Genomic DNA, 113,592 nt, shown 5'->3' with positions numbered 1-113,592 from the left:
ATCGACGAAAAGGTTTCTAGTCGCATCCAACGAGCTTGGCTCGGGCAGTGTAAATGCCCGGCCAGGACTACCGATGTCTAGTAAGCCCGCCGAGACGATGTGCGCCAAAGTATCGCCGAGTTGGATTGTCCGAAAGAGAGAGGGGTCTGATTTTTTTCTCGAAATGGCTTTTCGCATGTTTGAATAGTCCTTCGATAGTAGAGCCCTCTACGCGAAGTTTTCATGAAAAACCCGCCACCATCAACTCGACGCTATAAGAACTTTAATAGCCCCGGCAGCAGTGCGCTCGCCTGAGGCCGCATTGAGCGCTTCCACTGAACGCTTATGCATGCAAGCATCGCTGCCATGAGATGGGCTCTCAATGTCAGCCCTGATGATATAACTCAAAGTTATATGTTGTTTTGTTTCATATCTATCTGAAAGAATTATGTTTTTTACAGAAAGGCCGCCAATCCTTCATGATGTTCGATGGAGCTGCAAGGCCAGCGCGTTGACAATTGTAAGGTGGGACCGAATACAGTTCGGCCAAGCGAACGACATGGAGGCCATGAGCGACACTATCATTGGGCGTCGATCGCAAATCAAATGCGGCGCAAGAATGCCGCGCGCAGGAGGAAGACATGCATCGATTTGACGGCCGGACTGTAATTGTAACCGGCGCAGGAAGCGGCATCGGAGCCGCATGCGTACGACGGCTCTATGCTGAAGGCGCAAATGTCGTTGCTGTCGACGTGACTGAGGCCGCTGTCCATAAGATCGTCTCGGAATTCGACAACAGCGCGCGGGTTGTGCCAGCGGTCGCCGATGTATGCGATCAAGTCGCAGCCCTGACGCTGGCGAGCGAGACCCGCGCCCGGTTTGGCTCGCTGAACGGTCTGATAAACTGCGCGGGTATCACAGGTGTGGCCAACATTGTGGACGTTGAGCCCGAGAAGCTTGAACGCGTTATGGGCGTGAATCTGGGCGGAACAGTCAACATGTGCCAGGCTTTCGTTCGTGCTGTTCGGGACGATCATGGCCCAAGAGCAATAGTCAACATCTCCTCAGGTGCAGGCGTCATGGGCGTCCCCAATCGATTGCCCTATGTGGCATCGAAGTTTGCCGTATCGGGTATCACCAAATCGATGTCGCCAGAACTCGGACCTCTGGGAATCAGGGTTAATGCTGTCGCTCCTGGTATGACCAAGACGCCGCTGGTTGAATATATGCTCCAGGACCCTGAGGCTGTTGCGCGCATCAACGCCGCCCACCCGATCGGCCGCATAGGGGAACCAGAGGAGATTGCCGCCGTCATCATATTCCTGCTTACGGATGACGCGAGCTTCATGACGGGCGCTGTCGTATCGGTAGATGGCGGCCAGACCGCCTGCCTGTAACTAGGAATAATGCGAACTTCTTCTCGGGTCACGTATTCGCTGATCGATGCGAGCACATCCTGATGATGAAGCATGGTTACAAAACGTCCGGTGGAGCGCGCCGGGCGTGGTGAGGCGCAGCTACGTCTGGATGGGTCGCCAAAATGTCTTCTGGAGGAGGAGCAATGGAGAATAACCAACGAGAGCAAACCGATAGGCCGAACTCGACGCCGTTGATTTCAGTGCGCGACCTTTCGATGAGTTTCGGCAGCCACAAAGTTCTCCACGATATAAACCTCGACATCTATCCGGGAGAGATTCTGGTGTTGCTCGGTCCCAATGGCGCCGGGAAATCTACGTTTCTCAATATAATCGGAGGAACGCTCCATCCGACGGCAGGAATGCTGGAAGTGTCTGGGCAGGTGGTTGAGTTCGAACAGCATGCCGGCGGCAAGGTAAGGACGCGAGGTATCCAGCGCGTTTTTCAGGAACTCTCCACTTTCCCCAATCTGACAGTCGCTGAGAACCTTGCGCTCACGTCCAGTGAGGTTCGGAGCGGTTCCCGCAAAACTATCGTACACGGCGCTTCCGAGAGGCTGCGGGTATTCCCAGGAAACGGGATTGACGTTCGCTCAGAGGTGGCCGAATTGTCGATTGCCGAGCGCCAAATGGTGGAAATAGCCCGTGCTATGACGGAGCCGTCAACACGCTTGGTCATTCTCGATGAGCCCACTTCGGCATTGTCGCTTCGTGAAGCGGATCAACTGGCGGACCTGGTGACGCGGAAAGCCGCCGAAGGCATCGCCATCATCTACGTGACCCATAAATTGGAGGAAGCGATACGGCTTGCTCATCGTGTTGTTGTTTTGCGGGACGGCCGTGTCCACTTCGATGGAGATGGGAGGAATGTGACGCATGACCAACTGCTGACAATGCTCGGCGCAACAGTCGATCAGCATGAGCCAGCAAAGCAGGTAGAGCGGTTGAGTGGATCTTACGACCTCTTAAGAGTGGAAGATCTGTCCTCCAGTCACCTTCATAATATTAATATTCGGATTGGCGCTGGAGAAATCATCGGTATTGCTGGCCTGGAAGGCGCCGGTCAGCGCGATCTGCTACAGGCGATATTCGAGGCTCGTGCCTGTACAAGACCCCACATTACCTCTACCAGCGATATTGCCTATGTCAGCGGTGACCGAAAGCGCGAGGGCCTGCTGCCGCTCTGGGACGTCGAAACGAATGTCGCGATATCGGCGGCGGCTCTGCATTCGAAAAGAGGCCTCGTTGATTTCAACAGTCTAAAGCGTACCGCTCAATTTTGGCTGAATGAGCTAGGCCTTGCGCATCGCGCGAATTCACCGATTGCCAGCCTCAGCGGAGGTAATCAGCAGCGAGCTCTTTTGGGTAGGGCGCTTGCCAGCGATGCTCCATTGTTACTCCTCGATGATCCAACGCGCGGGGTTGATGCGAATGCAAAAGCCTCCATCTATGAGCTTCTCGATGGGATGAGGGCCAAAGGTCGTAGCGTTATCCTGTACTCGACCGAGATTGCAGAATTTCAGAAATGCGATCGTGTTTATGTCATGGCGCGCGGGCACGTTGTTGCTGAATTCGAGGGATCGGAAGCCTCCGAAGAGAGAATCGTCCAAGCGTCATTCAAGTGGCCGGCTCAAACTCCTCAGAGTTCGGAATTAGATAGACAAGTCGTTGGTCACGGCAACGAAAGCCGAGGTCTCAGGCGTGCATTATCATGGCGCTCAATGCCCGCCGCTTTCCTGATGATCTTCATGTTCGGGCTGGCGTTCTGGCAGCAACCCAACGCCATGAGCAGCTTTGGGCTCGAACTGCTCCTCCAAGCTTCTGTTCCTTTGGCCTTCGCGGTGATCGCCCAAATGCTGTTTCTCCTGGGCGGCGATATCGATCTTGGTCTCGGCTTCGCCATTGGGCTCGTGAATGTGCTTGCGGCGACCTATCTCGTGGACGCTCCAGCAATCGGCGTGCTCGCGATAGGATTCGTTATCGTTGGCTACATGGCGCTTGCGCTCATGGTGGAGATTCTTGGCGTCTCTTCTGTCGTGGCCACACTCGGCGCTTCTTTCGTCTGGCTTGGCGCCGGACTGATGATACGTCAGACACCGGGGGGCAGCTCCCCTGAGTGGCTTTCGGCAATCATGGGCGTGAAGTTGTGGCCACTACCTTTGGCCTGCTACATCCTCTTGTGCACCGCGCTCGCCGGAATATGGATCTGCCGGGGTTGGGGCTACAGCATAAAACTACGTGCGCTGGGCCACAACCGCCGCATATATCTCTCGCTCGGTTTCTCGGCGTTGGCCGGTCGTGTGATCCTCTACACTCTTGCCGGAACGTTTGCCGTGTTATCGGGTCTCCTGCTGACAGCGACGACAGGGGCTGGAAACGTGCACGTCGCTTCGAGCTTCACCTTGGCGACTGTCGCCGCCGCTGTCGTCGGTGGCGCGAGTTTCGCCGGGGGCATCGTCTCACCAACCGGCGCGATCATGGCGATAGTCGGTATTTCTCTTGTTACGACGAACCTTACCTTTCTTGGGATCAGTTCGGAGTATTCCACCGCCATCGGTGGCCTGATCCTCATCCTCGCTCTCAGTTTCCGCTCGCTTGGGAGATCGATTGAAGCATGATTCAAAATTCAAACTCCCCTGGCGTTGACCTGTCGGCTACTCAAGTTGATGCCCGATCAGGATTCTGGCGGGACTTCCGGGACCGCTCCTGGATAGGCGCCCTCGTTGCGGCAATGGCGCTCTGGCTTCTTGCGGCATACATCACAGGTACGCTCTCACTCTCCTTTATTCTCGCCAATGCGACGATTGCGGGCTTCTTGGCAATCGCCGGGACAGCACAAATGACGGTTATTGCCAGCGGTCCAGGTAATTTCGACCTTTCGTTGCCCTATGTGATCACTTTCGGCGCCTATGTCATGTCGGCCGGTTTCCTGGGGCAGGGAAACATTCTTGGTTCACTCGGCCTGACCTTGTTAATCGGAGTGGTGGCAGGGGCCCTCAATGCGGCACTGATCGTGAAACTAAAAATACCCGCAATAGTTGCGACATTGGCTTCCGGATATATTATCTATAGCCTTATCGTGGCAATCCAGGGCGGCGGCTTCTCGCGGATCGGCGGCATATTCGAGGCTGCGCTGCGGACTCGCGTTTTCGGGGTTTCCGGCGCACTCGCGGTCAGCGTGATCACCCTTGTATTCGTCGCGTTTCTGCTACGCCGAACAATCTTTGGCCTGCACCTGCACGCCATGGGCCAAAATCGTCAGGCCGCGCGTCTTGCCGGCGTGCGCAATGGCTGGACGACCCTTGGCGCGTTCGTTCTCTCCGGGATTTTAGGAGCGTGGTTGGGCGCCTTGCTCGCAACTTATCAGGGAGGAGTTTCTGCGGATCTGGGTCGAAGCTTCCTCCTGGGATCTGTCGCATCGGTCGTTGTGGGCGGAACCCGTATCACGGGTGGTGTCACGTCCGTTGTCGGAACGGCAATTGGCGCATTAGTGCTCACGCTCACCCAATCCGACCTCATTCTTCTGCAGTTCAGCATCGGTGCGCAATACGTTATCCAGGGACTTATCGTTCTTTTGACCGTTTGCCTCGTCGCCCTGCGGACACGCGCCGGCACTTAAAGCCGCAATCAAAATCATCGAGGAGGAGAACTATGATGACGAAACGGGTAGGGAAACAACTCGCGTTGACAGCCATCGCATCGTTGATTGCAACACTGACTGTTGTATCAGCAGAAGCCAAGGACGAGATCATGATCGGTGTGGCTATGCCTTTCCAGGGTAATAGCTGGCAGAAAGGTTTCTTGGCTGCTGCCCAGTGGGCCGCAGGAGAGTTGAGCAAAGATGGCAAGACGGTGAAGCTCAACGTTGTCGATGCTGCTGGCGACGCCCAGACACAAGCTCAGCAACTCAACAACATGACTTTGCAAGGGGTAGACTTCATCATCCTGGAACCCCTGTCGGATACGGCGTTGAACGGAGCTATCGACAATGCGGTAGGTGCTGGAATTCCTGTTCTTACGACGGCTCTGGGTTCAGTCACCAATGCAAAAGCGATCGATCTTCAGTTCGACTATGATGAGCTCGGTGAAAAATACGTAAGCTACATAGCGCAGCGAACTGGCGGCAAGGGCAATGCGCTGAACATTCGCGGTCTCGCAGGCAACGCAGCCGAACAGGCCATTCAAGATGGCTATATCAAAGCATTGGCGAAATATCCGGATATCAAGATCGTTTCCGAAGTGTATGGGGACTGGAACCAATCGGTAGCCCAACAGCGAGTCTCGGCGATCCTGCCCACGCTGCCAAAGATCGACATCATCTTCTCACAAGGTGTCGCTGCCTTTGGCGCCGCCCAGGCTTTTCTCGCTGATGGTCGCGACGTGCCTTTGCAGGTCTATGGCTTCGACGGCACTGATGTGAACCTGTTACTCGATCTGAATTCCAAGTCGGGCTACGAGTCTGCGGCGATCAACGTCGATCCGGGGATCGGCAGCCTGGCGGTGAACGTCGCCGTTGCCAAAGTGGAGGGCGTCAACGTGCCGATGAAGATGACCGCCCCGATCCCGACGATCACGCTGGACGACCTGAAGACAAAATACGCGGGAATGGCTGACAGCGATATCGTATGGGTCAAGTATGCCTATGACTGGACGCTGACGAACGTCATCGGCGCGCAGTAGTCGACTTCAGTCCCATCATAAAAGCCAACCCTTTCTTTTTTCTGCTTGCGGTATTCGATTGACCGAACGCCGCAAGCTTTTTTCCTTTTGCCAGAAGTGAGGTGCTGCGATGTCCCAGTTTTACGAAATTGTTGAAAAAGTCTTCCTGGAGATGGTCGCGCCCATCTTCCCGCCAGAAGAACTCTACAGCGCAGGTCTGTTTACGGAAGGGCCCGCCTATTTTCCTGCGGGACGATACCTGTTGTTCACCGACATACCCAATGACCGGATATTACGCTTCGACGAGACGGATGACTCAATCAGCGTGTTTCGGCAGGATTGTGGTCACCCGAACGGTCAAACGGTCGATCTCGAAGGGCGGTTGATTACCTGCGAACACAGGTATCGCCGTGTGACCCGTACCGAGCATGACGGGAGGATCGTGACCATCGCCGATCATTGGCGCGGCAAAAAATTCAACTCGCCCAATGATGTCGTCGTGACTTCCGATGGCGCGATCTGGTTCACCGATCCGACTTATGGCATTTTGCACGACCTCGATGGCATCAAGGCGGAGCCGGAAATAGAAGGCCGCCATGTCTACCGTATCGACCCGCAAACCGGTGAAGTCGAGGCAAAGATAACCGACATGGTGATGCCCAATGGCTTGGCCTTCTCGAAAGATGAGACTACCCTATTCGTCGTCGACAGCGGTAAAAGTCATTTCGATGAAGCGCCCGCGCATCTTCGCGCCTTTAATGTCGATTCTGCGGCCCGAGTAACCGGTGGTGATGTTCTGGCAGATTGCCCTGTAGGGATTTTCGATGGCCTGCGGATGGATGCAGAAGACAACATCTGATCACCGCGGGAGACGGCGTCTATTGTTATGATCCCCATGGGACGTTGCTCGGTAAAATCTTGCTCGGCAAGATAGCTGGAAATCTTGTATTCGGGGGGGCTCGGCGTAATATCATGTATGTATGCGCCACGAACAGTCTTTACAGGGTTCGGCTAAAGATCAATGGCCGCGCACGCTAGTCTCCTTTGTATGCTGGACAAGTAGCCACATACACAATAGCCGAGGCGCTGCTGCACCTCGGCTATAGTGTATGTGGCAGATCTCCGGCTTTGATGTCGCCGCCAGACCCGAAGGTCCGTTTCCTGCGTTCCCTTAGCGAACAGGCCGAAAGGGGCAGCGCGTGCTGCCCCCTCATTTTTTGATCAATTGCCCAGAGAAATTCCGAGGTCCTTGATCAACGGTTGCCATACGGCCTTGTCGTCCTGCCACCGCTGCTGGAAAGATTGCGGGTCGCTCTTGGGCATGCCGAGACCGAGTTGCTCATATCGGGCTTTCACGGTTGAATCCTCAAGAGCCAATGCAAGCGCGTCGCTGTATTTCTTGACCACATCATCGGGGGTGTCATGGGGGACGACCAGCGCCTGCCAGGCCACGGCGGAAAAACCGGGGAGGGCCTTCTCTCCAAAGGTCGGCACATCTGGGAGTGCTGGAAGACGGGATGCGGAAAAAGTCGCCAGGGGGCGAAGATCACCGGAGCGGATCATTTCTCGTCCGGTGGTATAGTCGATAACAATCGCCGGGACCACCCCGGCAAGGGCGTCGTTAAGCGCCGGGGCCATGCCACGATAGGCGACGTGCTCGAGCTTGATATTCCCTTCCCGAGCCATTCGCTCGACAGCGAGATGCAAGGGTGTTCCAATGCCCGGGCTTGCATAGGCAATAGGCGTCGAAGATTCTTTCGCAGCCGCTAAAAATTCCTCAACGGTCTTGTATGGCTGGTCCTTGCCGACAGCCAACAGGAAGTTGACTTCAGCATATACGCCAACGGGCCGGAAATCCTTGTCTGGGTCATATTGAAGCGTGCGATACGCAACTGGATTGATAACCAGGGTCCCGTTGTCGACGGACATCACGGTTAGTCCGTCGGGCTTGGATTGGGCAAGCGCCGCTGCTGCAATCGCGCTGCCGGCCCCCGGCCTGTTGTCGATGATGATCGTCTGGTTGATCGTTTTTGAAATTGGTGCTGCGAGAAGGCGCGCGATGGCGTCGGTGGAGCCACCCGGCGGGTAGCCGACAAGCCACCTAATTTGGTCGGTGGCCGCACCAGCCGGCGAAGTCATCACGCCGATAGCGCCGAAAGCGATCGCGGCGGCAAGCACGCACCGTCTCTTCAGAAAATTGGTATTCATTTCGTCCTCCCTTTGATTGATGGTTTTAATGCGGATCCTTTGATGGAAAGGGCCAGGAATTTCCTCCGAAATCCCAGTCGATCTAGCGGTCGAAGGATCTGTGTGTCAGGCGATCGCGCGCGATCGTGACGCCCACGCGCAATCGGCTCCCCGTTCAGGCGAATGTGTTGCTGAGCGACCCGATTCCAGAGACCGATATCTCGACCCGATCTCCCGACTTGAGAAATCGTGGCGGCGTAAAGCCGATGCCGACCCCTGCAGGCGTGCCAGTTGCAATCACATCGCCGGGATTGAGGGTCAGGCCCGCAGAAATTGCCGCCAGCAACTGGGGAATCTTGAAGATCAAGCTCCCGGTGTTGGCCTTTTGCCGTAGTTCGCCGTTGACCTTGCATTCGATGTCGAGGTTTTCACCGTCGATTTCGTCGGCCGTGACGATCCACGGACCCATCGGACAAAATGTGTCGAGGCCTTTGCCTGCAAGCCACTGCTTGTGGTTCTTCTGTCGATCTCTGGCGGTGACGTCGTTGATGATCGTGTAGCCCCAGACATGCTTCATGGCGTCGGCCTCGGAAATATTGCGACCGGGACGTCCGACGATCACAGCCAATTCGGCTTCATAGTCTACCGCCTGTGTTGCTTGCGGGTGCATTTCGACCACGGCGTCCGGCCCGACAACGGTGCTCGGAGGCTTGGAGAAGATTGCCGGATAAGAGTCAATCTCCTGGCCTTTTACCGCTCCTGCTTCGAAGCCGCTGCCGGCGAATTCCTTTGCGTGTTCAAAATAGTTCTTGCCCACGCAGAAGATGTTGCGATCTGGGATAATGGGGGCCAGGAGCTGGACGTCTGAAAGCGGTAAGCCAGCTTCTGTTGCAGGCCGGTGGTCAAAACCCGAAATTGACAGCCGAATCAGATCAGCCGTGCCTGTTAGTCCATGATCGAGTGGGTGCACAACGTTATTCGCCGTGTCGACCACGCCCAGCAATACCTTACCTTCGCTGAGAAAGCGCGCGATTTTCATATCAATACCTTTTTTATGGCGAATGCCGGGGTCATTCGGGGCCGGCATTCGCGGCCACTTTATTTCGTTAGAACTGCGGAAGACGAATTTCGAGGAAGAGCGCGCCTTCCGAGGCGGTGATTGCCGCGGGTGCATCGGTCGGCAGAAGTTCAATTGCTGTCTGGGGGCCGTAAGTTTCGCCGTCGACAGTGATGTGCCCTTCGCTCAGAAACAGGACCTCAATGGTGTTTCTCGTTCCGGTCTTGAAGGTCGATCCCGCGTCGATCTTGATGAAACGAAGCCGTGCTTCGCGCTCGGTGAACACGCCAAGTGTTTTCGTTGACACACCGGCCTGCTCGGACTTCACCCACGGGCTTGCTTCAGGATACATCATGATGACATCATCATAACGAGGCTCGGCGAACTCGAGTTTCTTGCCGGTCGCTTCTTCGACGCAGGCCGCAGAACCGTCCTGATTATGCTTGTTGCCCTTTTCGTCATACCAGGTGAAAATGCCGTTTTTGAATTCACCCTTCTTTTTCAGCGCTTCGTTGGCGGCTTCACGTCTCGCCACGCTGAGGAAACCTTTACCGCTCGCACCTCCGAATTGAATAACCATCATTTCAAGGCCTTCCGGCCTGTCCTGCGGGCCGTAGTGAACGCTTTCCGGGAAATAAGCGACGGTGCCTTCCTTCATGACTTTGTGGGGCGAAACGGGGTAACTCCCCTTGAGAACGTAGCGGACCTGATCAAAATCGTGACGATGACGAGGGGTGCCCCAGCCACCGGAACCGGTGCGGCCAACGTTCAGCAGATAGTTGTTGGGAGAATCGTCTTCGCCGGTGAGGAGAAACTTCTGGTCGAGCTTGCCGTCTCGCATGCTGCCGACGCTTCCACCCGCTGATTTGGCTGCTTCTGAAATGCGCATCGTATCCTCCAAGGTTTGCGTAATCAGGTTCCCTTGGTTTTAAAAGACATGACGCCCCGCGGGAATACGGCGATTTCAAAGGGTATAAGTTAAGTTATCACCTCCGCCGCCTGGAGCCGGTTCTTGGTTGATTATCCACCAACGGCGTTTCACTTTGCTCGTGCTGGAACGTCTCGCCGCATCTTCGGCAAATCTGGATCAATGTATCTTTTTGATTGAGATGACCGCGGTTGGCTGCGCGCCAGAATATTCAGTTGGGGATCGCGAAATGTCAGATACAAAGGCCCGCAGGGTTAATCCACTTCTTGCCAAAATGGCCGCGGGAGAACTTGCTGTCGGCATGATCGTGCGGCTTGTCAGAGGCGTCGAAATCGTCGCGGTCGCAAAAACGGCGGGCTTCGATTGCCTCTTCCTGGATCAGGAGCACAATAGCTTTTCTTTAGAAACCATCAGCCAGATCTGTATCGCCAGCAATCTGGCGGGGATCACCCCGCTGGTGCGTGTTGTCGACGCAAACCATGCTTCGATCGCGCGGGCGCTGGAGTGCGGAGCGATGGGGGTGATTGTCCCGCAAGTCGAAACCGCCCACGATGCAGCTGCAGTGGTCAAAGCCGCCAAATTTCCTCCGCTTGGTCACCGTTCGATCGCGCCGTGCCTGCCGTTGCTCGATTTCCGGCCGACCCCTGCGGTGGAGGCGATGCAGACCATCAACGACGCGACAATGGTCGTCGTTATGATGGAATCTCTGGCTGCGCTTGAAGCCGTCGAAGAAATTGCGGCAGTCGAGGGTCTTAACATGATCCTGGTTGGCGCAAACGATCTTTGTAACGCTCTGGGTCTGCCCGGGCAAATCGAGCATCCGACGGTGCGCGCAGCTTTCGAAAAGGTGGCCAAGGCCTGCAGCGCAAACGGGATTTATCTGGGGGTGGGCGGATTGGGTTCCAATCCGGCGCTCGCCAAAGACATGATTTCGCTCGGTGCGCGATATGCGACCGCCGGCGCTGACATAACATTCTTCACCAATGCGGCAATTGCCAATGCAAGGAAATTCCAATGACGGCCAAAATCCCCACTCAACTGGATGCTGACTCAGCCGCTGTCGCTGATACGTTTGTCCATACTCCCCTTGATACGGGCGTGCCACAGTGGGCGCGCGACTTTGGTGTCGCCGGCAAGGTTGTTCTTATCACCGGCGCCGGCCAGGGTATCGGCCGCGAGCTTGCGCGCCAGTTCGCGGCCGCTGGCGCAACGCCTATCCTTGCCGACCTTAATATCGACAATGCGCAACGTGTCCGCGATGAAATTCTCGCTCAAGGGGGAAAGGCGACAGCCCATCCCGTCGATATCGCGGACGTCGCCTCTGTTGACGCTCTGGTAGCCGCAGTACTGGCGGAATACGGTCGTATCGATGTTCTTATCAACAATGCTGCGATGTTTGCTTCTCTTGACAAGCGCCATTTTGAGGCGATCCCCCTCGAAGAGTGGGATAGGGTTCTGCGAGTGAATATCACAGGCCCGTTCTTGTGCGCCCGCGCTGTTGTTCCGGCCATGCGAAAAGCGGGCTGGGGACGGATTATCAACATATCGTCTGACGCCGTTCCGAAAGGTGTACGCAATTACCTGCACTACGTCACCTCGAAATCGGCCATCATCGGCATGACGAATGCGATGGCGCGCGAACTGGGGCCGGACGGCATCAACGTGAACTGTATTCGACCTGGCCCGGTGGCGACGGAAGTCGAACGCGCGGTCAATCCGACACTTGATCTCAGGCGTCTGCAACTCTCGCAACAGTGCATACAGAGAGGGATGGTTCACACTGATCTCGTGGGATTGATGATTTTCCTGGCGACACCCGCATCCGGTTTCATCACAGGTCAAACCATCGCGGTTGACGGCGGTTACACCCACAGCAGTTGAGGAGCGTGTATCATGCGCGAGTACGGAAAGCTTTTTATTGATGGCGAGTGGGTTCAACCGTCGATTTCCCGAACCGTCCAGGTGACGGACCCTTCTACGGATCTGCCCTTTGCCTCGGTCGCTCTGGGCGGAGCGGAGGATGTGGATCGAGCAGTCGCTGCGGCGCGACGGGCATTCGAGAGCTTCTCTCGAAGCTCGGTTCCGGATCGGTTGGCGTTGCTGGATGACATTGCCGCCGCATACGAGGCCCGAATGAGCGAACTGTCGGCTGTCGTCGCCGAGGAGATGGGATTCCCGGTCAGCTCGAACGTCCAGGTTGCCGGCCCGCTGATGCATTTCCAGCAAGCCCGTAAGGTTCTCCAGAACTATCATTTTGAGACACGTATCGATGACACGATTATCCGGCGTGAGCCGATTGGCGTCTGTGGACTGATTTCGCCGTGGAACTGGCCGATCCAGACGTTGACTGTCAAGATCGCCTATGCGTTGGCGGCAGGTTGCACAGTCGTCTACAAGCCAAGCCAGGTCACGCCTATCAGCGCAATCGTCTTGACCGAAATCCTGGAAGCCGCCGGCGCGCCGAAAGGGGTAGTCAATCTTGTCAACGGCGACGGCGCTACTGTCGGCGAGGCGCTGGCTGCGCACCCTGACGTCGACCTGATCTCGTTTACAGGGTCGACCGGAGCAGGTGCGCGTGTTGGGGCGGTGGCGGCCCAGACGATCAAGCGCGTTTCTCTCGAACTCGGCGGAAAATCGGCAAGCATCGCACTTCGCGATGCCGATATCGCCGCGGCCGCACGCTGGACGATCCAGCGCTGCTTCTTCAATACCGGGCAGTCCTGCCATGCTCCGAGCCGTCTGTTGGTTCCCCGGGAGCGGCTTGGTGATGCTGTGGCGGCAATACGCGACGAGGTCACGAAATTCCGGATCGGAGACCCCCGCGACCCGGTGACAACGATGGGTCCCATGGTCAGCCGCTCGCAAAGCAACAGCGTCCAGCGTTACATCGAGACCGGTATAGATGAGGGCGCAACACTTGTGTGTGGCGGTCCAGGTTTACCGGGTGGTGTCAATCGTGGCGCCTTTGTCCGCCCGACGGTGTTTTCGGAGGTGACGCCTGCGATGACTATTGCGCGCGAAGAGATTTTTGGGCCTGTGCTTGCGGTGATCTCCTATGACGATGAGGAGGAAGCTATCTCCATTGCGAATGATACCCCGTTCGGTCTTGCCGGGTATGTTTTTTCAGCCGATTCCGAAAGAGGCTATGCAGTTGGCAATCGCCTTCGCGCAGGACGCGTCTTCTACAATGGAGCCGCGGCCAATCCCGCTTCACCGATGGGCGGTTACAAACAGTCGGGCAACGGCCGGGAAATGGGGATATTCGGTCTTGAGGAATATCTCGAGATCAAGGCAGTATTCGGTCTTAAGGAACGTGCTCAGATACTGCCGTCCCTGACGGCATAGTCGCGTTACGGGTCGGCGCCTCACTTTCGAGAGCCGCCCGTTCCCGTTCGCGGTTTGAAAGCTCCTGCCCAACTGAACTTACGAGCGAGACGAGTTCTCGGCTTGGCTCATCGAGTTGGTGCCCCTCCCGAAAAAACACCGCGATATTTCGTTCCAGCGCTGAATCGGTGACGTCAAGGCGGCATAGGCGACCTTCATCGAGGTCGACACGAACTGCATGGGCGGGCAAGACAGCGAGGTGATCGCCGTTGACAACGAGCGATTTTAAGAGCGTCACAGACCCGCACACGGTCATATGTTCCGGCGGCGGCACGTTTGCGTTTCGAAGGGCAGCATCAAGAATGACGTGGGACCGTCTGGCTGTTGGGCATACCCACGGGTACGTCACCAAGACATCCCATTGTAGATCCGGCTCATTCGCAAGCGGATGCCCTGCACGAGCAATGACGCATAGTTTGTCGCGAAACAGAACGCGTTGGCGAAGCCCGTTTTCCAGATCGTAGCATTCCGTGAAGCCAAACACGAAGTCGAACTCCCGACGAAGCAAGCCCGTCAGGAGGTCGATTTGAGGAACCTCTACGACCTCAAGTTCACGTTCCCGGTAAATATTGCGCCAGCGATTCAACGCGATGGGGATGACCGAGCTTGCAAGGCTTGGAAGGCTGCCTACGCGGATCACCCCAGGATCACCGCCCTGCACACTCATAAGCGCTCGTGCGGCCAGACCGATTTCATCACGTATCAAGCGGGCGTGACAATATAAAACCTCGCCGGTTGTCGTGGGGATGACACCGGTGGGGCCTCGTTCAAGCACCTTCATCCCCAGCTCTTCTTCAAGCCGGTTCATCGACGTCGAAAGCGCGGGCTGTGAGATTTGCAGAGCACGTGCCGCACTTTTCAAGCTGCCATGCTCAATGATCGTTGCGAGGTAGAGAATCTTTTTCGGATCGATCCGCATGGCGCTGTTCAGCATCTCATTTGTCTCCTCTCGACTTGCGATGACAATAGCACCGCGTTCCCTGGCAGGATTGTACCTCGAAATGCGCATATGGTGAATGAGGGGGATAGCAAAATATTATACCTCTTCCCGCGAGACGGCTCACTGCGATGGCGCCCGGCAGGCGTGTCGATTAGAGTTGTTTTGATAAATGCCATTTGGAGGTGGCGTTTGAACTTGGGAGGAAGACAATGATTACCCGAAGAAAATTTATCGCAGCGGCGTCCACCGGTGCCGTCCTGGGGTTAAGCGGCGTCCGCGTCGCAACAGCGCAAGCGGAGTACCCGACAAGGCCCGTGAGTATTATCATCGGCAACCCTCCAGGCGGCGACGACGATACACTCAGCCGATTTCTGGCTGAGCAGGTGCGCGCGGATATCAAGCAGACGGTGATCGTTGACAATCGCGGCGGCGGCGCCACGACGGTGGGCGGCAATCTCGTCGCTTCCTCAGAACCGGACGGGTATCGCATACTTTGTCTCACGACGTCGGGTATCGTCCAGACGGTGCTTCGCGATAACCTTCCCTACAACCTCGACAGTTTCGCGCCTATCGTGGGCATAGGTGGCTATCCCATGGCGTTGGTGGTTTCAGCGCAGTCGGATATCAAGACTTTCGAAGATCTTGTGAAAGTCGCGAAGTCGGGCGATGGCATCACCTACGGAAGCGCCGGTGCCGGCACTCTCGCGCATCTCACCGCTGTTCGCTTCCTGAAAGAAATCGGTGGCAAGGGCGTTCATGTGTCCTTCAAGAACAATCCCGAGGGTCTACAGGCGCTCGGCGGTAACTTCATCCAGATGATGTTCCCGTCGGCGCGTGAGGCAGCGACGCTTTCTGCAAACGGTCTTCTGCGCACCCTGGCCGTCACTTCTCCCAAGCGAACCGCAAATCTGCCTGATGTTCCCACGACTGCGGAACTGGGCTATCCGGCGGTCGATAGCACTCTTTGGTACGGCTACATGGCCCCGAAGGGGACGCCCGATCCTATTGTGAAAAAACTTTCCGACGCGATCAGCCGTGGTGTCCAGAGCGAGGCGTTCAAATCTAAGTTCGATCCCTTGGCTTTCCAGGAGGCATTGTTAAGCGGTCCGCAACTGCGCGAATTCATGACCGCTCAGGCACAAAAATGGCAATCGGTCATCAAGGAAAACAACATCAAGTTCACCGACTGACAACCGCGTCGTCAATCCCCGGGGCAGCATTCTGCTCCGGGGCCTATGCAGAAATAGGCTTGTTCACAGAGCCTAAGAGGACTTTCAATGAAGAACTACCAGATGCTTATTGCCGGCGAGTTTGTCGACCCCGCTGACGGCCAATTTCTCGAAACAACAGACCCGTATCGTGGCGAGGTGTGGGCAAAAATCCCACGGGCAAAATCCACTGACGTCGATCGCGCCGTGAATAGTGCTTACGAGGCCTTGACCTCCGGCCCATGGTCGCGGTTCACCGCGACGCAACGGGGGAAGTATCTCAACGCAATCGCGGATCAGGTCGAAAAGCATCGTGACCGGCTTGCGGAGATCGAAACGCGTGACAATGGGAAGCTTCTTCGCGAAACACGTGGCCAACTTGGCGCAATCGCGGAATGCTGGCGTTATTATGGAGGTCTTGCCGACAAGATAGAAGGGCAATCGATCCCGATCGAGAAGGCCGACGCACTGGCCTTTACGACCCGTGAACCGATCGGAGTCGTCGCGGCGCTCACGGCATGGAATTCACCTTTGTGGTTTGCGGCGATCAAGTGTGCGCCGGCTCTTGCGGCAGGCTGCACGGTCGTCGTCAAACCATCGGAATTCGCATCGGCAAGTACGTTGGAATTCGCCGCCCTAGTCAATGAAGCGGGCCTTCCTCCCGGAGTCTTCAACGTTGTGACAGGGCTCGGTCAGGAGGCTGGCTCAGCATTGGTGGAGCATCGGAACGTCGCCAAAATCACCTTCACCGGTTCGGATGTGACGGGTGCTCGCGTGTACGAGACCGCCGCCCGGCAGATGAAACGAGTCTCGTTGGAGCTTGGCGGCAAGTCTCCGAACATCGTGTTCGAGGATGCCGACATGGCGCTTGCCGCTGCTGGTGCTGTATCGGGTATTTTCGGCGCTTCGGGTCAGATGTGCACGGCCGGCTCGAGGCTTCTGGTCCAGCGCAGCGTTCTTGACGAATTTACCGGCCGACTGATCGATCTGGCGCGCAACATCCGCCTGGGCGATCCGATGGACCCGGAGACGGATGTCGGTCCTATCGCCACACCACCTCAGTTCGAAAAAGTGATGCAGTATCTGGATGTCGCCAGAGCCGATGGCGCACGCTGCATTCTTGGCGGCAAGGTCGCAGCCGGTCCTGGGCTTATTGGCGGTCAATTTGTCGAACCGACTGTGTTCGCGGACGTATCCAATCAAATGCGTATCGCGCAGGAAGAAGTTTTCGGTCCCATCCTGTCCATCATCGCCTTCGACACAGAGGAGGAAGCGGTGAAGATCGCCAATGAGATTGACTATGGCCTCGTTGCCGGTGTCTGGACAACCAATATCGGTCGAGCCGTTCGCATGTCCAAAGCCTTGAATGTGGGCACTGTCTGGGTGAACACGTATCGCGCCTACAGCTATATGGTCCCCTTCGGTGGCATGAAGCGATCGGGGCTGGGCCGCGAAAGTGGAGTCGAGGCCGTCAACGAGTATCTCGAGACGAAGAGCGTGATCATCTCGGTCGCCGAGGATGTGCCGGAAAACCCCTTCATAATGAGATGAACGGAGAAGTTTTTCGATAAGCTTCTTCCGCTTGAGACGGCAGGGAGGCCGTATCATGAGCGTACAAAATAATACGGCGTCAGCTGGGCGCCTTGATGGACGACGCATTGTTGTTACAGGCGCGGCTTCGGGCATAGGAAAAGCGACGGCCGAACTTTTCGCAGCAGAAGGCGCCCAGGTTGCCTGTCTTGACCTGAACCCAGCTGCCGTCTCCGCCGTAGCGCAGGCCATCGGCGGTTTTGCAATCCAAGCCGACATCACCAATGAAGACGACCTAACCAATGCTTTTGGCAGGGCGGCTTCCCATCTCGGTGGCATTGACGGTCTTGTGAATGCGGCCGGCATCATGGCGACGGGCTCTGTGCTCGACATGCCTGTCGCGACGTGGAAAAAGATCGTCGAGGTCAATCTCGTTGGCGCCTATCTGGTAACCAGGGCGTGTTTGCCGTTTTTGCGCAGCGCCGAGGCCGGCACGATCGTCCACGTGGCATCTGCTCAGGGTTTGTTACCCAATGCGCCAGACCACACAGCCTATGCCGCGTCCAAAGGCGGCGTTGTGAACCTGAGCCGCGCTCTTGCCGCCGAGTTGTCGCCGCAGGTGCGGGTGAATGCCGTGTGCCCCGGCATGGTGGATACACCGTTGGCGGTCGGCAACAAAGGCAATGTGGCCAATTACGCGCTGAAACGGATCGCAGAAGCTGGTGAAATTGCCAGCGCCATCCTGTTCCTGACCAGCAAAGATTCTTCCTACGTCACCGGAGCAATCCTCGCGGTCGATGGCGGTCGATCATTCCACTGAAATTCGGAAATAAAGGCGAGAAAAGAAATGAACGCGAACGTTAACGCGAAAAATATCGCCAGCGGAGTCATTCTGCTCACGATTACCGCGATAGGCTTCTATATCAACCTCGATTATCCGGTCGGAACAGCGAGCCGTATGGGTCCCGGATACATGCCGCTCGTCGTGCTTGTTACGCTGGGGGGTCTTTCGCTTGGCGTCCTCTTCACCGGCATTCGCGGCACGCCCGAGGGGCTCGGAAAGTGGGCATGGCGGGAAATGGGCCTGATCCTTGCCGCGCTGGCGATATTTGGCGTGATGCTTGAACATATCGGAATGGCTGCCGCTACCATAGCCCTCGTCGTGATCAGCGGTTTGGCGGATAGGACCCAGACGTTGAAAGGCATCGTGGCTTTGGCCGTCGTTCTGGTCGCCCTCTGCTGGCTGATCTTCACGTGGGGCCTGCAGATCAACGTTCCTTTTCTTCCGCGCTTTCTTGCAAACTATTGAGGTCAAGTCAGATGCTAGACAATCTCGCACTAGGCCTGTCGGTCGCATTTACCTACCAGAACCTGGCTTTTGCCTTCTTTGGCTGTTTGATCGGCACCGCGATCGGCGTTCTTCCCGGAGTGGGTCCCGTCGCAACGATCTCGTTGCTGTTGCCCATGACGTTCGGTCTCGACCCGATCACGGCGATGATCATGCTGGCAGGCATTTATTACGGCGCTCAATATGGAGGATCGACCTCGGCCATCCTGCTGAACCTGCCTGGTGAAGTGACCGCCGTCGTCACCACCCTCGAAGGCCACAAGATGGCGCGTGCCGGACGAGCCGGCGCAGCACTCGCCGTTGCGGCAATCGGTTCGTTCTTTGCGGGAACCGTTGCTACATTGGTGGTGGCGGCCTCCGGTCCGCTACTAACGGCGGTCGCCATGTCGTTTGGACCCGCGGAATATTTTTCGCTGATCCTGCTTGGCTTGATCGCAGCGACGGTTCTGGCGCAAGGGAACATGTTCAAGTCGCTTGCCATGATCGTCCTCGGCGTATTGCTAGGCTTGGCGGGAACTGACCTGCAAAGCGGCCAGATTCGATTCACGCTGGGGTTTCCGCAATTATTCGAAGGGGTTGGTTTTGTCCCGCTCGCCATGGGCCTGTTCGGGATCGCCGAGATTATCCGTAACCTGGAATGTCCGGAAAATCGGTCTGGCACAGTGTCGCGGGTGGGCAGTCTGTGGCTGACGAAGAAGGAATTCGCACGTTCGGTTCCTTCGGTACTTCGTGGCACTGCTCTGGGGTCGTTGCTGGGAATATTACCGGGTGGAGGTCTCGCGCTCTCGACCTTCGCCTCCTACATGCTCGAACGGAAAGTGTCGAAGTATCGGGGTGAGTTTGGCAACGGTGCAATCGAAGGCGTTGCAGGCCCGGAAAGCGCCAACAATGCAGCCTCACAGACGTCGTTCATTCCAATGCTGACCCTTGGAATTCCCGCGAACGCCGTCATGGCGCTGATGATTGGTGCGCTCATGATCCAGGGTATTCAACCCGGGCCGCGTATGATCGACGAACAACCCACACTGTTCTGGGGACTGATCGCCAGCATGTGGATCGGCAACCTGATGTTGCTGGTCATCAACCTCCCTCTAATCGGGATTTGGGTATCTTTGCTCAAGGTTCCGTACAAGTATCTTTACCCTGCGATTTTGGTCTTCTGTGGCATAGGTGCATATTCCGTCAACAATGCCGCCTTTGACGTCTATCAGACGGTGCTGTTCGGACTTGTAGGCTACATTTTGATCAAACTGGAATTCGAGCCGGCGCCTTTGCTTATTGGGTTCGTCCTTGGCCCGTTGCTCGAAGAGAATTTGAAGCGCGCCATGGTCTTGTCTCGCGGCGATGTGAGTGTCTTCATCGAACGACCGGTCAGCGCCGTATTCCTGATCTTGGGGTTTTTGGCTCTCGCAGCGATGATATTGCCCAATATTCGCCGGAAGAAAGATGAGGCTCTAGCCGAGTAAGGCTTCATCCCTATCTCGTTCAAAGTATCCGCCTCCCATGGAGTTGCATGCCATGGGAGGTGTTTTTTCGTCTTAATAATATTGAGAATTTCGACGGTTTCTCGCCCATTCGTCCGTTTCGAATCGACTGAGAAGTTCAAAGCCCAGGCTACTGATCAACTCACCCGGAGGAACGTGTCGTTCGAGATGACGGTCGTGAGTGGTAGAAGCGCGGCGTGATTTCACCATCGGATAATGCGGTAAAACAAAGGGATATAGCACGCTCCGCCATTCCGTTAGGCAGGGCGTGCTCCGAAAGGTTCGCAGAAATCGATTAATCTTGTTGCCGAACGATGAAAAAATGGAGGGTGAGATCGGCAGTGCCGAAACAGGCTGTGGTCGGAGAGACCGATGGAGTAGCCCGCTTTATCGGCTTTGGCGCCTCACAGGGCGTTGGCGTTGCCACATGAGTATGCGAGCGGTGCAATTCCCGCTGTTATCAAGGCTGTCATCACGATCAAATGGCCTCCGCCTCCAATCTGAAGAGGTGGTCATCGAGTTTGATCGAAAATGCGTGACCCGAGTGTCTTGCTTCCGCTCGATGACGTTGTCAGGTGCTTAGCGCTTACGCTGTAACCCGCTTGTGGTCGAAGACAAATTTGCGCCAGCGATTAATGGTATATGCTTTGAAGATGCCATTAAGAAAAAACGGATCGTGCTCGATATAATCTACCGCGTCTTGCCGTTCGTCCGAGTCGAGTATGATGAGTCCTCCGTTCGGGAAATCGTCGTCTTCGGGAAAGAGTCCGCCGCTGGCAATGATCCGGCTGGCATTCTTGTCAACATATTGGAGATGTTCCGCACGAAGCTCGCGCTTCCGCTCAAGGACGCCAGGCTCATCGTGAAATGTTATGACATAAGGCATTTAAGTTTCTCTCCTAAATCGCTTATTACTCGTCGCTATTGAAGCGTTACCCTCATGGACTAGTACGTGTCGCGGGAACGAGCAACCTTGAGCGGCAAGTCGCTATAATGTTATGTTATTGCTTGCCGTTGCAGCGCCTAACATAGATTGCACACGGTATTTCGAGGGAAATTTCCTCTCAGCAGTGCTCCGTTGACGCCTGTGCTCTCCGTATTTCCGGTGTTCGACGGTTTGACCCGGCGCGTCGTCAGCGACACGCGTATTCATGAGCCCCATCGATAGCTGCATGCGATAGATCTCATTTAAACTTCCTTCTCCCATGCTCTATGATTATACTTCGTGCCCTTGCCAAACGTCCTAACTCAATGAATGAAGTGGAACCTCGGCATGCAATCTTCTGTCAATCTTGAAATTTCCCGTCGTGACCTGTTGGCGTCATCTGCGGTGGCAGTCGCTGTTACCGGGGTCGCCCGCCAAGCTGACGCACAATCGGCGGCTCCTTCAGCCGCTCACAAAAGCCATGTCACCTTCATAGTCAATGGTGAGAGCAGCAGCCTGGATATCGACAACCGGACGAGCCTGCTCGACGCCCTGCGTGAACACCTGCATCTAACCGGAACAAAGAAGGGGTGCGATCACGGTCAGTGCGGCGCCTGCACGGTCATGGTGGAAGGCCGCCGTATCAACTCCTGCCTGACGCTGGCCATTATGCATGACGGCGACGCGATCACCACGATTGAGGGACTTGGCAGGCCCGGCGCGCTGCATCCGATGCAGGCGGCCTTCGTCAAGCATGACGGTTTTCAATGTGGATATTGCACGCCTGGACAGATCTGTTCCTCCATCGGCGTGCTTGACGAAATCAAGGCGAACATTCCAAGCCATGTTACCGGCGATCTGACCGCGCCCGTCCAGTTGAGCCAGATGGAAGTTCGCGAGCGCATGAGCGGCAATATCTGTCGATGCGGTGCCTATTCCAATATTGTCGACGCAATTTCGGAAGTCGGAGGAATCAAAGCATGAGAGCCTTCAGTTACGAACGTGCCTCGTCCGTCGAGGCCGCGGCCAAAGCGGTTGCTTCCAATCCTCACGCCAAGTTCATTGCCGGCGGGACGAACCTGCTCGACCTGATGAAGCTCGAGATAGAGACGCCGACGCATCTTGTCGACGTCAACGGGCTTGAATTGGACCAGATTCAGGCGACGCCGGATGGCGGGTTGCGCATTGGCGCGCTGGTTCGTAACACCGATCTTGCCGCACATGCGAAGGTTCGAAGTGACTATGGGCTCCTGTCGCGTGCGCTTCTTGCCGGTGCTTCCGGGCAGCTCCGCAACAAGGCGACGACGGCCGGAAACCTCCTGCAACGAACGCGCTGTCCGTACTTTTACGATCCTAACCAGCCCTGCAACAAGCGACAACCCGGCAGTGGCTGTTCCGCCATTGGCGGCTTTACCCGTCAGCACGGGATCGTTGGCGTATCGGACGCCTGCATCGCCACCCATCCAAGTGATATGGCGATTGCCATGCGAGCGCTGGACGCCGTCGTGGAAACCGTCAAATCGGACGGAGGCCGCCGCTCAATACCGATAGCGGATTTCTACCGGCGGCCAGGAGACACACCTCACATCGAGACGATACTGGAGCACGGTGAGTTCATCACCGCCGTTGCGCTCCCTTCGCCGCTTGGCGGCAAGCACGTCTATCGCAAAGTCCGTGATCGCGCGTCCTATGCGTTCGCGCTCATTTCTGTTGGTGCAGTGATTCAGCCGGATGGTAGAGGACGCTTTGCGGTCGGTGGTGTCGCCCCCAAGCCGTGGAGAATCGAAGCGGCGGAAGCCGAGTTGCCTAAGGGGGCTCGTGCTGCGACTGAAATTCTCCTCGCCGACGCCCATCCAACAGAGCAAAACCGTTTCAAGATCGATCTGGTCAAGCGCACGCTTGGCGCCGTGGTCGAAGAAGCGCGGGGTTGAGCCATGCGATTCGACAAACCAGCCACCACAAATCCGATCGACCAGATGAAGGTCATCGGCCAGCCTATCCACCGTATAGACGCTCAGCTCAAGACGACGGGCCTAGCCATGTATGCCTATGAATGGCACGAGCCTGACATGCCGTATGTCTATGGGTACCCTGTTGGTTCGGCGATCGCCAAGGGGCGCCTTAGATCGATAGACATCTCTGCTGCCAAAGAGGCCGATGGCTTCATCGCAGTTGTCACCGCGCTCGATGTTGGCGATCTCAAGAAAGGCAAATACAACACTGCGAAGCTCTTCGGAGGACATGAGATTCAGCACTATCATCAGGCCATTGCCGTTGTCGTTGCTGAGACTTTCGAGCAGGCAAGGGCCGCTGCCGCACTGGTGAAAGTCGATTATGAAACGGAAACTGGCGCCTTTGACTTGCAGGATGCAATGCGCACAGCAGTCAAACCGGACGACTCGCAGCAGCCGGATACGACGGTTGGCGACTTCGAGGCTGCTTTTCGCACCGCGCCAGTAACGCTCGACGAGACTTATACGACACCCGACCAATCGCATTCGATGATGGAGCCGCACGCCTCCATTGCCGCATGGCACAACGAAGAACTGACGGTTTGGACATCCAGCCAAATGATTGACTGGTGGCGGACGGACCTTGCGACGACGCTCGGCGTTGACAAGGAAAGGGTGCATTTGATGTCGCCGTTCATTGGTGGTGGTTTTGGTGGCAAGCTGTTTCTGCGCGCGGACGCGGTGCTGGCGGCGTTCGGCGCCAAGGCTGCGGGTCGCCCCGTCAAGGTGGCGCTACCCCGTCCGTTCATGGTCAACAATACGACTCACAGACCCGCAACCGTTCAACGCATCCGTATAGGCGCCGAATTGGACGGCAAGATCACGGCGATTGCCCATGAAAGCTGGTCCGGCGATCTAAAGGGGGGCAATCTGGAGACGGCCGTGAATCAGACACGGCTTCTCTATGCAGGAGCCAACCGGATGACGGCGATGCGGCTGGCGACGCTCGACCTTCCGGAAGGCAACGCCATGCGGGCGCCCGGTGAAGCGCCGGGTCTTATGGCGCTGGAAATTGCCATAGACGAAATCGCTGAAAAGCTTGGCCTTGATCCTGTCCAGTTCAGGATAGTCAATGACACTCAAGTTGACCCTGAAAAACCGGAGCGGCCATTCTCTCATCGTGATCTTGTCGGCTGCCTCAAATTGGGAGCAGAACGTTTCGGCTGGAGCAACAGACCAAATACCGGTGCACGGCGCGAAGGCAGCTGGCTGATCGGAATGGGTGTCGCCGCTGCGTTCCGCAACAATCTCGTGCTTCCCTCCGGCGCCCGCGCCAAGCTCGACAGTCAGGGCGTCGTTACCGTTGAAACCGATATGACCGACATCGGTACCGGAAGCTACACGATCATCGCTCAGACTGCCGCCGAGATGATGGGCGTCGGCATCGACAAGGTCGCCGTGCAGCTTGGTGATTCACGTTTTCCCGTATCGGCTGGCTCCGGCGGGCAATTCGGCGCCAACTGTTCGACGTCAGGCGTCTACGCCGCCTGCGTCAAGCTCCGAGAAGCCGTGGCAAGCAAACTGGGCCTGAACGCGCAGGATGTGACCTTCGAGAACGGTGAGGTTCGTTCTGGAGACAGGTCCGTTACCCTGGCTGAAGCGGCCGGGGCTGATGGCCTTTTCGGCGAGGACAGGATGACGTGGGGTGACCTGACCGATACTTATCAGCAATCGACCTTTGGAGCGCATTTCGTTGAAGTCGGTGTCGATATCGCGACCGGTGAAACCCGCATCCGTCGAATGTTGGCAGTCTGTGCCGCCGGGCGCATCCTCAATCCGATCACCGCGCGCAGCCAGGTCATCGGCGCGATGACGATGGGGGTAGGGGGCGCGCTATCGGAAGAGCTTGCCGTCGATATGCGTCGCGGGTTCTTCGTCAACCATGATCTTGCCGGCTACGAAGTGCCTGTGCATGCCGACATCCCACATCAGGAGGTGATCTTCATGAACGAGACAGACCCGATGTCTTCGCCGATGAAGGCGAAGGGCGTTGGCGAGCTTGGGCTTTGCGGAGTCTCAGCGGCGATTGCAAACGCCATTCACAACGCCACCGGAATTCGCGTCCGGCACTATCCGATCACGCTTGATAAGCTGATCGGTGGTCTGCCGGAGGTGGCGTGACTGAACTTCCAGCGACGATCGCCGGCTCAATCGCCATGCCTTCTCAGAGGTTTCCATGGTTCAAATGTGTTCTTCCATTCTGCAAGCGACTCCGGTGCGCACATCGGTAGCGGACGATCCTGCAGATCTCCTTCGCTTTGCGATTAATGCCCATCAAGCTGGGCCTGTGGCATTGGCCACCCTGGTCGAAATCCGGGGTGGGGCCGCTCGGGCTCTCGGTTCGCATGTCGTGGTGGCGGCTGACGGGCGCTTTTGCGGCTATGTCTCCGGTGGATGCGTTGAAGCCGCCGTCGCGGCAGAGGCCCTCCTCGCGATGTCGGTGGGGCGCGATCGGGTCGTCAAGTTCGGTGACGGTTCTCCTTTTTTCGATATCGTTCTTCCGTGTGGCGGTGGCGTTTCCGTAGCGATCCACGTGCTGAGGGAGGTCGGCGCCTTGCGGCAGGCTCTTGACCGCCTCGCGCGACGGCAAGCGGTGGGCCTAAGATACTCACCGCAACAGGAGACGCTCGAAGCGGTTGAGATGCCGGTACGGTCGAGCTGGATCGAAGGCGATTTCATCACAGCTTATCGTCCCATGACCAGGGTTCTTATTTCCGGGCGGACAGCGGAAGCCGAGGCTGTGGCGCGACTGGCCGAGGCCGCTGGTTACGATGTCACGCGCTGGCGGACGGGAGACGGTATTAAAAATGCCGTGCAGGATATCGACCCATATTCCGCGGTTGTGCTGTTGCATCATGATCTCGACGCGGAAACCGTGGTTCTGGCTGCTGCGCTACGCTCTTCCGCATTCTACATCGGCGCACTCGGCAGCACCCGTACTCATCGTCAACGTGTGCAGCGTCTCACGGTGCAGGCTTTCAAAACGGAAGATATCAATCGGATCAAAGCGCCTATCGGCATGTTTGGTCCGACCAGGGATACGACATCGCTGGCGCTCTCCGTGCTGGCCGATATTGCGGCGTCGAGGTTGACCGCGTTTGGATGAGACCGCCAGTGACTATCGATCATCTTTCAACGAACAGTACCGTCGCCGTTATTATTTTGGCGGCCGGGACGTCGAGCAGGATGGGTTCAAACGGATTTCATAAATTGCTCGCCAATTTTGACGGCATACCGCTCGTACGCCGCACTGCGCTAGCGGCGACTGGTTGTCAGAGCCGGTCGGTTGTCGTAGTGACCGGGCATAGGGACGCTGAAATAAGGGATGCGATTGCGCGCCTTGATGTACAGATCGTGTATAACGATGCCTACCTTTCAGGAATGGCGAGTTCGCTTGCAGCCGGCGTAAATGCGGCGGAGCGCAGCCTGCCTGACGGCGTGTTGGTCCTTCTTGCCGACATGCCTTTTTTGACTGTGTCCGACCTGGACATGCTGATTACTGAATTTCAAAATCAAGGGGGGAATGTCATCGTTCGCGCCACGGCGAATGGTGCGCCGGGCAACCCTGTAATCTTTCCCAGGCAATTCTTTGGACGGCTGAAAAAACTTATTGGCGACGAAGGTGCGCGCAGGATGATTGGTCAAGATGGAGTAGAGGTTGTCGATGTGGAAATTGGTGACGCCGCCCGTATTGATGTCGACACTCCCGATCAAATCGTTGCCGCAGGGGGTGTTCTCGTTGACGGAGAAGCAAGGGTGAAGGGTGAGTGAACCTCCATGTTTGACACATTGACAGTTCCGTTGGTCGCCAAGGGCAGTACAACCTCCTTGACTGACCCCTTCGGGCGGGCGGTCACCTATCTACGGGTCTCGGTCACCGACCGCTGCGATTTCCGCTGCACCTATTGCATGGCAGAAAACATGACCTTTCTGCCGAAGAAGGATTTGTTGACACTAGAGGAGCTCGGCCGGCTCTGTTCGGCCTTCGTGACCAAGGGGGTGCGCAAGATTCGTCTAAGCGGCGGAGAACCTCTGGTGCGCAAGAATATCATGGTTCTAGTACGCCAGCTCGGCCGTCAGCTCGGCGCCGGTCTCGACGAGCTGACGATCACAACCAATGGCTCTCAGCTTACTCGCCACGCGCAAGAGCTTTATAATTGCGGCGTGCGCCGTATCAACGTCTCGCTTGATACCCTCGATCCAGAAAAATTCCGCAAGGTGACCCGCTGGGGCGATTTTGGAAAAGTCATGGAAGGTATCGACGCCGCCCAGGAGGCCGGACTGAAGATCAAGATCAATGTCGTGGCGCTAAAAGACTTCAATGACATCGAAATACCCGACATTATATGTTTTGCGCACGGCCGAGGCATGGATGTGACCCTCATCGAAACCATGCCTATGGGCGAGATCGAGGAAGATCGCACCCACCGATACCTGCCGCTGTCTCGGTTGCGCGCAAACCTTGAACGGCGGTTCACGTTCACCGATATCGACTACCGAACAGGCGGTCCTGCCTGCTATGTCCGGGTAGGCGAGACCGGTGGCCGCCTGGGCTTTATCACGCCGCTGACCCATAATTTCTGCGAAAGCTGCAATCGCGTGCGGCTCACCTGCACAGGTACTCTCTACATGTGTCTTGGTCAGGACGCCGCCGCCGATCTGCGCACCGTATTGCGCATGTCCGAGGGCGACGATTGTCTTTCGGCCGCGATCGACGAAGCCATCCTTCGCAAGCCGAAAGGTCACGATTTCATCATCGACCGTCTGCACGGGAGACCCGCCGTCGCCCGGCACATGAGCGTTACCGGCGGTTGACAAGAACCGCTCTCCATTTGGGCGTTGGCCGCTTGTCTTCGTGATGAGGCTGCGGCCCATCGCAGTAAACGATCGTCTTCTCTTTTCCTTGCCGGAGATGTTGGGAATGAACAATCCAGTGCGGCCCGTCAGGAACAGCGACCGGCATGTCGGGCACGCGATAATTGGCTCTAGCCGGCCGGAAATGGGGCGACTATGGCGAAGCTGAATTTTCTGCCACATGCGACGGCGCTGGCCTTGGGCAGAGCGGAAAGAGCCGGGTTCAAGATCGCCGTGGGCGGGAGAACTATTGCCATCCTGCTGATCGCGATCGCATATTTGCTAAGTTATTATTTTCCAATCAATCTGGCTATTTTCGGGATGACAGCGGTAATAGCGCTGGGTGGCCTGACGACGCTGAAAGCGATTGGCACAAAATATGAAAGGCATGCACGGTACGTGTTGTTTGCTTTCGACGCGAGCGTTGTGACCGTGTTGCTCGCCTTCGTTCCGCTGAGCAGCGGCGGCCACGTTCCGCAGAATCTGGTATTTTTGACAAGCTCGATGCAGCATTATTACTTGGTCGTTGCGGCCTCCGTTTTGACCCTGTCGCCGCCGCTCGTTCTCTGGACTGGCGCCTGGGCTGCTGGTGGCCTCCTGTTCGCCACGTGGTGGATCGCCTCTGGCATGGATATGATTTTAAGTTATAGCGACCTGCCAATTTCCCCCAGCCCCGAAATCTACCTGCGAACTGTTCTCAATCCTAATTTCCTGGGTATCGCATCCCGGGTTCAGGAGGCGCTGATCATTTCTCTTGTTACCGGCATAGCTGCTCTGGCGGTCCACCGAGCGCGCAAAGTTGTTAGTGAGCATGCTGAAGCCAAGGCCAGACAAAGGCACGTGCAGAACCTTTTTTCGCGTTATGTGCCTGCGGCAATCGTGAACGAGCTTGTCGATGAAGGTCAACTAGCACCACAGACACGACGGGCGACCCTGCTGTTCGCCGACATAAAAGATTTCACCAAAATGTCGCAGAGGTTGCAGCCGATACAATTGGTGGAGCTTCTCAACGAGTTCTTCTCCGCTATCACCGAGATAGTCGACCAAAACGGTGGAGTCGTCATAAATTATATTGGCGATGCAGTTCTGGTGAGCTTCAACGCCCCCCTTGCCGTTGAACGACCTGCGGACCGGGCGGTCAGGGCCGCTCAGGATATGTTGGCAGCTGTAGAAACGCGGCAATTTCTGGAGATATCGCTCCAACTTCGGATCGGAATTGCGACCGGGATTATTGCTGCGGGAACTGTGGGCGCCGGTGAGCGGCAAACATATACCGTCTATGGGGATGCTGTTAATCTTGCCCAACGGCTTCAGGCGCTCAACAAGGAAATGGGCACCAACTGCCTGGTTTCAGGAGAAACTGTCCATCATATGTCCGATGCGGAAAAGCTTACCTCTCTTGGTTCGGTCCCAATTCGGCATTTCGGACTGCCGGTCGCCGTCTATAAGTTGGATCGGTGACGCCAAGGGTTGGTGGCTTCGAGGCAATCTCACAACTCCAGCAACGTCGTCTGGAACGGCATTTATGAATAAGCCTCATTAGCGCATGCAGTTTTAACCGGCTAGTTGTCGGATTTTATTGCAACTATATTTGCCTTAACCATTCCGACTGAGCAGTCGGATTACTTGCTCCGACACGCGCTTGAGCAAGCGGTTGAAAACCGTTGGGAATGCGCACCACAGTTAGAAAAATCCAGAAATTTGGCGTGATCCGTCGTAAGCGGCGCCTGTGTCACGTTGTGCAAAAGTGAGTTTGAAATGCAGCCGACAATTTCCCTGAACGGGGATGCCACGGAGAGCCCGGTTGCGGCCTGGGGTGGTGTATTCGCCCTCTCGCTTGGCGCCTTCGCCCTTATCGCCTCGGAGTTCATGCCGGTCAGCTTGCTGACGCCTATTGCGGCTGATCTCCACATCAGCGAAGGTCAGGCGGGCCAAGCGATTTCGGTTTCGGGCGCCTTTGCTGTTCTCACCAGTCTTTTTATCTCCGCAATTGCGGGTCGTCTCGATCGCAAAATTCTGTTGTTGATTTTGACGGGGGTCATGATTGTGTCGGGAACGATCGTCGCGATCGCACCGAACTATGAGATTTTCATGCTCGGCCGCGCGTTCATTGGTATCGTGATCGGGGGATTCTGGTCTATGTCCGCCGCGACCGCGATGCGGCTTGTGCCGGCAAACAAGGTGCCGCGTGCGCTTGCCATTCTGAATGGAGGCAACGCGCTGGCGACGGTGATCGCCGCACCGCTTGGCAGTTTTCTCGGTGGCCTGATCGGTTGGCGCGGGGCCTTCTTCTTCGTCGTGCCGATCGCCGCAATTGTATTCGTCTGGCAATTGATCAGCCTGCCTTCGATGAAGACGACTGCCCGCACCAGTCCAGTCGCCGTGTTCGACCTGTTGACGCAGCCAGTTGTTGCTTTCGGTATGGCTGCCGTCAGCATCTTCTTCATGGGCCAATTTGCGTTGTTTACTTATCTTAGACCCTTCCTGGAGGTCGTCGAGCATGTTGATGTCTCGACTTTGTCCGCGCTGTTGCTGGGAATGGGCGTGACAGGCTTTGTCGGGACGACACTCATCGGACGATATGTCAACGACTCCCTATACGGTACCTTGACCACGATTCCCATTTTAATGGCGTTCATAGCGACCGCACTCACCTTCGCTGGCGGCGGTGTGGCGCTGACGGCCATATTGCTGGCGCTCTGGGGGCTGTTTGCGACCTCGGCGCCTGTCGGCTGGTGGACGTGGGTGGCAAGAACGCTTCCTGAAGACGCGGAGGCTGGCGGTGGCTTGATGGTGGCGGTCGTGCAATTGGCGATCACCTTCGGCGCGGTCGTCGGAGGGATACTCTTCGACACGAGCGGATATGTCGTGACCTTCAGTGTTAGCGCTTTTCTTTTACTGATGGCGGCGCTGCTCGCGCTTCTAACGGCGAGCAAGGTCGAACCCGCTTTGCGGTCGGCCTGAGAACTGTTGATCGGAAAAGCGGATGGCGCGCCTGCAACGTCAGCGCAGATCTCGCAGAGAGCGATCTCGGCAGGCGCCGACCTAGGGCATTTCCAGCAAAAGCGCGAAGCGGTTTTACGTCCGGAAAATATGTTAAAACAAAGAGGTAGAGCGCGTCCAACGATTTCGTTTAAACCGGACGAGCTTGCCGTATGATCATCGCCGCTTCTTATCTCACGAAGAAGCGGCGATTGCTTGCGTTCCGTGCTGGATGGGGACACGGAATTCTCTTCTGTCTTTTTTGAGTGCCGTCATACGGAACTTTTTTTTCATTATAGAATGGTGATGAATTGGTCAGTTTCTGCACTGCCCGCGTTCAAATTTCAGGCGGCGGTCCTGTCGATTTTTGCGATTTTTTTCTGCATAGAATACAAATATTTGCAGTCAATTTCATTGTAAATCCGTATTTACCCTTTGATTCGTTGAGAAATTCCCATTTTCATCATTGATGACTTCTGACGGATTCTTTTGCGAAAAATGCGTATTTTTTTCATTTGCCCATCGTTGAGACGGTTTGCCTAATAGATAGGCTGATGGCCCACTATGCAATTTTTTTTTCATCTGTAAGCTTTCCCTATCGTCAGAAATGAGAGAAGCCAGATGACAGTCCTTGATCGTTCGTCCTTTTCCTCCCAGAGCGGGCGATTTGAGCGCCTGCTCGATGGCTTTACGCCAAGTTTCGAGTTTGATCCGGTCGGGCCGCTTCCCGAAAGCGAATTTGTGGACCGTCTTCGACGCATCCGCCGAGAGGCCGTCGTCGCCGGTCATGACGTGATCCTGATCCACGCGGATTCCATCGGCTCCTACAAGGTGTCCAACTCGTATCTTCGTTATGTTTGCGACTGGGCGCGCGAAGGAGTGCTCGTCATACCGACGGACGAGGACAAGCCTCTTACCCTGTTCTCCATTTTCAGCAGTTCCGTCCTGTTGCCGCCGGCCGGTGAGCCAGTTCTCGTCGAAGACATATGGCAGGTTGGCACCTGGGGACGGGAGACTTACAACCGTCCGGGCAAGACGGTCGACAAGGTTACCGAGGCCGTCGCTTCGTTTCTGGAACGCGAAGGTTTCTCATCCGCGCAGATCGGCCTGATTGGCGATGCGACCTCCAGCAATTACTGGAGCGGGCTAGGCAAGCGTCTGCCCAAAAGCTCGTTCGTACAAGCAAGCGCGATTGTCGAGCGCATGCAGAAGGTCCGCTCGAAGCGGGAGCAGGCCGTGGTGCGCGCGGCGGCGCAACTCGCCAGCATCGGTATCGAGGCTGCCTACCATGTAACCCGACCCGGCGTCACCGATTTCGAAATCTATGCCGCTTTCACCTATGCGCAGATGTCGCGCGGCGGTGAGACCGGCGACGGCTACCAGATCGGCATCAATCGGTACGGCACCCATTGCGGCAAGCCTTACGGACATGTCGTGCGGAATGGCGATCTGATCAACCTTTATATTTCTGCGGTGATCTACCAGGGATACACCGCCCAGATCGCCCGGATGATCGCGGTTGGCGACATTACCGACAAGCAGGAAGAGGTGCTGCAGATGTGCACCGAAGGTGTTGAGGCGGCGGCGGCGCTGGTAAAGCCCGGCGCACTTGTTTCCGATATCGCCAATGCTTCGTTTGATCCCTATATTAAAAGGGGTTACCTGTCCTCCGCCAACAGCCGCACGATGCCCTATAACTGGGCTGCCGAAGATGACGGACAACCCCGTCTCATCCCGCGCAAGCATGTCGTGGATGAGGACTGGGAGCGGCAGGGCCGCAAGCTTATGCATGTCTATCCGGCAACGCTTGGGCCGCATAACCCCAATGTCGGGCATGCCGTGTCCATGCCGAAAATGATTCCCTACAACATTCAGTCGAACAACCATGACAGGCTGGAAGAAGGAATGACCTTCGTCCTCCACTCGCAGTGGCTTGAGCCGGAGGTGGCAGGCTGCAATATCGGCGATTGCTACCTTGTTACCGCTAACGGTGCCGAAAACCTCAGCCACCATACCCCGCTTGCAGTGCATCGTGTGAAGGCTGACGCCTGACGCACTGCCGGATCCGTGAATGCCGATAAGAAAACTTAAAAATAAAATCCAGATGGAGAACCGAAAATGTTTGAGAAGATTCATCGCCGGCGGCTCTTAGCCACCGTAGCTCTTATGGGAATGGCGTTGACGGTCGGGTTTGGCGCAAGCGAGAGCCATGCCCAGTCCAGCGAGAAGGTGACGCTGAAAATCGCCAACTCGCAATGGCTGGATGCATTGCGCGGAAAGAACCTCTGGGCTGCCGTCGCCAAATATCAGGAGACCAATCCGAACGTGACCCTGGAGCAGGTCGCCATTCCGGCGGCCGAGTTCAGCGACAAGCTGACGACGGAGATGGGCGCAGGTCAGGGCCCGGATCTTGCCATGATGCAGGAGGGCCTCTTCTATGCGATTGCAGACGCCGGCTTCCTCGTTGATCTTTCGGCTGCCGAAGACGGCGTCAAGCTCAACAAGACCAATGAGAACGGCAAGATCGACGGCGTTCAGTACGGGCTGGGCTGGCAGCGTGCCGTTTATGCACTGATCTACAACAAGCCGCTGATCGATGCCGCCAAGGCCAAGGTTCCAACGACAGTCGATGAATTGATCGTATCCGCCAAGGCCGCCTCCGCCGCAACGCCGGGCGTCATCGGCTTCACGGGTCGCCATCAGATGAACGACTTCAACGGCTGGTTCATGGACTTCCAGAACTGGGCCTATGGCTATGGCGTCAACTGGGTCGATGCCGATGGCAAGCTGACCATCGATACGCCGCAGGCGGCCGAGGCTGTTGCCGCATTCAAGAAGGTGTACGCCTCCGGCATCATGCCGATCGGCGACAGCATGCCGACGCAGCGCACACGCTTCAAGGAAAAGCATGCCGCCTTCTCGATCGACAATTCCGGCGGCACGCTGAACATTGCTTCCGGCGGCGCCATGCAGACCGGCGAACTTGGCTCCGCGCCGATGCCGTTCCCGCATCCCGGCGCGCATCAGCAGATTTTCATCGGCGTCAGCGCCCACGGCAAGCACCAGGAAGAGGCGATCGCTTTCGTGAAATGGCTTGTCGGCCCCGTTGGCCAGCAGGCTCTGCGCGATGCGTCGGGTCCGGATACGCTGGCAACCGATGTCCCGGTCAGCGACGCCTATGCCAAGGCCAATCCCTGGGCTCCGACATTCGTGAAGCTCGCCGAAAACTCGCGCAGCACCCTGATCAAGGGACACGAAGTCGAGACGGCGCAGATCATGCGTTTCGTCATGCAGGCGGTCGAGAAGGCCATCCTCGCAGATGCCGATCCAAAGACTGTTCTGGCGGAAGCACAGGCTGCCGTCGACAAGCAGTTCTGATCGAAAAGCATCGGAAGGGAGAATGATGTGAGCGCGAGTGGCTTGAATATAAGCAGGCGGCTGGGGAGAATTTTGCCCTATGCCTTCATTCTCCCGCCTATGATCTATCTGGTGGTGTTCATGTTCTGGCCGCTCGGCCGGCAGATGTATATGAGCTTCACCAACACCCGGATCATCAATCCCAACCGGGGCCGTTTCATCGGCCTCGGCAACTATGAGCGGCTGATCGATGACCCGGCTTTCTATCTCTCGCTCAGCGTCACGCTGATATACACGGTCATGACCGTCATCATCGGCGTGACCCTGGGATTGGTGGCGGCGCTGGCGATTGACCGACCGTTCAAGGGACGCGCCGTCGTCAGAGCCATCCTGCTGTTCGGCTGGGCCGTTCCCGGCGTCGCGGCCTCGCTGATATGGCTCTGGATGTTCAATGAGCGATCCGGCGTCCTCAATCGCATGACCGAGTGGCTCGGGCTCGGGCGGTTCGCTTGGCTCACCAGCACGGATTATGCGCTTGGCTCGGTTCTGGCGGTCACCGTCTGGCAGGTTGCGCCTTTCGTCATGCTGGTGGTGCTGGCCGCCCTGCAATCCGTGCCGCAGGAGGTTCGCGAGGCTGCAAAAATCGATGGCGCAGACGGCATCAGCACCTTCCGCGCGGTTACCCTGCCGCATATCCGCCCCTCCGTCCAGCTTGCGGCCCTGCTCGTCACGGTCTGGTCCATCCGACGCTTCGATGTGATCTATCTTCTCACCGGGGGCGGCCCGCTGGGCTCGACGAGCACGCTGGTCGTCAAGCTTCGGCAGACGGCTTTCGAGGGCCATGAGCTTGGAATGGCCAGCGCCTATGGGGCGGTCGGCCTTGCGCTGGCACTCATGGTCGCCGCCATTCACTATTTTGCCGAGCAACGTCGCATGAAAAGGATGTCCCGATGACGACGCCCAAGAAGCTCTCGCTCAAGGCCCTGCGTTATCTCCTGATCGGCTTTCTCGTCGTGCTCGCGGGTTTTCCTGTCTATTGGATGGCGAGCACGGCACTCAACCTGAACTCCCAGCTTTATGGCAGCGGGCAGGTCGTATGGCCGCAACTCCAGCACTTTCCCGACCTGGTCGATGAACTCGGCAAGGTTCCGATCGGGCGCTGGCTGTTCAATACGTTGCTGATTGCGGCCGGCGGCACTGTACTCAGCCTGACGCTCGGTTCGCTTGCGGGCTATGCGCTCAGCCGTTTCAAGTTTCATGGGAAAGGCCTTGTCGGCTTCCTGTTGTTCATGACGCAGGTTGTTCCCGAGGCGCTTATCCTGGTGCCGCTCTACGCCATGTTCATCACGTTCGGCCTGCTGAACAGCCTGACGGGTCTGATCCTCGCCAATGTCGGTTTTTCTCTGCCTGTCGCCTGTTTCGTCCTCAAGGGCGCGATGGATGCCGTGCCCTATGAGATAGAGGAATCCGCCATCATCGATAATTGCCCGCGTTTCAGCGTTTTGACCATGATCATCCTGCCGTTGATCATGCCCAGCATCGCGGCGGCCGCAGTGGTTTCGTTCTTCGCGGGCTGGAACGAATTCCTGTTCGCGTCGACCTTCCTGATGGACCAGACGCTGTGGCCTGCAAGCGTCGGCCTTGCCTCCTTCGTTGGCCAGTACGAAACGCCGATGTCCGCCGTTCTCGGCGCCGCCTTGGTCTTCAGCCTGCCGGCGATCGTCTTTTTCCTCCTCATCCAGCGCAAGATCGTCGCCGGTCTCACGACTGGCGCAGTAAAGGGATAACTCATGTCCGCTTTGTCTTTCAAAGATGTCTCCAAATCGTTTGGAGACCACACCGTTATCGAAGCGTTCAACGCAGATATTCATGACGGCGAGTTTCTGGTGCTGCTCGGCCCCTCGGGATGTGGGAAGTCGACGCTGCTGCGCATGATCGCGGGCCTCAGCGACATCACGTCCGGCAAGCTGTTGTTCGATGGCGCGGTCGCCAACGAGTGGGAACCCAAACGTCGCGGCGTCGCTTTCGTGTTCCAGACCTACGCGCTCTATCCGCACATGACGGTTCGGGAAAACATCGCGTTTCCGCTGGTCATGGATGCGTTCCGCAAGTGGTATCACCTGCCGATCGTCAATATCGTCGCCCGCCACAAGTTGATGAAGCGGCCCGACATTGCCGAGCGCACGCTGAACATTGCCCGTCAGCTGGAACTGGAACCGCTACTGGACCGTCGCCCGGCAAGTCTTTCCGGCGGTCAGCGCCAGCGGGTCGCGCTTGCGCGCGCGCTGGTTCGCAATCCCGAGCTCTATCTTCTTGATGAACCTCTTTCCAACCTTGACGCCAAGCTGCGCACGCAAATGCGCTCGGAAATCTCGTCGCTGCACCACAAGGTGGGCAAAACCTTCGTCTATGTCACGCATGACCAGGTCGAAGCGATGACGATGGCGACGCGCATCATCGTCATGAACAAGGGCATCGTGCAACAGGTCGATACCCCGGACGAGATTTACGACCATCCGGCCAACACTTTCGTGGCGCGCTTTGTCGGCTCGCCGCCGATGAATCTCATTCCAGCGTCGGTCAATGGCGCCTTGCTCGAATTTTCCGGCGATCTTGAAGTCGAGCACGGGGCGGCGTTGCCGTCCCGGCGGGAACTGACCTTCGGCGTCCGGCCGGAAAAGATCACGCTTCATCCGGCAGGCGAAGGCCGCCTGCCGGCGCAGGTCGCCGTCATCGAGCGGCTGGGCGCCGAGACGGTGATCGGTTGCCGACTGATGACAAACAAAACGGTCAAGGGCGAATCGCTACTTGAGCATGACCTTGTTTTCGTTCGAGTTTCTGGCAATCCCGGCGTAAAGGTCGGAGAAGCGTGCGGGCTGGATTACCGGGCGGAGGACGTTCTCTGGTTCGATGTCGACAGCGGCGATCGCGTTTTCATAAATTAAGGTGGTGGTCATGCAGAATTTTCACGTTTCGGCGACGGGACACAGCCTTAACTATCTTCCAGAATATGTGGCTGTCTGGCAGGGTTTCTTTGAGGAGGAGGGGTTGGCCGTCACGGCAAGCGTCCCATCTCCCTGGGACCTGGTCTTGAGCGATATCGCATCGGGCAAGGCCGACGCCGCTCTTGGCGGCATATGGGTGCCATCCATGTTCCACGGCCGTGGCAAGCGTTATACGCCCTATGCCCAGATTGCCGCGCGAGCGCCGCTTGCCATTCTCGGCCGGGAACAAGCGGCTGATTTCGACTGGCGGGCCATGGCTGGTAAAACAATCTCGATGAAGGGCAGCAATGGCGCAAGCGTTGGCCTTTTCACGAAACTCCTGTTGCGCGAAAAGGGTGTCGAGCCGCGAAACGTCCAGTTCGTCCAGGACCTCGATGGAAAGATGCTCAGCGATCTCTTTGTCGGCGGCATGGGCGATTATCTGGTTATCGACTATCCCTCCGCGGTCACGCTTGCGGCCAAGAACGATGTTCACGTCGTGGCGGAATTGCCCGTCACGGGTGGAAACATACCGTGGAGCGTCTACTACGCACAAAACGAGAGCAGCGATGAGCGGCTGGATGCCCAGACCCGGTTCTCAAGTGCGCTCGGTCGCGGCATGCAATGGATATTGGCGAACGAGGCTGAGGGATATGTCGATTTTCTGGCGAAAACCTTTCCCAAATTCGCGCCGGATCTGCTTGTCCGGCTGACCGATATCTACCGCGGCAATGGCATGTGGACGATACCGCGTATCGATCCGCAAGCCTTTGCCCGGTGGCAGCAGGGCATTGCGGATGGACATCTCACGCAGGCCCCGATCCACTATGACGACCTCATCGATACCCGTCCGACCGCTGCTTTCGCGGGTGTGTGAGCACAGCAGCTCGTAAGGAGAAACAAGACGATGCGCATCGCAGTCATCAATCCGAACACGACCGCCTCCATGACGCAGCGCATTGCCGCCGCCGCCCGTCTTGCGGCAGCGGCCGGTACGGACATTATCGGCCGCCAGCCGACGGTCGGGCCAGAAGCCATCGAGGGTCCGTTCGATGGTGCGCTTTCGGTGCCGGGCCTCCTGAGGGAAATCGTCGCTGCCGAGCGTGAGGGGGCAGATGCTCATATCATCGCGTGTTTTGACGATACGGGTCTCGACGCGGCGCGCGCGGTCGCATCCAAGCCTGTTATCGGGATCGGAGAAGCTTCGTTTCATGCCGCGAGCCTTGTTGCGCACAGCTTCTGCGTCGTGACCACGCTTTCCCGTTCCGCGCCTGTTATCGAAGACAATATTCACCGCTACGGCTTTTTCACCCGTTGCCGCCGCGTGTTTGCTACGGATATTCCCGTTCTGGAGCTGGAAAACCCTGAAAGCGGCGCGTTCGAGAAAATTTCCTCTTTCATACGCCAGGGGCTGGCGCTGGGTGCGGAGGGCGTTGCCCTGGGCTGCGCCGGTATGGCGGCTTTTGCGCAGGATCTGCAGCGAACGCATGGTGTTCCGGTCGTGGATGGTGTCTCGGCGGCTGTCGGCCTTGCCGAGACGCTGGTGAGATGTGGGCTGTCGACATCCAAATCCGGTGTCTGGGCGACACCGACGCGTTTTCACGTTCTTGAAAAGCTAAGCTGACTGGACGCTTCCCAACCCCTTAACGCCCGATATTCGTTTGTGGGGTGGAGACGTCGTCGAGCAATTTCACCAGCCGGTCGATTTTTTCGAAACGCTTCAGGCTCGCCTCGCCCATGGAGGTTGAAACGCTCCAGGCGAGGTAGTTGATGATCGTTATGGCGGCAGCGAAGGAATTGAAGGGAGAAGGCGATTGGCACCGGCACCGCAGGACGTGGTTGGCGGCCTTGGCGCTTGCGGCAGCGCTGAGATCGGTAATGAGCACGGTGGTCGCACCGGCGGCCCGGGCCTCCTTGATGATCGTCGCCAGCAGTCGAGGGCGACGACGAAAGGCGATGAACAGCACGACGTCACCTTTGGTGATGGAGGCGATTTCGTGGGAATATGTTCCACCGCCAACGGGCAGCACCTGCACGTCGTCTTTCATCAGTCTGAAGTAGTGAGAAGCAAGGATCGCAAGGCCGTAACCGCTGCGCAGGCCCATGATCCACAGGCGGCGCGAGCGCACGATGGCCTGGCTTATGTCGTTGAGTGTGGTTTCCGAGAGGCTTTCGGCGGTTGTGCGGATGTTTTCAATGTCCGTTTCGACCGTGCCGCTAAGGGAGACACTGCCTGATGGCGCCAGATTGGGATCCTCGAGCCCCGCGCGGGGCGATCCCCAATGCTGGTCGGCCCGTATCTGCCGTTTCGCATCGGGGTAAGTTTCGTATCCAAGCGTACGGATCAATCGGGCGGCGGTCGCCTTCGAGACCTGCGCCTTGGCCGCCAGCTCACCCGCCGTATAGCTTGGAAGATCCATCTGATATTGCAAGAGATATCGGCCAGCCGCTTCTCGGCGGGCGAGAGGGTGGAATAGATCGCATAGATTCTGGCCTCAAGCGAGCGCGGTCGTTGCTTGGTTGTGGTCGACTTCGAGGACGGACTCACGGGGCACCCTTCATCTGTATGCGATTGAAGCGAACGTTAGGACAACCGCAAGCTTGTCCGCAAGTATCGATGAACGGCCACCGCACGAAAACGATCAGGGGGCATGATGTTTTATCTCGATCCACCGATCCGTCTGAAGGCCGCCACCCGTGTGACATTGCCGCCTGAATGGGTGGCGCCTCGCCGCAGCGACTGGGCGGACTGTCAGCTTGGAGGCCGGCTTCTGGGTTCTTTTCTCGAAGGGCCCTGCTTCGACGGACATGGCAACCTCTATCTGGTGGACATACCTTTCGGGCGGATCATTCGGGTGAGCGAAGACGGTCGGCCGGAACTCGTCACCACCTACGAGGGTTGGCCGAACGGTCTTAAAATTTTGCGGGACGGACGCATTCTCGTCGCCGACCATCGGCTTGGTCTTGTCGAGATCAACGCGCGCGGTGAGGCAGTGGTGCTTGTCGACAACTATCGCGGAGAGCGCTTCCGCGGCCTCAATGATCTGACGATCGGCCCGAACGGCTGGATTTATTTTACCGATCAGGGGCAATCCGGTCTTCAGGAACCTAACGGCGCTGTCTATCGCTGGAACATCTCATCCCTGCGGCTCGAACGGATACTGACGGGCATTCCAAGCCCCAACGGTCTCGTGCTCAGCCGTGATGCAAACTGGCTTTTCGTCGCGGTGACACGCGCCAATGCGATCTGGCGCCTCCCTTTCGTCAGGGATGGCGGTGTCAGCAAGGTGGGTATTTTTCTCAATCTTTCCGGTGGCGGCGGGCCTGACGGGCTGGCGATGGATTGCGAAGGAGGCCTCATCGTCGCTCAGCCCGGGCTTGGGGTGCTGCGTTTCGACGAAGCGGGACGCCTTACCCATATCGTGGACGTTCCCGAGGGAACATCTACCTCGAATATCACCTTTGGGGAGAATGACAGCCGGGTTTTGTTTATTGCCGACAGCGCCGGCTCAAGGATCTTGGCGGTGGAGATGCCGTTTGCCGGGGCAACTGTTTCCTGAGGCGGCCATGCATTTCAAAAGACGGGGAGAGAATACGAATGCCATTTTATCATACTAACCGTGTCGAACCTCATCATCGCGAAAAAGTTCGCGCTTTGCTGCCGGGTCTCGAAACAGTGACGGGGCAGTCCGCTGAACGTATTGTCGAAGCCTGGTCGATTATGTGGGCGAGCAGCGCCTTCGAGCGACTGGAAGACGTTCCCGTGTCGCCCGGGCTGAAATGCGGCCTCATCGATCATACCAACGATGTCGTGACGATGGGCCGCGCGATCGCGGCGGCGTTTTGCGCGCGGGACAAATTCGTCTTTGATGCCGCAGCTCTGGATGAAGCTCTTTTTCTGCATGACATCGACAAGCTTTTGATGTTTCGCCCCGCTGTTGATGGTATCGAACGCAGTCCTCTCAGCCGACAAATCCCCCATGGCGTTCTTGCCGGTATGCTTTTGAGTGAAATGGGATTTTCGGAAAAGGTCATCGGCATCGTCACCACGCATGCGACGGACGCTCCGTTTCATGTGGAAGCACCCGAAGCCCTGGTGATGCACTATGCCGACATGGCTTCGATCGACCGGGTTCGCATCGATGAAAACGCCAAGCCATTCTACGCGGTTCGATGAACCGGAGCGGGCGACGTGCTTACGGTGTCTTCAATTCGGGCATCACAGTTTCAGGCGAAAGCAGTATCGGTTCGATCAGCAAGTCACCACGGCGAACTCTACAGATAAATCTTCACGGTCTGCGCGATGCGTGTAACGATCAGGGCGGCCGATCCTGGTGATACCTCCTCCAGAAGGCGTGTCAGCGGTATTGGTGGTTAGCCCTGTGTGCGCTCATCGAATTCACGCCGTGATTTTTCGATATAGGCTTGCTGGTTTCGCGCCCAGTTTGCGAGCGTGAGCAAAGGTCCATTCAGCGAATAGCCCTGGGGTGTCAGTTCGTAGTCAACACGCGGCGGAATGGTGGCGAACGCCGTGCGCTTCACCAGTCCATCGCGCTCGAGACCGCGCAATGTCACCGTCAGCATCTTGTGTGACAGGCCCGGGATGGCCCGCTGCATCGCGTTGAATCGCATGGGTCCATTTGATAGCACGCCGACGATCATGATCGTCCACTTATCGCCGATCCGCTCAAATATCTGACCGAGTGCTTTACAGTTGGCCTCGCCCTCGGATGCATAATCTGCATCGATCGATTTCGGATCAATTTTCGTCACAAGACAACTCCCTTGTTCCGCCAATACGCACCTTCTGGTTCGTCACGTTCAAAATCGTGCGTTCTTGCGTGACGTGTCAGTTACCTTCATATCGTTACGCACTAATGGTTTGTAACGGAAGGATCAACCATGAATATCGGAGTAAGCGGCGCAAGTGGTCACCTGGGCCAAGCGATCATTCGTGAACTTCACGCCCGCGGACGTGGGCATAACATTGTAGCCATCTCGCGAACGCCAAACACTGCAATTGCCGGCCTCGACCGGCTGATCCTCATTCCTTCTGCACAGCTCGAGCCCGGCGTGCGCGGTCGTCAGATCTCTGCTGCCGTCGATGCTGCAGTGAAGGCGGGTGTTGCACACGTCTATCTGGTTTCGGCTGCCGGAACGCGGGAAGAGACTACTCCCGCCATTGGCGAGGCCTACTGGACCGCCGAGCAGCACCTGATCCGCCATGCGCCACGCTGGACGATCATGCGCATGAACTACTACATCGAAGCCATGATAGACGAGTTGAAGAGCGCAATCGATCAGGGCCTTGTTGCCGGTCTTGGGTCCGAGCGGGTGGCCTATGTCTCGCGTGACGACCTCGCGGCCGCACTTGCCGGCGTGTTGGTGTCCGACGGCCACTCCGGCGCCATATACAATGTCACCGGGCCCGAGACGCTTAGCGGTGAAGATCGGGCTGCCGCACTTTCCGAAGTGACGGGCAAGTCGATCCCCTTCGTGGTCATCACGGAAGAGGTGCTGCAAGGAGGACTAAACCAAGCCGGTTTGCCTGACGTCGTGATCGGGGCTCTCACTGACATCAAGCGCGATTTCGTCGCCGGAAAATACGATATCCTGACCACCGACCTCGAACGACTGTCGGGCCGTAAGCCGCAAAGGCTGCGTGACCTGCTCGCCAAAAGCCTTGCCTGAGAGGCCTCATTCATGAAGATCAAGAAGATTGTCTATTGGGTTGCCACGAGCCTGATCAGCCTGCTTTATCTGGCGTCGACGACGTTTTACATCACTGACGGTGACACAGTACGTGGCATGATCGTCGCGCTCGGCTACCCTGCCTACCTGGTGCCGTTGCTGATCGTGTTGAAACCGCTCGGCGTCGTCGCGATCCTGTCACGGCGCAGTCTCTTTCTCAGCGACCTGGCCTATGCCGGCATGTTCTTCCACCTGCTGCTCGCCAACTCGGCGCACATGGCGGCTGGAGACTACGGTGGAATGATCCCTGCGACTGTCGGCCTCGTCATGCTAGTGACCTCGTTCCTGACCCAGAACGACGCCAGAAAGCGCAAGTTACCTTACGCTCCCTCCGTCCAGCCCTTGCCGGCTTGAATCCGCGGGCGTGGCGCTACCGCCGCGCTCCTGGCAACCAAATGTATCGAAGGAGCGGCCATGGAACTCGGCGTATTCTCGCTTTCAGACATCAACCCCGATAGCGGAGATACAGCGGCGAGCCGTATTGTCGATATCATCGACTACGGCAAGCTTGCTGAGCGTCATGGCCTCGATATCTACGGTGTAGGCGAGCACCACAGTCCTGCATTCGCTGTCTCGTCGCCCGCAATTGTCCTGTCGGCGATTGCCCAGGCAACGTCACGGATCAAACTTACGACCACGGCAACCGTCCTGACGGTTCTCGATCCGGTCCGGCTCTATCAAGATTTTGCGACGCTCGACCTCATCAGCCGCGGCCGAGCGGAGATTATCGCCGGGCGTAGCGCTTTTGCCGAACCCTTCGTGTTGTTCGGCGAGGACATGGCCAGCTATGGTAGTACCTTTGCGGAAAAGCTCGATCTGCTGCTGCGCATTCGTTCGCAAGACCTCGTCACATGGCAGGGCTCCGTTCGGCCAGCGCTCAATGCAGCCCGAATCGCGCCTCGAACCATCCACGATCTGCCCGTATGGGTGGCGGTTGGCGGCACTCCGGAGAGCGCACAGCGAGCTGGCTGCCTCGGTTTGCCGATGATGCTAGGTCTAATCAGTGGAACCATCGACCAAGCGAAGCGGACTGTCGATCTCTACCGTGAGGCCGGGCGCATCGCGGGATATGGTGACGACGTGCTTTCAGTCGGGATCACCAGTCACCTTTACGTCGGAGAGACCGAAGGCGACGCGCGTGAACGATTCTTTCCCTACTATCAGCGCTATCTTTCGCCGAGAACCAACGGCGGACGTGGCTGGCATGTCGAACGCACCGACATGGATCGGACCGCGGGACGGCGTGGGGCGCTGATGGTCGGGAACCCGCAGGAAATCGCAACCAAAATCCTTGACATGCGTAACGCGCTCAATATCGACCGCTTCATGGGTCAGATCGATCTCGGTGGTATGCCGAAGGATATGGTCGTCAACTCGATCCGGCTTTTCGGTGAAGTGGTCGCACCTGCGGTTCGGCATGTGCTGTCGAAGTGACGTTAATGATCACGGAGAGGCCTATCGGACGGCGGTCCGTCGTTCGTACCGAGAACGTCCCTTGCCCAACGGTGCCGTTCATAACAGAATCTCCCACAACACGTTTCGCAAATGCGTGAAGTCACCCCGTCCTGCGGTCATGTGCCTCCATCACGCAGCGCGCTGACGATGATATTAAAGGCCGGTGAGTTCTGCCGTTTCGTTGGATAGTAGAGGTAATAGCCCGAGAAGAGCGGGCACCAGTCTTCAAGCACCTGGACGAGGTGGCCAGATTTGAGATCCTGTTCCACGACGCTTTCGGGGAGATAAGCTATGCCATAGCCGCTTAAGGCGGCCTGCCGCTGTGCATAGCCGGAATTGAAAATGAGCTGGCCATTCACACGGACTTTGAGTTCGCGCCCCCCCTTTTCGAACTCCCAGGCATAGAGGCCCCCAGACCGAATCTGGCGCTGGTTGATGCACCGATGTGCGACAAGATCCTGGGGATCTTTCGGCCTCCCGTGTTCTTCGAAGTAGTCTCGTGAGCCCACGGTGACCAGCCGCCAGTCTGGTCCGATCCGGACAGCGATCATATCCTTGTTCAGGCTTTCGCCTAGGCGAACGCCGGCATCGAAGCGCTCCTCGACAATATCGCGAAAGCCGTTGTCGCAGTTGAGCTCCAGCCTGATTTCCGGATAGGCCTTCAGAACCGGTTCCAATTTCGGCCAGACGACGGTTTCAAGGGCGTGGTCGGAGAGCGTGATCCGAACCGGCCCTGATGGTCTATCCTTGGTTGCCATCAATTCGTTGATGTCGCCCTCGAGTTCGCGCACCCGCGGGGCCAGTGCGGCGAGAAGTTTTTCCCCGGCTTCGGTCGGCGATACGCTGCGCGTGGTCCGGTTGAGTAGCCGCATCCCCATCCGCGTCTCCAGGCGCTTGATGGTGTGGCTCAGCGTGGATTGCGACGTTCCGAGCCTTGCTGCCGCCCTTGTGAAGCTGCGCTCTTCATCAACCGCGAGAAACCATAGCATTTCAGTCAAGTCTTTACGGTCCATCGAAAGCATCTCCAGTTTCACTCATATCAAAAAGCAATAAGTTCATGCCGATTGCAATGACTAATCGTGGCAACGATTTCCCACTACAATTCTCGCCAGAAACCGTAACCGTCGCATTGCGTGCCGGACTCAGCGCAGATCTGCCCCAGATCGTTTTGCAATGATGCGCGCGATGACCGGCGACAAAACCATGGAGATCCGCATGAACGAAAAGAGCCAAATCGCCAAAGGTCCGTCGAGAGCATCGATTGACCGGCGTAACCTTCTCAAGCTGACTGGAATCGGTATGACTGCTATTGGCACCATGTCGCTCGCAGGAGCGCCCGCCACCTATGCGCAGGGCGGCGGCGAATGGGACAAGGTCTTCCCGAAGAGTGATCAGATCGATCACCAGAAGGTCACCTTCAAGAACCGGTTCGATATCACTGTTGCAGCGGACCTTTACGTCCCCAAAAATCTCGACGGTTCTCAAAAGCATGCCGCGCTTGTCGTCGGCCATCCCTATGGCGGCGTAAAGGAGCAGACCTCTGGCCTCTATGCGCAGACGATGGCCGAGCGCGGCTTCGTCACGATCGCCCATGATGCGTCTTTCACCGGCGAGAGCGGCGGTGAGCCTCAACTGATCACGCCGCCGGAAGTGTGGGTGGAAGATTTCAGCGCGGCGGTCGATTATCTCGGCAAGCAGGCCTTCGTGGATCGGGAGCGCATCGGCGGCATCGGCGTATGCGGCGGCGGCGGCTTCCTTCTTGGTGCTGCCGAGATCGACCCGCGCATCAAGGCGGTCGCGACTTCCGCCATGTACGATATCGGTCAAGGCAATCGCCAGGGACTGGCGCGGGAACTCGACCTGCCGGCCTTTCAGCAGACATTGAAGGGCATCGCCGACCAGCGCTGGGCCGAAGTCGATGGTGCCGAGCGGCGGCTCGTAGGCGCAACCGCCAAAACGTTGCCCGCCGACGTCGATCCAATCACGGCTGAGTTCTGGGACTACTATGGGACGCCGCGGGGCCATCACCCCCGCGCGACACCGGGCTTCGACATGGTCAGCCGGGCGCCGATGGCGGCTTTCTGGTCCTTCGACAAGTTACCATGGATCTCACCGCGGCCGGTGTTGTTCATTACGGGAGACAAGGCTCACTCCCGGCACTTCAGCGAACAGGCTTATGGGTTCGCCACAGAACCAAAAGAGTTGTTCGTGGCGCCGAACGCCGGTCACGTCGACCTCTACGACAAGGTAGACCTGATCCCCTGGGACAAGCTACAGTCATTTTTCAGTGAGCATTTGAGTTGAGGCTGACGATCAGGGGTCCATCGATCAAGAAATGCTGGCGCCGCTCATTGCGCGGCGCCTAAGCGATAGCCTTGATTGGCTCGCCATCGCTCTGACCGGGGGGCGGGCATCTTCGGCGCAATCAGCGGTCGCCGCCTTAGCTGAGATGCCTGCGCACCATGGCCTGATGGAGCGCTCTCACTGCTGGGCGGCCGCTAAATGGCTTCGACCCGGAGCGGAAACTGGCCCGGAACATGCAGCGCGTCCTGCCCGGTCTCGAAGCGGCCTAGCCTGATCAGGTCTCTCGAATACGAATAGTCGACATAAAATAGCGCCAGATTTCCCCACGGCACGTAATAACAGATGTCGTAGGGTTGCTCGTCATCGAACCGCCCCCGCCCGTCTTCGATGAGCTTTCGCGGCAGATACGCGATCTTCTCGCTGCTGGCAAAATCGCCGATTTTCAGATCAAGCGGCAGCATCGAATAGAAATCGCGCGCGGATGGGTTGTCATGAAGTGTCGCGGTCAGCGTCCGCTCGCCGAATATCATCCTGATACGCATCGCACTCTGCGCCTCCCTGCTCGTGTCTCTTCCTGCCTGTCCGAAGGCCAATGTCGGCAGAGATGCTGCTGCCAGGCCCGCTCCGAGCAGTTCTCGCCGATGCCAGCCTTGGTCTCCCGTCATGGCTCAATTCTCCATCTCATGAAGGCGCCTTCTGGCGCCTGTCTTCACCATGGCTGGTTTGCCGGACCGACCGTAAATTCATTGACAGTCGTGTCCTCCGGCTGGTCGATCGCGAAGGCGACTACATTCGCTATGCGTTCCGGCGCGATCCCGTATTTGTCGTAGGTGCTCTGCATGGCCGCGGCTGTGCCCTTGTCGCCGATCGTGCCGAGCAATTCGGTGTTGATCGCGGCCGGATAGATTGTCGCCGTGCGGATATTCGTGCCTTCCAGCGCCGATTCCATGCGCAGGACCTCCATGAAGTCCCGCACGAACCATTTCGTGCCGCCGTAAACCGCGCCGTTCGGATAGGCCTTCAGACCAGCCACGGATGAGGTCGTAATGACATGACCGGACTTCTGACCGGTGAAGGTCGGCAGCACGGCCGCAACACCGTTCAGCACGCCCTTGATATTGACGTCGACCATCTGGTGCCAGTCGTCGGTCTTCAGCGCCGAGAGCGGTGAGTTCGGCATCAGGCCGGCGTTGAGAAAGATGACGTCGAGGCCGCCGAAGGTTTCCTTCGCCAATGCGACGATCGCGTCGTTGTCGGCCTGACTGGTGACGTCCAGTTCCTGAAAGACTGCCTGCCCACCGTTCTGCTCAATCTCGTCGGCGATTGTCTTCAGCTTGTCCGCGCGCCGCGCGCCGAGCACCATCTTGGCGCCTTTGCCGGCGAGCAGCTTTGCCGTGGCTTCGCCTATACCCGACGACGCGCCGGTGATGATGACGACCTTGCCCTTGATCATGATGGTCTCCCGAATTGTGTTGTTACCGGATGCGCTCGACCCGAACCGGCTGCCGGGTCAACTGGTCAAGCTGCGCGTCGGAGGCGTTGTACTTTCCGATGTGGATGGTCTGGTTCGAGAAGCCGACGCCTGAGGCGTCGTAATAGAAGCCGAGGTTGCCCCACGGGGCGAAGTAGATGAGATCGCCATCCTCCGGGTCAGAGCCCGGTGAACCATCCGTTGTCAACTTGCGGTCAAAATAACCGATCTTCTCCCGGCCGGCATATTCTTCAATCTCGAGCGTGAGCGGCAGCCTCGACAGGAAATCCCGCACCGTCGGATTGTCTTCCCCGATCGTCACGTCGACACTGGCCGAGCCCGACGTAAAGCGCACCACGGCGCCCACGACCTCTCCGGTCTGTCCTGCCCCGGCACTGGAGTTCTGCGAATAGGAGACGGCGACACCGGATGCGAACACGAAGACTGCGAGAAGAAGCGCGGTCATGCGGCGATGGAGTCTGGTCATTTTTCCTCTTCCATGGGACGAAGCATGTTCGATGGCCATCAGAAGTGACCTGCTGTAGGTGCCGGTAATCGCGTCGGAGACGCACCATCTGATCCTGTACTTAGAGTAATCGATCGCGGTGTCTCTGATTAGCCGTGATCAATTGCATGCACTCATGAGCGGTATTTCTGAACGGCCTGTCCTTTGTCGTCTGTCCAAGGTGAATCCCGGAAGTTGCTCATGGCAAATCTGTACCGGTCAAATCCGCAAGTCTTTCGATGAGCTGATCCTGGAATCCTGGGTTAGATACCTCGTTTGCTGCTGGCCGCTGCTGGCGATGATGCCAGTAGCCGCCGCGGACCTTGGCTGCCCTGTCGTCGCTCGTCGCGAGCCATATCTGGGTCAGATGTCCCTCTTCGAGATCGTCGGTGGCCGAAGCGCCGCCCATTCTCGTCGGCACCCAGCCGGGATCGACCGCATTGCTCAGCACATCCGGCCACCATCTGGAAAGACCGGCGGCGAGCGCTGCGACATGCAGCTTGCTCTCGCAATAGGCCTGAGTGGCGTCCCAACGCCGTTCGATCCAGTCCATGTCGCCCAGCGATCCACCGCCGTTGCGGTGCATGCCGCTGCTGAGATAGATCAGGCGATCGGGGCGCTCGATCAAGGCGGTGAGGATGTAGGGCGCCAGCGTGTTGACCGCGAGGATCGCGGCATGGCCCTCCGGCGTTGTGGCCCGGTCGGGGGTTGAATAGATGCCGGCATTGTGGATCACCGCATCCATGCGACCGATGGCGTTCACTTGATCGGCCACCGAACGTGTCTCATCGGCATTCGCTAGATCGCCAACGACGACAGGCGGTGATCCGGAAACGCGGCCGGCAAGCGATCTGGCCCGTTCGGACGAGCGGGCGTGAAGAACAACCTCATGACCTTCCGCGATCAAGGCACGGGCAGCGCCAAGGCCAAGCCCATCAGCGCTGCCTGTTATAAAAATCCGCGCCATTGTACCGTCCTCTCGATTGCCTGTTCATCTCAAGCCTTAGCGTCAGGCGCATCCTCCACGGCGTGGCGCAGCCAGACCATCCCGCCTTCAAACGTCTCGCATCCGGTCAAGCGAAGCGCTTGCCCGACGCCTGGCCGCTCGCCCTCTGCGCCGCGGTAGTCGATGATGCCGTCGGCCCCGGCCATGCCGTCCACCGCCGGGCGGATCAGCGTGCTGAACTCGTCGATCAGGCGATGGCGGAAGAAGGCGCCGTTGATCGTGCCGCCACCCTCCAGGAGCAGCGTCTTTGCGTCGAACAGGTTGGCGAGTTGCTCCAGCGCGCCGGAAAGATCATCGCCGGTGGGGCCGGCAAAGAGATAGGAAACGCCATCCGCCCGCAGTTCCGCAAGATAGGCGTCGGACACCTGTTCTCCAAGCACCGCGACGGCATGATCGCCGCCGATATTGTCCTTGCCGTAATGCACACGGCCGTGCGGGTCGACGGCGATGGCGAGCGCCCTGCCGCCGCGCTCGGCGATATGTGGCTCACGCGGCACGATCGGCGCATCTGGGAACGCGCGTTCCGAGCCCTTGGCCATTTCGCTCATCGTCTTGCGGCCAACGATCCAGCCATCGGCCTCGAAGCGAGACGCCACATCCTCATAATGGCTGGACAGAACTTCGGCGGAAACCCCCGCGGCAGGGCGTGTGAAGCGGCCGGGGTGCAGCCTGCCATCGATGGAAGTGACCATATGGCAGATGATATGCGGACGTCTGGACATTGAGGAACCTCGTGTACCTTGGCCGTTCACTCGCGATGGCGCAGCGCCTCGACGAGAGCGACGAAGGCGGGCGACGATTGCCGCCGGCTGGGATAGTAGAGATGATAGCCGTCCCAATAGGGCGACCAGTCTTCCAGAACGCGCTCGAGCCGCCCCTCCGCGAGATGGGGAAGCGCGATTTCTTCCGGAACATAACCGAGACCGTGACCGGCGAGTGCGGCGTCAAGAACATGGAAGATGTTGTTGAATACGAGCTGGCCATCGACGCGCACCTTGATTTCGCGCCCGTTCTCTTCGAACTCCCAGACATAAAGTGTGCCGGATGATGGAAAGCGATAATTGATGCAGTCGTGTTGCGTCAGATCCTGCGGCCTTTGCGGGATCGTGCGGCCTTCAAAGTAGGATTTCGTGCCAACGACGGCGAAACGGAAATCAGGCCCGATGCGCGCCGAGATCATGTCCTTTGCAAGTTGCTCGCCCATCCGCACACCGGCGTCGTAGCGCTCGGTGACGATGTCCGACAATCCGTTGTCGAGTAGCAGCTCGACCTTGATGTCCGGATATGTCGGCGCAAAGGCTTTGACCTTGGGCCAGAGGACATGGCTGATCGCATAGTCGGGCGCCACGATCCGAATGGTCCCGGCCGGCTTTTCCTTCAACTCGTTCAGCGCATCCATCTCGACCTCGATCTGATCGAAATGCGGGCCAATCCTCTCCAACAACCGCTCGCCCGCCTCCGTCGGCGCGACCGCGCGCGTCGTACGGGTCAGCAAGCGCACATCAAGCCTGGCTTCCAACTGGCGAACCGTGTGGCTGAGGGCCGATTGCGAGACGCCGAGCCTTGCAGCGGCCTTGGTGAAACTACGCTCCCGGGCGACAGCCAGAAAGGCGATAAGATCGTTGACATTCTGTCGTGTCACTCATGAGTCCTTCTTATTTCTGATGGGCCATTATATCAAAGGACGTGGGTGCAAGGAAGCGTTGGGATGCTGGCGCCCACGAAAGCACGTGAGCGCCAGAGCTGTTGTTACGCCAGGTGTTCCGAGAAGAACGACTGCAACTTGTCGAAGGGAATGATATCGACCTTGTCATAAAGATCGACATGGCTGGCGCCTGGGATCACCAGAAGTTCCTTCGGTTCTGCGGCGTTGGCATAGGCGGTTTCAGCGAAATAGAGCGAGTGGGCCTTTTCACCGTGGATGAACAGGACCGGGCGCGGCGAAATTTCCGCGATATAGGTCAGGATCGGCATGTTCATGAACGACAGCGGTGTCGTCTGCGACCACGCATTGCGCGAGTTAACGGCGCGTGGGTGATAACCGCGCGGCGTCGCGTAGTAGTTGTGGTAGTCGACCATGAACTGCGGCGAGTCTGCCGTCACGGTGGCGTTGTACGCCGGCTGATAGGCCGGGGTGCCATTTTTTGCATCTTCCCAACGCTGCCTGCTCAACGTCTCCAGCGTCTGGGTGCGCTGTTCGAGCGTCACGCTATCGTTGTAACCTTTCGACATGACGCGGGTCATGTCGTACATGGTGCTCGCAACGACGGCCTTGACGCGCTTGTCGGAAGCGACGGCATTCAAGGCCATGCCGCCCCAGCCGCAAACGCCGATCACGCCGATGCGCTCGCGGTCGACTTCGGGCCGCAGTCCGATGAAGTCCACCGCCGCGCTGAAATCTTCCGTATTGATGTCCGGCGACGCGATATTGCGCGGCGCACCGCCGCTTTCACCCGTATAGGAGGGATCGAAGGCGAGCGTAACGAAGCCGCGTTCGGCCATGGTCTGCGCATAGAGACCGGAGGACTGTTCCTTGACCGCGCCGAACGGACCGCTGACGACGATGGCCGGCAGCGCTCCGTTACGGTTCTTCGGCAGGTAGAAGTCCGCCGCCAGTTCGATGCCATAGCGGTTCTTAAAGGTGACCTTCTGGTGGTCGACTTTGTCGCTCTTCGGGAAAACCTTATCCCAATCCTGCGTCATATTGAGTGTTTGCGCCTCCGCATTGGCTGTGGTCAGAAGCGAAACCGCGCCGATTGCCGCAACCCCGACGCCAGTCAGCTTGAGCATGTTTCGACGCCCGACATCCAGACGCTCGACGACGTTTCCAATCTCGTTCTGTTCATTCATGACAGGTCTCCAAGAGTTTCGGTTGTTGATACGCAAGATATACGCGCGCCCACGTTCATCGATTAGAGGGGTAACTTCGCATGTGCTCATGAGAATGATTCATGAAACTGATCGTCGTCGAGACTGCTGGGCGGGCAAGGGGCGGCCGTTAGCCATCTTGCGGCATTTTTCCAGAGGATGTCTCTGTTCGATGGCGGGCGCACTATTCTTTAGGCGCCAGCCGCATTAGCCGGCCGGGACTATCGTCTTCGATTACCCAGACCGCTCCGTCAGGCGCAACTGCGACGTCGCGAATACGTGCACCCATATTCCAGCGCTCGACCTCGTCGGCGCGCCCTTGCGCGTCGAAGGCGACACGAACGAGGGATCGCACGGACAGGCCACCGATCAGCGCTGAGGCTCGCCACTGCGGGAACAGCACCCCCTCGTAAAAGACCAATCCCGCGGGTGCGATCACCGGCGTCCAGTAAACGGCGGGTGGTGCGAACTCCGACCGCGTATCGTGGTCAGGAATGTCGGCGCCGCTATATTCACTGCCATTGGAGACAAGCGGCCAGCCATAGTTCCGGCCTTGTTCGATGAGGTTCAGCTCGTCGCCGCCGCGCGGTCCCATCTCATGCAGCCAGAGGCGACCGTCAGGGGCGAAGGCAAGCCCATAGGGATTGCGGTGTCCGGTGGTCCAGGTCTGTGCCTGAACACCGCCGCGAGAAAAGAGCGGATTGTCAGAGGGTGTCGATCCGTCGAGGTTGAGGCGCAGCACCTTGCCGCGCGCCTGGTCGGGGTCCTGTGCGGTCGCTGGCTGCATTCGGTCGCCGACGGACAGGAACAGATGCGAACCGTCCGGCGGGAAGGCGATTATGCCGCCCGGCTGCCCACCACCACCATCGGGCGTCTGGCGCCAGATTACCGTTGCGTCTGCAAGCGAAGCTTCGTTGCCGGCCAGGGCAAGACGGGCACGCGACAGAACGAGCCGGCTGCCACGAGCATTCGGCTCGACATAGGTGAAATAGATCGTCGAGCTGCTCGCAAAATCCGGCGCGATCGCGATATCGAGGAGGCCGTTCTGACCGGAGGCTGCGACATCGGGCACATTGTCGAGTTCGGTCTTCTCGCCTGATTGGGTGACGAGCAAGATGCGGCCCGGCTTTTCGGTGACCAGCATCCGTCCGTCGGGCAGGAACGTCAGCGCCCACGGCGTATCGAAATCAGCCACGGTCTGCGTGGCGAAGGGAGCCTCGGCGCTGGCGATCCGATTACCTGCGTTGATGCTCTGGGCCTCTGCAGTACTATGGAAAACCAGTATCGCGGCCAATGCAGCCGATGCCATGATTGTTTTGCGTCGTGTCATCATGCCTCCGATGTGTATTTCTTTCCTTCGGGCGCGGCGGTGTGTTCAGCGATGCGGCGCTCCCGGATGACGGAGGGTCCGTTCACAGGCTCACAAAGAGCCCGGCCATCACCCATGCCAAGGTTAATCCAGACCGGGAACAGAGACTATCGGGCTGAGTTCGCTTGTTGTCATGAGCGGTTTTCATGAATGCATGCGCGCCACCTTCCAGCGCACTTATGAGCCCACCTCATGACGACATGCAAATTTTGTCGGCTAGTTGATGGTGTTGCGATCCGCTACTTTTGCCGGAAAGGAACGATCCGCGCCCTCAAGGCTGCGCGTGGGCGGCAGCGTAGTGTCCGCCTGTGAGGCCGGACCTCGCCCCACAGTTTCATAACGATGCCCAGGCGCGGCTTGCAACACCCGGAAGGCCGGCCGCCTGGCGCGTCAGATCAGAAAGAAGAAAAATGTCAGCCCATGTTTCTGCAGCAGTCCCCGACATCGAGGAACAGAGCGCCGCCCATTGGGGCGCCGTATTGGCGATGTCGTTCTGTGTTTTTGCGCTCATCGCTTCGGAATTCATGCCCGTCAGCCTTCTGACGCCGATCGCGGCCGATCTGCGCGTCAGCGAGGGACAGGCCGGACAGGCGATCGCCATTTCCGGTGTTTTTGCGGTGCTGACCAGCCTGTCGATTTCCGCAATCGCTGGCCGTCTCGATCGCAAGTTCCTTCTTCTGGGGCTGACAGCCGTGATGGCGCTGTCCGGCAGCATTGTTGCGCTCGCCCCGAACTACGAAATATTCATGATCGGCCGCGCGCTGATCGGCGTCGTTATCGGCGGCTTCTGGTCGATGTCGACGGCGACGGCGATGCGCCTGGTGCCTGAGCAGCATGTTCCAAAGGCGCTCGCGATCTTCAACGGCGGCAACGCGCTTGCAACGGTGGTCGCGCCTCCGGCGGGAGCGCTGCTCGGCGCGACTATCGGCTGGCGCGGCGCATTTTTCTGCGTCGTCCCGATCGCGGTTATCGTCTTCGTCTGGCAGATGATCAGCATGCCGTCGATGAAGGCCGAGCGCCGGCCCGGATCAGGCAACGTGTTCAGGCTGTTCAACAGGCCAATCGTGGCTCTCGGCATGGCGTCCATTGGTTTGCTCTTCATGGGGCAGTTTGCGCTCTTTACCTATGTCCGGCCCTTCCTCGAGACGGTCACACGCGTCGATGTCTCGACACTGTCGCTCGTGTTGCTCGGTATTGGTATTGCAGGCCTCATCGGTACAAGTCTGATCGGTTTCTTCCTCAAGAAAACACTTTATCGAACAGTTATCCTTATTCCGGTGGGAATGGCCGTGATCGCCGCCATCCTGATCGCTTTCGGCGCGAACCTTGCGATTACCGCAGCGGCGCTCGGCGTCTGGGGATTGATCGGCACGGCGGCCCCTGTCGGCTGGGGCACCTGGCTGGTGCGCTCGCTGCCGCAGGACGCCGAAGCAGGAGGAGGTCTCATGGTCGCGGTTATCCAACTCGCCATCACCCTCGGCGCGGTCCTTGGTGGAGTCCTCTTCGACTTCAGCGGCTACCAGCTGACCTTTGCCGCCAGCGCCGTCATCCTGCTCCTCGCCGCTGTTTTGGCAATGCGCACGGCGGCGGTCAGTCGTCGATGATGACCGCGTGCGTGGGTGAGCAGCACTCCGGCCCAGTCGCCGGTTGTGCACCTGGCGCCGGATGGAGCGCTGGGCCAAGCCCGACAACGCAGCCGAGGGGGAATGGACATTACGGCGAGAATGCTTCCTTTGTTACAGGCCGGGACTTGGGGTCGTCCCGATGATCAGCGCCCGGGCAGGATGCGACTGTCAGGATGATGCCTCTGTGCCCACGTGATCGGATTGATGAAATGCTCCCTTGACCGTTCAAAATCACAGCAGGGGAATCAAGGTAACGGGCACCATGTACAATCTCGCGCATCAAGAGAGCCCGAAAGCGGAGGTGAACAATGAGGATCGGCGTTATAGGTTCCGGCCTGATGGGCGGCAAACTTGGGCTGCTCTGGGCTCGATCGGGCCATGAGTTGACGTTCAGCTATTCGCGCAGCACGGAAAAGCTGAAGCGATTGGCGAAGCAGGCTCAGGGATACCACGGCACGATCGCGGAGACTGTCGCCAATGCCGATGCTTTGTTGCTGGCAGTCCATTGGTCGCGCATCGACGAGATTCTCTTCCAGACCGGTGACCTGGCGGATAAGATCGTTCTCAACTGTTGCGTTCCCTTAGACCGGCAGGACAAGAATCTCGTTGTGGGTACCACGACGTCCGGTGCCGAGGAGCTAGCGCGCAAGCGGCCGCTTGCGCGTTGGGTTTCGGCCTTCAACACCAGCCCGAGCGAGGCCTTCGCCGATGTCTTCGCCAACCGGCAGGAAGAACCACGGGCGCAATTGATCTATTATGGCGACGATGGCGGGGCGAAGCAGGTGGCCGCGCGCCTGATCGCTGACATTGGTTACGAGCCGTTGGATGCCGGTCCCTTGCGCACGGCCCGCTTTGTCGAACCTTTTGCCATGGTCACCGCCGAACTGGCCTATAGACAGCCCGGTGGACCCAGACTCACCTATCGGTTTTCAAAATTCGACGATTCCGGCGCTCGTCAGAAGAGCACGGTCAGGGAACTGGCTTAAGCTTACGCAGCAGCCCCAACGCGGACATCGCCCAGCATGAGGAAAATCATGGAGGTCGGGTAGGTTCGGCGGTGATCGATGTGATTGAGCACGCAACTGCAGTCAGCAGCCCATAACCCAGCGCGATCGGTAGCAGAGACAGACGACACGAGCGCCCGGATCGCTGCGCGTGCGAATAACAGCTGAATGACCGGGCGACGGCCGAGACGGTTCGACAGGCGTCCGAGGATAAGCAGTGCTGTCGCGACACCTGAAAAATAGCCGACTGCCCGTTAATGACAGGTCCCGGAATGTAAGGCCTCCCGCCTCCGGTAGTGGCCGTGGAGCGTATTGGGAGTTGCGGGCGGCAGCGGCTTCGCTGTCCTATTCAGAAATTGGGCTCATGATTGTAAGAGAGAAGCGGCTATTATCATTGATCGATATTCGCGCGATTATAGTCTCCATTCGAAAACGAGCGAATGGTATGACGCAAAGGTTGTTGTTGTGCCTGACAATTCGCTTATTAGTATATGGAGGCAAGTCAGACAGCCATGAAGCTCCAGATCAACGACCAAACGTTCGATGTCGCTTCCGAGCCCGATACGCCGCTTCTATGGGTCATTCGTGACGAACTCGGTCTTACAGGTACGAAATACGGATGCGGGCTGGCGCAGTGCGGCGCCTGTTCGGTGCTGGTCGACGGCCAGATCACTCGATCTTGCGTAACCCCGCTCGAAAGCGTGGCAGACAGCAGCATCACCACGATCGAAGCTATAGAGAACGACGCGGTTGGCAAACGTGTTGTGGCGGCCTGGCTTGCGCATCAGGTTCCGCAATGCGGGTACTGTCAGTCTGGCCAAGTCATGGCCGCGACGGCCCTGTTGAAGGAAACTGCAGAACCGACTGAAGAGGAGATTGCGGCTGCGATGATCAATCTCTGTCGCTGCGGCACCTATAACGCGATCAAGGCGGCTGTGAATGATGTCGCGGGTCGTCGGGAGGCAAAGCTATGAACGAGCTGAGCCGCAGTATCCTTTCGGGCCAAGAGATGCCGAACGGTTCATCGGTCAATGTCTCGCGCCGCGGTTTTCTTTTGTCTTCACTTGGCCTTACGGCCGGAGCGCTGGTCATCGGGCTTGGGGTGCCCGTTCGTCCGGCCCGTGCGCAGGACGTAGCCGGCAAGATTGTGCCTGGAACCCGCGTGCCGGCGTTCCTCGAGATCCGGCCTGATAATACCGCCCGGCTGATGAGCCCCTTCGTGGAGGGCGGGCAAGGCATCTTTACGGCGATGGCGCAGATCGTCGGGGAAGAACTCGACCTCGATCCGTCGGCGTTCACGGTTGAAAACGCGCCGGCCGGTCCGGACTACCAGGTCATCCTCAACGGAATGCGGATTACCGGTGGAAGCATGTCGGTCCGGTTGAGCTATGACACGATGCGTCGTCTCGGCGCCTCGGCTAGGCTGATGATCCTGCAGGCAGCAGCCTCGCGTCTTGGCGTCCCCATCACGGAACTTACCACCGAACCTGGCCGGGTTTTGCATGCGGCGTCGGGTCGGTCGTTGTCGTACGGCGAAATCGCGGCCGATGCGCTTGACCTGCCGATCCCTGCGGCGGAGAGCGTGACGCTTAAGGATAGAAGTCAATTCCGCTGGATCGGTAAGTCGGTGGCGCGCCTCGACGTCTATGACAAGTCGACCGGACGTGCGACATACGCCATCGACTGCAAGGTGGACGGTATGCTGCACGCGGCGGTGCAGCACGCGCCCCGGCTTGGAATGCACGTTGGGGTGATCCGCAACGAGGACGCAGTAAGGGCGATAAAAGGGGTCCAGTCGGTTCATCGCCTGCCAGGCGCGGTTGCGGTCGTTGCGGAACGGTGGTGGACGGCCAAGCGCGCCGTCGAAGCGCTCCAGGTCGACTGGCAGGAAGCCAATGGGGTGTCGGCGGTTGAGGGTGGTCGTATCATGCCGATCGATTTCTCCACCAGAGCTTTTGCGGACCGTCTTGCCAGTGAGCCGGGAGACGGCAAGAATGCGGAGAGCGAAGGCGACGCCACCGGTGTGCTCGCATCGGCTAAGGACATCGTTTCTGCGACCTATCACAGCCAGTATCTCAACCATGCCCAGCTTGAGCCGCCATCGGCGCTTGCAAAGTTCAATGACGACGGCAGTCTCGATGTCTGGATGCCGAACCAGGCGCCTGAAATGTTTCAGGCGGATATAGCGAAGTCTACAGGCCTCGACCCGGCCAAGATCAACATCCACAGCCCGCTGCTTGGAGGCTTTTTTGGAAGGCATTTCCTTTATGTGGCAGGCAGTCCTTACCGGCAGGCGATCCAGCTTGCAAAGGAGACCGGTCGGCCGATCAAGCTGATTTGGAGCCGGGAAGAGGAATTTCTCCGCGACACGCTCCGCCCGATGGCGGCAGTCCGCTTTCGCGGCGCCCTTGATGGGAACGGTACGCCGGTCGCGCTCGAAGCGATTAGTATCTGCGAAGGTCCTACGGAAGGCATTAGCGGCCATAACCCGGACAAGGTCGATGAAACAGCCGTAGAAGGGTTGGCGGGAAAACCTTATGCGATCGCCAACAGGCGCATCGCGCAGCTCTATGTCGAAAATCCGACCATGCTGTCCTACTGGCGCTCGGTCGGCAATTCGATGAACGATTTCTTCTACGAGTGCTTTCTCGATGAGTTGGCGGACAAGGGAGGCCAGGATCCCTATGAATTGCGACTACAGTTGCTGAAAGACAATCCTCGCCTGACGACATTGCTGAAAGCTGCGGAGGAAATGTCGGGCGGCTGGAAACGCGGCCCATTTACGGCGGAAGATGGCTCGCGGCGAGCGAGGGGTGTGGGCATGGCTTCGCCGTTCGGCAGCCATACAGCAGCAATTGCGGAAGTCTCCATTCAATCTGGCCAAGTGGTCGTTCACGACGTGTGGGAAGCGATCGATCCTGGCAGCATCGTCAATCCCGCTATCATCGACGCGCAAATCAACTCGGCGGTCGCCCTGGGGCTGTCACAGGTCTTGCTGGAAGAGGTGGTCTACGAAAAGGGCCAGCCCGTTGCCCGCAATTACGATCTCTATCCAATTCTGCCTCCCGACCGGATGCCGCGTGTACATACGCGCATCATCGAGAGTGGTGAGAAGATGGGTGGGATCGGTGAACCGGGTTTGCCCGCAATACCGCCGGCCGTGGCGAACGCCGTGTCTGCGCTCACCGGCCAGCGCATTCGCAGCATGCCGCTCTCCCGTTACACGTTCGAGAGTTGACGCAATGTTGCTTCGGTCTGATCCCAGGCAGGCCGAAAGCGTAGCGGCGGCGGCGTCAGCAGATCGCTGGCGCCGCCGCCTGCCCATAAGCACGCTATGAAGGTTGTCCCGCCCTTGAAAAGATTTCTCCTCGTTTTTCTGCTTATCGTTATTGTTGCCGCAGGCTGTCTGACCTGGTTCGTCAATCGCACGCCGTCGTCACCGTTCGATGGCGCCCCCTCACTTGCCGAGAGGCCCCCGGAACTGCTGGCCCGAGGTGAAATGGTCGCCCGCCAGGCCGATTGTGTCGCCTGCCACAGCACCCCCGAAAGTCGCCCCTTCGTCGGAGGGCTGGAAATGGGCACGCCACTCGGTTCGATTTTCGCGACCAACATTACGCCCGATCGTGAAACTGGCATCGGCAACTATTCGCTTGCCGATTTCGACCGGGCGGTCCGTCATGGCGTGACCCCGGATGGACGGCGTCTCTATCCAGCCATGCCGTATCCGTCCTACGTCAAGATGACCGATGATGACATCGAGGCGCTCTATGCCTTCTTCATGGATGGCGTAGAGCCTGTTCGCGAGCCCAACCAGCCAAGCGAGATTGAATGGCCCCTGAACATGCGATGGCCGTTGGCGCTTTGGAATGCAGTTTTCGTCAACGGTGGCGTTTATGCAAATAAGCCAGAACAGAACGAGCAATGGAACCGGGGCGCATATCTTGTTCAGGCAGCAGGTCATTGTGGCGCTTGCCATACGCCGCGCGGCGTTTCCATGAACGAGAAAGGAATGGATGAAACCAGTCCGAGCTTCCTTTCGGGCTCTTTGCTCGATGGCTGGTACGCCCCGAGCCTTCGACAAGATCACAATACAGGTCTTGGTCGATGGAGCGAGGAGGATATTTATCAGTTCCTCAAAAACGGACGCAATCAGCATGCCGTCGTGTTCGGTTCAATGACTGAAGCGTTTAATAATTCCCTCCAGTTCATGACTGACGATGACCTGCGGGCAATCGCTTTTTATCTCAAGTCCCTTCCGGGCGATCCGTCCCGTGATGGTCGGCCCTGGCAGTATGTTCAAATGCCTCTTGATCGCAGCCGGCCCGGCGCGCAGACCTTCGCTGCAAAATGTAGTTTTTGCCATGGCCCAGACGGCCGTGGGCAAAACCAGTGGATTCCTCCGCTCGCCGGCGCAGCCTCTTCGCTGACGACCGAAAACGCTTCGCAGATCAATGTGACACTGAACGGGTCTGGCCGTGTCGTTGCAAACGGCATTCCCGACGCCTATCGGATGCCGCCCTACCGGGCTCAGCTTTCCGACAAGGAGATCGCCGATGTACTTTCCTATGTGCGCTCGGCGTGGGGCAATCACGGTGGGGCAGTTACTGCCGAGGAGGTCAACGCTCTGCGAGAGCATACCGATCCCGCAAGCAGTAGTCCCATCGTGCTGCAGATGCGGTAGTCGATACATAAAGCACATTGGACCGAAGATGTCTGTCGAATGGCCGTTAGTCGGAGAGCTTGGCAGAGGATCCGGCTGACAAGGGCCTATTCTTCAAAAGTTGATTTGGTGACAGGCCAGGAGGGGCGAATTCCTGTCCTCTTCCCGGCTCGAGCACGGAGGTGTGCTGTCGGGGCAATGCATTGAAGCGCGGTCATCTGCAGTTGCTGAAGCGCTCACGTCATTCCCGCGAGCATTTTGGAGGTTGTTGGCTGAAAAGATCGAGACATTCCGGTCTCCATTGTGGCCTTTCCCCTGTTGGCCGGCTGAATAGTCAGCATATTTGCGAGAAACTAGATGAAAAACGTCCATTGAAGCGATTTCCCAGCAGTATAGCTGGCGCATTCGAATCAAAATAACGTCCAGATTATATTACAATTAGACAAATTCGGCTTCAGTTCCTTGGGTGGCTGGCATTACCGTTTGAGTGGGGACATAAACTCGCTCAGCCCCGTGCCCATAAAACTCCAAAGGGGAAATGATGAAAAACATATCAATCGCGATAGCGTTGTCGGCGGCCATATTTGCTTATGCATCTCAGGCCCAGGCCGATTGCGGCACAGTGACCATTGCCAATATGAACTGGCAATCCGCAGAATTGTTGGCAAGCGTCGATAGCGCCATTTTGACCGCAGGATTCGGCTGTAAAGTCGAACTCATTTCGGGCGATACGGTGCCATCGATCACGTCAATGGCAGAAAAGGGGCAACCGGATATTGCCCCCGAAGGATGGGTTAACAACGTACCGGAGACCATGAAACGTGGTTTAGAAGAAAAGACACTTGTTGTCGTCTCGGAACCACTCTCTGAAGGTGGCGTTCAAGGGTTATGGATTCCAAAGTATTTTGCCGACAGTCATCCCAACATCAGGACAATCGAGGACGTATTGGCGCATCCGGAATTGTTTCCCGCACCTGAGGACAGCACAAAGGGAGGGATCGTCACGGCGCCCCAAGGTTGGGGTGCGGCCATTATTGTGGCCCAGCTTTTCAAGGCTTATGGTGCCGACAAGGCAGGGTTTGTGATGGTCGATCCCGGTTCTGCTGCCGGTTTGGATGGATCGCTGGCAAAGGCTTACGAACGAAAGGAGCCGTGGGTTGGATACTACTGGTCTCCAACTTCACTGCTCGGAAAATACGAGATGGTGAAACTGGCGCATGGCGTCGGTTATGACGAAGCCGAGTGGAAACGTTGTACAACAGTCGTGGACTGTTCCGATCCAGAACCCAATGATTGGCCGAAGGACAGGGTTGAGACAATTGTAACACAAGGGTTTGTAGCCCGTGCGGGCTATGCTCTCGATTATCTAAAGAAACGCACTTGGTCGAATGCCGTGGTCAGCCAGTTGTCGGCATGGATGACAGAAAATCAGGCAAGTGGGCAAGACGGGGCGAAACACTTCCTTCAGACCTATCCGGAAGTCTGGACGACATGGGTATCCCCGGAGGTCGCCGAAAAAGTGAAAGCGGCGCTTTGATACCGTGGAGGCGCTGGCGCAACGCGCCTCCATATCGCCAATTATGGCTTGTTGCCATCTGGACGAAGCGACCGAATGCGGCCGAGAGTGTAAGACGATATAGGCTTTGCCTCAGATGTCCGTTATTCTTCGGCCGTGCAGCCGGCCTGTAGCAGGCTTTCCTGGAGGATGCCATCCGTTCCTGCGTCAATGCAGCTTTCTTTTTCCCAGGGTCGATAAGCGGTGCCTGTAGGTTGACGCAATGTTCTCATCCGATGCGCTCACTGCCTCTGGCGCCAATATCGACGCCAAAAACCTTCGTCATTCGGCAGGGCCGTCGGCTGAATGCGTGAGCTGTACAACCCAATTCACGAACGAATGAATTGCCTGCTTCTTTTCCCTGTTATCCGGGATCACGAGAAAGAACGCTTCCTTTGGAAAAAATGCTTCTCCGCCGAGGGTGACGAGGCGACCGTCGCGAACGAAGTCGCCCGTGTTCGATTCCCATCCAAGCATAACCCCCTGTCCCGAAAGCGCCGCCTGGGTCGCCTGCACGTAGTTGCTGAAATAACGGCCCGTCGTGCGGTTTTTTGGCAGGGCGTTCAATTCAAAATAGTCATCCCATGTCAGCCAAGTCTTTTCATCGCTCACGACATGAAGGAGCACAGCTTTGGAGAGGCCACCTTCAGCGCCTATCCGATCTGCAAGGCCTGGGCTGCAAACGGGCGTGACCTTTTCATCGAACAGCTTGACGGCTCGACCGTCCCGCCACGCGCCTGCGCCGTAGCGAATGACAAGATCCACGCCGGACAAAAATTGCGGGGCCCCAGCAGTCGTCATCACGTTAACTGCGATGTCGGAGTGGTTCTGGTAGAAGGCCGCGAGCCTGGGCATGAGCCAATATGTGGCCGTACCCACGCTACAGGCGATGGTCACCGACTTGTCCTCGGTATTGCGTAGCGATCGAACCTGTTCGATCGCCTCCATAATGCGTCCGAGCCCTTCAGAAACGCCTGCCTCCAGAACGCGCCCGGCGGCAGTTAATCGTGCCGGGCGTGTGCTTCGGTCAAAGAGTCGGATTCCAACATGGTCCTCCAGAGCCTTCAGGGCCTGGCTGACAGCCGGTTGAGTCACATTCAGATCAGCGGCGGCCCTTTGAATACTCCCCGAGCGCAATACGGCCTCAAACACCGTCAATAGCCGGAGCGGTGGCAGCGGACGCTCAGCCATAACATAACTTTGTAATTATAATAATAGTAGCGTTTTCCATATTCTAAACGGCCGTATCCCCACTTATCGTAAGAAAATCAAATGCTCCCGATAGGAACTCTGAGAGCGTAGCATAAGCTGCAAAAGGGGACAATTATGGTAATGACACAGTCACATTTCACCGGCGTCAATATCAAGGAAAATGGCGTTGAGGTTGCCCTGGACGACAATGCTCCGAGCTACTTCAACTACTATTGGCTGCGGGATAATTGCCCAACCTCGTTTGACAGCCAGACAAGGGAGCGGGTTTTTGACATTTTCCATGTCGAGGGGGCGCCCGCACCCGCGGCGATCGAGCGGAAACATGACGCATTGGAGATCGTCTGGAAAGGGGATGGTCACAAAAGTCGCTACACTTTTGATTTCCTCGCCCAGTATAGCGAGGGCGCCCGTCGCCCTGATCCAGCCGATCGTCCTCGCCGGGCCTGGTATTCTGATCATTACCCTGCGATAGCACGTTTTTCGCAGCCCGATCTCATGGCGGACAAACAGAAGGTGGCGGCATGGCTGGAGGCCATGATCGTCGAGGGCGTTGCCGTTATTACCGATATGCCGGACAGCGATCAGGCGTTGACCGATCTTGTGCGCCTCATGGGGCACGTTCGGCCGACCTTCTTCGGCGAATTCTTCGACGTGAAGACTCACATCAAGCCAACCAATCTCGCTTATACGGCTAAAGCGCTCGAGCTTCACACCGATACTCCGGCTGAAGAGGTGGCGCCTGGCGTGCAATTTCTCCATTGCCGGGCAAACAGCGTCGAAGGCGGCCAAAACCTCTTCCTTGATGGAGTCGCCGTCGCCAATGATCTACGGGAGGAGTTTCCGGACGACTTCAAGCTCTTGTCGGAAACGGAGATTCCCTACTATTGCGAACATGACCACTATGATGTTCGCTCGCGCCAGCGGGTGATCGAGCTCGACGAGCACGGTGAAGTATCGGGCGTGACGATTAGTCAGCACATGGCCGACATCTTTGACCTGCCGCAAAGGTTTCTGGACAGATATTATCCAGCCTTTTGCCGCTTCGGCCAGATGCTGCAGTCAGACAAATACCTGATGCGGTTCCGGCTCGCGGCGACCGAGTGCATTGTCTTTGACAACCACCGCATAGTGCATGGCCGCGCGGCCTATTCCGCCACAAGCGGGGACCGTCATCTGAGGGGTTGCTACGCGGACCGTGGCGAAATGCGTTCCACCTACCGTGCGTTGACGACAGAAGGACGGTTCAAATGAGTGCTGAATCGACAGGCGATCTTTCCGACGATGAGTTGGCGAAGCTCAGGATTGATCTCGCGGCCGCCTTTCGTCTTGCCGCCGATTTCGGTTGGCATGAGTCTGTCGGGAATCATTTCAGCGCCGCGGTTTCCGCAAATGGCAAGAGGTTTCTGATGAACCCGAAGTGGAGACACTTCGGATCAATCAAAGCGAGCGATCTTCTGCTGCTTGACGCCGACGATCCGGAGGTCATGACCGGCCCCAATGCGCCGGACTTGTCGGCCTGGACGGTGCACGGCACAATTCACCGCCAGCGCCCATCGGTACGCGTGCTGCTGCACTGCCATCCGCCTTATTCAACGGCATTGTCGACACTCCAGGACCCGTCAATGAAGCCGCTGGATAATAACACGGCGCGCTTCTTTGGGGAGGTCAGCGTTGATCTTGGATTCGGCGGTATAGCCGATGACGAGGAGGAGGGTAGCCGGCTTGCCCGGTGTCTCGGCAATCACAAGACGCTCATGATGGGCAATCACGGCGTAACCTGTACGGGGGAAAGTGTCGCGGAAGCCTTCGAAGATCTTTATTTCTTCGAGCGAGCCGCGCAGACGCTCATCCTCGCCTATTCGACCGGCCAGCCTCTCAACGTGCTTTCAGACGAGATTGCACAAAAGACTGCCGAAGGCTGGCATGCCTACCGGGGAATGGCGCAGGCTCATTTCGACTACCTCAAATCCAGACTCGATTGCGCCGATCCTTCCTATAGGAACTGAACCATGACGCACCTTTTCGACACAGGTTGGCCAGACGAAATAGCGATGCATCAAGCACCCGAGCGCTCTCTCTGTGGCGGCGACTGCAGGTCTTGTCAGCACTCAATGTCCTGTACGGACTGGCAGGCGCTCGTTCATGTGGAGCATCGGGAACCTGGAGAACATGAGCAGCATCTTCGGCCAAAAACAGGGTTGTCGACGGCTTAAGTTCCGCGGTTTCGAGCCGAGATTGTGCGGCAAGCAGCTCAGGATGCGTGACGTGATTGGCGGGATGGGCGCGCTGGCGACCTGAACGGCCAGTCGAGATCGTTCAAGAAATTGGCTTTGACGATTGCCGAAAGCCAAGGGATAGATGTGCGATGATGGCTTGGCCAGCCGTATTGGCCCCAGTCTGCCGCCTTCATAGCGCATGAGACGCACCGATAACCACCTCGGTCGGCGAACACCGCCGCCACAATAGCATGAGGCAGGGCCGTTTAGGGCGCGTCTGTGCAGAATGGGGTGACCTTGTTGGCATAACCTTATGTAATAGGGGTGCTTTCCATGAAGCCGGTAAGCCTTCGTCCTAAGCTCGACATTTGTTATTTTGTTTTCATGTTCGAGGGACCACTTTGATGCAAAGTAGGCAACGTATAATCCAGAATCTCCGATCTGCTGGGCTAAGGCCAACCGAACAGCGCATCAAGCTGGCGGGGCTTCTCTTCGCGAATGGAGACAGGCATGTAACCGCCGAACAGCTGCATGCGGAAGCTGTTTCAGAGGGCTTCATGCTCTCCGTTGCCACCGTATACAACACTCTGCACCAGTTTACAGACGCTGGTCTCATTCGTGTTCTGGCTGTGGAGGGGATGGCGAAATGGTTTGATACGAATACCGCTGATCATTGCCACTTCTTTGTCGAGGGGCGCGGCGAGATACTCGATTTCACAGGCAATCAGGTTGAGATCAAGAATCTGCCCGATCCTCCCGACGGTTTAGAAATAGCAAATATCGACGTTGTGGTTCGTCTCCGGCCCGTTCGGTTTGGAGAGCGCTCGCAGTAACCCCCACATCAATAATCTATCCTTTAGCAGCGTGCCCACCCTGGGAGACGGCAGGAAGCTTGGTCGCCAACGTGTCGATAGCCAGCCGCAGGCGCTTCGGCAGGTGTTCCATATCGGGCCAAACCGCGAAGGTGTCTATTCCGGTAGAAGGATAGCTGCTGAGCAGAGCGATAAGGCGTCCGTCGGCGAGGTAATCGCGGACAAGCCAGTCCGGCAGCCAGGCGATACCCATTCCGGCAACGGCTGCATCGGCGATAGCCTGCACATTGTCGAATCTGAGGCGCCCATGCACCGGACAGTCCTTGAGCCTCCCGTCGCAATCGCGCACTTGCCAGGCGAAAAGCTGGTTGTTGCGCCAATAGACCAACGCCTCATGCGAAGCCAGCGCGGCGATATCATGAGGTACCTCGCGATCCGCGAAGTAGCCCGGAGAAGCGCAGATGATCTTTTTTTGACTGAGAAGTTTACGCATCCGAAGCCCGCTGCCTTGCGCGACTGGGCCGTTGCGTATGGCGAGGTCGTAACCTTCACCAATCACGTCGACGACGAGATCGCTGAAGCGAAGATCAAGATCGAGCTTCGGGTGCTCCCTCGCCATCTCCATGAGAACAGGGGCGACGCAATAGCGCCCAAACAGCGATGGCATTGAAACGCGCAGGAGTCCCGCCACTTCGGTGCGACCGGACTCCAGAAACGCCTTGCCGGCATGCAGTTCATCCAGCGCGCGCTGACAGCGCTTATAATAAGCATGTCCGTCTTCGGTCAAAGTCAGCACGCGCGTTGTGCGATGAAACAACCGGACGCCCAGTCTCGCTTCCAGCCTGGCCACTGTCTTGCCGACAGCCGAACGTGAAAGACCCAATCGCTCGGCCGCACGAGCGAACCCGCCAGCCTCGGCTGTCTCTACGAACACCGTCAGTCCTTCGAACCTGTCTCTCATCACGCCTTCGTTGTAAGGTTCTCATTGTAGAATTTTACGCGCAGTATTTGAGAACAAAAGTCGCGCGACGACCATATAATTCTACAGTAAAAGACAAATCGCGCAAGCGACCGTGGTGAAACCGTTTCATGGTCCGTGCGCAAGTCATCGCCGCCGCGCCGCGGTGAATCTTTTACCAAGCCGCCCTGTCAGGGCGCAGCGGGACGATATGACATGCTGATTTCGATCGTATACCACAGTGGCTACGGCCATACCGCCAAAGTCGCTCAACTCGTCGCCGAAGGCGCCGGCCGCGTCGCAGGCGCCGAAGCGAAGCTGATCCCGGTCGTCGAAGGCGACATTCCCTGGGATGCGCTGGAAGCAAGCGACGCGATCATTTTCGGGTCGCCGACTTATAATGGTCTTATCAGCGCGAAGTTTAAGCAGTTCATGGAGGCCTCGACCAAGACCGCATGGTTTGAGCAGAAGTGGAACAACAAGGTTGCTGCCGGCTTTACAAATTCCGGTGCCCAGCACGGCGACAAACTCAACTCGCTGGTCGCATTGTCGCTGTTCGCTGCGCAGCACGGCATGATCTGGGTTGGCCTTGATCTCATGCCCGGCAATAGCGACAGCAAAGGCAGTGTCGAAGACCTCAATCGCCACGGCAGTTGGCTTGGCGTCATGACCCAGTCCAACAACGATCAGAGCGCTGACGAAACGCCAAACACCAGTGACCTGCAGACAGCGGCCTATCTCGGTGAGCGTGTGGCAAAAGTCACGAAGCGATTCCTCGCCGGAGCCCAATAGGGTGGAAGCGGTCGGTTACGGTGCTTCTTCAGCACCCGGAGGCCATAACCAGCTACCCTGTCGTTCCGGGCCGCGAGATATCGGGCGGCTAGGGGACGCCACCTGGTAACGCCTTTTCAGGAGCGATGTGAAGTACCGCTTCGTCATTGGTCTGGCGACGCTGAAAAAATGAAGCCTGCAACGGCGATGGAAAGGGCACTGATGAAAACTTTTGGTTATGCCGCACAGAGCGTCGGCGCGGACCTCGCTCCGTACTCCTTCGAGCGACGAACGCTGAGGCCTGAAGACGTTGCGATGGAGATCCTCTACTGCGGCGTTTGCCACAGTGATCTCCACCAGACGCGGAACGACTGGGGCGGTGCGAGCTATCCGATGGTTCCAGGGCACGAGATCGTCGGCAGGGTCACCGCCATTGGAGAGGCGGTTGTCAAATACAAAGTGGGCGATCATGTCGCCGTCGGCTGCTTCGTCGACAGTTGCCTGCACTGCGATCAATGCCGGAAGGGCAATGAGGTATTTTGCCGAGAGGTCGCCACGCAGACCTACAACACGCCGGATCGCATTACCGGTGCAAACACGCTCGGAGGATATTCCAAGCACCTTGTCGTTCGCGAAGAGTTCGTTCTGCGTATTCCCGACGGCATGGATGTTTCGCGGGCGGCCCCGCTTCTTTGCGCTGGGATCACCACCTATGCGCCGCTTCGGACATGGAACGTCGGACCCGGTAGCCGCGTCGGCGTTGTCGGCCTCGGCGGGTTGGGGCATATGGCAGTAAAGCTGGGGGGCGCTCTCGGCGCGGACGTGACAGTCATCAGCCGGTCCGAGGCGAAGAAGGCCGATGCGCTCGCGCTTGGTGCGAGCAGGCTGCTGGTGTCGGCTGATGATCGGGCGATGGCGAACGCGGCGGCCACCTTCGACCTCATCATCGACACGGTTCCGGCCAAGCACGACATCAACCCCTATATCGCCCTGCTCGATATTGACGGCACACTCGACATTGTCGGCCAACTCGGCCCGGTCCCGGAGCTGTTCACCGTGCCGATGGTCATGGGCCGCAGGCGGCTCGCCGGCTCGCCGGTTGGCGGTATCGCCCAGACCCAGGAAATGTTGGACTTCTGCGGCAAAAAGGGAATTCTGCCGGACGTTGAGATCATTCGCATGGATGCGATTAACGAGGCGTTCAAACGGATGGAGAGGTCGGACGTCCGCTACCGTTTCGTCATCGACATGGCGACGCTGTCGGCCTGAAGGCTTGCGCGTTGATCGTATCACGCATCTAGCCTTTTACATTGGCTGGCCCATCGCGCTGTCGGCTGCCAATGTCGCTGCTCGATATTTTGAAGTTGAGGTGACATAGCCAATCGTCAAGTTGCAGTGTCGCCAAACGAAACCGCAATACATTAATCTATCACGATGGCGACGAGCGAGCAGGGGCGAGCTTCGAGCGCCGGCGCATTGAATGGCTCAATCAGGTGTAGGCGAGTAGCCGTCCGGCGAAGATCATGCCCGTCCACGCGATCAGTGACACTCCTGCTCCGATGCGGGCGGCGATCGGGGTCACGACAGCATTGGTCCACTCATCGACGCGGCGGTAGATGCCGTAGTGGAACACCGGGATATTGAGGCCTGCGAGGATCAGCAGACCGAACTTCCACGGTGCGGCCCCGGTGCTGGCGACCACGGTCGCCTGTGCACTGAGCAGTGCGATGCCGGTAATCACGGCGATAGTAAATCCGATGTGAGAGACTGGCAGCAGATAGCGCGCGGCTGTGGTTACCGACACGACGCGGTGTCCGGCTCCCAGCAATCGTAGGTCAAAAGTGAAAGCGGGACCGACTAGCAGGCCAATCCCAAGGATGTGAGTGGCTTCGAGCACGGGATATAAATATTCGGCATTCCGCACCGCCTCGCCGAGCAGAGAGTTTTGCAACAACATTAATAACGAATTCAGCAATCAAACCACTCCGTTCATTTCCGCCCAGCGTGGTGGCGCAAGTGGAAGAGCAAATTGCGGCTTCTGCCGGGTGAGCAACGGTGTTCGCATCCGTCGCGAAGCCTAGTCCTGCAGCGGCGCACGCACCGGGAGCGTATTGCCAAGCACCTGGTTCACCGGCACTGCGTCGTGCCCGTACCAGAACACAACTGGACGAAACAGACCATCATCTGTCCGATTGATGTAACCGACCGCCTGGAAACGCTCCCCGATCTTTAGTGCACGACCCAAACCCCATCTACCTGACCAGGCCGGTGGCGCGATGACGATCTCCAACTCCTTGTGGGGACCCTTGTAGGAAAGAGCTGCATTGACCCGGGTGCTGTCCTCAGGATCCTGCAACTGCTCTGGAATTGCCAACCTGGGAGTGCGGGCGGGCAGATTTCTGTCCAGGGTTACATCGAAAAGCGAATGCGGGTTACCCCATACGCCAGCCGAAGAGACGGTTCCCGCGATGTAGATCAGGCGATCGGTCAGGAAACCGGGCCAGCCGTGGTGTGCAAGCGCCGGAGAGGCCGGAAAGAGCGAGACCAGCGGTGCCGTCGCCAGTACGGTAGCACCTAGGATCACACGCCGGCGACCGAGGGATACAACTTCAGTCCCATGGATGCATTTCTTGCCGGTATCCGCCATGCTTTCTTCTCCCGCTTTCATCGGTCATGCCACGGAACCGTTAACTGCGCCGCGCCACATGCTCCATCTTCATGGATAAGAGTTATCACGGTGCGGTGCATCGCATTACCAGGGCTTGATTGCATGCGCCTATGAGCGCAAATCATGAATACGCGTTCGATAGCGTTCTTGGGAATGTTCACCAACTGCAAATTCCCGGATCGTAGATGCAACGGTAGTTGGGGCCGGTTATGGTAGGCAATTCGACATTCGTCGGCCATCTCCACGGTCTTGATCTGCTCTGCGCGATGGGTGACCCGTATTGAAAGTTGATGATCCCGAGTATCGCGGAAAGCTTACGCGGAGAGGAAGGAGCGCCAGTCAGGCAGAACGATCATACCTGCCGATCCAGCAGGGATCGCTCTTCTTCGATACCGTGCTTCCCTTCGGTTGCAGTCGGCTGTGGCATCTGTGGCCCTAACCGATCGTCAGCCGGGAAACCGATACATGGTCCTTGCAAACAGTGACTACCTTTCAGATGCGGTAGCGGCGCCGACAGACTGGCGAGAGTGGTGTTCCCATCCTCCTCGCGCCAGCAGCCGGCAATCTTCTTCCGTCAGGCTACTCCTGGATAAGATCGAAGTTGTTGCCGTCCGGATCAGCCATGGTCGTGAAGCGGATTTGCGGCAGCTCGTATTTCTGCACGATTGTTGCGCCGAGCGCGACAAGGCGCTCTGTCTCCTTGTCGAGGTCCGGTGTCTTGAAATCCGGATGTACTCGGTTCCGCTGCATCGTCGCCCGTTCGGTTTTGAAGAATTGCATTGGGAGGAGAGCAGGCGGCGTTGCCAACGTGACGAGCACACCATGGTCGGCGTCAATTGCGACGCCGAGGGCTTCGGACCACCACGCTGCGAGGGCTTGCGGATTGGTCGTGTCGATGGTGAGAGCATGTGTCTTCATGATTTTCTTCCTTTGGAGAGGTAATGGGGCGATCGCACGCGAAATGCGCAGAACCTTGCCGCATCAGGCGCGCTATCGATGATCATGCCGCCATCGGGCGTCAGGCTGTATCCGGTGATGAACTGCGAATCCTTGCTGGCCAGAAACAGAACGACCGGTGCAATGTCCTCATCCGGCGAGCCGTAGCGCGCGAGCGCATTGGCAGGCGGAGGAGCATTCGCGGCCTCTGCTCCCCACGTATCGGCAACCGGCAGCACATTGTTCACGGTAATTCGGTCAGGACCCCATTCCCGGGCCGCCGTGCGGGTGAGGGCGCGAACCGCTTCCTTGGCCATGCTATAGGGGCCATAACCCGCCAGACCGACGACGCCCGCCATTGAACCGAAGTTGATGACGCGTCCGGCTCCGCTCGACTTCAGGTAGGGATAAGCGGCCTGCATCGTGCGCAGATAGGCGATCGGTCCCATCTCGAAGTTGCGCTGCAACTGGTCGACGGGCAGTTCGGCGATCGGCGATGAAACGGCCGATGGATCAAAGGCATTGTTCACGAGAATATCAATTCGGCCATAACGCGCGGCGACTCTCGCGATGGCTGCCCTGACCTGATCGGCGTCGCTAACGTCGCAGCGCACGCCCAGCGCGGCGCCATCAGAGGCCTCGATTTCCGAGACAACGGAATCGATGTTCCGCTCTGTGAGAGACACGACTGCGACTTTTGCGCCCTCGGCGGCAAACAGCTTGGCGGTGGCGCGGCCGATACCTCGACCGGCGCCGGTGACGATGGCGACTTTTCCATCAAGACGACCCATGTTCATCTCCAATTCTGAGTTGCTGGTTAGGGTTTCAGAAACCCAGGGCCTGGACTGAAAGCGAAGGTGTACCGCGAGCGGCATTCTGGGTAAGAAAGGAGGCGATCACAAGCACGAGTCCGACGCCTGCCGGTATCGCGCCGCCGGGCTTGCGTACGCCAAGATGCGCCATACCTGACAGCAATAAGTGGTAAAATATCCCCGCGTAGGCGAGATCGCTCAGGCTCACGCTGACGCGCGCGAGGATCGCCAGCGGGCCGAGAGCCTTTACAGCGATCATGAAGGGGATGAGATGCGGCGCGGTGTAACCGAGTTCGGCCTGAGCTTGTCGTACGAAATCCCTTTTTATGAGGTACATGATCGCCGAGGAAAAATAGAGCAGCGACAACAATGCCGTGCTGATCCAGTAGATGTAGGTCATAGCCATGCTGAGTTCCTTGTCGCTGCGTAGCGAGCAACGTGTTCAGGTTGAAGTCTTTTTTGCCCGGCCGCTTTTTATCCCAGCGCCCTGATGCATAGAAACAAAATGTCGTCTAAGATCGATACTCGCAAGTAGGATGAATTATTATAGGTTAGTATGGAAAAGCAGACTAATGACGCGGAATCACCCAGCATGCAGGATGAAATGCGTCGCGCCTTCGCGATGCTTTCGGGTAAATGGAAGCTGGAAATCATGTGGCTGCTCAATGAGCGGGTCTACCGCTTCGGTGAACTGCGAAAGGCCATACCAGGCATCACCCAGCATATGTTGACTGTCCAGTTACGTGAGCTTGAAAAGGACGGCCTGGTCAGCCGGACCATCTTTGCGGAGGTTCCGCCCCGGGTCGAATACGCAATCACCGGGAAGGCTCGGGGCCTCGGTCCAACCATGGAGGCATTGACGGCATGGTGGAATGAGTACGGCAGGAGTCTGCCGGCGAAAACTGCAACGCGCGGACGGAAAAAGAGCGAGCGAACACCTGTGAAGTGAAGCCGTACTCGGTCGATTGGAGGACTCCGCTTATGCTTGGTTCACTTCTCCCATCCTTCATCACCAGTACTTGGCCGCTCGAGCCCAACTTCGGTCAGATGTTGCGACGGCTGACCGCGACATAGAGGCGGGTCACGCAAACGATCGTCGGATTGGTACGCAGCAGGCCCTTCATGCTATCGAGATAGGCGGCCAGCGTCGGAGCGCCGGGCATAATCTGCCAGTGCCCGTGGAAGCCGAGCGAGCGCATGGGGTGTTCGACTTAGCGATCTCTCGTGCCCATGATCGGTGGCGAGCGTGGCCTGTCGACCCACTGGCTGCCGAAGCGGGCAAGGCCGCCGAGAATTGTCCGCCGACAGGCTTGCATGCCATGGCCGCGTCTGCTCCACGGTAACATCGAGGCGCGTACGGTCCAGTGGCACGATCACGAAACAGCCGAGATGATTGCAGTGCCAAGCGCGATCACGTTCACAACGGCCGTATCTCTTTCCATAGCGCGCCGGCCGATGCCGTCTATGCCACCAATATTCAGGTCGCCGACCTCAATATGCTCAATGCAGCCTTAGCTGTCATGAAGTGGAAGAAACTGCGCGGCTTCTACCGCGACCTGGAGAATGAACATCGCAGCACGTATACCACGGATGGCAACATGCTGCTCAAGCCCATAGCTGTTGCTGCGGGTGTGGCGAAGAGGTCGTCACACCGTTCACTCCGACTGACTGGCGCATGGACTTCGACGGATAAACCATTTCGCTCAGCCCTTCCGTGGGTAGCTGGACGTTGCGGTGCCGCTCGCACTACATCATAAGGCGCGGTAAGGTCATCGAAGCCGGGACGTGGAGCGATGAACAGATCGAGGCAGAACGTCGTCGTGACCGTGGCGCGAAGCAGAGATACTGTGGCTAGGTCAATGCCGCGCCACTTGCCACCTTTTCCGCGCCGCCCAAAGTGCTGGAAAAGAGGAAGGGCTTCATCGATCGCTTCAAGGACTGGCTCGGCCTTTGAGCGGCTTGATGCAGAGTGCATATTCAACGCAGCCGCAACATCACGCATCGCCGGTGCGGCTGTCCACTTGCTGCTGGATATGTTGGAGGCGGAAATAATTTCCGCTTTGCGCCGTCATTTCGGCCATTGGCTCTATCCGTCACAAGCCCCGTACGCTGTCGTTCAGAGAGCGCTGCGCCCAATGAGTTTGGTGCTGAGACGATTGTGAGGGGAAGACCACATGGCCTCCAAAACTATCGATCGCACGATAGTATCCATGAACCGCAAGCATTAGGTTTACTTCCCCAATGCATCCAGCTTGAAGAACTGAGTATAAGAATCCTCGAAGTCATCCTCTGCCTGGTAGGCGGGGGGCTTGCCTTCAAAGTGAAGAAGGGTCAGCTCGAAGTCATACTTGTCGGAGCGCATGCACATCTCGACGGTCGGCTCTGGAAACCAGACGCCAGCCTTCTGCTGTACGCCTTCCAACGATTCCTTGCTGGGGGCTTTGCGAACAGCAAGAGATGCCGCAGGCATTTCGAACAGATCACTCTTTGTCCGAAGGAATCGCCCCGATCTGAGCGCCGCTTCGCTAGACTTCGCCCACAGAGCGAACCCGTCGACGGATGCGATAACCATTGCCCTTGCCGTCGTGTATTCCAGCCATCGCAGTGTTGCCGCAGTCAGGGACACCCCGTAGCGGTCAGCGGTGGCACCCAGACTATCTAGTCCAGCAAGCCGGTCTGATGGAATCTGGCGTCTGTAGTCATCAAGCGGCATCAGGAGGTTGGCAGCAAACTCGTTCGCTTCCTTCTCGATATCTCTGCCCGCACCGTGTTCGACTGCTTCCTTCGTGCAGTAGAACCCGCCGTCAAAATCCGGATCGTCATCGACCAGGTTGCGATGAAGGACGAAGTGGCCGAGTTCATGAGCGATGGTGTAGGCCCTGCGACCTGCGCTCTGCTTCCGATCGTACATGATGGCCCAGCGCCGGGGCTTCGTCTCGCCTGGCACCAGGGCTCCTTCGCAGCCGGGCAGGTCCTCGGCAACGACCCGCTCGATATAGCTGTCCGGCTCCACCTGCTTCGTGTACTCAAGCGCAAGCTCGCTCATGTTTACAGGCCCCTTGTCGAACCTGTCATTTCCGAAAACGGTGTTCAGCATCAGGGAGATATCGTTGGCAGCTCTCCGGGGTGACTTGATCATTCGCCGTTCTTTCCTCCAAGGAGCTTCGCCATCGCGCGGATCTTCTGGCGGGTGTCATCCGGCATCTGGCTGTATTCTCGAAAGAAGGCCTTATCCTCGGCGTCGGCCAGGGTGACCTCCTCGCGTCCGATCAGATAGTCGGTCGTGACCCCCAGCACGGCAGCAATGTCGGCGAGCTTTTCCGCGCTAGGACGCGGTGGATCCTTGTTCTCCAGCTCCCAGATATAGCTCTTCGAAGAGCCTGTTGCTGACGCTAGCTGATCGAGCGTCAAGCCTTTGGCTGTGCGTAGCTCTTTGATTCTCTTGCCGAAAGTAGGTTGTGACATGACGGAGCCGTTCGCTAGTTATCTTTGTTCGGTGTAGAAGTACAATATGGCTCTTGACTCTGGAAGGCAACCTCCCCATCTTGAGTTCGGAGTAGCGATAATTTGACTTAAATTATAGCGAACAAGAGGGGAGCCAGCATGCGTGAGAACATCGTGAAGTCGAAGAAACTTTCAGAGGAAATCGAGCATGAACATGATTGCATTTACTGGGATTGATCCGTTCCTTGATCCGGTCGACCGGATCCTCGCGCAGATCGCGTTCAATATCCAGCTTCCGCCTTCTCTCCACGCGAAGGCGGTCAGCCGCTACGAAGCCGTCCGTCGCCACCTGGAGGCGACCACCTTCTTTGCCGACGGGATCGAGCATTTCTATCCGCAGGGCTCGATGGCGATCGACGCCACCATCTCGACCCGCGGCTCCGACGACGAATACGACATTGACATCATCGCCCAGATCGCGGTGAGATACCGTCATTTCGGTCCGCTCGGCGTTCTGAAGGCCCTCGAAGCCGCCTTGAGCAACTATCCGGTCGAGAAGGTGATCCGCCAGACCCGCTGTGTCACTCTTGTCTACGGCGACAGGATGCACCTCGACGTCAGCGCGGCCTTCCGGGAGCAGGGTACGCCTGAAAGGCACAGCCAGATCATGCACGCGAAAGGGCCGAACCGCAGCTCCGACGACTGCGAAGTTCCGAGCAATGCGTACGGTTTCGCGGAGCACTACAAGGCCTGCACTCCCGTCGAGACTGCCGTCTCGGAAGCTTTCCGCCGTAGGTGGAACGACTACGACCGTCTTCGCGCAGACGCCGAAGTCGACGATGTGCCAGATCAGGCCCCCTTTGTCGTGAAGAACATGGCGACGCTCGCCCTTCAACTTGTGAAGCGCTACCGGAACATCACCTATGACCGCAAGCACCACGCTGGCCGGATGGCACCTTCGGTCCTTCTCGCGCACTATGCGGCGCGCTCCGCCAGGCCAGGCAGAACGTTGAGTGACGCACTCGTCTCACTCTGCAATCTGCTGATCATCGACATTCGCCGGGCTTCATCGCTCGGGCGCACCCTGACTGTCGTGAATCCTACCTGGGATCAGGACGAGTTCACCGACCGCTGGCCGGAATCCATCGATCAGCAGAATGAGTTCGCCGACGATCTCGCCAATCTGGTCGCTGCGGTCAACCGTCTTAGCTCCGGTAACATGGACCCTGTCGACATTCCTGCGGAACTTCGCCAGCTCTTCGGCGACTACGTGGTGAACGAAGCCATCAGGAAGATCGCCCAGGAGACGGGTGGTGCCGTGAAGCAGTCAAGCCAGAGCTACACGAGGAAGGGCGGAATCCTTGTTCCCTCTGCGGCAGTCGCTGCGCCCGCGCTTGTCGTCCCGAAGGCTGTTGCCGCGCCCGTCGCGGCGAGCCGCCACGATTTCTTCGGGGATGCTGTTTGATGGCGTTCCTTCCGCTGACCATCGAGGAGCAGATCGCCGCCATGCGCGCGGCCTGGCCCTCGTTTGCCCATCGCACTGTCGGCAAGGACACAGTGCTCTGGCAGGGCACGCTAAAGCCGCTAACCCGGTCCTATGATATCGAGATCGCGTATAGCACTGACATGGTCGTTTCCGGGCCGGAAGTGAGGGTGAGGACCCCGCGGCTGACACGCCTTCCAGGCAATCCTGAAGGATCGCTTCCCCATGTCTATAACCGTGACCGCGATCCCGTGCTCTGTCTTTTCGATCCGGCGCGAGAGCAGTGGAGCGGCTGGCTTTTCATATCTGAGACCATCGTGCCTTGGACGATTGATTGGCTCGCCTGCTACGAATTCTGGCTCATGACCGGGGTTTGGGAGGGCGGCGGTCGCCATCCCCCCTCTACGGGACAGCGCATCAATGTGGAGAACCACCCATGAACTACATTCCTCCGCGGCGCTCCGACGGCACGCTCGAGCAGACCCGCGTCAAGCAGCCCTGGCCCAAGGATCGGCCGTTCCGAATCCTTTCGCTGGACGGCGGCGGCATCCGCGGTCTTTTTGGCGCCGCCTATCTCGCCGAGATCGAGCGGAAGTACCTCGGCGGCGAATCCATCGCGAAGCATTTCGACATGGTGGCAGGGACATCGACGGGTGGTATTATCGCACTGGGCCTCGCCACTGGGAAGTCGGCGGCCGAAATCTCGAAGATCTACACCGAGAGGGGGGAGTTCATCTTTCCGGAGCCGAAGTTCGGGATAGGCCTCTGGCACTGGCTGAAGTCGTTATTTCGTCCCAAGCATCGCAGCGCGAGTCTGCGGGACGAGCTGCTCCGTGTCTTCGGGCACGAGGTGCTGGACTCGGCGACTTGCCGCGCCGTTATTCCCTGTTTCGAGGGAAAGTATGGCGAGCCCTTCATCTACAAAACTCCGCACCATCCGGACTACAGGAAGGACCGCCACAAGGCGCTCGTTGACATCGCGCTTCACACCGCTGCGGCGCCGTCGTACCTTTCGGCGGTCGACAACCACGGATACCAAATGCTCGACGGTGGTATCTGGGCGAACAACCCTATCATGAACGCCCTGGTGGACGTTCTCGCCTGCTACGATGTTCCGCGGGAGAACATCCGTATCCTGTCGGTGGGTACGGGAGAGGAGACTGTAACGCTGGCCAAACGTCATCTTGAGGGTGGCAAAATCGCATGGGGGGTGTCCTCTACGGTTCCGCTTCTCTTTCGGCTAGCCTCCCGCGCCCAGAGCAGGAACGCGCTCGGACAAGCCTACCTGCTCGTCGGCAAGCCCAACGTTCTCCGGGTCGATCTGGACGAGCGTGAGGAGCACATGGGCCTCGACGACGTGCGGCGCGCCAAGAAGGAATTGCCGAACATGGCAAGGAGCCAGGCGGAGGCTAACGGGCTGCTCATTAGGCAGATGTTCCTTGAATCGCCTGCCGAACCCTATCTGCGCTGCCCGATCCAATAGTTATGAATCAAGACGTGAAGTACAAGCTTTGTCTCTTGTGCAAAGGTATCCGGCTGTTCTTGACTTGTTCTGGGCGTGGTTTCCAACTGATGTTGAGGTGTACGGAGCAACGCAATGAGCAATTTGGAGTTACGCGAGTTTCATTCTTTCCTTGAAGGATTGATCGAGGAATCTTCCCAAGAGCAGCGCTTCTCAATCGATAGGATCGTCGGCACGATCCTATCCAGCCATCCCCAGCGGCTCGAGAAAATCCAGACCCAGGTCATTGCCCTGGGCTTGCGCGCACTTGTCAGAAACAATTGCCGGGCAAAGGTAAGCTCGATGAACAATGGGCCGGATATGTTCGGCCACTATCACGTCGGGAAGCGCGTTGCGGTGCCTTACAAGGATGATAAAGGCAAGCTGCGCTGGGACAGGAAGCGGCGTACCGAACTTTCCTTTGATGATCTGGATGAGATTATCGCTCGGTGGGACGACCACCCTCCGCAGCGATCTCGTGACCGGCAGGAATTCGAAGATATTTCGAGGCGGGCGGCACCCTATCGCGGCCAGGCGCTGACGATAGGCCAGGCACTGGAGATGGCGAAGCGAGATGGCAGATAGGCGTACGTCGCACGTGTTCGGGTGTTGGCGGGGTCACTGAAAGTCGATGCGGTGCAAGCGATTGCGGATCCTGATACGTTGCACCGGTAGCTGCATACGGCCTCCTCCTGCGATTGAAACTGTTGGAGGATTCGGCGGCTGCCTCGTTTCAGAGAAACATATACAAGATGCAGCAATCATCTTGATTCGGACGAAAAAACTTGGGCAAAAGGCAGGATCTCCTGCAGGCACCTCAAGACGAGAAGGGTGGCGGCGGAGCGGTTCGAGTATTATGCAGCCTGGGGCCTGACCCGCAAAAGGAGGCGGCTTTAGCCTTATGTCCAGACTTTCTGAGCGGCGCTATGATCGAGTTCCAAGCAGTCCCACTTATCTGCTCCAGTCCACCGAATTAACCGCTCGCAGTTATCTAGAGTCCGCGCGCCGGCAGAAATGGCAATGAACTTCAAAGCTTCCTAGGTGTTGCCAATTTTAAGAACACCTTAAACCCCTGCTTGTACACTGTTGGGGTTTTAAATGGGTAGAACACATGTTTGACGCGCGGCTTATTGCCAACGAAATACTTCACCGAGCATGGGCGGAGCAGTTGGAGGTCACGCAGATAGACATACAAAAAATCATATATTTTTTGCACGGTCATCATCTCCTGGAACATCACCAGCCCCTCATCAAATCCGAATTCGAGGCTTGGGATTTTGGGCCGGTACAGCGGTCTGTATATGATGCTTTCAAGTGGTTCGGAGACCAGCCGATTACGGAACTGGCGCAAAAGTTGGATCCGGTGAAACGCGTAACCTCACCATTTCCAAAGTTAGTAGACAATGCGGCTGTAGCGACCATAGAGCGGCATCTTTATAAGTATTTGGAAATTCCCAGCTTTGCCCTTGTGGATATCACCCATCAACCTGGTACTCCCTGGTCGCGGACTATAGAGGCAGCGAAATCCCATGTTAACGTTGGGATGCGAATCAAAAATGATCTGATTTACTCTTATTTTGAGGGTCTACAGGCCGCTTAGAGGTGTTCATTGGGGATAATGAAGCGTAAGGCTGTTGGCCTTCTCAATCGCATTCAGTTCATCGATCTCGCGCAAGCTGTAACCGTTTCGCAGCCACGACGAAAAGAATGGCTTCGGAAGTATCTTCATCGCGCTATAGGCGGCGGAAAGTTTCCCAGCTATCGCCATTTCCGCAATGCCATGCCCTCAATCTATGGAGTGACGCGCGGTCTCGATCTGTCTCCCCCAGTAGATCGCAAATCGTTGGAAAAACATATACGGATTGCTTGTAACGGCATGGACGAAGACATCAACGTTGATGCCGCCCTCACGCTTTTTGATCTGGTTCGTCCTCTGCAGTATTTAGCCTACGATCATCCACCACGAAACTTGCCGCTTGGCCTGAAGCGAACTGCGGCAATCGGTCTGGAACTCTATCTGGTGAAGGATGAGACACCGATTTTCCAGTTTCCCTTTCCGAGAAGGGAAAGACTGGATGATCACACGATTACGATCCTGCTTTCCCTAATTCATCACGCATATTCGACGGACGACTTCGAAGAGGCACGGGTCGAATTGGCTGATCTCAGTTGCGATTTTGAAACGTCCGAGAGTCGGCGGGAGAAACTGCCAAGGGTTCGGTGTCCGAGGATAGTACGGCTTCCCAAGGAGGGTCTGATCTCAATGGATGATCTGGCACCTGAGATACAGAGCGTCCACGACCTGCTGCTTGAACTGGGTGATGAGCAAGAGCCAACATAGGAATTGGCGATATCGATATTGCCGTTTGGGTGATCTGCTATCGCGACGAGCTTGGTTAGACCGATATTCCAACTACATGGACGAGCAAAGTTCGCCGATTCGTGAAGGCGGTGCGTGTCTGGTGAAAAGCCTCGTCCTCATCGGACGGCCTTAGCAGCGAAATCTGGCATCTGCGCTGGTCTGGGATCGGCGCGACATAGGAGCCATTGTTTAGTGGCATGTTGCTGCCAAGGAGGGTGCTCACGCGCGGCACTGACGAAGTCGGCCTCTGAATGCCATCTATCCGCTGGGCGCCATCCGGAACCGGACAGCCCGCTCTCGGCCTCTTTCCGCCGGCGAGATTACTGTGCACAATGATCGCTTCTAACTTAAACCGAAACTGTCAATGCAGCGCCGACTTGAGGCTGAGAATCTACAAGTCTCCATGCAGTCAGGCCCCCGCAACCAATGTCAAAAAGACTATCAAAGGGCTCCGAGGAAACTCGGAGCCCTTTTTGCATTCGATGTGGTTGCTCGCAACATCAATCACCCTACCTACTTCCACGGTCAACTCCATCTTCGGCATTGCCATGCACCACAAAACCGTGATGATGCACAATCATTCCACTTCGGATAAAAACCGCCGTGACCGCTGATCCCTTGCATATCCTCAAGACCGTCTATGGCTACGATGCATTCCGCGGGCGGCAGGCTGACATCATTCGACATGTAATGGCGGGAAACAACGCCTTCGTTTTGATGCCGACGGGCCTTCCGATAGGTCCGATCTTTGCCAGTGGCACCGCGGGGCAGCTCTAGGATATGCCGGATCGAACTCTTTGCCTGACCGCCGTGTTTCTGATGATCGGCTGCTTCGCGTTGATTGCTTCTAAAGCGGTTGCTGCGCCAAAGCGGGACGATCAAGTCCGTACCGATGTCGGTGGATTCAAGCTTAATAGCGTCCTGGTTGAGACTGGTCGGAAGCCAGACTTGCCACCAATCGTCTTTATTCATGGCGCCAGCGCCAGCCTTTACGATCCGATGTTCTCGTTTCGGACAAAGCTGCAGGAACGGGCCAAGCTGTTGTTCGTCGATCGCCCGGGTCACGGCAATTCCGACGTCGGTGGTGAGCAGAACATTTTGCCCGACGGTCAAGCCGACTCCATTGCCGCCCTCATGCAGGAGCGAGGCATCAACCGCGCTATTATTGTCGGTCACTCCTTCGGGGGAGCAATTGCCGCGTCCTTCGCCGTTCGCCATCCGGATATGATCTTAGGCCTCGTCTTCCTGTCTCCGGCGGTCTACCCATGGAATAGCGGGATCGCCTGGTACTACGAGGCCGCCAGCGCCCCGATCACAGGCACTCTATTCAGCGCTCTTATCGTGCCACCTATCGGGCTTATGACGATCGATAATGCCACGAAAGGCGTCTTTGCTCCGAACCCGGTTCCCGCCGATTACATCGACAAGACACGTGCCCTGCAAGCGTTGCGGCCGCTCGCATTTCGGCACAATGCGAGAGAGGTTGCGGCTTTGAGCGACTGGGCCAGAGCGGCTTCGGTGAATTACCACAAAATCAAAGTGCCTACGGTCATCATCACTGGTGATACTGATAGTATCGTCTCCCCTGAGGTCCACTCCCGTCATCTCGCCCGCGATATTCGTGGCGCTCGTCTGATCGTCGTGCACAATCTCGGGCACAAGTCGGATTTCGTCGCCAGCGATCTGGCAATCGCGGCGATCGAGACGGTTGCGGGCCGCAAGTCGAACCTCAACGCCGTAAAAAGGGATGTCGAGCAGAGGATAGCACGTGACGGCAAGGATTGATGTCTGGCAGCGGCGCTGCCAGTGGGGACTATCCAGCGTCTATGGTCTCGCGGGCATTCTGCATCTCGTCTTGCCCAAACCGTTCCTCGGTATCACGCCCGCCTGGGTTCCTGAGCCGGAGGCCGTTATTTTCCTGACCGGTCTGTGTGAGATTGCCGGTGCGGTCGGACTTCTGGTGCCACGGCTGCGGAAAGCCGCCGGCATTGGCCTGGCACTCTATGCAATCTGCGTATTCCCTGCCAATATCAAGCATGCCATCGACAGCCTTGGTGCGGCGACTGTTTCGCCATGGCAATGGTCCTACCATCTCATGCGATTGCCTTTGCAGCCTTACCTGGTGTGGTTGGCGCTCTTCGCGGGAAACATCGTCGTCTGGCCATTCAGGCGTGGCGAAAAATAGCTTTGATATCGTCTGACGAAATTCGCAAAGTTTCATCGTCGGCGGATGCCTTCTGAAGGCCAGGGAAAGCATGGGCACGATCACGCTCACCGACGAAATGGGTGTGTTGCGCACGTGACGATCGCCGACGTCAAACAATCCAACGGCGTCATTTATGTCATCGACAAGGTTCTTCTGCGCAAGATGTGGTCCGGGGTCATTCCATCATCAGAAAGGCCGGCGACACTTGAGGGCCGGCCTTTTCAGTTTCATCGTTGAACGTCTGCCGAATTACACGTTCGGCAGAACGGCGATGTCTCGCACTTCGTTGTCGAGCCCTGTGATCGGGCCGACTTCGGTTGCCGCGCCGGTTGCGAGGTTAACCGTGTAGAGCGTCTTGGATGCGGCGAGATAGGCTACGTTCTTGCCGTCCGCCATGCCCTGAATATCAAAGGCATAGGCCGCAGGCTTATCTTTGAGGCCGAGCTTGCCGATTGCTTTCAGCGTGCCGTCATTCGGCTTGGTCTGCTGGATCAGCGCGCCGATCGTGGCATCGATATTATACATGGCGGTCTTTTCAGGCTTGCCGACGGAGTTGGTATAGGCAGCAGCGACGATGTTCGGGGTCTCGCCCTTGTGCATGTCGCCCTCCTCGAAGGCAAGCACACCGTCAACCGTTACAGCGCCAGTATCCGGGTGGATGCGATGGTTGGTCGTTCCGGTCATGAAGCGCAGGCGATCAGCCATAGGGTTGAAATCGACCACGACAGGGGCTTGCGTCATGGTCAGCATCTTGTCCATCTTGGCAACATCGGTGGCGACGCCTGTTTCGAGATTGATCGAGACGATGCGATGATCCGGGGTGACGCCGATCACCGTCTTGTTGCCGGGGCGGAAGTCGATGCCGACAAGTTTGTCGACGCCAGTCACGTCCATCCTTTTCGTCACCGCCGGTTTCTCCGTATCGAAGATGATGAGCGTCCTGTCGCCGCTCAGGCCGAGGACGGGGGCCGCGAATGCGGTTGATGCCACTGTGATGGAAGCAGCGGAGGCAATCAGTGTGAAACGAATGATCTTCATGTCTTTCTCCCGTGTTGAACCGTTCGGAAGTCGTGTAGCGCTCGGCTCTCGACGCTTCCTGAACTGAAGACACGCCAGCCATGCCGTTTGGATGCAGCCTGCGAAAAAATAATTTCGACTTGCATCCATTCGTCGATCCAGCGGGTATAGCTTTCAAAGCCGACAGTCTTCTTCGTCGGTTTTGGGAGAAGGTATTGATGCTGATGGGCTCTACGCCGGACGATCTCGATACGGCACTCGCTGCCTGCGCCAGGGGTGATCGCAATGCGCTTCGCTTGATCTTTGATCGCGAGGCGGGACGCCTGATAGCGGTCGCCGAGCGCATTGTCCGGCGTCGCGAGCTTGCCGAAGAGGTGGTGCAGGACGCCTTCATCCGGATATGGACCCATGCGCATCAGTACAGGGCCGATCGCGGCTCCGCCCGAGGCTGGATCTATGCCATCGTCCGCAACCGGGCACTTAATCTCCTGCGGGACGGAAAACGCGAGCATACAGTCGAGGAGGTGGAGGCCCTGCGCGAAAGCGAGCAGGCGGATGAGGTCATGGCGGCGTGGCACAGGCTGGACCGCAATTCCCGGCTCTACGATTGCCTCGGCGGTCTCGATGAGCGCAAGCGGAGCGGCATTCTTATGGCCTATATCGGCGGCTACTCGCATGGCGAGATCGCCGGGAGGCTGCGCATTCCGCTCGGTACGACCAAATCCTGGATCAGGCGTGGCCTTGCAGCTCTCCGGGAGTGCATGGCATGATCTATGATCGCAAGGATATCCCTGCTATTGCCGATGAATATGTCCTGGGCCTGATAGAGGCCACGGATGCTGCGGAGCTTGAGGTTGTCATGGAAAGCGATGCTGAACTGCGTGCCGCAATTGCTGCCAGCCGCGAGCGCTTCCTGCCACTCGACATGAGCGTGGCACCTGCTACCGTCACCGAGCAGCTTTGGCAGCGCATCGAAGCGGCCTTGCCGCTCCAGGATCATACCGGCGTTATGCCTCTGATCTCAAATGCCAATGACAACCGCAGGAACGGTTGGCGAATGGCCGCGATCTCGGCCGTCGCCGCCGCCTTTTTGCTCGCGATCGGTCTCGCTTACAGCCTGACCCGGACGGTGGAGCCGCTAGTCGTTGCGGTTCTAATCAATGATGCTGGGGAGGTGCAGGCCGTCGTCGAGGATTTCGGCAACGCGCAGGCGACGATCCGTATACTGGCTGATTTCAGCATCCCCGGGGACAAGACGATCCAGGTTTGGACCCTGCCGTCCAAAGACACAGGGCCCGTATCGCTTGGCCTGATCGACGGTGCGCGCTCGGCGCATCTGGCTGTTCCGGAATTGCCAACACCAAGGGCGGACCAGCTCTACGAGATCACCCTGGAAGACGCTGGCGGATCTCCAACCGGGCGTCCGACTGGACCGATCCTCGCTAAGGGCCTCGCGAAGTTGCTGCGATAACAATCGCGCCAGATATCTCCGTTTGGTGCCTGTAGGGTAGCTTAGTATTTTGATGATGTGAGTTATAGAAAGGATGGCTATAACTCATGTGACGTGTGTACTGGCCTGCTTACCAGGCAACCTCGTAGATACTGGCGGCATCCGATAGCGACATGGTACGCGGGTTGTTGACCAGCAGGCGGGTTTGCTCCATCGCACTTTCCGCGAGCAGAGGAATTCCCTCCTTTGGAATTCCGACATGCCTCAGCCTCACGGGAAGATTAAGGCGCACTGGCAGCATCGTTAGTCCGTCGATGAAACCGGAGAGCCGTCCGTTCTGATCGGCAGGCTCAAGGTGAGGAAAGAGACACGGTGCCAGTTCCGCATAGGCATCACCACACACCGTCGCGTTGAAGCGCAAGACGTGCGGCAGTACCAGACTGTTGGAAAGACCGTGGGGAACGCCGTAGCGGCCTCCGATCGGATAGGCGAGAGCATGAACGGCAGCGACAGGCGAATTAGCAAAGGCCTGCCCCGCCAACATTGCACCCAGCAGCATCGACTGTCTGGCGGCAAGGTCGGTTCCATCCTCGACGGCGATCGCGATATTCGCTCCGAGAAGCCGCAGGGCTTCTTTGGCAAGGGCACGGGAAACAGGATTGTTGTTTGCACTGGTGGACGTGAAGGCCTCGATGGCGTGGACCATTGCGTCAATTCCCGTCGCCGCGGTCACGGCGGGAGGAAGTCCGATGGTCAGGTTCGCGTCGAGAAGCGCCACGTCTGGCAGAAGTACGGGTGATACTACGCCCTTTTTCTGGTGTTCACCCGTGGTGATGATCGAAATCGGCGTGACTTCCGATCCGGTGCCGGCCGTTGTCGGCACGAGCGCCAGCGGCAGACGCTCCCCCGTCACCTTGCCAACGCCGTAGATAGTGTCGAGCGCTTCGCCGCTTTTGGCAATAAGCGCCACAAGCTTTGCGACATCGAGCGACGAGCCGCCGCCGATGCCCAGCACACCGGTTGCGCCAAACGTCACCGCCTGTGCCGCAGCCGTATGGATGATGGCTTCCGGTGGATCAGCGACAACGCCCGTGAAGATTGATGTTTCGGCGCCGGCTTCTGTAAGACTGGCAAGCGCCGGCTGAACGAGCCCTGCCTTGACGACCCCATCGTCCGAAATCACCAGAACGCGCGGACCGAGCATGCTCCTCAGCTCCGAAAGCCTTGCGATACAGCCCGGTCCCGCAATGATCTGCGGGACGGTTGCGAATGTGAATGCGGACATCCTGCCGACCTTTTACTGATGCCATTTGACGAGAGGCTGATAATGATGCGGCTGACGCATGACAACAAGGTCTTTTCGCCGGACGATGTTCGTTGGATAGGGCGTATCGAGATTGGTGGTGTTGACGGTCGCACCGGCAATCCCTTCCTCGTCCAGTATCACCGATTCCTGACGCGGAAAGGCGAAGGAATCCGGCCCGAACACGGCACTCTTGCCCAGATATCCCCGTGGCTCATTAAGTACATTGGCGAAGGCGAAATAGACGTTGTTCTCGCCGCCGCGAACCCGCAGAGCGTGCCAATGAAAGGGGTCTGCTCCCTTCGGGATGGGATAGTTGTGCGGGATTTTTGTTCCCCCATGGCTGCCGGTGAAGGTACCGGCAATTGCTGAAGGGCAGGCCACCAGATCGCACCCCATAAGCGAGAGCGAACGAATGGCTTCCGGATATAGCGCGTCGTGGCCAATCGCCAGGCCCACTCGGCCGATGGCAAGATCGTATATTTTCCATTCGTCGCCGGCCGTCGCCCAGCTATCGGCCATGCCGAGATGCGTCTTGCGATAGCTGCCCACCAGCCCCTCGGGACCGGCGAGCACTGCTGTGTTATAGGCTTTGTCTCCGTCCGCCTCGGCAAATCCGGCGACGAGATAGAAGCCGAGCTTCATTGCCAGGCGCACGAAGGCGGAGACCGTCGGGCCTGAAAGCGGTTCCGCCCGGGTGTGGGGAGCCTCAATCCCGGTCAGCGACAGTTCCGGGAAAACCAGAATGTCCGGCGCTGTCGTCGCCTTTGCTTCTGTGGCCAGTGTGGTGATGCGGGCGATGTTGTCTGCGATCACGGAGGAGGGGGCGAACTGGGCAACGGCCGCGCGCGATTTGCGCCCGCGCGGGATGGGCTGATAGCCATAGAGGCGGAAGTAGTCGCCCGGATTCCAGGTGAAGCTATTGGTCATCATGTTCATGTAAAGCTCGGGCCGGCGCGATTTGAAGACCGGTTCGCTCAAGACTTCGCGGCGGCGTGCGCGGGCAAGATCGACCTCGCCATAGGCAATCCCGTCGCCTGTATCGATGGATGCGGCAACCGTTCCGTCGGGCTCGATCAGGCAGCTTCCCCCGGAAAACTGCACGGTTCTCTCCAGCCCCCACCGGTTGCTTTCGATGAGATAGCAGGCGTTTTCAAAGGCACGGTTGATCCAGTAGGGCGCCGGCGCGCGTTCCTGCAGCCAGTTGGAGATGTGGCAGATGATGTCCGCACCCGCCAGCGCCTCCAGCCGTGCCGTCTCGAAGAAGTGCAGATCCATGCAGACCAGCATCGAAATCCGGCCGATCTCCGTTTCGAAGACCTCATGGACGATATCGCCATTGGCGGCCCATTTGGGCTCGGCGATATAGGGATGTGATTTGCGATGCCGACCAACAACGCCATCGGGACCGATTAGAACGGCGGTGTTGTAATAGAGATCGCTCGCCGGTTCGACTTCCGGCATGCCGATGACGATATAGCAGCGGTGTCTGCTGGCAATGGCCTGAAAAACATCGGTTGTCGGTCCGGGAATGGCTTCCACGAAAGGCTTTACTTCGGCCCTGTCAAACCAGCAATAACCTGTCGTGCCCATTTCCGGCGTGACGATCAGGCGCGCACCTGCTTCTGCCGCTTCCTCGCAAAGGGCGGCCAGCCGCGCGATATTGCGCGCCTTTTCGAACATGGTGGGCTCGAACTGGATGGCGGCAGCGGTGTAGCTCTGTGTCGATGTCATGATGGTCCCCATTTTCTTTACCAAGGATTTCAGTCCGTTTCAGACAGCCATATGCCGATGAACAAGTGCATCGGAGAGCGTGTCGATGGCGCCCGCCGCGACCACGGTTCCCTTCTCCAGCATGGCGAACTGGTGAGATGCGTGCCGCGCAAATGCGACGTTTTGCTCAACGAGAATGATCGTCATGCCGATCTCGCGATTGAGCCGTATAATGATCTTTTCGATCTCCTCGACGATGGAGGGCTGAATACCTTCGTTTGGCTCATCGAGAAGCAGCACTTTCGGATCTGCGGCCAGCGCACGTGCGATGGCGAGTTGCTGTTGCTGGCCGCCTGAAAGCACGCCACCCGGTCGATCGAGATTGGCCATCAGATACGGAAAAAGTTCGGGCACCAGCGCTGGAATTTCGCGTTTGCGATCGGCACGCGCAAAAGCGCCCATCAGGATGTTTTCGCGGATGGTAAAATCGGGAATGATCTCCCTGCCCTGGGGGACATAGGCGATCCCCGCCCGTGCTCTCATATGCGTCGGGGCAGCGGCGATATCTTTTCCCTGCAGATGCATTTCACCCGTCACCCGGTCGGTCAGCGCCATCAGGGTTTTCAAAAGGGTCGTCTTGCCGGTGCCGTTGCGGCCGAGGATGCTCGTCACCTTGCCGGCCGGTACATCGAGGGTGATGCCGTGCAAGATGTGGCTGCGGCCGTAATAGCTGTGCACGTCTTTCAATGTCAGCATCAGGATATTCCTTTCGAGCCGAGATAGGCTTCACGGACTTTCGGATTGCGCTCTATATCCCCGACGCTTCCTTCGGCCAGAACCTCTCCCAGATGAAGGACGGTGATGCGTTCGGCGATTTCACGCACGAACCCCATATCGTGTTCGACGACGAGGATCGTATGTCGGCCCTTGAGATTGTTGATGATCTGCGCCGTCTTGTGGGTTTCGGCCTGGGTCATTCCCGCTGTTGGTTCATCCAGCAAAACCACCTTGGGGTCCTGCACGATGAGCATGCCCAGTTCCAGCCATTGCGTCTGGCCATGACTGAGATAGGCGGCCGTCGTCTGCTGTTCCGTTTCAAGCGCCGTGAGAGCAAGCACGTCATCGACGCGCCTCGCTTCCGCCCGCGAAAATCCGAAACGGAGATTTGCAAGCACCGATGGATTGCGGCAATTGGCCACCTCCAGATTCTGCCGCACGGTGAGATCGCGAAAAATGCTGGGAATCTGGAATTTTCTGCCGATTCCGGCGCGTGCGATCTTATGTTCGGGCCAGTTTGTGATGTCGGTGTCGTAGACGAAGACCTTGCCCTGCGTACTGCGCGTCTTGCCGCTGACCAGATCCATCAGAGTCGTCTTGCCGGCGCCGTTCGCGCCAAGCAACACACGCAACTCACCATCGCAGACGGTGATGCTGACATTGTTTACAGCTCTGAACCCGCCGAAATCGACACCGAGACCGTCGAGGGTCAATGCGATTGCACTCATATCACGATGCCTCGCTCTGTTGTTGCAATGATGAAGATGCCGCACCCGGTTTGAGCCTGCGGATAAGCTGTCGCAGCACATCATGCGCGACGCCGCCGAGACCACGCGGCATGAACAGGACGACCAGCACAAAGATGAGACCGATGATCGCTTTCCATGCTTCGACAAGCGCTTCGGTCTCGCTGACCTGAGCTTCGATCATGTTGATCAGGATCGCGCCGATGCAGGCGCCGAGCAGGGAGGAACGGCCGCCGACGGCCGCCCAGACGACCATCGTCACCGAGAAAGACAAATCCATGAAGGTCGGAGAGGCGAACTCGGCGACGACGACGTAGAGCATGCCGGCAACGCCGGCAATGCCTGCCGAAAGAGCGAAGAAGAACACCTGGTAGAGCGAGACGTCGAAACCGAGATATCGGGCGCGAACATGATCGTCACGGATCGCCTGCAGGATCATGCCCGCGCGGGTTTCCACGACAAGACGGGCGGCGATGAGTGACAGCGACAGGCATATGGCGCACAGATAATAGGTCGCCCTGCTGTAGGGATCGAACTCTATGCCGCCGATCGTCAGCCAGCCAAGATCTGTCAGGCCGTTAAAACCGTTTGTTACCGGTTGAGCATCGACCACGACGAGACGTACGAGCAGAACAAGCGCCAGAGTGATGATCGAGACGAATACGCCCGAAATACGCTTGCGGAAAACCAGCATACCGAGCGCGCCGGCGATCACCACGGGAAGCACGAGGCCGAGTATGAGACCGACAGACTGGCTTTGAAACGGAAGCCAGAGGAAAGAGCCTTTGTTGATACAGCACAGTTCCGTGGGTGCACCGGGTTCGGCGTTCCAGAGCATGAAATCAGGAACGGGCTTGTCGGAGCCCTGTTGCAGACTGGTCAGGCTCGACAGTTTAAGAGACATGGCGAGCATGTAGGCGCCGAGACCGAAAAACAGTCCCTGGCCAAGGTTGAGAATGCCGGCATATCCCCATGTCAGCGCGATGGCGACGCCCAGCATGCCGTAGACAAGATATTTTGAAATACGGTTCAGCCAGAATTCGTCACCGAAAACGGGCGCCGCAAAAAGTAATGCTATGAAAATGACGTAAGCGGCGATCTGGAATTTTCGTTCGATACTCATGTCAACGCCCCTTGAACGAGAACAGCCCGCTGGGCTTGACGAGAATGACGAGGATGACGACGCCGAAAACAACGGCGCGCGCCAGAATGTCGTTCGTGCCGATGGCCACCAGCGCATTGACCTCCCCCAATAACCCCGAAGACAGGATGGTGCCGAACAGGCTGCCGACGCCGCCCGTGACCACGACCATGAAGCCGTCAACCACCATCGTCGTGCCCATGTCCGGGAAAACGGTCTTAAAACCGGACATCATGACGCCGGCGACGCCCGCAAGACCGGACCCAAAGGCGAAAGTCATGGCGTTGACGCGTTTCACGTCGATACCGCAGGCTGCGGCCATTTTCGGATTGCGGATGATCGCGCGAACCTGCATGCCTGCCGTCGTCCGATAGAGAATGAACCACGTCACCAGCGTCAGCGCGGCGGCAACCGCGATGATGAAAGCGCGGTAAGCATTGATCTCCACGCCCGCCAGGCTGAAGGTACCCTGCAGATACGAAGGCACGGCGACGTTTTGCAGGCCGGCTCCAAGGCCTTCGATATGAATGCCGAAAAAGGACAGGCCGAATTCGAGCCTCACGGCCTGCTGCAGAAGGATGGCGATGCCCCAAGTAGCGAGAAGCGTATCCAGCAAACGACCATAAAGTCGCCGCACGACCAGCCGCTCGATCGTCAGGCCGAGCAGCGCGGTCACGATGAACGCAAGCGGTATCGCGAGCAGCAGGCTTGTCTTGAGCCATATGCCGGAGAGGACGGCGACATAGGCACCGATCATGACCATTTCGCCATGGGCCATGTTGATGACGCCCATGGCGCCGTAGGTTATGGCGAGACCGAGCGCCACCAGAAGAAGGATAGAGCCGAGACTGAGGCCGATAAAAAGAATGTCGAGCATGAAGCCACCGTTCGTGAGAAGGGCGGGTCGGGTTTTCCTGCTTCTTGCCAATCCGAAAGCGGATCGGCGCCGCGCAGAAGAAAAGCGCAGATCCGCCTTGCCGAGACATGGTCCCGCCAGGCATGGCTGGCGGGACAACACGGAGGATGGGTCAGCCCTTGAGTTTTGCTGCGTCGAGACCCTTGACGGTGCAGAACAGGTTGCTCTCCGTTTCGCCATAAGCCGAATAGGGAAGCGGCTTGATCGGTGCTGGATAGGCGTTGACCACCTTGCTCTGGCCGTCCGGCTGCCACTGTCCGATGCGTGGCGTCAGCCAGCAATGCAGGTTGTCGGGGTCGGTCGTCACCTTGCCGCCGGGCGCGTCATAGGTCTGGCCGCGAATGCCGGCCCGGATCGCGTCGGCTGACAGATCGCCGGACTTCTCAACTGCCTGCTTCCACAGAAACACCTGAAAATAGGCGGCCTCCAGCGAATGGTATGTCACGGCCTTGGGATCGTTGACGAAGGTTCTGAAACGGTCGATGAAGCTTTTGTTCGCCGGCGTTTCAATCGACATGAAATAGGGGAAAGAGGTGTAGCTGCCTGCCGCGTATTCAGCCCCCATGGCCGCGATCTCGATTTCGGAAGTTACTGTCGCGCAGATTGGGATAACGTCCTGCGAAAGGCCCTGGTTCTTGAATTCGCGGTAAAAGGCGATGATCGAATCGCCGACCACGTTGGAAAGAACCACGTCCGCGCCCGATTCCTTGATCTTGCTGACCATCACGGCCCATTCCGAGTGGCCGAGTTCCAGATATTCGTCCGCCACCCATTCCGCGCCGGCTGCCTCGATCAGTTTTTTGGAAACCTTGGCCATCTCGCGCGGATAGACGTAGTTCGAGCCGACGATGAAGAACTTCTTCTTGCCCAGTTTCTCGACGATCCAGGGAATGTAGTTGGAGAGCTGCTGGTTCGGAACGGCGCCGGAATAGACGACGTTGCGCGAGCACTCGAAGCCTTCATAATGCGTCTGATAGAACAGCATCGCGCCGCGCCGTTCGAAGATCGGCAGCACGGCCTTGCGGCTGGCGGATGTGTGGCAGCCGAATACGGTTGAAATCTTGTCCTTGAGGATCAGCTTCGAAGCTTTCTCGCTGAAGATCTTCGGATCGGAGGCTCCGTCTTCAACGACAACCTCGACCGGACGGCCGAGAACGCCGCCGGCCGCATTGATCTCTGCCACGGCCATCATGACGCCGTTGGCGAGAAGTTTTTCGGCGACGGAAAGCCCGCCCGTCTGGGAGTAGAGCGCACCGACCTTGATCGCGTCGGCTGCAAAGGCCCGGCCGCCCAGCGCTGGCAGGGTGAGTGCGGCGGAAGCGGTGGCTGCGGTTTTCAGAAATTCACGTCTGTTGAACACCATCTTGGTTCCCCTTTTTTGATTGGCGCACGCAGTGGCACTGCCCGGTTCAACAGCCAGGCTTTCATGCCGACAAAATGTTGGAAGGCTGACGACACTGTCAGCAGACAACAAAAAACCCGCTAGGCCTGTCACAGCCTGCGGGCACCTTTGCCATCACAGCATCACGGCCTCGCCGCGTGCAACAGCGGCACATGGCTTCGCAAAAGGAAGGGATGTGCCGGAGGTGTTCCTTTGAAACACATGAAAAACTAATCATGTTTTTGGGGACGGCGCAAGAGCTGTTCGGCATTGATAATCGAATTGGCGATTTCATCGATCGGCACGCGCCGGGCCATCGCCTGCTCCCGCATTTCGCGGTACGCCTCGTTTTCGCTGGTGCCGCGATTGGCCATCAAAATCGCCTTGGCGCGGGCAAGCTTCTGGTCTCCCAATACCTTGCGTTTATATTTGCGCGCTTCCTTCACGAGCTTTTGGCGCTCCAGCCACAGGCTGCGGGCGATGGCGAGATTGGTCAGCAGACCGAACGGCTTGATCGGTCTCTCGACAATGGCGAGCGCGCCGCTTTCCAGAACGATCTGCAACGTCGAGGGATTTTCGTAACCGACGATGGCAAGCATGGTCGGAGCGGGGTTTGGAAAACACTTCAGCAGACGTTCGATTTCCGGCCGCGCCTCGTCTTCCATGGCAAGAAAGACGACGTCTGTGCCATGCGGCAATTCGGCAGGCACCGGCCAGAGGCAACTAACCGTGCAGCCGATACGGCGCAGGTGATCGACGAGGAACTCTCCCTCCGATGTCCGGGGATGAATGACCAGGACCTTGAGATCCCGCAAATCTCTGAGAAGGGCGAATGACATCGTCGCTCCTTCTCAGACCCGGACGCGATGCGGGAAAGTTTGCGTCAGATCCGGTCGATATTCGCGCATGAACGGATCGGGCGCCACCCGCAGTGACGGATCATAGACAATATCGTAGCCGCCCTGCGCATTCACCTTTGCCACTCTTGGCCACAGATGCGTGTGGTTTGTCAGCCGGTCTATCTTCACCGCGCCCTGTGGGGCATCGTATTCGACCTCATAGAGTGCCGGCAGAAGCTGCTCAAGCCCGTCGCCGCCGGCAAGCTTTAAAGCCGCCGCATAGAGATATACCTGAAAATAAGCCGCTTCGGCTGGCGCAGTTGGCAGCATCTGCTGGCCGTACCGTTGTTGATAGGCCGAAACGAAGGCGCGGGCGCGGGGGGTGTCGAGAGAAGCGAAAAAGGGAGCCGCGGTTATGTGCCCTTCCGCCACCTCCGGGCGCATGCGTATCACGTCGGCCTCGCTTGTCGATTGACTGGCGATCGGCATCTTCTGTGCGTTGAAGCCCGCTTCCTTGAACGCCGTGTAGAAAGGAATGATACCGTTGCCAACGATCGTTGAATAAATAACGTCCGGCTGCGCTGCACGAATGTGTCGGATGATCTTGGCGACGTCCTCGTCTTTGAGGTTCAGCGGAACATATATCTCGTCCAGGACCTGTCCCCCCACCTGAAGAAAAAGGTCGCTGATCGTCCGGTTCGATTCATAAGGATAGACGTAATTCGACCCCACAAGAAAAACCCGCTTTCCATAGTGCTTGGTGAGGAAATCGACCAATTGGACGGAGTTCTGATTGGGAGCTGCACCTGTGTAGATGCAATGCCGGGAGTATTCGAACCCCTCGTACAAAGTCGGGTAAAACAGCAAAGCATCACGGGCCTCAATGACGGGAAGAGCGGCTTTGCGGGTGCTCGACATGTGGCAGCCGAAAACGACACGGACCCGATCTTCGTCGCAAAGTTTGACCGCGAGCTCCTTATAGAGACTGGGAGTTGATTGCGGATCGTAGGCCACCGGCTCTATCTCTCGGCCGAGCACGCCACCGGCTGCGTTAATTTCATCGATCGCCAGCAAGGTAGCAGCTCTCTGGGTTGTTTCCACGGCTCCGGTCACGCCCGTTTCGGAGAACAGCACACCGACCCGCCAGCTTTCTGAATGCATCATCGCCCACCAAAAAATAAAAAAAGCCCCCGCCCGTTTCCGGTCGAGAGCTACCCTGCTCATGGAATATCAGCGGCTCATTTTGAGCCTGCCAGTCAATGATGTCAGTTTCTTTATCTGGTGACAATAGCGGAACGAAGGGCCGTTATGGCTATTTCGGTTCGAGCGTGTTCAAAATTTTAGTTTTTAGTTGATGGTATCGCTTCCCACGCAGCCGATGTTCAGGGATGGATAAAGCGCGCTCACCGCATCGACATCCGCCTTCAATTCACGGATCATCCATTCCTTGACCTGCGTGACGATTGGTCGGGCGGGTTTGGTTCGCAGCCGGATAAGATGGCAGCGCCGGCCGGTGACCATCAAGTGTTCGCTTGCTGGAACCAGTGTCCGTGTCCGTAACCAATGGGCGACGACGTTGAGCCAGCCAAGCGCCACGCCCTGGCCCAGGAGAGCAGCCTGCACGACGATGGCGTAATCGGAGAAGATCATCGAATTCTGCGGGTCGCTACCGCTGGCCGGTGTGAACAGCGTCGACCAGTTGGGCTGCGCATCGCTTAAATTGATGGTCGTATCCGGCACGCGATCAATATCGTTGCCGGAAATGGCATGGCTTTCCCTGTAACCCGGACTGCAGATCGGCAGCAGGATTTCGGGCATGACGAAAGCTGCCTCGTGATGCCTGTCCGGTCCATCGACGAAGCGCATCCCAAGATCGACGTCGTTGACCGGCCCCGACAGGGCGCCCATCATGAGCTGAAACCGAAGATCGACATTGGGAAATTCCCTTTTGAATTCTGCCATTCTCGGCATCATCCAGTGCGTGGTGAAGCCGGTCGAGACGGAAAGGGACACGGTTTCGATACCGGTTCGGCGATCCTCGATTTCCCGCAGGGCGCTTTCTATTCCGGCGAAGCCTCTTGCGATCGCATCGAACAGCAGCTGGCCGGGTTCCGTCAGCATCACGCCACCGGGCTGCCGAAGAAACAATGTCGTATCAAGATGTTCCTCCAGCCGGGACATCATGCGGCTCACAGCCGCCGGCGTCACGTTCAATTCGTCTGCTGCCCTCGAAAAGCTGCCGCAGCGTGCAGCCGCCTCGAAAGTAAAGAGGCCATTCATGGAGGGCAGGGAACGGCGAAGGAATGTCATTACATTTTGTAACATCGTATAGATTTTTTTTCAATTGCTTATCCGCCTTTTGTTTGGTCTCTTTGCTGTCAACGAAGGCGAGAGACCTTCCATGAATTGAGGGGAACGCGACAGATTGGTTTCAGGCCGGCGCTGGGCGTCACAGGCTGAAAATCTGCTCTTCGTTCCGCAAAAACGCGCTGCCATACGTCGGAGCACCACCGAACGTACTGGGATTTTTTAGTGGAATCATATGATTGAGCAGCCAAATACAGAGCGGGTAGGCGTTTCCATCAAAGAGGCGGTCAAGTGCTACGGAACGTTTCGTGCGCTGGACGATGTCAATCTCGATGTCGCTCCCGGCGAATTCGTTTCCATTCTCGGGCCTTCGGGGTCAGGCAAGACCACGTTGCTGGGAATTCTCGGCGGCTTTGTCCAGCCGACATCGGGGTCAATTTGGTTAGGCGATCGGGATATTACATTTGAGCCGCCGCATAAGCGGGATATCGGTATCGTCTTTCAGAACTACGCGTTGTTTCCGCATATGAGTGTAGGCGAAAACATTACCTTTCCGCTAAGGGCGCGGCGGCTACCGAAGGCGAGCTGGCCGGCGAAACTCAAGGCCGCGCTCGAGATGGTCGAACTCACCGGCTATGAGAACAGGCGTATCCACGAATTGTCGGGCGGCCAACGTCAGCGCGTGGCGCTGGCGCGCGCCATGATCTTCGAGCCGGGCCTCATTCTCATGGACGAGCCGCTTTCGGCGCTCGACAAGCAGCTGCGCGAGACCATGCAGATCGAACTCAAACGGCTGCATAAGCGGCTCGGCGCCACGATCGTCTATGTGACGCATGATCAGCGCGAGGCGCTGACGATGAGCGACCGCGTGGCGATTATGCACAGGGGGCGTTTGGTGCAGGTCGATACGCCGGAGCGTCTGCATGACCGTCCCGTCAACGCCTTCGTCGCCCGTTTCATCGGCGAGGCGACCCTGCTTGCGGTTCGCCGCGAAAGCGAAATGGCGGTGCGGCTGGGAGACCGGCTGCTGCACACGGCGCATCGCGTGCCGGAAGGCGAAAACCTGCATCTCGTGGTTCATTCGGAAAAACTCGTGGTGGTGGATGGCGCTCAAGCCGATGGCGGCAACAGGCTGACAGGCACCGTCACGGATACGCTTTATCAGGGCGAAAGCATTCGGGTTTTCGTGCGGCTGGACAGCGGCGACGATCTGAGTTTCCGGCTTCCCAGCAACCATGCCGGCCGCGCGCTCATGAAGTCGCCGGGTGAGGCGATCGCGCTTTCACTCCACCCCGAAGACACGGTGATCGTTCCCGAAGCGGGTTGAGACATTCCATTCCATGCAGTCAACAAGGATAAAGACTATGCAGCTTACGCAATTCAAGGTCATGACCTTCGATGTGGTCGGCACTTTGATCGATTTCGAAACGGGTGTGCTCAATGCGGTGCGTGCGCTCGGCGGTGAAAAGGCGGCCAGGGCCACCGACGACGAGATTTTCGAGCCGTACAAGCGCGGCCGCGACAAGTTCTATGGACGGTCTTCCTTCGCCATGAAAGACGTCTATCTTTCTCTCGCCAACGAACTCGGTTTCAACAATGATGACGCCACGGCGGAAGCCTTCCAGCTTGCCGTGCTGCGCTGGCCAGCCTTCGCAGATTCCGTGGAAGCTCTCGCCCGCCTGCGCAAGAACTTCCGTCTTGTCGCCATGACGAATGCCGACCGTACGGCATTTTCCGCCTATTCCGATACGCTTGGCAATCCGTTTCACGACAGCGTCACCTGCGATGAGGCCGGGTGTGCCAAGCCCAATCCGCAGTTTTTCGCCTTCAACAAGGGGCGTCAGTCGGCTTTCGGTTTCAAGCAGTCGGAAATCCTGCATGTCGCCCAGAGCCAGCATCACGATATCGGCGTGGCCCGCGAACTTGGCTACACGACCTGCTGGATCGAGCGTCGCCAGGGCCAGCAGGGGTTCGGCGGCACGCCGGCTCCGAAGGTGGTGACCAGGCCCGACTTCCACTTCTCCTCGCTCAAGCAACTGGCCGATGCGGTGGACGCGGAGCTTGCCGCCGGCGTCAAGACGGCAACGGCAGCCTGAAAGCGAGAGAGCCGGACCGATGGCCGCACGCCCACCTTTTCCTGATATCCACTCCCTCTGGCAGGAGACGGCTTCCAGCCGTCCTGCCTTCGACCGGCTCTCGGGCGATCGTCGGTTCGATGTCGCGATCATCGGCGGCGGCTATACGGGCCTTTCCGCGGCGCGCTATCTGGCCCGCCGCGGCCTGTCTCCGGTGGTGCTGGAGGCAAGCCGGATCGGCTGGGGCGCGAGCGGCCGCAATGGTGGCGTGGTGTCGGGCAAGTTCCGGCTTTCCTTCTCCGACATCGCTGCCCGCTACGGGCTGGAGACGGCGCGGCGCATGCATGATCTCGGTATCGAGGCCATCGATCATGTCGGCGAACTGGTAGACGATTATGCAATCGCCGCTGCCGATTATCGCCCAACCGGTTCGCTGCGCTGTGCCCACAATCAGTTGTCGCTCGATGGCCTGAAAAAAGAAGTCGAGTGGCTGCGTGGATCGCTTGGCGACCACGCCTGCACCATTCTCTCTCCGGAGGAAATGGAAGCGGAGACGGGCTCACGCGATTTCGTCGGCGGCATGCTCAATGCCCATGGTGGCGTCATTCACCCCTTGAATTTCGTTTTGGGCATGGCGGCCGGATTGAGTGCCGCAGGCATCGCGATCCACGAGAAGACGCCGGTGGCGGCATTCAGGCGAGATGGCGCCGGCATCGTTCTTGAAACGCCTGACGGTGTCGTTTCGGCCCGCCAGGTGGTGATCGCCACCAATTCCTATTCCGATCTGACGCCGGCCACGTCGGCGGTCCGCAAGTCCATCATTCCCTTCCGCTCCGCGATGATTGCGACCGAGCCGCTGACCGGTAGACCGGGTGCTTCCCTCCTGTCGCAGGGACGCAGCTATACCGAGACGCGGCGCATGATGCGTTGGTTCCGCAAGGCTGGAGACCGTGTGATGTATGGCGGGCGCGGCGCCTTCGGCAAGGCGGATTCCGAAAGCGCGTTTGCGGCACTGCACAAGGCCATGGTGCGGCAGTTTCCGGAACTGGCATCTGTGTCTGTCACCCATCGCTGGTCCGGCCTCGTGGCCATGACGATGGACAGTATTCCACATCTGGGCCGGCTGGACGACCGGGTCGTCTATGCAGTCGGCTATAATGGAACCGGGGTGGCCATGGCCTCCAACATGGGCTGCTACGTTGCGGCCATGGTTGCCGGGCAAAGCCCCGATCTCGGGCTCTTGACCGCGGAGCCGCTCAAACCCGTGCCTTTTTATCCCATCAGGGAGCCAGCCGTCCGGCTCGTCGCCGGCTGGTATCAGTTCCTCGATGCAATCGGGCGCTAAGACCCGACAGTCGCATGCCAACAGGGGCGACAGCGCCTCGCCATAAAAGAGGAGAACGACGAATGAAATACAGATTTTCCATGCTCGTGCTTTCCGCATCCGCCGCCGTCTTTTCGGCTGGCCTGGCGTCGGCGGAACAGGTCACCTTCGTTTCACAGGGCGGCGCCTATCAGGAGGCGCAGACCAAGGCGATCCTCGATCCCGTCGCCAAGCTGCTCGGCATCACTGTCAATCAGGACAGCGCGCCCGATGCCTGGCCGGTGATCAAGACTCAGTCCGCATCCGGCAAGATCGTCTGGGACGTCATCGACACGCCGGCGAAGGATTGCATACGCGGCGGGGAACAGGGAATGATCGAGAAACTCGATTTTTCCAAAATACCCAATGCGGAAAAGATGCCGGCCGAATACAAGAGCCCCTATTCGGTCGCCTATGAATTCTACTCGAGCGTGCTTGCCTACAACAAGGACAAGTTCGGCGGCAACCCGCCCAAGAGCTGGGCGGATTTCTGGGATGTGAAGAAATTTCCGGGCACGCGAGCGCTTCGTAACCATCCCCTGGCGACACTGGAGGCCGCTTTGCTTGCAGATGGCGTGTCAGTGGACAAACTTTATCCGCTCGATGTCGACAGAGCCTTCAAGAAGCTCGAAGAGATCAAACCCTATGTCACGGTGTGGTGGACCTCCGGCGCCCAGTCGGCGCAGCTTCTGGCCGATGGTGAAGTCGACATGGAGATGGCCTGGAACGGCCGCGTTGCTGCGGTGGTGAAGGAGGGCGCGCCGATCGGTTATTCGTTCAATGAAGGTTTCCTTCAGTATACGTCGCTCTGCATTCTCAAGGGCGCGCCGAACCTCGAAACGGCTGTCAAGTTCGTCAATGCGGCGCTGACCCCTGAAATCCAGGCGAATTTCCCGGCCTATATCGATTACGGTCCAGGCAATCCTGAAGCGTACAAGACCGGCAAGATTTCGCCGGAACGCGCTGCCGAAATGCCGAGTTCGCCGAACAATGCCGCGCTTCAGGTTCTGGTGTCGGATGAGTGGTGGAGTTCCCCGGCCGGTGAGGAGGCGCAAAAACGCTGGGCGCAGTTCATCCAGAAATGATGTTCGGCCTGTGGAGGGTCACTGATGGCACAGTCGAAACGAAATCCGTCTGCGCTGCATGAGCAGCGTGAGCAACGGCTCATGCTGATGCTGCTGGCGCCAGCGCTTGCGGTCATCGTCGTTCTGCTGGTCTTGCCGCTTCTGTGGCTGGGCTGGCAGTCGATCCGGCAGGATGGCGGCTTTACGCTCGCTCACTATCAGCGGTTCCTGACGGATTCCGTCTACTGGATGACCTTCCTTCAGACCTTCCGCATTGCGGCGGTCGTCACGCTGATGACCGTCCTCCTCGGCTATCCCGTCGCCTATGTGGCGGCGGGCCTGCCCCAGCGCTGGAGCGTGCTTGTTCTCGCCATGGTGCTGCTGCCTTTCTGGACATCCGTTCTGGTGCGCGCCTATGCCTGGCTCATCCTGCTGCAGCGCAACGGTATCATCAATTCGGCGCTGACGGGATCGGGCCTGATCGATGCGCCGCTCCGGCTGGTCAACAACGAATTCGGCACGGTCATGGCGACGATCCACATCCTGCTGCCCTTCATGGTGCTGCCGCTCTATGCGACGATGAAGAAAATACCCACGGAACTGACCATGGCCGGCGCCAGCCTCGGCGGCTCACCCATGCATGTATTCTGGCGGGTTTTCCTGCCGCTGTCGCTGCCGGGCATGATCGCCGGCATGGTGCTGGTCTTCGTGCTCACCCTTGGTTTTTATATCACGCCGGAACTGCTGGGCGGCGGGCGCACCTACATGGTCTCCATGCTCGTTTCGCGCAACATCGAGGTTTATAACGAATGGGGCGCGGCCTCGTCGATCAGCGTCGTCCTGCTTGTCTGCGTTTTTCTGGTTTTCCGGCTGGCGAGCCTCATCATTCCGTTCGAACGCATCATGGGAACGAGGTGACGCATGAGCCTGTCGAAAATCCTTCTCTACGGTTTTGTGGTCCTCGTTCTCGCCTGGCTGATGATCCCCATCCTGATCATCGTGCCAATGTCCTTTTCCGGCGCGCGCTTCCTTGCTTTCCCGCCGCCATCCTGGTCGCTGCGCTGGTATGAGGCTTATCTTGGCAGCGCCGCCTGGATGCAGGCAACGCGTGTAAGCCTGATCGTCGCCCTCTCCAGCGCCGTCATCGCCACCATTCTCGGGACTGCGGCGGCCTATGCGCTCAACCTCACGCAATCGCGGCTAGTGCGCAGCCTGCAGGCGCTGCTGCTTCTGCCGCTGATCGTGCCGATCGTCATCACCGCCGTCGGCGTCTTTCTGGTTTACGCACAGATCGGGCTTCTTGCCTCGCTGACCGGGCTGATCCTCGCCAATGTCATGCTGGGCCTCCCCTATGTCGTCACCTCCGTCCTGGTCGGGCTGCGCAAGTTCGACCACACGCAGGAAATGGTGTCGCGAAGCCTCGGCATGAACCGCTGGCGGACCTTCTTCATCGTCACCCTGCCGCAAATCCGCCCGAGCGTCATTTCCGGTCTCCTCTTCGCCTTCATCTCCGCCATCGATGAGACAGTGGTTTCGCTTTTCATTTCCGGCGGCGAATATCAGACGCTCACCAAGCGCATGTTCACAGCGCTGCGCGACGAGATCGATCCAACCATCGCCTCGATCAGCTCCTTGCTGACGGCGATCTCGTTCATCCTGCTGATGCTGGCGGCGATCAACGCCCGCAACACCGAATATTCGCAAGGACGGGCGACATGATCGTCGATCACCTGATCCTCGGCGGCGGATCGGCGGGCTGCGTGCTGGCCGCACGCCTTTCCGCAGATCCGCTGCGGACAGTCGTTCTGGTCGAGGCCGGGCGTAATATTTCGGCGGACGATATCCCGGATGAGGTGCGCAGCCGTTATCCCGGCCGTGCCTATCTCGATACGCGCAATATCTGGTCGCAGCTCACGGCGTTGATGGCTCATGCCCGTTCCAACGCGGCGCCCCGTCCACCGCGTCGCTACGAGCAGGCGCGGCTTCTGGGCGGAGGCTCGGCGATCAATGCGCTGATGGCCAATCGAGGTGCGCCGGCCGACTATGCCGAGTGGCAGGCGCTTGGGGCGGACGGCTGGGGCTGGGACGATTGCCTGCCCTATTTTCTGAAGATCGAAGCCGACAGGGATTTCTTCGGCCCGCTTCACGGCACGACCGGGCCGCTGACGATCCGGCGCATATCCGACGACAGGATTTCACCCTTCGTCGACCGAGTCATGAAAACGCTCGACCGCCGCGGCTATCCGACAAGGCCGGACCAGAACGGACCCTGGGAAGACGGCGTCTTTCGCGGCGCCATCGCCGTCAGCGATAGCGGGGAGCGCTTGCCGACCTCGCTTGCCTATCTGACGCCGGACGTGCGCAAACGTTCTAATCTCAGGATCATCACCGAAAGCGTCGCCGACCGCATCCTGTTCGATGGTCGTCTGGCCACGGGTGCGAGATTGGCGGGTGCTACGGCGGAGACGATCCATGCGGCGGAAGTGATCGTCTCGGCCGGCGCCATTCACACGCCCGCATTGCTGATGCGCTCCGGTATCGGCCCCGTCGGTGACATCGCCGCCGTGGGGGGCAATGTCGTGGCCGGCCGCAGCGGCGTCGGGCGCAATCTGATGGAGCATCCTTCGATCGCCGTCGCTGCCTATCTGCCGCCGCAGATGCGGGTGCGTGACAGGGGAGAACACCACGAACAGGCGATCTGGCGTTTCTCGTCCGGTCTTGACGGCGCGCCGCAGGGTGACATGCATGCCGCCATCCTGTCGCGATCCGGCTGGCACTCCATCGGTTTGCGGTTGGGCAGCCTGTTCTTCTGGGTCAACAAGTCCTATTCGCGCGGCTTTGTGAAGGTTGTTTCGCTTGACCCCCATGTGGAGCCGGAGGTCGATTTCAGGATGCTGAGCGACGAGCGGATCTGAGGCGGCTCAAGCTTGCGCTGCGGCTGGGTGCGGAGGCTCTGTCCGATCCATTTATGGCGGGGCATGGCGGCACTGTTTTTCCATCGAGCTATTCTCCCCGGGTGGCGAAGGTCGCTGTACCAGGGACATGGAACGCGTTGCAGCGGGGTCTTTTCTCGGGTCTTCTGGATGTGGCGGGTCCGCTGCGCCCCGCATTGGTGCATTCGGCGATAACACTCGGCACGACCATGCGGGGGCTGCTTGAGGACGACGATGCGTTGACGGAATTCGTCCGCCGCCATGTGGGCGGCACATGGCATCCGTCGGGAACGTGCCGCATGGGATCGGCTGACGATCCCATGGCGGTGACGTCGTCCACGGGCCGCGTGCACGGCGTGGAAGGGTTGAGGGTCTGCGACGCATCGCTGATGCCGTCGATCCCTTGCGCCAATACCAACATTCCCACAATCATGATCGCGGAGCGGGTCGCCGACTTCATCCTGGCCGGCCGCTGAGATCATTGGAGACGGATATGGACAACTATCTCAAATTCTATATCGACGGCGCCTGGGTCGATCCTCTCGGCGGCCAGCGTCTATCCGTCGTCGACCCCGCCACCGAAGAGCCTTTCGCGGAGATAGCCATTGGATCGGCGGCGGATGCCGAGCGCGCCATCGCCGCCGCGCGCCGCGCCTTTGCTGCCTTTTCGCAGACGACGCGGGAAGAGCGCCTCGGCCTGCTTGAGCGCATTCTTGAGATATTGAAACGTCGGCAGGACGAGATCGGCGACGTGATCTCTCATGAGATGGGCGCTCCTCGAAAAATGTCGCGGGATGAGCAGGCGGGTATCGGCGTGGCGCATTTCGAGCAGACGATCCGCGCCATGCGTGATTTTTCGTTCGAATACATGCAGGGCACGACCCGCATCGTCCATGAGCCGATCGGTGTCGTCGGCATGATCACGCCGTGGAACTGGCCGATCAACCAGATCGCCTGCAAGGTCGCCCCGGCGCTCGCCACCGGCTGCACCATGGTGCTGAAACCCTCGGAAATCGCGCCGCTCAACGCCATACTTTTCGCAGAAATCCTGCACGAAGCCGGTGTTCCCAAGGGCGTGTTCAACCTCGTCAACGGCGATGGCCCAACCGTGGGCACGGTGCTGGCGAGCCATCCCGATATCGACATGGTTTCCTTCACCGGCTCGACACGCGCCGGCATTTCGGTCGCACAGGCGGCGGCCCCGACGGTGAAGCGCGTGCATCAGGAACTGGGCGGCAAATCGCCCAATATAGTGCTCCGAAGCGCTGATCTTAACGCCGCCGTGCGCGCCGGGGTGATCAGGTGCTTTGCCAATTCCGGCCAGTCCTGCAATGCGCCGACCCGTCTTCTCGTCCCTGCGGAGCAAATGGACCGGGTGATTGGCATCGCCCGTGCGGCGGCGGAATCGGTCCGTGTCGGTACACCCGGCGATGCCGAAACGGATATCGGGCCGGTTGCCAGCAAAACGCAATTCGACAAGATTCAGAGCCTCATCCGCAAGGGAATGGAGGAAGGGGCGCAGCTCGTTGCCGGCGGGCTCGACCGGCCAGCGCATCTGAACAGCGGCTATTATATACGGCCGACAGTCTTTGCGCGCGTTACGAACGACATGACGATCGCGCGTGAAGAGATTTTCGGGCCTGTGCTTGCCATTCTCGGTTATGGCAGCGAGGACGAGGCGGCGGATATCGCCAACGACACGCCCTATGGGCTGGCATCCTATATTCAGGGTGCACCCGAGGAGGCGCGTGCCTTCGCACGACGGCTCAGAACCGGCATAGTGCGCCTCAACAGCTCCGCCTGGGATGGGGCCGCCCCCTTCGGCGGCTACAAGCAGTCGGGCAACGGTCGGGAATATGGCAAGTTCGGTCTGCACGAGTTCACCGAAATCAAGGGCATCGTCGGCTTCGGAGACTGACCGTTACGACCCATCTCGTATCGTGACGCGTTCATCGGGACTCGCCTCGAAATCGGGAAGCGTTAGACCTTCATCCCCATCGCGCCGTGCCGACGGCGATAACAGGGCCGGTTGCCTGACCAGTCGGCGAGCCGCCGAAAGGTTCGACGCTGATCGCGAAGGTGGTGCCTTCGGTGATGCTGTTGCGCATGTCTGGGGGGATTATAAGATCGCCATTCGTGCCGGGCTGGAAGACGCCGAGCGAGCGGGTCTTGCCACCCTCCATCACCAGCCACAGTTCCAGCGATTTTTCATCGGTCTTGCCGGTTGCAACAGGCACAATGCGCATCCGTCCGGATTCCGCATCGTAGGAGGCGAGGAGATTAACCTGGCTGTCGGTCGTTGCAAGTTCGGCCACCAGCGGGGTGGCGCCCTGCCATTTTTCGGGGAAGGCGGCGTAAACGATGGCGGCCACGGCCGCTGCGCTGGTGGCAACCGAGATCCAGCGCCAGAAGGACGCGGAATTCCAGAGGCTGCCATTGGTATTGACGGTCCTGCCGCCGAACAGGCGTTCTTCGATATGCGCAAGAACAGTGGCGCTCGGTGCCTGCTCCTGGTAATCGGCATTGAAGTCGGAAAATTCCGCCTCCCAACGCTGCACCAGCTGTGCGAAGGCCGCGTCGTCCTGCATGCGTCGTTCCAGTTCACGGCGCTTTTCGAGCGGCAGCACGCCCAGGACATATTCACCGGCGAGGATGTCGTCGCGCGAATGCTTGCCGCCGCTCTGTTCGCCCGTCGTCATCGCTGCATGCACTCTCTGAGTTTGAGAAGACTGCGTCGCAGCCAGGTTCTGACCGTGTTGAGCGGCACGCGCAATTCTTCGGCGAGTTCGAGATAGCTCAAGCCCTCGACATAGGCCCGGCGCACTGCCTGTGCGTGTACGGTCTCAAGCTCGCGCATGCAGTCTTCGATCCTGCGGCCTTCATCGGCGAGAACGATCTGCTGCTCAGGATCGCGGACGCTCTCGTCGGCAAGATCGTAGGCTTCCTCAATGTCGTCGGTTATGGGCTTGCGCGCGCGGATCGTGTCTATTGCATGGTTGCGGGCAATGGCGGCAAGCCATGTGGCGGGTTTGCCGGCGCTGGCGGCAAATGTTCGCGCCCGCTGCCATACCTTGATATAGATTTCCTGCAGCGCCTCCTCGGCTTCCGTTCTGTCACGCAGGATTTTCAGGCAGATCGCGAAAAGCTTCGGACTGGTTGCCTGATAAAGCGAGACGAATGCTGAACGATCACCCATGCCGACGCGGTTGATAAGGCCTGCGATCTCTGTGCCCTGCATTCGAACCTTCCTTGCTGCGCCTCCTTTATAGGGTCGTCTTTCGCAGGAAGACAAGAGATGCATGCTCATGCTGCGAACCTGGCAACGACTGGGCCGCAGGGTTATCGCACTTAAGCGGCCGGTAAGAGGGGATGTCGTCATCATAGGCCCGTCGGATTTTCCAGCGGGCCGATCAGCCGCACCGTGATGAGATAGCCGATTGTAGCCGCTGCCGCGGAGACGAAGGTTCCCCATAGAAGATCGGCGACGGTCAGGGTCGTGGACCAGCTTTTCAACGTCGCCTGATTGGTCAGGTCGTAAGTGGCATAGGCCATGAAGCCGACCACTGCGCCATAAAGCAGCGCGGTCGTCCATTCCCCCGTCTGAAAGGCCGGGCGAACTGCAAGAAAAGTGAGGCCGGCGGCATAGATGAGGTAAAAGATGACCGCCGGAGCAAGCCGGAAGTTTTCTACCAGAAGATCGCCGATGGCCGGGCGGTAAAGACGCGACGCCATCGTGCTCAACCAGATGAAATCAATCACCAGAAAGGCGACGAGGGTAAAAAGGTAGGCTGCGAAATAGGTTTTCATTGGTGGTTTCCTTTACAGGGAAGGAAGCGACGATATGGGTCGAAGCAACGTGGAGATGTGGCTAGTCGATCCTTGTCCAGTTTATGCCCTTGCACAGCAGACCGGCGACGATACAGCCTTTCGTGGTCATGCCGGTGCCGTTTATTGTCACTGTTATCCTGTAGGATTTATCCCGCTGGGGGTCGAAAGCGGTGCCGGAATAGCTGCCTGCCTCTGTCTGCTTTATGTCCATAATCAGCCGGTCCCCGGCCTTTTCCTTCGGAGTGCCCGGCTTGATCCAGGTGTTTGTGGCACAGATATTTTCACCGCAGGGCGCGATCAGTACTTTCGCCTTGCCGTCTCCGCGCGCCCAGTTGCCGTCGATATCGGCCGCCGTCGCGTTGGACGCGACCAGCAGTGGCCATAGGACGGAAGCAACCGTCAATCCGTTGATCATCATTGTCTCTCTCCGCAGTTTGGTCCCGCCTTATCTGTGTTCGATCGTATAGAAGCCGACGTTTATGCTCCCCTCGGCAAAGCCTGCCTCGCAATAGCAAAGGTAATAATCCCAAAGCCGTCGAAAGCGGTCATCGAAGCCGAGCAGGGAAATCGTCTGCCACCGCGCATGAAAACGCTGGCGCCATTCGGCGAGCGTGAGCGCGTAGGACTGGCCGAAAAGTTCCCTATCGGTGAGCTTCAGGCCGGTTTTGCCGACCGCCTTTTCGAGCGCGGCATTTGAGGGCAGAAAGCCGCCGGGAAAGACGTATTTCTGGATGAAATCCGCCTTACGCCGATATGTATCGAAGCGGCTTTCTTCAATCGAAATGATTTGCAGCACCGCACTGCCGCCCGGTTTCAGGCATCTTTTCAGCGTTTCGAAATAGCTCGGCCAATAGGCCTCGCCGACTGCTTCGAACATCTCGACGGAGACAATCCTGTCGAATTGGCCGTTCAGGTCGCGGTAATCCTGCAGCCTCAGATCGATGCGGTCTGTGCTGTCGGCTTTTTCCGCCGCATTTTTTGCCCATTTTAACTGGGAGGGGGAGAGAGTGATGCCGGTGACGTTGGCTTTGGCCTGCGTAGCAAGGTGAATGGCGAGTGCGCCCCAGCCGCAGCCGATCTCCAATATGTTCTCGCCGCCGCTCAATTGCAGTTTATCGACGATACGTTCCAGTTTTTTCAGTTGGGCGGCTTCGAGCGTAGACGCCGTGTCATCGAAAATCGCCGAAGAATACAGCATAGAGGGATCAAGCCACTGCCGGTAAAACTCGTTGCCGAGATCATAATGCGCTTCGATATTGCGGCGGCTGCCGCGTCTGGTGTTGGCATTCAACCCGTGCGCAGTGCGGTTGAGAAGGCGCATCGGCAGGCTGCCGCGCATTGACCTTGCGAACGCCTCGCGATTTTGGGCCGCAAAGCGGATCAGCGCCGTCAGATCTGGTGTGGTCCAGTCGCCTTCGATGAAACCCTCGGCAAAGCCGATGTCGCCGTTAAGCAGCATTCGCCGGATCGCGCGCCAGCTATGCAGGACAAGGATTGCCTCGCTGCCATTCGTTGCGCCGGTTTTTTCAATGATGCCGCCGCCGGGAAGAATGACATTTAATCTTCCCCTGTCGATATTGCTCAACAGCCGGTTGATGAGCCACATGCCTGGGCTGATGCGGTCGTTCAGGCGCGTATTCTTCGCCGATAATTCCGTGAGATTGTCAAACGGGGTCATGAATTTTGGCCTCGATTTGCGACGATGAAGGATGACGGAAGGAGACTGGACCGGCAGGCGGCAGCGGCCGTTTTCTGAGCTGCACGCCTTTCAGCCAAATTTTCAGGGCCTCCCAATGAATGCCCAGAATGACCTTGAGCGTCAGGAGGGGAATTGCGAAGAAAGCTTTCAGAAGCGCACCGTCCGTCAATTCGACACGCCGGGCCAGATGCCGTGCCGTCAGGACCAGGCTGTCATTGTCGAAAGTATCGATGACGATTTTCAGCCTGTCGCCGGGCGGGGCGACGCGGAAAACATAGTGGAGATCCATGTCCATGAATGGAGAGACATAAAAGGCCTTGTCGCATCGCTGGACGATCTCGGTCGATTTGCCGGCTTCCACCGGGATCAGGTATGAGTGTCTCTCGCCAAACGTGTTGTCCACCTCCCAGAGGATAGCTTTGAGCGACAAGTCGCGCCCGTAGCAGAAGAAGACACTGAGTGGGTTGAAGGCCCAGCCGAGTACGCGCGGCATGGTGAGCAGACGTATCGGCCCTCCGTCCACTGCCATGCCTGCCGCCGTCATGGCTGCCTCGATCTGCTGGCGCAGCCCGATGGCGCTGCGGTTGCCGCGGTCCCTGCTGTGAAACGAGAACAGGTTGAACCGGTCTACGGAGAAAAATCGCAATTTCCGGTCGAGCGCGTTCAACTCATCAAGGTCGAGGAGCAGCGAATAAATCCGGTAGGCGAGCTTATGGGTTTTCGGCTTGAAACGCGCATGCGTTACATGGCCGGGAAAAAGCGCCGAGGTGAGGGGAGGCGTCATGCCATCGCCTCCATGATTTCCGTGTTTGTCGCAATCGTCGCCAAATCCAGGCGAATGATCCGGTTGTTGTCGTCAGCAACCTTCCATGGACGGGATAAGCCGCCAAGATCTTCGGCGACGGCAAGGCCGGCCTGAAGACCATCTTCATGAAAACCGGATCCGAAATAAGCGCCACAAAACCAGGTGTTTCGCAGACCCTGCAAGGCCCATAGCTCCTGACGCATCTGTTCGGTGCCAGCGTCAAAAACCGGATGGTGATAGGTTTCCTCGGCGATGATTTTTCCTTGATCCGGTTCCCGCGCCGGATTCAGCGTTACGAAAATGTCCGGGATTTCGCCCAGCGGCTGAAGCCTGTTCATCCAGTAGGTAATGCTCGGCAGGCTCGTTTTAATGCGCGTGTCGGCCACATAGTTCCAGCTTGACCAGGCGGCGCGGCGGCGCGGCATGAAACGGCTGTCGGTGTGAAGCACGGCGCGGTTTTGGGTGTAGGCAAACGCGCCAAGAATGCGCCGTTCGGCGCGTGTTGCGTCCGCGAGCATGTCGAGCGCCTGATCCGCATGGGTTGCTATTACCACGTCATCGAAGCGCATGGCTTTGCCGTCCGCAGTGGTGATTTCGACGCCGTCCGGCAGGCGGTGGATGCGCTTAACCGGCGTCGAGAGGAGAATTCGATCCGCAAACGGCGCCGTAATGCGTTTCACATATTCGCGCGAGCCACCGATGACTGTGCGCCAGACCGGCCGATTGCGCAGCAACAGCAGGCCGTGATTGCGGCAGAATTTGATGAAATGCGCCGCCGGATAACGGCCGACCTCCATGGCCGGCGTGGACCAGATGGCCGCAGCCATGGGGTAAAGATGATCGTCGCGGAACGCTGAACCATACCGGTTGCGGGAGAGATATTCGTCGAGAGACAGATCGCCCATCAAATGCAGGTCGCGTGGGGCATTACGGTAAAAGCGCAAAAGGTCCGCAAGCATCGCCCAGAAACGTGGCCTCAGGATGTTGGACTTCTGGGCCAGCAGGCCAGGGCCCGTTCCGCCGGAATATTCGAAACCGCCATCATTCAGAGAAACGGCGAAAGACATGTTCGAAGCTGCAGTCGCCACGCCCAGTTGCTGGAAAAGCGCGGTGAGATTGGGATAGGTCTGCTCGTTATAGACAATGAATCCGGTATCGACATGGACTTGTCCATGGTCCGTGCTGAACGTCACCGTATTGGTGTGGCCGCCTATGCGGTCAGCCGCTTCGAAAACAGTTACATCGTGTCGTTGCGACAAAAGCCAGGCCGCCGACAAACCGGAAATTCCCGTTCCGATGACGGCGATGCGGCGGCTTTGTTCTTTTTTCGCTTCGGTGTCGACCATTTTTCCTCGCTATAGCACTGCCAATCCAGTCTTGGGGACTGCGACATGTACGAGGAGGCCGCCCGATCAGTTTCACCGGCGCATCGATTTTTTGAAATTTTGTCCGGCGCCTGAAACTATTTTGCCGGTCCGCTCGTATTTGCCATCACGAAACCCGACCTCAAACCATTCAAAATGGCGAGCGAATTAGTGATGTTTTCTGTAGTCCTGACGCTTGCCATTCTCATGTCGCTTCTGATGGCGGGCGCTTGGGCGTTGCAGAGAGCAACCGGTTCAAGCGGCTGGATCGACACGATCTGGGCTGCGAGTGTCGGGCTTGGCGGAATTTTCGCTGTTGTTTTCGCCGGCGGAGACGGCTGGCGGCGCAGCGCTACACTTTTCCTGGTCGTTGTCTGGTCCCTGCGGCTTGCCGGCCATATCGGCATGCGCACGCAAGGAGGCGGGGAAGATCCCCGCTATGCAAAGCTTATGGAGCAATGGGGGAGCGCTGGCGCCCTGCGGCTGTTCATTTTCCTGCAGATACAGGCAATCGCCGCTTTCGTGCTCGTTCTAGCGGTCTATCTTGCGGCAAGCAACACCCATGTTTTTCCGCGTATGGTTGACGTTATCGCCATGGTGGTTGCCCTTGGCGCGCTGGCAGGCGAAGCGCTCTCCGACGCCCAGCTCTGGAAATTCAGAAAGACCGCAGCGGCAAAAAACAGT

The 113,592-nt window shown here is 58.1% G+C and carries 111 protein-coding genes and 4 pseudogenes (2 of these 115 running past the window's edge); 69 read left to right on the top strand and 46 right to left on the bottom strand.

What is annotated here, in order from left to right; translation table 11 throughout:
• Positions 1 to 177, bottom strand: partial view of an MBL fold metallo-hydrolase gene (locus tag L901_RS08305; RefSeq protein ID WP_059755417.1) — the 5' end (the start) only. It extends 672 nt beyond the left edge of the window; only the first 177 of its 849 coding nucleotides appear in the window; its start codon is at positions 175 to 177; its stop codon lies beyond the left edge, outside the window.
• A gap of 443 nt (positions 178 to 620) precedes the next feature.
• Between L901_RS08305 and L901_RS08300 the strand changes: the two genes are divergently transcribed.
• The 5 genes and pseudogenes from L901_RS08300 to L901_RS08280 all read left to right on the top strand — a co-directional run bounded on the left by L901_RS08300 (position 621) and on the right by L901_RS08280 (position 7,091).
• Positions 621 to 1,376, top strand: a complete 756-nt coding sequence (locus L901_RS08300) for an SDR family NAD(P)-dependent oxidoreductase (protein WP_059755414.1) — start codon at positions 621 to 623, stop codon at positions 1,374 to 1,376.
• Positions 1,377 to 1,540: 164 nt separating this feature from the next.
• Positions 1,541 to 4,012 carry an ATP-binding cassette domain-containing protein gene (locus L901_RS08295; protein ID WP_059755411.1) on the top strand — a complete coding sequence of 824 codons (2,472 nt, stop codon included), beginning with the start codon at positions 1,541 to 1,543 and terminating at the stop codon, positions 4,010 to 4,012.
• Positions 4,009 to 5,013, top strand: a complete 1,005-nt coding sequence (locus L901_RS08290; protein ID WP_059755409.1) for an ABC transporter permease — start codon at positions 4,009 to 4,011, stop codon at positions 5,011 to 5,013. The genes L901_RS08295 and L901_RS08290 overlap by 4 nt, the downstream gene beginning before the upstream one ends.
• Positions 5,014 to 5,048: 35 nt before the next feature.
• Entirely contained in the window at positions 5,049 to 6,074 is a 1,026-nt protein-coding gene (locus L901_RS08285) for a substrate-binding domain-containing protein (RefSeq protein WP_120356892.1), read from the top strand.
• 109 nt (positions 6,075 to 6,183) lie between these two features.
• Positions 6,184 to 7,091: pseudogene (locus tag L901_RS08280) on the top strand (SMP-30/gluconolactonase/LRE family protein).
• A 183-nt stretch (positions 7,092 to 7,274) separates the two neighbouring features.
• On the opposite strand, the gene L901_RS08275 reads toward L901_RS08280, so the two are convergent.
• The 3 genes from L901_RS08275 to L901_RS08265 all read right to left on the bottom strand — a co-directional run bounded on the left by L901_RS08275 (position 7,275) and on the right by L901_RS08265 (position 10,186).
• Positions 7,275 to 8,261 (bottom strand): tripartite tricarboxylate transporter substrate binding protein, encoded by a 987-nt coding sequence (locus L901_RS08275; protein WP_059755403.1) that lies wholly within the window; start codon positions 8,259 to 8,261, stop codon positions 7,275 to 7,277.
• A 154-nt stretch (positions 8,262 to 8,415) separates the two neighbouring features.
• Positions 8,416 to 9,327 carry a fumarylacetoacetate hydrolase family protein gene (locus L901_RS08270; RefSeq protein ID WP_245289620.1) on the bottom strand — a complete coding sequence of 304 codons (912 nt, stop codon included), beginning with the start codon at positions 9,325 to 9,327 and terminating at the stop codon, positions 8,416 to 8,418.
• 19 nt (positions 9,328 to 9,346) lie between these two features.
• The gene (locus L901_RS08265; RefSeq protein WP_059755401.1) at positions 9,347 to 10,186 is read right to left on the bottom strand and encodes a hypothetical protein; all 840 of its coding nucleotides are present in this window, start codon (positions 10,184 to 10,186) and stop codon (positions 9,347 to 9,349) included.
• Between the two features lie 127 nt (positions 10,187 to 10,313).
• Here L901_RS08265 and L901_RS08260 point away from each other — a divergent pair, with 127 nt between their 5' ends.
• Genes L901_RS08260 through L901_RS08250 form a run of 3 tightly spaced genes read left to right on the top strand, consistent with a single transcriptional unit; the run spans position 10,314 to position 13,570 of the window.
• Positions 10,314 to 11,243, top strand: a complete 930-nt coding sequence (locus L901_RS08260) for an HpcH/HpaI aldolase/citrate lyase family protein (RefSeq protein ID WP_245289619.1) — start codon at positions 10,314 to 10,316, stop codon at positions 11,241 to 11,243.
• Positions 11,240 to 12,106: an SDR family NAD(P)-dependent oxidoreductase gene (locus L901_RS08255; protein WP_082710540.1), complete on the top strand. Its 867-nt coding sequence runs from the start codon at positions 11,240 to 11,242 to the stop codon at positions 12,104 to 12,106. The genes L901_RS08260 and L901_RS08255 overlap by 4 nt, the downstream gene beginning before the upstream one ends.
• Before the next feature lie 12 nt (positions 12,107 to 12,118).
• Positions 12,119 to 13,570 carry an aldehyde dehydrogenase family protein gene (locus tag L901_RS08250; protein WP_059755398.1) on the top strand — a complete coding sequence of 484 codons (1,452 nt, stop codon included), beginning with the start codon at positions 12,119 to 12,121 and terminating at the stop codon, positions 13,568 to 13,570.
• Here the strand turns inward: L901_RS08250 and L901_RS08245 are convergent.
• The gene (locus L901_RS08245; RefSeq protein WP_082710547.1) at positions 13,530 to 14,543 is read right to left on the bottom strand and encodes a LysR family transcriptional regulator; all 1,014 of its coding nucleotides are present in this window, start codon (positions 14,541 to 14,543) and stop codon (positions 13,530 to 13,532) included. The two genes, L901_RS08250 and L901_RS08245, sit on opposite strands and share 41 nt — an antisense overlap.
• Positions 14,544 to 14,758: 215 nt before the next feature.
• Here L901_RS08245 and L901_RS08240 point away from each other — a divergent pair, with 215 nt between their 5' ends.
• The 5 genes from L901_RS08240 (at position 14,759) to L901_RS08220 (ending at position 20,101) form a co-directional block, all read left to right on the top strand.
• Complete coding sequence (locus tag L901_RS08240) at positions 14,759 to 15,739, top strand: tripartite tricarboxylate transporter substrate binding protein (RefSeq protein WP_059755394.1); 981 nt, start codon at positions 14,759 to 14,761, stop codon at positions 15,737 to 15,739.
• Positions 15,740 to 15,826: 87 nt separating this feature from the next.
• Positions 15,827 to 17,308: an aldehyde dehydrogenase gene (locus L901_RS08235; protein WP_059755392.1), complete on the top strand. Its 1,482-nt coding sequence runs from the start codon at positions 15,827 to 15,829 to the stop codon at positions 17,306 to 17,308.
• Between the two features lie 55 nt (positions 17,309 to 17,363).
• Positions 17,364 to 18,107, top strand: a complete 744-nt coding sequence (locus L901_RS08230) for an SDR family NAD(P)-dependent oxidoreductase (RefSeq protein ID WP_059755390.1) — start codon at positions 17,364 to 17,366, stop codon at positions 18,105 to 18,107.
• A 27-nt stretch (positions 18,108 to 18,134) separates the two neighbouring features.
• Positions 18,135 to 18,596, top strand: a complete 462-nt coding sequence (locus tag L901_RS08225; protein ID WP_059755388.1) for a tripartite tricarboxylate transporter TctB family protein — start codon at positions 18,135 to 18,137, stop codon at positions 18,594 to 18,596.
• Positions 18,597 to 18,607: 11 nt separating this feature from the next.
• Positions 18,608 to 20,101, top strand: coding sequence for a tripartite tricarboxylate transporter permease (locus tag L901_RS08220; RefSeq protein WP_059755385.1), 1,494 nt, complete (start codon positions 18,608 to 18,610; stop codon positions 20,099 to 20,101).
• A gap of 604 nt (positions 20,102 to 20,705) precedes the next feature.
• Here L901_RS08220 and L901_RS08215 read toward each other — a convergent pair.
• Positions 20,706 to 21,005, bottom strand: coding sequence for a YciI family protein (locus L901_RS08215; RefSeq protein ID WP_059755383.1), 300 nt, complete (start codon positions 21,003 to 21,005; stop codon positions 20,706 to 20,708).
• 387 nt (positions 21,006 to 21,392) lie between these two features.
• On the opposite strand from L901_RS08215, the gene paoA reads away from it, so the two are divergent.
• From paoA to L901_RS08175, 8 genes are all read left to right on the top strand, one after another.
• Entirely contained in the window at positions 21,393 to 22,028 is a 636-nt protein-coding gene (gene paoA, locus L901_RS08210) for an aldehyde dehydrogenase iron-sulfur subunit PaoA (RefSeq protein ID WP_059755472.1), read from the top strand.
• Complete coding sequence (locus L901_RS08205; RefSeq protein ID WP_059755380.1) at positions 22,025 to 22,975, top strand: xanthine dehydrogenase family protein subunit M; 951 nt, start codon at positions 22,025 to 22,027, stop codon at positions 22,973 to 22,975. The genes paoA and L901_RS08205 overlap by 4 nt, the downstream gene beginning before the upstream one ends.
• A 3-nt stretch (positions 22,976 to 22,978) precedes the next feature.
• A complete protein-coding gene (paoC, locus tag L901_RS08200; protein WP_059755377.1) occupies positions 22,979 to 25,177 on the top strand; it encodes an aldehyde oxidoreductase molybdenum-binding subunit PaoC in 2,199 nt (732 codons plus the stop codon).
• Positions 25,178 to 25,232: 55 nt separating this feature from the next.
• Positions 25,233 to 26,162 carry an XdhC family protein gene (locus L901_RS08195; protein WP_059755375.1) on the top strand — a complete coding sequence of 310 codons (930 nt, stop codon included), beginning with the start codon at positions 25,233 to 25,235 and terminating at the stop codon, positions 26,160 to 26,162.
• A gap of 8 nt (positions 26,163 to 26,170) precedes the next feature.
• Entirely contained in the window at positions 26,171 to 26,827 is a 657-nt protein-coding gene (locus L901_RS08190) for an NTP transferase domain-containing protein (RefSeq protein ID WP_245289618.1), read from the top strand.
• Between the two features lie 6 nt (positions 26,828 to 26,833).
• The gene (moaA, locus tag L901_RS08185) at positions 26,834 to 27,871 is read left to right on the top strand and encodes a GTP 3',8-cyclase MoaA (RefSeq protein WP_059755371.1); all 1,038 of its coding nucleotides are present in this window, start codon (positions 26,834 to 26,836) and stop codon (positions 27,869 to 27,871) included.
• 195 nt (positions 27,872 to 28,066) lie between these two features.
• Positions 28,067 to 29,371 carry an adenylate/guanylate cyclase domain-containing protein gene (locus tag L901_RS08180; RefSeq protein WP_059755368.1) on the top strand — a complete coding sequence of 435 codons (1,305 nt, stop codon included), beginning with the start codon at positions 28,067 to 28,069 and terminating at the stop codon, positions 29,369 to 29,371.
• A gap of 297 nt (positions 29,372 to 29,668) precedes the next feature.
• The gene (locus L901_RS08175) at positions 29,669 to 30,874 is read left to right on the top strand and encodes an MFS transporter (RefSeq protein WP_059755366.1); all 1,206 of its coding nucleotides are present in this window, start codon (positions 29,669 to 29,671) and stop codon (positions 30,872 to 30,874) included.
• Between the two features lie 429 nt (positions 30,875 to 31,303).
• On the opposite strand, the gene L901_RS27665 is transcribed toward L901_RS08175, so the two are convergent.
• Positions 31,304 to 31,681 (bottom strand): hypothetical protein, encoded by a 378-nt coding sequence (locus tag L901_RS27665; RefSeq protein ID WP_245289625.1) that lies wholly within the window; start codon positions 31,679 to 31,681, stop codon positions 31,304 to 31,306.
• Between the two features lie 3 nt (positions 31,682 to 31,684).
• Between L901_RS27665 and L901_RS08170 the strand changes: the two genes are divergently transcribed.
• The 7 genes from L901_RS08170 to L901_RS08140 all read left to right on the top strand — a co-directional run bounded on the left by L901_RS08170 (position 31,685) and on the right by L901_RS08140 (position 38,857).
• Positions 31,685 to 32,944 (top strand): M24 family metallopeptidase, encoded by a 1,260-nt coding sequence (locus L901_RS08170; RefSeq protein WP_371259711.1) that lies wholly within the window; start codon positions 31,685 to 31,687, stop codon positions 32,942 to 32,944.
• Positions 32,945 to 33,010: 66 nt separating this feature from the next.
• Entirely contained in the window at positions 33,011 to 34,270 is a 1,260-nt protein-coding gene (locus L901_RS08165) for an ABC transporter substrate-binding protein (RefSeq protein ID WP_059755360.1), read from the top strand.
• Positions 34,271 to 34,342: 72 nt separating this feature from the next.
• Positions 34,343 to 35,203 carry a carbohydrate ABC transporter permease gene (locus L901_RS08160; protein ID WP_371259710.1) on the top strand — a complete coding sequence of 287 codons (861 nt, stop codon included), beginning with the start codon at positions 34,343 to 34,345 and terminating at the stop codon, positions 35,201 to 35,203.
• Complete coding sequence (locus L901_RS08155) at positions 35,200 to 36,036, top strand: carbohydrate ABC transporter permease (RefSeq protein ID WP_059755356.1); 837 nt, start codon at positions 35,200 to 35,202, stop codon at positions 36,034 to 36,036. The genes L901_RS08160 and L901_RS08155 overlap by 4 nt, the downstream gene beginning before the upstream one ends.
• Before the next feature lie 3 nt (positions 36,037 to 36,039).
• Positions 36,040 to 37,194, top strand: a complete 1,155-nt coding sequence (locus tag L901_RS08150) for an ABC transporter ATP-binding protein (protein ID WP_059755353.1) — start codon at positions 36,040 to 36,042, stop codon at positions 37,192 to 37,194.
• Between the two features lie 10 nt (positions 37,195 to 37,204).
• Entirely contained in the window at positions 37,205 to 38,110 is a 906-nt protein-coding gene (locus tag L901_RS08145; protein ID WP_059755469.1) for an ABC transporter substrate-binding protein, read from the top strand.
• Positions 38,111 to 38,140: 30 nt separating this feature from the next.
• On the top strand, positions 38,141 to 38,857 hold the full coding sequence (locus L901_RS08140; RefSeq protein WP_059755350.1) for an aspartate/glutamate racemase family protein: 717 nt from the start codon (positions 38,141 to 38,143) through the stop codon (positions 38,855 to 38,857).
• Between the two features lie 19 nt (positions 38,858 to 38,876).
• Here the strand turns inward: L901_RS08140 and L901_RS08135 are convergent, their stop codons facing one another.
• Positions 38,877 to 39,653 (bottom strand): MurR/RpiR family transcriptional regulator, encoded by a 777-nt coding sequence (locus tag L901_RS08135; RefSeq protein WP_245289617.1) that lies wholly within the window; start codon positions 39,651 to 39,653, stop codon positions 38,877 to 38,879.
• A gap of 231 nt (positions 39,654 to 39,884) precedes the next feature.
• On the opposite strand from L901_RS08135, the gene L901_RS08130 reads away from it, so the two are divergent.
• Positions 39,885 to 40,793 (top strand): SMP-30/gluconolactonase/LRE family protein, encoded by a 909-nt coding sequence (locus tag L901_RS08130; protein ID WP_245289616.1) that lies wholly within the window; start codon positions 39,885 to 39,887, stop codon positions 40,791 to 40,793.
• Positions 40,794 to 40,831: 38 nt separating this feature from the next.
• Complete coding sequence (locus L901_RS08125) at positions 40,832 to 41,410, top strand: hypothetical protein (protein ID WP_059755349.1); 579 nt, start codon at positions 40,832 to 40,834, stop codon at positions 41,408 to 41,410.
• Positions 41,411 to 41,607: 197 nt separating this feature from the next.
• On the opposite strand, the gene L901_RS08120 is transcribed toward L901_RS08125, so the two are convergent.
• Positions 41,608 to 42,006 carry a helix-turn-helix domain-containing protein gene (locus L901_RS08120; RefSeq protein WP_059755345.1) on the bottom strand — a complete coding sequence of 133 codons (399 nt, stop codon included), beginning with the start codon at positions 42,004 to 42,006 and terminating at the stop codon, positions 41,608 to 41,610.
• A 129-nt stretch (positions 42,007 to 42,135) separates the two neighbouring features.
• Between L901_RS08120 and L901_RS08115 the strand changes: the two genes are divergently transcribed.
• From L901_RS08115 to L901_RS08105, 3 genes are read left to right on the top strand one after another with little or no spacing between them, the layout of a single operon-like run.
• Positions 42,136 to 42,924 (top strand): NAD(P)H-binding protein, encoded by a 789-nt coding sequence (locus L901_RS08115; RefSeq protein ID WP_059755342.1) that lies wholly within the window; start codon positions 42,136 to 42,138, stop codon positions 42,922 to 42,924.
• A 12-nt stretch (positions 42,925 to 42,936) separates the two neighbouring features.
• Positions 42,937 to 43,338, top strand: a complete 402-nt coding sequence (locus L901_RS08110; protein WP_059755339.1) for a DoxX family protein — start codon at positions 42,937 to 42,939, stop codon at positions 43,336 to 43,338.
• Between the two features lie 60 nt (positions 43,339 to 43,398).
• Positions 43,399 to 44,418 (top strand): LLM class flavin-dependent oxidoreductase, encoded by a 1,020-nt coding sequence (locus L901_RS08105; RefSeq protein ID WP_059755337.1) that lies wholly within the window; start codon positions 43,399 to 43,401, stop codon positions 44,416 to 44,418.
• Positions 44,419 to 44,555: 137 nt separating this feature from the next.
• Here L901_RS08105 and L901_RS08100 read toward each other — a convergent pair whose 3' ends face one another.
• Entirely contained in the window at positions 44,556 to 45,452 is an 897-nt protein-coding gene (locus tag L901_RS08100) for a LysR family transcriptional regulator (RefSeq protein WP_059755463.1), read from the bottom strand.
• 202 nt (positions 45,453 to 45,654) lie between these two features.
• Here L901_RS08100 and L901_RS08095 point away from each other — a divergent pair, with 202 nt between their 5' ends.
• A complete protein-coding gene (locus tag L901_RS08095; protein WP_059755461.1) occupies positions 45,655 to 46,743 on the top strand; it encodes an alpha/beta hydrolase in 1,089 nt (362 codons plus the stop codon).
• Between the two features lie 194 nt (positions 46,744 to 46,937).
• On the opposite strand, the gene L901_RS08090 is transcribed toward L901_RS08095, so the two are convergent.
• From L901_RS08090 to L901_RS08055, 8 genes are all read right to left on the bottom strand, one after another.
• Complete coding sequence (locus tag L901_RS08090; RefSeq protein WP_059755334.1) at positions 46,938 to 47,408, bottom strand: cyclophilin-like fold protein; 471 nt, start codon at positions 47,406 to 47,408, stop codon at positions 46,938 to 46,940.
• Positions 47,409 to 47,452: 44 nt separating this feature from the next.
• Entirely contained in the window at positions 47,453 to 48,196 is a 744-nt protein-coding gene (locus L901_RS08085; protein ID WP_183044083.1) for an SDR family oxidoreductase, read from the bottom strand.
• A 22-nt stretch (positions 48,197 to 48,218) separates the two neighbouring features.
• On the bottom strand, positions 48,219 to 48,701 hold the full coding sequence (locus L901_RS08080) for a cyclophilin-like fold protein (protein WP_059755329.1): 483 nt from the start codon (positions 48,699 to 48,701) through the stop codon (positions 48,219 to 48,221).
• Positions 48,702 to 48,918: 217 nt separating this feature from the next.
• Positions 48,919 to 49,686 (bottom strand): SDR family NAD(P)-dependent oxidoreductase, encoded by a 768-nt coding sequence (locus L901_RS08075; protein ID WP_059755328.1) that lies wholly within the window; start codon positions 49,684 to 49,686, stop codon positions 48,919 to 48,921.
• Positions 49,687 to 49,715: 29 nt separating this feature from the next.
• Complete coding sequence (locus tag L901_RS08070) at positions 49,716 to 50,447, bottom strand: dihydrofolate reductase family protein (protein WP_082710539.1); 732 nt, start codon at positions 50,445 to 50,447, stop codon at positions 49,716 to 49,718.
• Positions 50,448 to 50,473: 26 nt separating this feature from the next.
• A complete protein-coding gene (locus L901_RS08065; RefSeq protein WP_059755325.1) occupies positions 50,474 to 51,367 on the bottom strand; it encodes a LysR family transcriptional regulator in 894 nt (297 codons plus the stop codon).
• Between the two features lie 107 nt (positions 51,368 to 51,474).
• Positions 51,475 to 52,575 carry an alpha/beta hydrolase gene (locus L901_RS08060; protein WP_059755324.1) on the bottom strand — a complete coding sequence of 367 codons (1,101 nt, stop codon included), beginning with the start codon at positions 52,573 to 52,575 and terminating at the stop codon, positions 51,475 to 51,477.
• Between the two features lie 202 nt (positions 52,576 to 52,777).
• Positions 52,778 to 53,923 (bottom strand): PQQ-dependent sugar dehydrogenase, encoded by a 1,146-nt coding sequence (locus L901_RS08055; RefSeq protein ID WP_082710546.1) that lies wholly within the window; start codon positions 53,921 to 53,923, stop codon positions 52,778 to 52,780.
• Positions 53,924 to 54,372: 449 nt separating this feature from the next.
• Between L901_RS08055 and L901_RS08050 the strand changes: the two genes are divergently transcribed.
• The 6 genes from L901_RS08050 to L901_RS08025 all read left to right on the top strand — a co-directional run bounded on the left by L901_RS08050 (position 54,373) and on the right by L901_RS08025 (position 62,788).
• Positions 54,373 to 55,566, top strand: a complete 1,194-nt coding sequence (locus L901_RS08050; protein WP_059755318.1) for an MFS transporter — start codon at positions 54,373 to 54,375, stop codon at positions 55,564 to 55,566.
• A gap of 329 nt (positions 55,567 to 55,895) precedes the next feature.
• Positions 55,896 to 56,573, top strand: coding sequence for an NADPH-dependent F420 reductase (locus L901_RS08045; RefSeq protein ID WP_059755315.1), 678 nt, complete (start codon positions 55,896 to 55,898; stop codon positions 56,571 to 56,573).
• 530 nt (positions 56,574 to 57,103) lie between these two features.
• The gene (locus L901_RS08040; protein ID WP_059755312.1) at positions 57,104 to 57,565 is read left to right on the top strand and encodes a (2Fe-2S)-binding protein; all 462 of its coding nucleotides are present in this window, start codon (positions 57,104 to 57,106) and stop codon (positions 57,563 to 57,565) included.
• A complete protein-coding gene (locus L901_RS08035; RefSeq protein WP_059755309.1) occupies positions 57,562 to 59,829 on the top strand; it encodes a xanthine dehydrogenase family protein molybdopterin-binding subunit in 2,268 nt (755 codons plus the stop codon). The genes L901_RS08040 and L901_RS08035 overlap by 4 nt, the downstream gene beginning before the upstream one ends.
• A 114-nt stretch (positions 59,830 to 59,943) precedes the next feature.
• The gene (locus L901_RS08030) at positions 59,944 to 61,272 is read left to right on the top strand and encodes a cytochrome c (protein WP_197419703.1); all 1,329 of its coding nucleotides are present in this window, start codon (positions 59,944 to 59,946) and stop codon (positions 61,270 to 61,272) included.
• Positions 61,273 to 61,792: 520 nt separating this feature from the next.
• Positions 61,793 to 62,788: an ABC transporter substrate-binding protein gene (locus L901_RS08025; RefSeq protein ID WP_059755305.1), complete on the top strand. Its 996-nt coding sequence runs from the start codon at positions 61,793 to 61,795 to the stop codon at positions 62,786 to 62,788.
• A gap of 300 nt (positions 62,789 to 63,088) precedes the next feature.
• On the opposite strand, the gene L901_RS08020 is transcribed toward L901_RS08025, so the two are convergent.
• On the bottom strand, positions 63,089 to 63,997 hold the full coding sequence (locus tag L901_RS08020; RefSeq protein ID WP_059755301.1) for a LysR substrate-binding domain-containing protein: 909 nt from the start codon (positions 63,995 to 63,997) through the stop codon (positions 63,089 to 63,091).
• Between the two features lie 135 nt (positions 63,998 to 64,132).
• Here L901_RS08020 and L901_RS08015 point away from each other — a divergent pair, with 135 nt between their 5' ends.
• The 4 genes from L901_RS08015 (at position 64,133) to irrA (ending at position 67,067) form a co-directional block, all read left to right on the top strand.
• A complete protein-coding gene (locus L901_RS08015; protein WP_245289615.1) occupies positions 64,133 to 65,269 on the top strand; it encodes a TauD/TfdA family dioxygenase in 1,137 nt (378 codons plus the stop codon).
• Positions 65,266 to 66,024: a class II aldolase/adducin family protein gene (locus L901_RS08010; protein WP_059755299.1), complete on the top strand. Its 759-nt coding sequence runs from the start codon at positions 65,266 to 65,268 to the stop codon at positions 66,022 to 66,024. Before L901_RS08015 ends, L901_RS08010 begins: the two co-directional genes overlap by 4 nt.
• Before the next feature lie 163 nt (positions 66,025 to 66,187).
• Positions 66,188 to 66,316 carry a hypothetical protein gene (locus L901_RS27830; protein ID WP_256381344.1) on the top strand — a complete coding sequence of 43 codons (129 nt, stop codon included), beginning with the start codon at positions 66,188 to 66,190 and terminating at the stop codon, positions 66,314 to 66,316.
• Positions 66,317 to 66,638: 322 nt separating this feature from the next.
• Positions 66,639 to 67,067: an iron response transcriptional regulator IrrA gene (gene irrA, locus L901_RS08005; RefSeq protein ID WP_059755297.1), complete on the top strand. Its 429-nt coding sequence runs from the start codon at positions 66,639 to 66,641 to the stop codon at positions 67,065 to 67,067.
• 16 nt (positions 67,068 to 67,083) lie between these two features.
• On the opposite strand, the gene L901_RS08000 is transcribed toward irrA, so the two are convergent.
• Positions 67,084 to 68,007 (bottom strand): LysR family transcriptional regulator, encoded by a 924-nt coding sequence (locus tag L901_RS08000; protein ID WP_059755294.1) that lies wholly within the window; start codon positions 68,005 to 68,007, stop codon positions 67,084 to 67,086.
• A 213-nt stretch (positions 68,008 to 68,220) separates the two neighbouring features.
• Between L901_RS08000 and L901_RS07995 the strand changes: the two genes are divergently transcribed.
• Complete coding sequence (locus L901_RS07995) at positions 68,221 to 68,796, top strand: flavodoxin family protein (protein ID WP_059755290.1); 576 nt, start codon at positions 68,221 to 68,223, stop codon at positions 68,794 to 68,796.
• Between the two features lie 201 nt (positions 68,797 to 68,997).
• Complete coding sequence (locus tag L901_RS07990; protein WP_059755452.1) at positions 68,998 to 70,044, top strand: NAD(P)-dependent alcohol dehydrogenase; 1,047 nt, start codon at positions 68,998 to 69,000, stop codon at positions 70,042 to 70,044.
• 220 nt (positions 70,045 to 70,264) lie between these two features.
• Here L901_RS07990 and L901_RS07985 read toward each other — a convergent pair whose 3' ends face one another.
• From L901_RS07985 to L901_RS07965, 5 genes and pseudogenes are all read right to left on the bottom strand, one after another.
• Complete coding sequence (locus L901_RS07985; protein ID WP_245289614.1) at positions 70,265 to 70,750, bottom strand: hypothetical protein; 486 nt, start codon at positions 70,748 to 70,750, stop codon at positions 70,265 to 70,267.
• A gap of 102 nt (positions 70,751 to 70,852) precedes the next feature.
• Entirely contained in the window at positions 70,853 to 71,422 is a 570-nt protein-coding gene (locus tag L901_RS07980; RefSeq protein ID WP_120356890.1) for a hypothetical protein, read from the bottom strand.
• Between the two features lie 600 nt (positions 71,423 to 72,022).
• Positions 72,023 to 72,361 carry a VOC family protein gene (locus L901_RS07975; protein WP_059755287.1) on the bottom strand — a complete coding sequence of 113 codons (339 nt, stop codon included), beginning with the start codon at positions 72,359 to 72,361 and terminating at the stop codon, positions 72,023 to 72,025.
• 68 nt (positions 72,362 to 72,429) lie between these two features.
• Positions 72,430 to 73,170, bottom strand: a pseudogene (locus L901_RS07970) (SDR family NAD(P)-dependent oxidoreductase); the annotation flags it as partial.
• 34 nt (positions 73,171 to 73,204) lie between these two features.
• Positions 73,205 to 73,597: a DoxX family protein gene (locus L901_RS07965; RefSeq protein WP_059755285.1), complete on the bottom strand. Its 393-nt coding sequence runs from the start codon at positions 73,595 to 73,597 to the stop codon at positions 73,205 to 73,207.
• Between the two features lie 150 nt (positions 73,598 to 73,747).
• Here L901_RS07965 and L901_RS07960 point away from each other — a divergent pair, with 150 nt between their 5' ends.
• The gene (locus L901_RS07960; RefSeq protein WP_059755283.1) at positions 73,748 to 74,140 is read left to right on the top strand and encodes a helix-turn-helix domain-containing protein; all 393 of its coding nucleotides are present in this window, start codon (positions 73,748 to 73,750) and stop codon (positions 74,138 to 74,140) included.
• Between the two features lie 94 nt (positions 74,141 to 74,234).
• Here the strand turns inward: L901_RS07960 and L901_RS26950 are convergent, their stop codons facing one another.
• Complete coding sequence (locus L901_RS26950; protein ID WP_156430046.1) at positions 74,235 to 74,390, bottom strand: hypothetical protein; 156 nt, start codon at positions 74,388 to 74,390, stop codon at positions 74,235 to 74,237.
• 470 nt (positions 74,391 to 74,860) lie between these two features.
• Here L901_RS26950 and L901_RS27660 point away from each other — a divergent pair.
• Positions 74,861 to 75,046: pseudogene (locus L901_RS27660) on the top strand (DUF6527 family protein); the annotation flags it as partial.
• Positions 75,047 to 75,421: 375 nt separating this feature from the next.
• Here L901_RS27660 and L901_RS07955 read toward each other — a convergent pair.
• Both L901_RS07955 and L901_RS07950 read right to left on the bottom strand, forming a co-directional pair.
• Positions 75,422 to 76,330, bottom strand: coding sequence for an ImmA/IrrE family metallo-endopeptidase (locus L901_RS07955; RefSeq protein WP_059755281.1), 909 nt, complete (start codon positions 76,328 to 76,330; stop codon positions 75,422 to 75,424).
• Positions 76,327 to 76,656 (bottom strand): helix-turn-helix domain-containing protein, encoded by a 330-nt coding sequence (locus L901_RS07950; protein WP_059755280.1) that lies wholly within the window; start codon positions 76,654 to 76,656, stop codon positions 76,327 to 76,329. The genes L901_RS07955 and L901_RS07950 overlap by 4 nt, the downstream gene beginning before the upstream one ends.
• Positions 76,657 to 76,843: 187 nt before the next feature.
• Between L901_RS07950 and L901_RS27365 the strand changes: the two genes are divergently transcribed.
• From L901_RS27365 to L901_RS26120, 9 genes and pseudogenes are all read left to right on the top strand, one after another.
• Positions 76,844 to 78,100 (top strand): nucleotidyltransferase, encoded by a 1,257-nt coding sequence (locus tag L901_RS27365; protein ID WP_059755278.1) that lies wholly within the window; start codon positions 76,844 to 76,846, stop codon positions 78,098 to 78,100.
• Positions 78,100 to 78,558, top strand: coding sequence for a hypothetical protein (locus L901_RS07940; RefSeq protein ID WP_059755276.1), 459 nt, complete (start codon positions 78,100 to 78,102; stop codon positions 78,556 to 78,558). Before L901_RS27365 ends, L901_RS07940 begins: the two co-directional genes overlap by 1 nt.
• The gene (locus L901_RS07935; RefSeq protein WP_059755274.1) at positions 78,555 to 79,601 is read left to right on the top strand and encodes a CBASS cGAMP-activated phospholipase; all 1,047 of its coding nucleotides are present in this window, start codon (positions 78,555 to 78,557) and stop codon (positions 79,599 to 79,601) included. The genes L901_RS07940 and L901_RS07935 overlap by 4 nt, the downstream gene beginning before the upstream one ends.
• 114 nt (positions 79,602 to 79,715) lie before the next feature.
• Positions 79,716 to 80,204: a hypothetical protein gene (locus tag L901_RS07930; protein WP_059755271.1), complete on the top strand. Its 489-nt coding sequence runs from the start codon at positions 79,716 to 79,718 to the stop codon at positions 80,202 to 80,204.
• Positions 80,205 to 80,730: 526 nt separating this feature from the next.
• Complete coding sequence (locus tag L901_RS07925) at positions 80,731 to 81,219, top strand: Panacea domain-containing protein (protein WP_059755268.1); 489 nt, start codon at positions 80,731 to 80,733, stop codon at positions 81,217 to 81,219.
• A gap of 18 nt (positions 81,220 to 81,237) precedes the next feature.
• Entirely contained in the window at positions 81,238 to 81,960 is a 723-nt protein-coding gene (locus L901_RS26940) for a hypothetical protein (RefSeq protein WP_147401493.1), read from the top strand.
• Between the two features lie 801 nt (positions 81,961 to 82,761).
• The gene (locus tag L901_RS07915; protein WP_059755259.1) at positions 82,762 to 83,766 is read left to right on the top strand and encodes an alpha/beta fold hydrolase; all 1,005 of its coding nucleotides are present in this window, start codon (positions 82,762 to 82,764) and stop codon (positions 83,764 to 83,766) included.
• Positions 83,750 to 84,166 (top strand): DoxX family protein, encoded by a 417-nt coding sequence (locus L901_RS07910; RefSeq protein ID WP_059755257.1) that lies wholly within the window; start codon positions 83,750 to 83,752, stop codon positions 84,164 to 84,166. The genes L901_RS07915 and L901_RS07910 overlap by 17 nt, the downstream gene beginning before the upstream one ends.
• Positions 84,167 to 84,203: 37 nt before the next feature.
• Positions 84,204 to 84,352 (top strand): annotated as a pseudogene (locus L901_RS26120) (fasciclin domain-containing protein); the annotation flags it as partial.
• An 84-nt stretch (positions 84,353 to 84,436) separates the two neighbouring features.
• Here L901_RS26120 and L901_RS07905 read toward each other — a convergent pair.
• A complete protein-coding gene (locus L901_RS07905) occupies positions 84,437 to 85,225 on the bottom strand; it encodes a DUF4394 domain-containing protein (protein ID WP_059755256.1) in 789 nt (262 codons plus the stop codon).
• Positions 85,226 to 85,428: 203 nt separating this feature from the next.
• Between L901_RS07905 and L901_RS07900 the strand changes: the two genes are divergently transcribed.
• Positions 85,429 to 85,974, top strand: a complete 546-nt coding sequence (locus tag L901_RS07900) for a sigma-70 family RNA polymerase sigma factor (RefSeq protein WP_059755446.1) — start codon at positions 85,429 to 85,431, stop codon at positions 85,972 to 85,974.
• Positions 85,971 to 86,675, top strand: coding sequence for an anti-sigma factor domain-containing protein (locus tag L901_RS07895; RefSeq protein WP_059755252.1), 705 nt, complete (start codon positions 85,971 to 85,973; stop codon positions 86,673 to 86,675). The genes L901_RS07900 and L901_RS07895 overlap by 4 nt, the downstream gene beginning before the upstream one ends.
• A 109-nt stretch (positions 86,676 to 86,784) precedes the next feature.
• Here L901_RS07895 and L901_RS07890 read toward each other — a convergent pair whose 3' ends face one another.
• From L901_RS07890 to L901_RS07845, 10 genes are all read right to left on the bottom strand, one after another.
• Positions 86,785 to 87,939 (bottom strand): iron-containing alcohol dehydrogenase, encoded by a 1,155-nt coding sequence (locus tag L901_RS07890; RefSeq protein WP_059755249.1) that lies wholly within the window; start codon positions 87,937 to 87,939, stop codon positions 86,785 to 86,787.
• Positions 87,940 to 87,951: 12 nt separating this feature from the next.
• Positions 87,952 to 89,703: a nitrilase-related carbon-nitrogen hydrolase gene (locus tag L901_RS07885; RefSeq protein WP_059755246.1), complete on the bottom strand. Its 1,752-nt coding sequence runs from the start codon at positions 89,701 to 89,703 to the stop codon at positions 87,952 to 87,954.
• A gap of 27 nt (positions 89,704 to 89,730) precedes the next feature.
• Complete coding sequence (urtE, locus tag L901_RS07880) at positions 89,731 to 90,426, bottom strand: urea ABC transporter ATP-binding subunit UrtE (protein WP_020812776.1); 696 nt, start codon at positions 90,424 to 90,426, stop codon at positions 89,731 to 89,733.
• Positions 90,426 to 91,175: an urea ABC transporter ATP-binding protein UrtD gene (urtD, locus tag L901_RS07875; RefSeq protein ID WP_059755243.1), complete on the bottom strand. Its 750-nt coding sequence runs from the start codon at positions 91,173 to 91,175 to the stop codon at positions 90,426 to 90,428. The genes urtE and urtD overlap by 1 nt, the downstream gene beginning before the upstream one ends.
• Position 91,176: 1 nt before the next feature.
• A complete protein-coding gene (gene urtC, locus L901_RS07870; RefSeq protein ID WP_059755240.1) occupies positions 91,177 to 92,316 on the bottom strand; it encodes an urea ABC transporter permease subunit UrtC in 1,140 nt (379 codons plus the stop codon).
• 1 nt (position 92,317) lies between these two features.
• Positions 92,318 to 93,211, bottom strand: a complete 894-nt coding sequence (gene urtB / locus L901_RS07865) for an urea ABC transporter permease subunit UrtB (RefSeq protein ID WP_059755237.1) — start codon at positions 93,209 to 93,211, stop codon at positions 92,318 to 92,320.
• Between the two features lie 151 nt (positions 93,212 to 93,362).
• The gene (locus L901_RS07860) at positions 93,363 to 94,613 is read right to left on the bottom strand and encodes a transporter substrate-binding domain-containing protein (protein WP_059755234.1); all 1,251 of its coding nucleotides are present in this window, start codon (positions 94,611 to 94,613) and stop codon (positions 93,363 to 93,365) included.
• 248 nt (positions 94,614 to 94,861) lie between these two features.
• Positions 94,862 to 95,470 (bottom strand): ANTAR domain-containing response regulator, encoded by a 609-nt coding sequence (locus L901_RS07855; RefSeq protein ID WP_059755232.1) that lies wholly within the window; start codon positions 95,468 to 95,470, stop codon positions 94,862 to 94,864.
• Between the two features lie 12 nt (positions 95,471 to 95,482).
• On the bottom strand, positions 95,483 to 96,634 hold the full coding sequence (locus L901_RS07850; RefSeq protein ID WP_020812770.1) for a transporter substrate-binding domain-containing protein: 1,152 nt from the start codon (positions 96,632 to 96,634) through the stop codon (positions 95,483 to 95,485).
• Positions 96,635 to 96,817: 183 nt separating this feature from the next.
• Positions 96,818 to 97,780, bottom strand: coding sequence for a LysR family transcriptional regulator (locus L901_RS07845; RefSeq protein ID WP_004433115.1), 963 nt, complete (start codon positions 97,778 to 97,780; stop codon positions 96,818 to 96,820).
• A 232-nt stretch (positions 97,781 to 98,012) separates the two neighbouring features.
• Here L901_RS07845 and L901_RS07840 point away from each other — a divergent pair, with 232 nt between their 5' ends.
• From L901_RS07840 to L901_RS07805, 9 genes are all read left to right on the top strand, one after another.
• Positions 98,013 to 99,104: an ABC transporter ATP-binding protein gene (locus tag L901_RS07840; RefSeq protein ID WP_059755229.1), complete on the top strand. Its 1,092-nt coding sequence runs from the start codon at positions 98,013 to 98,015 to the stop codon at positions 99,102 to 99,104.
• A gap of 37 nt (positions 99,105 to 99,141) precedes the next feature.
• Entirely contained in the window at positions 99,142 to 99,873 is a 732-nt protein-coding gene (locus tag L901_RS07835) for an HAD-IA family hydrolase (RefSeq protein ID WP_059755226.1), read from the top strand.
• A gap of 19 nt (positions 99,874 to 99,892) precedes the next feature.
• Positions 99,893 to 101,197: an FAD-binding oxidoreductase gene (locus tag L901_RS07830; RefSeq protein WP_059755222.1), complete on the top strand. Its 1,305-nt coding sequence runs from the start codon at positions 99,893 to 99,895 to the stop codon at positions 101,195 to 101,197.
• Positions 101,198 to 101,259: 62 nt separating this feature from the next.
• On the top strand, positions 101,260 to 102,300 hold the full coding sequence (locus tag L901_RS07825) for an ABC transporter substrate-binding protein (protein WP_059755220.1): 1,041 nt from the start codon (positions 101,260 to 101,262) through the stop codon (positions 102,298 to 102,300).
• Positions 102,301 to 102,324: 24 nt separating this feature from the next.
• Complete coding sequence (locus L901_RS07820; RefSeq protein ID WP_059755217.1) at positions 102,325 to 103,197, top strand: ABC transporter permease; 873 nt, start codon at positions 102,325 to 102,327, stop codon at positions 103,195 to 103,197.
• Positions 103,198 to 103,200: 3 nt separating this feature from the next.
• Positions 103,201 to 103,998: an ABC transporter permease gene (locus tag L901_RS07815; protein WP_059755214.1), complete on the top strand. Its 798-nt coding sequence runs from the start codon at positions 103,201 to 103,203 to the stop codon at positions 103,996 to 103,998.
• Positions 103,995 to 105,194: a GMC family oxidoreductase gene (locus L901_RS07810; RefSeq protein WP_245289613.1), complete on the top strand. Its 1,200-nt coding sequence runs from the start codon at positions 103,995 to 103,997 to the stop codon at positions 105,192 to 105,194. The genes L901_RS07815 and L901_RS07810 overlap by 4 nt, the downstream gene beginning before the upstream one ends.
• A gap of 137 nt (positions 105,195 to 105,331) precedes the next feature.
• Positions 105,332 to 105,688 carry a GMC oxidoreductase gene (locus tag L901_RS27655; protein WP_371259709.1) on the top strand — a complete coding sequence of 119 codons (357 nt, stop codon included), beginning with the start codon at positions 105,332 to 105,334 and terminating at the stop codon, positions 105,686 to 105,688.
• Positions 105,689 to 105,705: 17 nt separating this feature from the next.
• The gene (locus L901_RS07805) at positions 105,706 to 107,130 is read left to right on the top strand and encodes an aldehyde dehydrogenase family protein (protein ID WP_059755213.1); all 1,425 of its coding nucleotides are present in this window, start codon (positions 105,706 to 105,708) and stop codon (positions 107,128 to 107,130) included.
• A 70-nt stretch (positions 107,131 to 107,200) separates the two neighbouring features.
• Here L901_RS07805 and L901_RS07800 read toward each other — a convergent pair whose 3' ends face one another.
• From L901_RS07800 to L901_RS07770, 7 genes are all read right to left on the bottom strand, one after another.
• Positions 107,201 to 107,911 (bottom strand): anti-sigma factor domain-containing protein, encoded by a 711-nt coding sequence (locus L901_RS07800; RefSeq protein ID WP_059755210.1) that lies wholly within the window; start codon positions 107,909 to 107,911, stop codon positions 107,201 to 107,203.
• Positions 107,908 to 108,450: a sigma-70 family RNA polymerase sigma factor gene (locus tag L901_RS07795; protein ID WP_059755208.1), complete on the bottom strand. Its 543-nt coding sequence runs from the start codon at positions 108,448 to 108,450 to the stop codon at positions 107,908 to 107,910. The genes L901_RS07800 and L901_RS07795 overlap by 4 nt, the downstream gene beginning before the upstream one ends.
• 140 nt (positions 108,451 to 108,590) lie before the next feature.
• Positions 108,591 to 109,019, bottom strand: a complete 429-nt coding sequence (locus tag L901_RS07790) for a DUF2177 family protein (protein ID WP_020812759.1) — start codon at positions 109,017 to 109,019, stop codon at positions 108,591 to 108,593.
• A 61-nt stretch (positions 109,020 to 109,080) separates the two neighbouring features.
• Positions 109,081 to 109,458: a DUF2147 domain-containing protein gene (locus L901_RS07785; RefSeq protein ID WP_059755206.1), complete on the bottom strand. Its 378-nt coding sequence runs from the start codon at positions 109,456 to 109,458 to the stop codon at positions 109,081 to 109,083.
• 27 nt (positions 109,459 to 109,485) lie between these two features.
• Complete coding sequence (locus tag L901_RS07780) at positions 109,486 to 110,718, bottom strand: cyclopropane-fatty-acyl-phospholipid synthase family protein (RefSeq protein WP_059755203.1); 1,233 nt, start codon at positions 110,716 to 110,718, stop codon at positions 109,486 to 109,488.
• Complete coding sequence (locus L901_RS07775) at positions 110,705 to 111,523, bottom strand: DUF1365 domain-containing protein (RefSeq protein ID WP_059755200.1); 819 nt, start codon at positions 111,521 to 111,523, stop codon at positions 110,705 to 110,707. Before L901_RS07775 ends, L901_RS07780 begins: the two co-directional genes overlap by 14 nt.
• Complete coding sequence (locus L901_RS07770; RefSeq protein WP_059755197.1) at positions 111,520 to 112,890, bottom strand: NAD(P)/FAD-dependent oxidoreductase; 1,371 nt, start codon at positions 112,888 to 112,890, stop codon at positions 111,520 to 111,522. Before L901_RS07770 ends, L901_RS07775 begins: the two co-directional genes overlap by 4 nt.
• Positions 112,891 to 113,082: 192 nt before the next feature.
• Here L901_RS07770 and L901_RS07765 point away from each other — a divergent pair, with 192 nt between their 5' ends.
• Positions 113,083 to 113,592 carry the 5' portion of a DUF1295 domain-containing protein gene (locus tag L901_RS07765; RefSeq protein ID WP_059755194.1) on the top strand. The gene runs 279 nt beyond the window's last position, so 510 of the gene's 789 nt are visible here — the first part of the coding sequence; it begins with the start codon at positions 113,083 to 113,085; its stop codon lies beyond the right edge, outside the window.

The sequence above is a fragment of the Agrobacterium sp. D14 genome, from assembly GCF_001526505.1.
In the GTDB taxonomy this organism is placed as follows: Bacteria; Pseudomonadota; Alphaproteobacteria; order Rhizobiales; family Rhizobiaceae; genus Agrobacterium; species Agrobacterium leguminum.
This window is presented reverse-complemented; position numbering and strand designations above follow the sequence as displayed.

Coding starts and splice junctions, on each gene's coding strand:
- L901_RS08300 (WP_059755414.1), top strand. CDS start 621: ATGCATCGATTTGACGGCCGGACTGTAATTGTAACCGGCGCAGGAAGC.
- L901_RS08295 (WP_059755411.1), top strand. CDS start 1,541: ATGGAGAATAACCAACGAGAGCAAACCGATAGGCCGAACTCGACGCCG.
- L901_RS08290 (WP_059755409.1), top strand. CDS start 4,009: ATGATTCAAAATTCAAACTCCCCTGGCGTTGACCTGTCGGCTACTCAA.
- L901_RS08285 (WP_120356892.1), top strand. CDS start 5,049: ATGACGAAACGGGTAGGGAAACAACTCGCGTTGACAGCCATCGCATCG.
- L901_RS08275 (WP_059755403.1), bottom strand. CDS start 8,261: ATGAATACCAATTTTCTGAAGAGACGGTGCGTGCTTGCCGCCGCGATC.
- L901_RS08270 (WP_245289620.1), bottom strand. CDS start 9,327: ATGCCGGCCCCGAATGACCCCGGCATTCGCCATAAAAAAGGTATTGAT.
- L901_RS08265 (WP_059755401.1), bottom strand. CDS start 10,186: ATGCGCATTTCAGAAGCAGCCAAATCAGCGGGTGGAAGCGTCGGCAGC.
- L901_RS08255 (WP_082710540.1), top strand. CDS start 11,240: ATGACGGCCAAAATCCCCACTCAACTGGATGCTGACTCAGCCGCTGTC.
- L901_RS08250 (WP_059755398.1), top strand. CDS start 12,119: ATGCGCGAGTACGGAAAGCTTTTTATTGATGGCGAGTGGGTTCAACCG.
- L901_RS08245 (WP_082710547.1), bottom strand. CDS start 14,543: ATGCTGAACAGCGCCATGCGGATCGATCCGAAAAAGATTCTCTACCTC.
- L901_RS08240 (WP_059755394.1), top strand. CDS start 14,759: ATGATTACCCGAAGAAAATTTATCGCAGCGGCGTCCACCGGTGCCGTC.
- L901_RS08235 (WP_059755392.1), top strand. CDS start 15,827: ATGAAGAACTACCAGATGCTTATTGCCGGCGAGTTTGTCGACCCCGCT.
- L901_RS08230 (WP_059755390.1), top strand. CDS start 17,364: ATGAGCGTACAAAATAATACGGCGTCAGCTGGGCGCCTTGATGGACGA.
- L901_RS08225 (WP_059755388.1), top strand. CDS start 18,135: ATGAACGCGAACGTTAACGCGAAAAATATCGCCAGCGGAGTCATTCTG.
- L901_RS08220 (WP_059755385.1), top strand. CDS start 18,608: ATGCTAGACAATCTCGCACTAGGCCTGTCGGTCGCATTTACCTACCAG.
- L901_RS08215 (WP_059755383.1), bottom strand. CDS start 21,005: ATGCCTTATGTCATAACATTTCACGATGAGCCTGGCGTCCTTGAGCGG.
- paoA (WP_059755472.1), top strand. CDS start 21,393: ATGCAATCTTCTGTCAATCTTGAAATTTCCCGTCGTGACCTGTTGGCG.
- L901_RS08205 (WP_059755380.1), top strand. CDS start 22,025: ATGAGAGCCTTCAGTTACGAACGTGCCTCGTCCGTCGAGGCCGCGGCC.
- paoC (WP_059755377.1), top strand. CDS start 22,979: ATGCGATTCGACAAACCAGCCACCACAAATCCGATCGACCAGATGAAG.
- L901_RS08195 (WP_059755375.1), top strand. CDS start 25,233: ATGGTTCAAATGTGTTCTTCCATTCTGCAAGCGACTCCGGTGCGCACA.
- moaA (WP_059755371.1), top strand. CDS start 26,834: ATGTTTGACACATTGACAGTTCCGTTGGTCGCCAAGGGCAGTACAACC.
- L901_RS08180 (WP_059755368.1), top strand. CDS start 28,067: ATGGCGAAGCTGAATTTTCTGCCACATGCGACGGCGCTGGCCTTGGGC.
- L901_RS08175 (WP_059755366.1), top strand. CDS start 29,669: ATGCAGCCGACAATTTCCCTGAACGGGGATGCCACGGAGAGCCCGGTT.
- L901_RS27665 (WP_245289625.1), bottom strand. CDS start 31,681: ATGACCGGCGACGACGGCCTCTCGGCGGATGCGTCGAAGACGGTCCAC.
- L901_RS08165 (WP_059755360.1), top strand. CDS start 33,011: ATGTTTGAGAAGATTCATCGCCGGCGGCTCTTAGCCACCGTAGCTCTT.
- L901_RS08155 (WP_059755356.1), top strand. CDS start 35,200: ATGACGACGCCCAAGAAGCTCTCGCTCAAGGCCCTGCGTTATCTCCTG.
- L901_RS08150 (WP_059755353.1), top strand. CDS start 36,040: ATGTCCGCTTTGTCTTTCAAAGATGTCTCCAAATCGTTTGGAGACCAC.
- L901_RS08145 (WP_059755469.1), top strand. CDS start 37,205: ATGCAGAATTTTCACGTTTCGGCGACGGGACACAGCCTTAACTATCTT.
- L901_RS08140 (WP_059755350.1), top strand. CDS start 38,141: ATGCGCATCGCAGTCATCAATCCGAACACGACCGCCTCCATGACGCAG.
- L901_RS08135 (WP_245289617.1), bottom strand. CDS start 39,653: ATGGATCTTCCAAGCTATACGGCGGGTGAGCTGGCGGCCAAGGCGCAG.
- L901_RS08130 (WP_245289616.1), top strand. CDS start 39,885: ATGATGTTTTATCTCGATCCACCGATCCGTCTGAAGGCCGCCACCCGT.
- L901_RS08125 (WP_059755349.1), top strand. CDS start 40,832: ATGCCATTTTATCATACTAACCGTGTCGAACCTCATCATCGCGAAAAA.
- L901_RS08115 (WP_059755342.1), top strand. CDS start 42,136: ATGAATATCGGAGTAAGCGGCGCAAGTGGTCACCTGGGCCAAGCGATC.
- L901_RS08110 (WP_059755339.1), top strand. CDS start 42,937: ATGAAGATCAAGAAGATTGTCTATTGGGTTGCCACGAGCCTGATCAGC.
- L901_RS08105 (WP_059755337.1), top strand. CDS start 43,399: ATGGAACTCGGCGTATTCTCGCTTTCAGACATCAACCCCGATAGCGGA.
- L901_RS08100 (WP_059755463.1), bottom strand. CDS start 45,452: ATGGACCGTAAAGACTTGACTGAAATGCTATGGTTTCTCGCGGTTGAT.
- L901_RS08095 (WP_059755461.1), top strand. CDS start 45,655: ATGAACGAAAAGAGCCAAATCGCCAAAGGTCCGTCGAGAGCATCGATT.
- L901_RS08090 (WP_059755334.1), bottom strand. CDS start 47,408: ATGACGGGAGACCAAGGCTGGCATCGGCGAGAACTGCTCGGAGCGGGC.
- L901_RS08085 (WP_183044083.1), bottom strand. CDS start 48,196: ATGATCAAGGGCAAGGTCGTCATCATCACCGGCGCGTCGTCGGGTATA.
- L901_RS08080 (WP_059755329.1), bottom strand. CDS start 48,701: ATGACCAGACTCCATCGCCGCATGACCGCGCTTCTTCTCGCAGTCTTC.
- L901_RS08075 (WP_059755328.1), bottom strand. CDS start 49,686: ATGGCGCGGATTTTTATAACAGGCAGCGCTGATGGGCTTGGCCTTGGC.
- L901_RS08070 (WP_082710539.1), bottom strand. CDS start 50,447: ATGTCCAGACGTCCGCATATCATCTGCCATATGGTCACTTCCATCGAT.
- L901_RS08060 (WP_059755324.1), bottom strand. CDS start 52,575: ATGAATGAACAGAACGAGATTGGAAACGTCGTCGAGCGTCTGGATGTC.
- L901_RS08055 (WP_082710546.1), bottom strand. CDS start 53,923: ATGACACGACGCAAAACAATCATGGCATCGGCTGCATTGGCCGCGATA.
- L901_RS08050 (WP_059755318.1), top strand. CDS start 54,373: ATGTCAGCCCATGTTTCTGCAGCAGTCCCCGACATCGAGGAACAGAGC.
- L901_RS08045 (WP_059755315.1), top strand. CDS start 55,896: ATGAGGATCGGCGTTATAGGTTCCGGCCTGATGGGCGGCAAACTTGGG.
- L901_RS08040 (WP_059755312.1), top strand. CDS start 57,104: ATGAAGCTCCAGATCAACGACCAAACGTTCGATGTCGCTTCCGAGCCC.
- L901_RS08035 (WP_059755309.1), top strand. CDS start 57,562: ATGAACGAGCTGAGCCGCAGTATCCTTTCGGGCCAAGAGATGCCGAAC.
- L901_RS08025 (WP_059755305.1), top strand. CDS start 61,793: ATGAAAAACATATCAATCGCGATAGCGTTGTCGGCGGCCATATTTGCT.
- L901_RS08020 (WP_059755301.1), bottom strand. CDS start 63,997: ATGGCTGAGCGTCCGCTGCCACCGCTCCGGCTATTGACGGTGTTTGAG.
- L901_RS08015 (WP_245289615.1), top strand. CDS start 64,133: ATGGTAATGACACAGTCACATTTCACCGGCGTCAATATCAAGGAAAAT.
- L901_RS08010 (WP_059755299.1), top strand. CDS start 65,266: ATGAGTGCTGAATCGACAGGCGATCTTTCCGACGATGAGTTGGCGAAG.
- L901_RS27830 (WP_256381344.1), top strand. CDS start 66,188: ATGAGCAGCATCTTCGGCCAAAAACAGGGTTGTCGACGGCTTAAGTTC.
- irrA (WP_059755297.1), top strand. CDS start 66,639: ATGCAAAGTAGGCAACGTATAATCCAGAATCTCCGATCTGCTGGGCTA.
- L901_RS08000 (WP_059755294.1), bottom strand. CDS start 68,007: ATGAGAGACAGGTTCGAAGGACTGACGGTGTTCGTAGAGACAGCCGAG.
- L901_RS07995 (WP_059755290.1), top strand. CDS start 68,221: ATGCTGATTTCGATCGTATACCACAGTGGCTACGGCCATACCGCCAAA.
- L901_RS07990 (WP_059755452.1), top strand. CDS start 68,998: ATGAAAACTTTTGGTTATGCCGCACAGAGCGTCGGCGCGGACCTCGCT.
- L901_RS07980 (WP_120356890.1), bottom strand. CDS start 71,422: ATGGCGGATACCGGCAAGAAATGCATCCATGGGACTGAAGTTGTATCC.
- L901_RS07975 (WP_059755287.1), bottom strand. CDS start 72,361: ATGAAGACACATGCTCTCACCATCGACACGACCAATCCGCAAGCCCTC.
- L901_RS07965 (WP_059755285.1), bottom strand. CDS start 73,597: ATGGCTATGACCTACATCTACTGGATCAGCACGGCATTGTTGTCGCTG.
- L901_RS07960 (WP_059755283.1), top strand. CDS start 73,748: ATGGAAAAGCAGACTAATGACGCGGAATCACCCAGCATGCAGGATGAA.
- L901_RS26950 (WP_156430046.1), bottom strand. CDS start 74,390: ATGCGCTCGCTCGGCTTCCACGGGCACTGGCAGATTATGCCCGGCGCT.
- L901_RS07955 (WP_059755281.1), bottom strand. CDS start 76,330: ATGATCAAGTCACCCCGGAGAGCTGCCAACGATATCTCCCTGATGCTG.
- L901_RS07950 (WP_059755280.1), bottom strand. CDS start 76,656: ATGTCACAACCTACTTTCGGCAAGAGAATCAAAGAGCTACGCACAGCC.
- L901_RS27365 (WP_059755278.1), top strand. CDS start 76,844: ATGAACATGATTGCATTTACTGGGATTGATCCGTTCCTTGATCCGGTC.
- L901_RS07940 (WP_059755276.1), top strand. CDS start 78,100: ATGGCGTTCCTTCCGCTGACCATCGAGGAGCAGATCGCCGCCATGCGC.
- L901_RS07935 (WP_059755274.1), top strand. CDS start 78,555: ATGAACTACATTCCTCCGCGGCGCTCCGACGGCACGCTCGAGCAGACC.
- L901_RS07930 (WP_059755271.1), top strand. CDS start 79,716: ATGAGCAATTTGGAGTTACGCGAGTTTCATTCTTTCCTTGAAGGATTG.
- L901_RS07925 (WP_059755268.1), top strand. CDS start 80,731: ATGTTTGACGCGCGGCTTATTGCCAACGAAATACTTCACCGAGCATGG.
- L901_RS26940 (WP_147401493.1), top strand. CDS start 81,238: ATGAAGCGTAAGGCTGTTGGCCTTCTCAATCGCATTCAGTTCATCGAT.
- L901_RS07915 (WP_059755259.1), top strand. CDS start 82,762: ATGCCGGATCGAACTCTTTGCCTGACCGCCGTGTTTCTGATGATCGGC.
- L901_RS07905 (WP_059755256.1), bottom strand. CDS start 85,225: ATGAAGATCATTCGTTTCACACTGATTGCCTCCGCTGCTTCCATCACA.
- L901_RS07900 (WP_059755446.1), top strand. CDS start 85,429: ATGGGCTCTACGCCGGACGATCTCGATACGGCACTCGCTGCCTGCGCC.
- L901_RS07895 (WP_059755252.1), top strand. CDS start 85,971: ATGATCTATGATCGCAAGGATATCCCTGCTATTGCCGATGAATATGTC.
- L901_RS07890 (WP_059755249.1), bottom strand. CDS start 87,939: ATGTCCGCATTCACATTCGCAACCGTCCCGCAGATCATTGCGGGACCG.
- L901_RS07885 (WP_059755246.1), bottom strand. CDS start 89,703: ATGGGGACCATCATGACATCGACACAGAGCTACACCGCTGCCGCCATC.
- urtE (WP_020812776.1), bottom strand. CDS start 90,426: ATGCTGACATTGAAAGACGTGCACAGCTATTACGGCCGCAGCCACATC.
- urtD (WP_059755243.1), bottom strand. CDS start 91,175: ATGAGTGCAATCGCATTGACCCTCGACGGTCTCGGTGTCGATTTCGGC.
- urtC (WP_059755240.1), bottom strand. CDS start 92,316: ATGAGTATCGAACGAAAATTCCAGATCGCCGCTTACGTCATTTTCATA.
- urtB (WP_059755237.1), bottom strand. CDS start 93,211: ATGCTCGACATTCTTTTTATCGGCCTCAGTCTCGGCTCTATCCTTCTT.
- L901_RS07860 (WP_059755234.1), bottom strand. CDS start 94,613: ATGGTGTTCAACAGACGTGAATTTCTGAAAACCGCAGCCACCGCTTCC.
- L901_RS07855 (WP_059755232.1), bottom strand. CDS start 95,470: ATGTCATTCGCCCTTCTCAGAGATTTGCGGGATCTCAAGGTCCTGGTC.
- L901_RS07850 (WP_020812770.1), bottom strand. CDS start 96,634: ATGATGCATTCAGAAAGCTGGCGGGTCGGTGTGCTGTTCTCCGAAACG.
- L901_RS07845 (WP_004433115.1), bottom strand. CDS start 97,780: ATGACATTCCTTCGCCGTTCCCTGCCCTCCATGAATGGCCTCTTTACT.
- L901_RS07840 (WP_059755229.1), top strand. CDS start 98,013: ATGATTGAGCAGCCAAATACAGAGCGGGTAGGCGTTTCCATCAAAGAG.
- L901_RS07835 (WP_059755226.1), top strand. CDS start 99,142: ATGCAGCTTACGCAATTCAAGGTCATGACCTTCGATGTGGTCGGCACT.
- L901_RS07830 (WP_059755222.1), top strand. CDS start 99,893: ATGGCCGCACGCCCACCTTTTCCTGATATCCACTCCCTCTGGCAGGAG.
- L901_RS07825 (WP_059755220.1), top strand. CDS start 101,260: ATGAAATACAGATTTTCCATGCTCGTGCTTTCCGCATCCGCCGCCGTC.
- L901_RS07820 (WP_059755217.1), top strand. CDS start 102,325: ATGGCACAGTCGAAACGAAATCCGTCTGCGCTGCATGAGCAGCGTGAG.
- L901_RS07815 (WP_059755214.1), top strand. CDS start 103,201: ATGAGCCTGTCGAAAATCCTTCTCTACGGTTTTGTGGTCCTCGTTCTC.
- L901_RS07810 (WP_245289613.1), top strand. CDS start 103,995: ATGATCGTCGATCACCTGATCCTCGGCGGCGGATCGGCGGGCTGCGTG.
- L901_RS07805 (WP_059755213.1), top strand. CDS start 105,706: ATGGACAACTATCTCAAATTCTATATCGACGGCGCCTGGGTCGATCCT.
- L901_RS07800 (WP_059755210.1), bottom strand. CDS start 107,911: ATGACGACGGGCGAACAGAGCGGCGGCAAGCATTCGCGCGACGACATC.
- L901_RS07795 (WP_059755208.1), bottom strand. CDS start 108,450: ATGCAGGGCACAGAGATCGCAGGCCTTATCAACCGCGTCGGCATGGGT.
- L901_RS07790 (WP_020812759.1), bottom strand. CDS start 109,019: ATGAAAACCTATTTCGCAGCCTACCTTTTTACCCTCGTCGCCTTTCTG.
- L901_RS07785 (WP_059755206.1), bottom strand. CDS start 109,458: ATGATGATCAACGGATTGACGGTTGCTTCCGTCCTATGGCCACTGCTG.
- L901_RS07780 (WP_059755203.1), bottom strand. CDS start 110,718: ATGACCCCGTTTGACAATCTCACGGAATTATCGGCGAAGAATACGCGC.
- L901_RS07775 (WP_059755200.1), bottom strand. CDS start 111,523: ATGACGCCTCCCCTCACCTCGGCGCTTTTTCCCGGCCATGTAACGCAT.
- L901_RS07770 (WP_059755197.1), bottom strand. CDS start 112,890: ATGGTCGACACCGAAGCGAAAAAAGAACAAAGCCGCCGCATCGCCGTC.